The sequence below is a fragment of the Microbacterium sp. HMH0099 genome, assembly GCF_049384025.1.
In the GTDB taxonomy this organism is placed as follows: Bacteria; Actinomycetota; Actinomycetes; order Actinomycetales; family Microbacteriaceae; genus Microbacterium.
The window spans coordinates 112,140-215,020 of record NZ_JBMRJR010000002.1 but is presented as its reverse complement, the minus strand read 5'-3'; the positions used below and the strand labels follow the sequence as shown (position 1 = coordinate 215,020).

Sequence of the window (102,881 nt, the reverse complement as noted above, 5' to 3'; positions counted from 1 at the left end):
TGCAGGTGGGGCGGGCCGATGCTGCACATAGTGGGACATGGGCCCCGGGCTGTGGCGGCCGACAGTCGCCGTGTCCCATTTTGTGCAGGTGGGGCGGGCCGATGCTGCACATTGTGGGACATGGGCGCCGGGCGGGACGGGAGGGATGCCGGCGGGCGGCGCCGCGGAACGATGAGAAACGCCCCCTGCACTGAGGAACGCCGGGTGCCGGCGTTCCTCGGTGCAGGGGGCGTTTATCGACGGTGGGGGTCAGGCGTGCAGCGCCTGGTTCAGGGTCACGCCGACGCCGGCGCGGGCGGACGCCTCGACGGCGCCGGTGAGCGAGTTGCGGCGGAACAGGATGCCGTCGCGGCCCGACAGCTCCGCGGCCTTCACCGTCTCGTCGCCCACGCGCACCTTCGTGCCCGCGGTGACGTAGAGGCCCGCCTCGACGACGCAGTCGTCGCCGAGCGAGATGCCGATGCCCGCGTTCGCACCGAGAAGGGTGCGCGCCCCGATCGAGACGCGATGCGTCCCGCCGCCGGAGAGCGTGCCCATGATCGAGGCGCCGCCGCCGATGTCGGTGCCGTCGCCGATGACGACGCCTTGCGACACGCGCCCCTCGATCATCGACGCGCCGAGGGTCCCCGCGTTGAAGTTCACGAACCCCTCGTGCATGACGGTCGTGCCGGGGGAGAGGTGCGCGCCCAGGCGCACGCGGGAGGCATCGGCGATGCGGACGCCCGCGGGCGTGACGTAGTCGAGCAGGCGGGGGAACTTGTCGAGACCCTGGACCTGGATGCCGTCGCGCTGGAGGAACGGACGGAGGCGGGTCAGCGCCTCGGGGTGCACGGGACCGGCGGTCGTCCACGCGACGTTCGGCAGGTGTCCGAAGACGCCGTCGAGGTTCACCTCGTTCGGGGCGACCAGGCGGTGCGACAGGGCGTGCAGACGCAGATAGGCGTCCGAGGTGGAGACGGGGGCGGCATCCAGGTCGATCTCGACCGCCACGACCTCGACGGCGACGTCCCGCCGGGTATCCGGCACCGCCAGCTGCTCGAGGGTCGCCGGCGCGTTCGCGGGGGTCGTGCCGAGCGGCATCCGTCCCGCCGTCGGTTCCGGGTACCACGTGTCCAGGACGGTGCCGTCAGCGGCCACCGTCGCGAGTCCGAAACCCCACGCGTAACGCTCGTCAGTCATGCCCTCCAGCCTAGGAGGTCGGGACCGCGCGGCTAGACTGCCGGACATGCCCGTGCTCGATCTGACCTCCTCCTCGGTTGCCCTGACGCGGGCGATCTGCGACATCCCGAGCGTCTCGGACGACGAGACGACCCTGGCGGATGCCATCGAGGACGCCGTCCGCGCCTTCGACCACCTCGAGGTGGTCCGCGACGGCGACACGATCGTCGCGCGCACCGCTCTCGGGCGCGACCGCCGCGTCGTGATCGCCGGGCACATCGACACCGTCCCCATCAACCGCAACCTGCCCGTCCGCGACGTGGAGCAGGACGGCGAGGGCTTCCTCTGGGGCCGCGGGACCGTCGACATGAAGGCGGGGGTCGCCGTTCAGCTCAAGCTCGCCGCGGAGCTCTCCGACCCCTCGGTCGACGTGACGTGGATGTGGTACGACCACGAGGAGGTCGACTCCGCCCTCAACGGCCTGGGTCGGCTGTCCCGCAACCGTCCGGACCTGTTCGCGGGGGACTTCGCCATCCTGGGTGAGCCGAGCGACGGCCAGGTCGAGGGCGGCTGCAACGGCACGCTGCGCGCGATCGTGCGAACCGACGGCGTCCGCGCGCACAGCGCCCGCTCGTGGATCGGCGAGAACGCCATCCACAAGGCCGCGCCGATCCTCGCCCGCCTCGCGGAGTACCGTGCGCGGGAGATCGAGGTCGAGGGACTGCTCTACCGCGAGGGTCTGAACGCCGTGAGCATCAGCGGCGGCGTCGCCGGCAACGTCATCCCCGATGCGTGCGAGGTGGAGGTCAACTACCGCTTCGCGCCCAGCCGGGACGCGGCCGCCGCAGAACGCGTCGTCCGCGACGTCTTCACGGGGTTCGACGTCGAGATCGTCGACGTGGCCGAGGGAGCGCGGCCGGGGCTGGACGCTCCGCTCGCGCAGGACTTCGTCGCGGCCGTGGGCGCCACCCCGCGCCCCAAGTACGGCTGGACGGACGTCGCCCGGTTCTCGGCCATGGGCATCCCCGCGGTCAACTACGGTCCGGGAGACCCGCATCTCGCCCATCATGACGAGGAGCGCGTCCCCGTGGCGCAGATCGACGCCGTCGAGGCGGGTCTGCGGGCGTGGCTCAGCGGATCGTGACCGACACCGCGACCGGGAGGGACGTGACGGGCCTGACCGCCGCGTGGGGCCGGCTGCCGGTCCTCGCCCGGATCGCGATCGTCTACGTCGTCGCGCGCCTCATCACCACGGGCCTCCTCCTCGCCGCGGCGGGGGTCTCCGGCCCCGCCTCGCGTTACGGCGTCGACCCGTCGCTCGGCGACCTCGCCCTGGGCTGGGACGCGCAGTGGTACTGGCTCGCCGCGGTCAGCGGCTATCCGAGCGAGCTGCCCCTGGCGGCCGGCGGACACGTCGCCGAGAACGCCTGGGCGTTCATGCCGGTCTACGCCTACGTCTCGGCGGCCTTCGGCGCCGTCCTGGGGACGTGGGGAGCGGGCGCCGTCGTCGTCTCGCTGCTCTCCGGCTTCGGTGCCTGCGTCGCCCTCCACGCCCTGCTGCGCGACCGCGTCGGCGGCTCCGCGGCCCTGTGGGCGGTGGTGTTCTTCTCGTGCGGGCCGCTGGCGGCGCTGTTCCAGGTGGGCTACGCCGAGTCCCTCTTCCTGTTCCTGCTCTTCCTCGCGCTCCTGTGCGTGCAGCGCCGGCGCTGGGCGTGGCTGTACCTGCTCGTCCCGGTGATGGGTTTCACCCGCCCGGGCATCCTCGCGTTCGCGCTGTTCCTCGGGCTCTACGGCATCCATCGTTTCTGGATCCGCCGACGCGACCCGCTGCCCGTCCGCGAGATCGTGCACATCGTCGCGCTGGGTGCGCTGGCCGTCGTCGTGGGCTTCGCGTGGCAGGCGATCGCCGCAGCGGTGACCGGCGACCCGGGCGCCTACCTCGCGACGGAGCTCGCGTGGCGCCGGAACTTCTTGGGCGACTCGTCGATGGACTTCGCGCCCGTCGAGGGCTGGGTGCAGGCGGCGGCCTTCTGGTTCGAGCGCTGGGGGCTCGGGGCGGCGACGGGCTACGTCTTCCTCATCGTGCTGGTCGTCGGGGTGGCGCTGGCCCTGATGCTGCCGGCGGTCCGTCGCCTCGGGATCGAGGTGCGCCTGTGGTCCGCGAGCTACCTCGTCTACCTGCTGCTGGTGTTCTTCCCGCAGTCGAGCGTCTTCCGGCTGCTCGTGCCCGTCTCGCCGCTGTGGGGCGCGTTCGCCGTGCCGCGGTCGCTGTGGTGGCGTCTGGGGGTGCTGGGTCTCGCCCTGCTCGGTCAATGGGTCTGGATCTACAACATGTACGCCATCGCGAACACGTACTGGCAGATCCCCTGACCGGATGCCGCCCGCCCCGTGCGTGGCGCGTCACGACGCGCCCCGCGCGCTACCGGTAAACTCCTAGAAGACCAATCACGAAAAGGGGGCCGCGATGGCAGCCATGAAGCCGAGAACCGGAGACGGGCCGATGGAGGCTGTGAAGGAGGGCCGGCTGATCATCGTGCGTGTACCGCTCGAGGGCGGCGGGCGACTCGTCGTCTCGGTGAACGACGCCGAGGCCAAGGAGCTTTACGACGTGCTCGGTGGTGTCGTCGGCGCAGCCTGACATCCCCGGATGACGATGAAGGCCGGTCCCCGCGGGGGCCGGCCTTCATCGTGTCCGGGGGATGCCGCGGGCGTGAGTGCGACCGGCGGCGTGGGGAGGGGATTCTGCGGGAGTCGGTCCGACCGGCGGCGTGCGAAGGGGATGCCGCCGGCGTCAGTCCGCGACCGTCGTCAGCTGCAGGAGACCCTCACCGGTGATCGAGAGGGCGCCGAAGACGGCGGGGGAGGCCTGGACCTCCTGGATGAGCGAGCGGTACGCGGTGGTCACGGCGTCACGGCGGACCGGGTCGGCGACGGCCCCGCCGGCCAGCACCCGGGGGACCAGCACCGTGCCGCCGGCGCGGACGAGGCGCAGGCCGTGCTCCACGTACTCGATGACGCCCTCGGGGTCCGCGTCGATGAAGACGATGTCGTACGAGGCCTCGTTCATGCGCGGGAGCACGTTGGCGGCCCGACCCGTGATGAACCGCGCGCGGGCCGCGGGGACGCGGGCGTCGGCGAACGCCTGACGAGCCGCACCGAGGTGCTCGGGCTCGCTGTCGATCGTGGTGAGCGTCGCGCGCGGGGCGCCGTGCAGCAGCCACAGACCCGAGACGCCCCCGCCGGTCCCGACCTCGACGATGTTCTGCGCGCGGGAGGCCGCCGCGAACACCGCGGTCTGCGCGCCGATGGCCGGGCTGATCGGCGCCGCTCCCAGCTCGAGGGCGTGCGCACGCGCGCGGGCGATGTGCTCCGGCTCGACCGTCGACTCCTGCACGAACCGCTCGTTCGCCTCGTAACCGCTCACTCGCTCAGGTTAGACGGCCGGGAGACGCCGGACGCCGAGGCGCGACGGGTAACCTGAACACATGTTCTTCGGGATCACCATCGAGAAGCTGCTGCTGATCGGTGTGATCGCTGCCCTCCTCATCGGCCCCGAGCGTCTGCCCCGGTACGCCGAGGCGCTGGCCAAGTTCACTAAGCGGGCCAAAGAGACGCTGCAGGGTGCGCGATCGCGGGTGCGCGATGAGATGGGCCCGGAGTTCGACGACGTCGACTGGCGCAAGCTCGACCCGCGGCAGTACGACCCGCGACGCATCATCCGGGAGGCGCTGCTCGACGACACGCCGACGGCGACCATGCGGGCCGCGGGTGCCGCCGCCCTGGCGGCGCGGACGACACCGGAGAAGCCGACCTTCGCGCCCGGCGAGGCGCCGCCGTTCGACGACGAAGCGACCTGACCCGCGGCATCCCTCCGCGCCTGGCGTCGTTTGGTGCCGTGACAGGCACAGGCGGGGCGACCGGGACAGGCGGATCCCGGCGGGAACGGCATGTCCTCGCCGCGGTGCCTGTCCTCGGTACGGCGCGGCGCAGACCGGAGAATGTCGGCGCGCGCAGGCGGGGCGCCCGGGACAGGCGGATCCCGTCGGGAACGGCATGTCCTCGCCGCGGTGCCTGTCCTCGGTACGGTGCGGCGCGTCAGACGCTGAGACGCAGCGCGCGACCGGCGAGTCCGCGCGGGCGCGCGGCGAGAGCGGCGGCGGCCGCGTCGATGGCCTGCGCGGCGGGATCGTCCGGGTGCGACACGACCACGGGGCGCCCGTCGTCGCCGCCGGCCCGCAGGGCGGAGCTGAGGGGGACGGATGCCAGCAGGGGCACGTCCGCGTCCGTGGACAGCGCCGCGGCCACCTCCGCGCCGCCGCCGGCGCCGAAGAGGTCGAGGCTGGTGCCGTCGGGGAGCGTCATCGCGGCCATGTTCTCGATGACCCCGATGAGGTGCTGACCCGTCTGACGTGCGACCAGTCCCGACCGGACGGCCACGTCGGCGGCGGCAGGCTGAGGGGTCGTGACGACGAGCACGTCGGCGTGGGGGAGCAGCTGCCCGACCGAGATCGCCACGTCGCCGGTCCCCGGGGGCATGTCGAGCAGCAGGACGTCGAGGTCGCCGAAGTGCACGTCGGTGAGGAACTGCTGGACGGTCCGGTGCAGCATGGGGCCGCGCCACGCGACCGCCCCGGCGGCATCCTCGCCCGGACGGCGGAGGAACATCCCGATCGAGATGACTTTCACGCCGTAGGCGACGGGCGGGAGGATGAGGTCGTCCAGCCGGGTCGGGGCGGGCGGCAGACCGTCCGCGTCCACGAGGCCGAGGAGCCCGGGGATGGAGAACCCGTGCACGTCGGCGTCGACGAGGCCGACACGCAGGCCCCGACCCGCCAGCGCCACGGCGAGGTTCGCGGTGAGCGTCGACTTGCCGACGCCGCCCTTGCCGCTGGTGACCGCGATGACGCGCGTCAGGGAGTCCGGGCCGAAGGGCATCTCCCGCGCGGCGCGTCCGCCGCGCAGACGCTCGGTCAGCGCGCGTCGCTCGTCCGGCGACATGACACCGACCCGCACCTGCACCGCGTCGATCCCGGGCACCGCGGCCGCGGCATCCCGGACCTCCCTCTCGATGCGGTCGGCCGCGGGGCAGCCGACGATCGTCAGGGCGATGCCGACGTCGGCGACTCCCGCGTGCACCGTGATCTCGCGGAGCATGTCGAGCTCGCTCAGCGGGCGCCGCAGCTCGGGGTCGGTGACCGCCCCGACGGCGGAGCGGACGCGGTCGGTCAGCTCGGTCGTCACGGCGTGGTCGCGCCGTTCTGGAGGGCGTCGTGCTCGTCGAGCCGCTCCAGCGCCGCCTTCAGCTCGGTGCGCAGCGTGTCCTTCGTGATGACCTCGTCGGTCAGGTCCCGGATCGCCATGCGCAGCGCGACGATCTCGCGGGCGAGGTACTCGGTGTCGGCGAGATTGCGCTCGGCGCGCTGACGGTCCTGCTCGATCTGCACGCGGTCGCGGTCGTCCTGCCGGTTCTGCGCGAGCAGGATGAGCGGGGCGGCGTACGACGCCTGCAGGGAGAGCACGAGCGTCAGCGCCGTGAAGCCGATCGCGGCGGAGTCGAAGCGCAGCTCCTCGGGCATGACCGAGTTCCACGTCATCCACAGCACGCAGAAGAGCGTCAGCATCAGCAGGAACAGCGGGGTCCCCATGGCGCGGGCGACCCATTCCGTGAAGCGCCCGAAGCGGTCGCGCGAGGGCTGCGGCTGCCGCGGGGCGAGGACGCCGGTGCGACCGCGCGGCGCGTCGAGTCCGGTTCGGCGGTTTGCTCGGGCCATCAGCGCCTCCTCGGGGTCTGGGTCGGGATGCTCGCGGTGTGCAGGGCGCGGGTCGACGTCTTGGGTTTCGGATCGTCGCTGTCGTGCGTGCGCCAGTCGTCGGGCAGCAGGTAGTCGAGCACGTCGTCGACGCTCACGCAGCCGACGAGGCGGTGCGCCTGGTCGATGACCGGCAGCGACACGAGGTTGTAGCTGGCCAGCAGGCGCGCGACCTCGGCGGCCGTCGCGTCGGCGGGCACCGGCTCCAGCGTGTCGTCGATGATCGCGCCGAGGCGCTCGTGCGGCGGGTAGCGCAGCATGCGCTGGAAGTGCACCGTCCCGAGCAGGCGCCCCGTGGGCGTCTCGTACGGCGGGAGCGTGATGAACACGGATGCCGCGAGGGCCGGGTGCAGCTCGTGCCGGCGGATGAGGGCCAGGGCCTCCGCGACGGTGGCGTCGGCCGAGAGCACGATGGGCTCGGGCGTCATGAGTCCGCCGGCGGTGTCGGGGCCGTACTTCAGCAGGGCGCGGACGTCGTCCGCCTCCTCCGGCTCCATCAGCTCGAGGAGCTGCTCGAGGCGCGTCTCGGGCAGCTGGCCCAGGAGGTCGGCCGCATCGTCGGGCTCCATGGCATCCAGGATGTCCGCCGCCCGCTCGTCGGTGAGCTGCTCGAGGATGTGGACCTGCTCGTCTTCGGGCATCTCTTCGAGCGCGTCGGCGAGACGGTCGTCGCTGAGCTCCTCGGCGACCTCGATGAGACGCTCGTCGGGCAGGTCGAGCAGCGTGTTGGCGAGGTCGGCGGGCTTGAGCTCGGAGTAGGTGGCCACGAGCTGCTCCGCGGACTGCGCCTCTCCGGGGGCCTGCTGCTCGCGCACCTCCTTCCACGCCGCGAACGTCGTGGCGCCCTTCGCGAAGGGGGAGGCGCTCGTGCGGGGTCGGCGCAGGAACAGCTGTCCCACGTCCCATTCGCCGAGCCGGTTGCGCTCGATGGCCACGTCCTCGATCACGGCGGAGCCGGACCCGTCGACCAGCTGCACCCGGCGGCCGAGCATCTCCGCCATGACGCGCACCTCGCCGCCGCGCTGCTGGAACCGCCGCACGTTGATGAGACCGGTGGTGATGACCTGGCCGGGCTGGATCGAGGTGACGCGCCCGATGGAGACGAACACGTGTCGGCGGCCGGGGATCTCGACGACCAGGCCGACCACGCGCGGCGCCGCCGCGGAGCGGTAGATGACCACGACGTCGCGCACCCGGCCGAGGCGGTCGCCGGCGGGATCGAAGACGGTACAGCCCGCCAAGCGGGCGACGAAAACCCTTTGCGTGCTCACCGGTCCAGCGTAGTCGTCCCGCCTGGACGCGACGCGGCCGGGCGCGGCGGGGCGCGTGACATCATGGGGAAATGAGCATGTTCGGCGGAACGCCCGCGACCGGGCGCGACGAGGTCGGCGAGAAGGTGGCCTCGTTCCCCACGTACGAGGCGGCGCAGAAGGCCGTCTCGTCGCTCATCGCCGGCGAGGTCCCCGCACGGGACATCTCGATCGTCGGCTCGGGCCTGCGCTCGATCGAGAAGGTCACGGGGCGTCTCGGCTACGCGCGCGCCGCCCGTTCGGGTGCGCTGAACGGCCTCATGCTCGGCCTCCTCTTCGCGTTCATCTTCGTGCTCGGGATGCCGACGGTGCAGATCTCCGCGTTCGTCGGCGTCCTGCTGGTCGGCATGGCCCTGGGCATGCTGCTGAGCCTCGGCACGTACTCGATCGTGCGACGTCGGCGCGATTTCGCATCGGTGATGCAGGTCGCCGCGGACCACTACGACGTGTGCGTGTCGCCCGCCAACCTCGCCAAGGCCCGCGGCGTCCTGGGCACCGGCGCCGCCCGCACGGTGGTCGCCCGGCCACCGGCGCCCGTCGATGACGAGCGCCCGCGCTACGGGGAGCGCGTCGCCCCCGGCACCGGTGGGGCATCGCGCCCCGAGGCGCCGGCGTCCGGTCCCGCCGCTCCTCCCGCTCTCGACGAGCCGCCCCGGTACGGCGAGCGGATCGTCCCGCCGACGCCCGACGCGCCGGTGGAGGGCGAGCAGTCCGACCCCCACGACGGGATCGTCGGGCCCACCCCCGGCCCCGCGGGCGACGACCACGACCGGCACCCGGGTCCGGACGCGTCGACTCCGGATGCCGCCCCCTCCCCGTCCCACCCGGACGACGACCCCCGCGCCTCCCGGTGACCGCCGAGGTCCGAATTCCCGTCGACCTGGCGACCGGCCCCGGCGAGGTGTCCGGCCTGTGGGACGCGCCGGCCGACGCGATCGCGACCGTCGCCCTCGCGCACGGAGCGGGCGCCGGCATGACGCACGCGTTCCTCGAGGGTCTCGCCGACGCCCTCGCGGCGGACGGGATCGCGGTGCTGCGCTTCGTCTTCCCGTACGTCGAGGCCGGCCGCCGGATGCCCGGTCCGGTCGCCCCCGCGGTCGCGACGTGGGCGGGTGTGCAGTCCTGGCTCTCCGCCGCGCCCGGCCCGTTCATCGCGGCGGGCAAGTCGTACGGCGGACGGATGGCGTCGATGGCCGCGGCCGCGGGGGTGCTGTCGCCGGCGGGACTGGTCTACCTCGGCTACCCGCTCCACGCGCCCGGCAAGCCCGAGAAGCCGCGCACGGAGCATCTGCCCGACGTCGTGCCGCCGCAGCTATTCGTCGAGGGGGAGAACGACCCCTTCATCGACCCGCACGCGCAGCTGCTCGACGCGGTCGCCGCTTGCCGGGACGCGCGCATCCACTGGGTGGCGGGCGCGAATCACTCCTTCGAGGTGAAGGGCGCCCGGCGTCCCGCCGACGAGATCGGCGCCGGCCTCGCCCCCGTCGTCGCGCAGTTCGTGCGCTCCCTCGCCTGACCCCATCGTCGGCGGAGCTCGCGGCCGTGACGTGGCGCAGATGTACGCGCGAGGGCATCGCTGGTGTACATCCGCGACAAGTCAGCGCCCGGGTGGGGGGCTGATCGGCGGCGGACCTCGTGGCCGTGAGTTGGCGCAGATGTACGTGTGAGGGCATCGCTGGTGTACATCCGCGACAAGTCAGCGCCCGGGTGGGGGGCTGATCGGCGGCGGACCTCGTGGCCGTGAGTTGGCGCAGATGTACGCGCGAGGGCGTTGCTGGTGTACATCTGCGACAAGTCAGCGGGGGACGTGGGTGCGTCAGCGCCCGGCGGCGTAGCCCTGCATGCCCCGCGGGTTCGCGGCGGCGAACAGCAGCCCGGCTTCGTCGCGTCCGACGGCGCTGACCCGCCCGAGCGCCCAGCCGCCGGCCCGCGTCACGCGGTGTCCCCGTCGCTCGAGCTCGGCGATGACGTCCTCGCCGAGCCGGTCCTCCACGACCGCGCCGGCCGGCGTCCACGTCCGCGGCCAGAAGGAGTCGGCCAGGGCCGTCGTGTGCAGCGTCGGGGCGTCGATAGCCTGTTGAGCGGAGTAGCCGCCGACGATCATGCGCACGAGCGCGGGCAGCTGCCACTGATCCTGCTGGTCGCCGCCGGGGGATCCGAGGGCGGTGACCGCATCGCCCCGCGTGACCAGGGTCGGCGTCAGCGTCGTGCGCGGGCGGCGACCGGGGACGAGGGATGCCGCATGGCCCGGCATCAGCCACGTCATCTGCATCCGCGTGCCCAGGCAGAAGCCGAGCTCCGGCACGGTCGGCGACGACTGCAGCCATCCGCCGGAGGGGGTCGCCGAGACGACGTTGCCCCACCGGTCGATCACGTCGAGGTGACAGGTGTCGCCCCGGGTCGCCCCGGTCCGCGACACGGTCGGCTCTCCCGTCGACCCCATCGAGGCGCGGGCCTCGGTGCGGAGCGGCGGAAGGAGCGGCTCGCGGCCGTCGGGGCTTCCCGGGCGCAGCTCGGTCGAGGCATCCGCCGTCAGGAGGGAGCGGCGCCGGTCGACGTACGCGTCATCGAGGAACGCCTCGGCGGAGACGGCGTCGTCGGTGTCGCCGAACCATGCGTCCCGGTCGGCGTAGGCGAGTTTCTGCGCCTCGAGCAGCGTGTGCCCCCCGGCCGCGGTCGACGGGTCGAGGTCGGCGTCGTCGAGCTGATCGAGCATCCGCAGCGTGTGGAGGAGGGCCGGGCCCTGCGTCCACACGCCGGGCTTGTGCACCGTCCAGCCGCGGAACTGCGCCGACACGACCGGCTCGTACCCTGCTTCGAACGCCGCGAGGTCGTCGCGATCCAGGATGCCGCGACGCGCGGCCCCGTCGGAGTGGGTGTGCGGCTGTGCGACGAAGTCCGCCGCCACCGGCAGGATCTCCGTCATCCACGTGCGGCGTGCGGCATCGATCCGGGAACGCCGGTCGGGCGCGCCGGCCCCCGCCGCGACGAGCGCCTCGAGGACGTCGGCGTACGCCGGGTTGCGGACGAGGTCGTCCGGTTGCGGCGGTGCGCCGTCCGGCATCCATCGCTCCGCCGACGACGGCCAGTGGTCCCGGAAGAGGTCCGCGACGCGGGCGATCGTGGCCGCGGCGCCCGCCACGAGCGGGTGGCCGTCGCGGGCATACCCGACGGCGAAGGCGAGCACGTCGGCGAGCTCCCACGTGCCGTGGTCGCGCAGCAGGAGCAGCCACGCGTCGACGGCGCCGGGGACGGCCGCGGCGAGACCGCCCGAGCCCGGGACGAGGTCCAAGCCCTGGGCACGGAACGCCTCGATGCTGGCGGCCGCGGGCGCCGGTCCCTGGCCCATCAGGACCACCGGCTCCGCGGCTCCGGCGGGTCGCAGGATCGCGACGAGGTCGCCGCCCGGCCCGTTCAGGTGCGGTTCGACGACGTGCAGCACGAAAGCCGCGGCGGTCGCGGCGTCGAAGGCGTTGCCGCCGCGCTCGAGCACGGCCTGCGCGGTCGCCGTCGCCGTCCAGTGGGTCGACGCGGACATCCCGAAGGTGCCGCGCAGCGTCGGTCGGGTGGTGAACGACGCCGGTGCGGTGAAGGTCATCGGGCGGACCGGGCGATCCACTCCTCGACCTCGTCGGCGGTCCGGGGGATGTCGGCCGAGAGGTTGACGGGACCGTCGGCGGTCATCACGATGTCGTCCTCGATGCGCACGCCGATGCCGCGGTACTCCTCCGGGACGGTGAGGTCGTCGATCTGGAAGTACAGACCCGGCTCGATGGTGAAGACCATGCCGGGCTCCAGCAGGCCGTCGTAGTACATGTCGCGGCGCGCCTGGGCGCAGTCGTGGACGTCGATGCCGAGGTGGTGGCTCGTCCCGTGGACCATGTACCGGCGGTGCTGACCGCCGTGCTCGGCGTCGAGCGCCTCGTCGGCGGTGACGGGCAGCAGGCCCCACTCCGCGACGCGGGCGGCGATGACCTCCATCGCGGCCTCGTGCAGCCGGCGGAACGGCACCCCGGGCCGAGCAGCGGCGAACGCCGCGTCGGCGGCCTCGCGCACGGTCTCGTACACCCGGCGCTGCACCTCCGTGAAGCGTCCCGAGACGGGCAGAGTGCGCGTGATGTCGGCGGTGTAGAGGCTGTCGACCTCGACACCGGCGTCGACGAGGATGAGGTCGCCCGGCACGACGGCGCCGTCGTTTCGGGTCCAGTGCAGGTAGCAGGCGTGGGGGCCGGACGCCGCGATCGTGTCGTACCCGACGGCGTTGCCGTCGGCGCGGGCGCGGAGATGGAAGACGCCCTCGACGACCCGCTCGCCGCGGGGGTGCTCGACGATGCGGGGGAGCTCGGCGACGATGTCGTCGAACCCGCGGGCGGTGACCTCGACGGCCAGGGCCATCTGCGCGAGCTCGAACTCGTCCTTCACCAGACGCAGCTCCGACACGACGCGGGTGAGGTCGGCGTCGAGGCCGACCACGCGGTCGCCCTCGGTCGTGGCGAAGTCGTCGACGTGAGCCGTGGCGAGACCGAGGTCGGCGGCGACGCCCGCGAGGGACGGACGCGGGCCGATCCAGAACTCGCCGATGGCGGCGTCGGAGTAGAACTCGGCGGTGGTGCGGTCGGCGCGCTCGCGGAAGTAGAGGACCGCTTCGTGGCCGTCGTCGCGCGGTTCGAGGACGAGCACCGAGTCCGGCTCGGCGTCGGCGGCCCAGCCGGTGAGGTGGGCGAACGCGGAGTGCGCGCGGAACGGGTAGTCGGTGTCGTTGCTGCGCTGCTTCAGGCCGCCGGCGGGGACCACGAGGCGGTCGCCCGGGAACTGGGCCGACAGCGCCGCGCGGCGGCGGGCGGCCCACGGTGCCTGCTCGCGTGCGGGCGGTGTGCTCTCGGGCCGCTCCGCCCACCCGGTCGAGATGGTGTCGAGGAAGCCGCGGGGGAACGGGGCCTTGCGGTTGGTGGTCGTCTCGGCGGCCTTCTGCTCGGCCGTCGCGATCGTGTCGCCGGTGGAGTCCATCTCCCTATCCTCGCACCGCCGGGGTCGGAGGTGCGCGGGACGGCGTGGCGGTCGTCAGCCCGCCGTGCGCTCGAGCTGCACCACGATCGGACGGTGGTCGCTGCCCGAGCCGTCGAGGGTACGCATGACCACCGACGCCGACACCGTCCAGTCGGGCGTGGCCATCACATGGTCGATGGGCGCGCCGAGGAGGGCCGGGATGTCCGTCGGCCAGGTGCCGACCGCACCGTTCCCGCTCTCCGCGGCGGTGTCGAAGCAGCGGCCGAGCGTCCCGCCGTCCACGCCGAGGCCCGTCATGTGGTCGAGCGTGGCGTTGAAGTCGCCGGCGAGGATGACGTTGTCGCTCGCGCACTGGTCGGCGAGCCACTGCAGGTCGCTGCGCCACTGCGTCATGTACTCCTGGCGCGGGGCGACCGCATGGGCGGCGACGATGATGGGCCCGTCGCCCGAGATCGGCATGGCGACCGCGCTCGGCACCGTCGACGTGTTGCTCGACCCGTCGAGCGAAGACTCGATCACCGAGTAGTCGCCGAGCTCGGGACGGATGAGGACCGTCGTCGAGGTGGCATCCCATCCGGTGATCCCGTACTCGCCGTACTCGGCGTGATGCGCCCACATCGGCTGGCCCATCTCGCGCATGAGGACGGCGACCTGCTCGCCGGTGTCGATCGTCGTCTCGGGGAGGGTCACCACGTCGGCCTGCATGCCGACCGCGAACTGCGCGATGGACTCGGCCGAGGTCGCCTCGCCCGCGGTGTTCCAGGTCATGACGCGCAGGCTGGTGTCGGTCTTGGGTGGGAAGGCCTCGGTGCCGAGTCCGCGCTGGACGAGCAGGACGCCGTTGACGCCCGAGGCCGCGCCGAGGACGAGGGCCAGAGTGAAGGCGAGCGCGCGGATCGGCCGGGCCAGGGACAGCAGCAGGAACAGCACCGCGCCCGCGGCGAGCCCGGCGGCCAGCGGAGCCCGGAACGAGATGAGCTGCGCGAACGGGAACGTACGCTCGAGGCCGACCAGCGACGGCCACGTGAGCACCGCGGCGCCGGCGGCGAACGCCAGCGCGAGCAGGGTTCCGACAAGCCGACGCACGCACCCGACCCTAGGCGAGGCGCCTGGGAGATCGGCGGAAGCGGGCGGCACGGACGCCGAGTGCGGGCGCTACGCTCGACGGGTGGAGCGACAACGCCGATTCGAGGGGCCCAGCGACCTCCACCTCCACTCCACCCACTCCGACGGCACCGAGCCGCCGGCACAGGTCATGGCCGCCGCGCACCGGCACGGTCTCCGCACCGCGGCGCTGACCGACCACGACACGACCTCGGGATGGGCGGAGGCCGCCGAGGCGGCGACGTCGCTCGGGATGACGTTCCTCCCGGGCATGGAGCTCTCGGCGCGGCACCGCTGGCGCAGCGTCCATCTGCTGGCCTATCTCGTCGATCCGGACGACGCCGGGCTGCGGGCGATGACGGACCGCATCCGCTCCTCGCGTCTCGACCGCGCCCGGATCATGGCGGACCGCATCGCGCAGGACTACGACATCGCCTGGGACGACATCGCCGCCCAGACGACCGACGGCGCCACGGTCGGGCGGCCGCACATCGCCGACGCGCTCGTCGCCCGCGGCATCGTCGCGGACCGGACCGAGGCCTTCGCCGGCATCCTGCACCCCGCCAACGACTACTACGTCGCCCTGTACGCCCCGGACCCGGTCACGGCCGTCGAGCTGGTGGTCGGGGCCGGCGGCGTGCCGATCGTCGCGCACCCGGCCGGTCGGGCGCTGCTGCCGGACGGGGTGACCGCGTCGATGCTCGCCGCAGGTCTGAAGGGGTTCGAGCTGCGGCATCGCGAGAACCTTCCGGAGCCGACCGCGCAGCTGGCCGCCCTCGCGCGGTCGCACGACCTCATCGTCACCGGATCGAGCGACTACCACGGGCTCGGCAAGCCGAACGTCCCGGGCGAGAACACGACGGACGACGACATGGTGGCGCGGATCATCGCCGCCGGTCGTGGGTCGTCCCCGGTCTTCCCGTAACCCCGGAACGGAACTTCGGGCGTGGCGGCGTTCCCCGTGCTCTCCACGGAATGGATGCCACCGGCCCCACCGACGCGGAAGGCGCCGACCCCGCGGGGGATCGGCGCCTTCTCGGTGCGAGGCGGGTCAGGCGACGGGGGCCGTCGGCGTGCCCGAGCTGCCGCTGCCACGACGACGCCGGCGGCGGCGCGGAGCCGCGTTGCCGTCGTGGTGCTCCTTGCCGGCGCCGTCGTGCGTCCCGGCGCCGCCCTCTTCGCGCGGCGCGGCGTCGCCGGCGGGGGCGCCGCCCTCGGCCGAGGAGGACCCGCCGCGGCGGCGACGGCGCGGACCGCGGGAGCCCTCGGCATCCGGAGTCTCGTTCTTCTTCTCGGGCTTGGGCGCCGTCGCCTTCGGAGCGGTCACGAGCCGGCCCTTGGTCCCCTCGGGGATGTTGAGGTCCGTGTAGAGGTGCGGGCTCGAGGAGTAGGTCTCGACCGGCTCGGGCTGACCGAACTCGAGCGCACGGTTGATGAGGGCCCACTTGTGCAGGTCGTCCCAGTCGACGAACGTCACGGCGATACCGGTCTTACCGGCGCGGCCGGTGCGGCCGGCGCGGTGCAGGTACGTCTTCTCGTCGTCGGGGATCGTGTGGTTGATGACGTGCGTGACGTCGTTCACGTCGATGCCGCGGGCGGCGACGTCGGTCGCGATCAGCACGTCCCTCTTGCCGGCCTTGAACGAGGCCATGGAGCGCTCGCGCGACTCCTGGCTCATGTCGCCGTGCACGGCTGCGGCGTTGAACCCGCGATCGCCGAGCTCGTCGACGAGCTTCTGCGCGGCGCGCTTGGTGCGGGTGAAGATGACGGTCTTGCCCCGGCCCTCGGCCTGCAGGATGCGGGCGATGACCTCATCCTTGTCGAGCGAGTGCGCGCGGTAGACGAGGTGGTTGATGTTGGCCTGCGTGAGGCCCTCGTCGGGGTCGCTCGCGCGCATGTGAATGGGGTTCGACATGAACCGGCGCGCGAGGGCGACGATCGGCCCGGGCATGGTCGCTGAGAACAGCTGCGTGTGACGGATCGCCGGGACCTTCGAGAAGATCTTCTCGATGTCGGCGAGGAAGCCGAGGTCGAGCATCTTGTCGGCCTCGTCCAGGACGACCTCGACCGCACCCGACAGGTCGAGCAGGCGCTGGTTGTTGAGGTCGATCAGGCGGCCCGGGGTGCCCACGACGATCTGCGCGCCGGCCTTGAGCTGGTCGATCTGGCCCTCGTACGCCTTGCCGCCGTAGATCGCAACGACGCTGGTCGCGCGGTTCTGGGTCAGCATGTCCATGTCTTCGTAGACCTGGACGGCGAGCTCGCGCGTCGGCACCACGATGAGCGCCTTGACGCCGGGCTCGGGGTTCGGTCCGAGACGCTGGACCACGGGGATGCCGAAGCCGAAGGTCTTGCCGGTACCGGTCTTGGCCTGGCCGATGATGTCCTGGCCGGGCAGACCGAGGGGGATGGTCTGCTCCTGGATCGGGAAGGCATCGACGATGCCCTTGGATGCGAGGGCGTCGACGATGTCCTGGTCGACGCCGAGCTCGGAGAAAGTCGTCATGAGCGTGCCTGTTCCGGCGGTGAGAGACCGCCTGGGGAGTCGGATCCACGCCCTCCACTCGTCCACAGGCGCGGGGCCCCGATCCAGCGCCGGGGCGTGTCCACTCTACCCGGCGTGTTTCGGCGGGCCCCGACGCCTAGGCTGTACAGCGTGTTCGAGTGGATCCGTCGTCGTCGCCGCCCGGTGGGCCGGACGCTGCAGCTCCGCTCGCGCGGCGACCTCGGCGAGGCGATGCGCGTCGACTTCGCGGAGCTCGCCCCGGATATCGAGACGTTCCTCGGTCAGGCCGCGTACCTGCAGCTCGGGTTCTTCGAGACGCTGAGCGAGCTGATCGCCTCGACGCCCGAGCTCGCCGAGAAGGAGTCCCTCTCGCGCGCCGCAGGGGCGGCGCTGATCAAGCACCAGGAGCTCGTCGCCCTCATCCGCGACCGCGGGGCCGACCCGACGCAGCTCATGCTCCCGTTCCGCGAGTCGCTCGACGCGTTCCGGCGCAACACCCACGGGGTGCGACCGCAGGAGACCATGCTGTCGGTCCACATCACCGCGGGCATGCTCGACGACTTCTACCTCGCGCTGTCCTCCAGCTACGGCGACACCGGGCGTCGTGTGGCCCGCATCCTCACGGCGGACGACGACCGCTCGGCGATCGTGGAGATCCTCGGCGCGGCCATCGCCGCCGACGAGGAGTGGCGCTGGCTGCTGGCCCTGTGGGGCCGTCGCCTCGTCGGCGACACGCTGCTCGTGGCGCGCGCGGCGCTGCGCCCGACGCGCCTGGACCGCGACGAGGAGAAGGTCGTCGAGCCCGTGTTCACGGAGCTGATGGGCGCTCACGCCCGGCGGATGGATGCCATGGGCCTCGCGGCCTGACGCCCCTCCTGCCCCTGCGGGTCAGACGCCGAGGCGCGCTCGCTCGGACGCGTCGGAGGCGGTCCGCCGACGGCTGAGCAGAGGGATGAGCACGAGGACGGTCGCCGCCGGCGCCAGGACCGCGACGATCCACAGCACGGGGGAGTCGATGCCCAATCCGGCCCACGTCAGCGCCGTCCACACGACGGCGGAGGCGGCGGCTCCGGCGAGCGGGGCGAGGGCGACGCCCCGCGTCGACCGGCGGGGCAGCGCGAAGTGCGCCGCGAGGCCGACGACCGCGCCGAGGAGGAGACCGAGGAGGATCTGCACGGCGGAGCCGTCAGGCGACGAAGCCGACCCGGCGGGACTCCTCGGTGCCGACCTCGATGAACGCGAGGTTCGCGGTCGGGACGATGTAGGAGTTGCCCTTGACGTCGGTGAAGGTCAGGTGGCTCGCGGAGCTGTCGAGAGCGGAGGCGACCGTCGACTTCACGGCCTCCGAGGACTCGCTGGTCTCGAAGTTCAGTTCGCGTCCGGTGTTGGTGATGCCGATGCGAATCTCCACGATGCACGTCCTTCCCGCCCGGGGACCGATCGCCCGGCGCGTGCTGTCGACTCTACGGCAGGGCGCCGACACGGAGCCGCCGCGGGTCGCCCGCTTCGCGGACGGCGAACGCGGACGGCATCCCTCCTCCGGCGGGTCCGGCGGACGTGCGCGGTGTCGCGGCGGCCATGTCGGAGGGCGCGGTTAACGTGGGGGGATGCGGATCACGGATGCCATCGCCCCCGGTGCCGCGACCGACGCCGATCAGCAGGCGGTGACGGCGTGGGGGCCGGCGGTCAGCGGCGCGGTGGTCGGGGCCCCGGGGTCGGGCAAGACCTCCACGCTGATCGCGCGCGTGCGCGCCCTCGTCGACGCCGGCGTCGACCCCGACGAGGTCCTCGTGCTCACCCCCACGCGACCGGCCGCGACCGCGCTGCGCGACCCGCTCGCGCTGGCGATCGGCCGGGCGACCGCCGGCGCCGTCGCGCGGTCGGTCGCCTCCTTCGCCTTCCAGCTCGTCCGCGGGGCCGAGGTGCGCCGCGGCGACGAGCCGCCGCAGCTGCTCACGGGCGGCGACGAGGACCAGATCATCCGCGACCTGCTCGACGGGGACGCCGAGGACGAGCGCGAGGGCGCCTCGCGCTGGCCCGAGTGGCTCGGTCCGGCGATCCGGGCGACGCGCGGCTTCCGCGGCGACGTGCGCGCGTTCCTGGCCGAATGCACCAACCTCGGCGTCCTGCCCGGCGACCTCGAGCGGCTGGCCGCCCGGCACGACCTCCCCGTCTGGGCGTCGCTGGCCTCCTTCTCCGCCGAGTACCGCGCGGTGCGGGCGTCGATGCGCGGTGCGCACCGCGACGCGGCCGACCTGACGCGCGAGGCCGTCGGCGTACTCCGCGACGCCTCGGGCGACCGCGAGCTGCTCGGCCGCTTCGCCACGCTGCGCTGCATCCTGGTCGACGATGCGCAGGAGCTGACGGCCGGCGGCGTCGATCTCCTCGAGGCGGCGGCGGGACTGGGCATCGGCGTCGTGGTCTTCGGGGATCCCGACGTGGGCTCGGGCGCCTTCCGCGGCGCGACGCCGGAGAACTTCGCGCGCCTCGCCCGCTCGCTCGGCACGACGGCGGCGCTGGGCACCGTGCACCGGGGCACCCCGGAGCAGATCGACCTCGTCCGCTCCGTCGCCGCCCGCATCGGCGCCGCGGGCGTCGTCGCGCACCGGCGTCCACCGGTCGGCGCGGCGCCGATGGGCTCCGTCCGCACCTACCTGCTGCGCTCGCCCGCGGAGGAGGCCGACGCCATCGCGCGCCTGCTGCGCGAACGCCACGTCCTCGACGGGGTGGCATGGGGCGACTGCGCCGTCATCGCCCACGACTCGCGGCAGGTCGCGACCATGCAGACCGAGCTGGCCGCGCGCGAGGTCCCGGCCCGGGCGAGCGGCCCCGGCCTGGCGCTCGGCGCGCAACGGCCCGTGCGCGATCTCGTCGGCCTCGTGGAGCTTGGCATGCAGGACCCGGCGGACTGGACCCCCGAGGCCGTCGCGGACGCGTTGCTGGGGACGTTCGGCGGCCTCGACCCGATCGAGCTGCGCCGGCTGCGGACGGTCCTGCGTCAGGACGAGGTCGAGCACGGCGGACACCGGACGGCCGGGGATCTGCTCGTATCCGGCATCCGGCATCCCCTCGAGCTGGAGGCCGTCGACACCCGGGAGGGCCGCCGTGCGGCGCGGATGGGCGCGACGCTCGCGGCGGTGCGCGCGCAGGCCGAGAACCGGGCGACGCCGCACGAGATGCTGTGGACGGCGTGGGACCGCAGCGGCCTCGCGCGGATGTGGCGGGAGGCGTCGCGCGGACACGGTCCGATCGCCGAGCAGGCCGACCGGGACCTCGATGCGGTCGTCGCCCTCTTCCAGGCGGCCAAGCGGTTCACCGAGCGCGAACCGGACGGGGAGGCGGCGGTCTTCCTCCGTGCGGTGCTCGACAGCGACGTGGCCGAAGACCGCATCGAGCAGCCCGCCGTCGCCGACACCGTCCGCGTGCTGACGCCGGCGGCGGCGGCCGGGACCGCCTTCGACACGGTCGTCGTCGCGGGCGTGCAGGACGGCGTCTGGCCGAACACCCGGCTGCGCGGGGGACTGCTCGAGACGTGGCGGCTGGCCGACGCCGTGCTCCGGCCCGAGCTCCCGGTCGCGGGGCTCATCGACCGGCGACGCGAGGCGATGCACGACGAGCTGCGGCTGTTCTTGCGGTCGATCTCGCGGGCGCGGGAGCGGCTCGTCGTGACGGCGGTGGACGACGACGACACCGGACCCAGCGTCCTGTTCGAGATGCTGCCGACGCCCGAGCCGGCGGCATCCATCCCGGAGCACCCGCTGTCGCTGCGGGGTCTGGTCGCCCGTCACCGTCGCACGCTGACCGCGCCGCGCACGACGGCCGCCCAGCGTCGGCACGCGACGACGCAGCTGGCCCTCCTCGCGGCGGCCGACGTGCCGGGCGCCGCGTCCGAGCAGTGGTACGGCGTGGCGGCACCGAGCTCCATCGCGCCGCTGCGCGACCTGTCCCGCGAGGACGTCCGGGTGTCGCCCTCGCGGCTGCACGCGCTCGAGCAGTGCGAGCTCGACTGGGTCATCGGCGACCTCGGCGGCGACCGCAGCGGCACGACCGCGGGCATCGGGACCATCATCCACGCGGCCCTCGAGACCGCGGCATCCCCGTCCGAGGCCGACCTGTGGGCGGTCGTCGAGGAGCGCTGGGGCGAGCTCGTCTTCGACGCCGCCTGGCGTGAACGCGCGGAGCAGACGCGGGCGCGCGACCTCGTGCGGCGGCTCGCCAGCTACCTGCGCCGGTTCGACGACGCCGGTCACCGGCTCCTCGCGGCCGAACGGCACTTCGACGTGCCCATCCCCGTTCCCGACGCGGGGGAGCACCGCGCGGTGCTGAGCGGCGACATCGACCGCGTCGAGCTCACCTCCCGCGGCGAGGTCGTCATCGTGGACCTCAAGACGGGCAAGAACGAGCCCCAGACGGATGCCAAGGTGGCCGACAACCCGCAGCTCGCGGCGTACCAGCTGGCCTTCTCGTCCGGCGCCATCGAGCAGGCCGGCGGCTTCGCGCCCGGCGGGGCGAAGCTGCTGGTCCTGCGCCCCAGCGCGGCGACCAAGGACTACGCCGAGCCCCACCAGCCGCCGTTCGACGACGACGCCCGCTCGGCGTTCGTCGAGCGGGTGCAGCGCGCAGTGGGCGTCATGCGCGGCGGCAGCTTCTCCGCGCCGTACGAGGTGCACTGCCGCGACGAGTTCTCGTTCGGGCTGTGCCGCATCCACACGATCTCGGCGGTGAGCGCCTCGTGACGGCGCCGATCCCGCCCGCGCCGATCGGGACCGCGCTGCTGCCCGCCGCGACGATCGCGGCCGCTCTCGGGCAGTTCCCGCCCACGGCCGAGCAGACCGAGGTGATCGAGGCGCCGCTGGCGCCGGCGCTCGTCGTCGCGGGCGCCGGCAGCGGCAAGACCGAGACGATGGCGGGGCGGGTGGTCTGGCTCGTCGCGAACGGCCTCGTCCGCCGCGACGAGGTACTCGGGCTGACCTTCACGCGCAAGGCCGCGGGCGAGCTCGCCGAGCGCATCCAGCGGCGGCTGCAGCGCCTGTCCGAGTTCGAGGTGCGCGGTCTGCTGCCGATGCTGCCCGCGCTGCACGCGGCCGGGCGTCTGGCGGTCTTCACCGAGCTGGCCGGCGCCGAGGGCGCGCGCGGGGACGCGGCACGCCGCGAGGCGCTGGACGCCCTCGCCCGCGAGACGCACGCCGTCCCGCCCGTCGACCACGACGGCGACCAGCTGCTGCACCGGCCGACGGTGGCCACCTACAACAGCTTCGCCGACGGACTCGTCCGCGAGCACGGGCTGCGGATCGGGCGCGACGCCGAGGCGGCCATCCTGTCGGAGTCGGCGGCCTGGCTCCTCATGCGCCGGGTCGTCTTCGCCTCCGACGATCCGCGCCTGGAGGAGCGGCAGGAGTCGCCGCGCACCCTCATCGACGCGGCGCTGCGCATCGCCCGCGACGGCGTCGACAACCTCGTCGACCTCGACCGGCTCGCCGCCTTCCCCGACGAGTTCGGGCGCATCGTCGAGCGCCCGTCCGAGAACGCCCGGACCTCCGTCTACAAGGACGTCGCCGATGCGGCCGCCCGCGTCTCGGCGCTCGGCCTGCTTGCCGACCTCGCGCGGGCGTACGACCGCGAGAAGGCGCGCCTGGGCGTCATGGACTTCGCCGACCAGGTCGCCGGCGCGCTGCGCATCGTCCGCGACCACCCGGCCGTCGTCGATGAGCTGCGCGCCCGCTACCGCGTCGTGCTGCTGGACGAGTACCAGGACACCTCCGTGGTGCAGACGGACCTGCTCTCGACGCTCTTCGGCGGCACGGGGGTCATGGCGGTCGGCGACCCCCATCAGGCCATCTACGCCTGGCGCGGTGCCAGCGCCGGCAACCTCGGCGGCTTCCCCGCCGCCTTCGCGCCGGCCGGCCGTTGCGCGCAGTTCTCCCTCCTGACCAGCTGGCGCAACAGCGCGCGGGTCCTGGATGCCGCGAACGCGGTGCTCGCGCCCCTGGCCGATCGCTCGCCGGTCGCCGTCGAGCAGCTGCGCGCCCGTCCGGGTGCCCCCGACGGTCTCGTCGACATCGCGTTCGACGACGCGCTCGACGCCGAGGCGGACCGCGTCGCCGCCTGGTTCGCCGGGATTCGGGCGGCCCGCGCCGCGGACGGGCGCGCGACCACGGGTGCCGTGCTCTTCCGCAGCAAGAAGCACATGGTGCGCTTCGGGGACGCGCTCGGACGTCGTGGCATCCCTCATCGCATCCTCGGTCTGGGCGGGCTGCTCACGACCCCCGAGGTCGTCGACGTCGTGTCGGCGTTGCGGGTGGTCAGCGACCCGGAGGCGGGCTCCCCGCTCATCCGCCTGCTGTCGGGGCCGCGTTGGTCCGTCGGACTCGCCGACCTGCGCGCCCTCGCCCAGCTCGCCCGGCGGCTCGCCTCCCACGACGCGGCGCTGCAGCCGCTGGACCCCGACGTGGCGGCGCGGCTGCGTTCCACCCCCGGAGCCGACCGCGCGTCGCTCGTCGACGCGCTCGACTTCCTCACCCGGCAGGCCGACGACCACGGGTGGCTCGCCGACATCACCCCCGTGGGGCGGGCGCGCCTGCGCGACGCGGGCGCGGTGTTCGCCGGGCTGCGCCGCAGCGTCGGCGCGCCGATCCCCGAGCTGATCCGCCTGGTGGAGGCGGAGCTGCGCCTGGACATCGAGCTCGCCGCGAACGAGTCGCGCGGTCCGGCGCGCATCGCCTCGGCGCAGCTGCGCGCGTTCGTGGACGAGATCCGCGGCTTCCTCGCGGCGGACGAGTCCGGCTCCGTCAGCAGCCTGCTCGCCTGGCTCGACCACGCCGAGCAGGCCGACGAGTTCGCCCCGCGCACCGAGCCGCCCGAGGACGACGTCGTACAGCTGCTGACCATCCATGGGTCGAAGGGCCTGGAGTGGGATGCCGTGGCGGTCGTGCGCCTGGTCACCGACGAGCTGCCCTCGCTGGCCCGGGACACGAAGGGGTGGCTCGGCTTCGGCGTGCTGCCGTCGGAGTTCCGCGGGGACGCCGCCTGGCTGCCCGTCCTCGGGTGGCGCGGCGCCGAGACGCAGCAGCAGCTCAAGACCGCCATCGAGGAGTTCGTCGCCGCCAACCGCGCGCGGCAGCTCGACGAGGATCGCCGCCTGGCCTACGTGGCATTCACGCGCGCGCGGGACCACCTGCTGCTGACCGGGTCGAGCTGGTCCGGGACCAAGCGCCCCCGGCGCCCGAGCGTCTTCCTCGACGAGGCCGCCGCCGCCCTCGGCGTGGAGCTCGACGTCGGCGAGCCCGGCGACGACCCCTACGACGGAGAACGCCGCACCCTGCAGTGGCCGCTCGACCCGCTCGGCGCCCGGCGGACCGCCGTGGCCGCGGCGGCGGCCGAGGTCGACGAGGCGCGTCTCGCCGCCCCGGCGGACCCCGACCCCGACCTCGAACTGCTGCTGGCCGAACGGGCGGAGCGCCTGCGCCCGACGCACACGCCGGCGCCCACCCGCATCCCGGCGTCCCGCTACAAGGACTTCGTGGCCGATTACGGCGGCACGGTTGAGTCGCTCCGCCGGCCCATGCCGGAGCGCCCGTTCCGTCAGACCCGTCTGGGCACGCTGTTCCACGCCTGGGTCGAACGCCGATCGGGGCTGGTCGGCGCGGGAACGGGTCTCGACGACGGCGCCCTGTGGACGGACGACGACGACACCGGCGCCTCGGCCGCGGATGCCGAGGAGCTGCAGCGTCTGCGCGAGAGCTTCGAGCGCTCCGAGTGGGCGGGTCTGCAGCCCCTCGAGGTCGAGACGGAGATCGACTTCGTCACGCCGCTCCTCGACGGGCGCGAGCACGTGATCATCTGCAAGCTGGACGCCGTCTACCGCCGCGGCGACCGCATCGAGATCGTGGACTGGAAGACCGGACGTCCGCCCGTCGGCGAGGCCGAGAAACGGGCCCGGATGCTGCAGCTCGAGCTCTATCGCGAGGCGTACCACGCCAAGCACGGCGTCCCGATGGACAAGATCGACGTCGCTCTCTTCTACGTCGGCGACGACGTCGTGCTGCGCGGCTGAGCGGGCGGCGCGTTCCCCGGCGGCGTGTTTGTCGGGCGGGGCGGCATCCGTGGTGCGCGTGTGCGCGGGGTGCTCACAGGCCCCAGCGGTTCTGCATTCGCGCAGGGCGGCGGCGCGTTCGTCGGGCGGGGTGGCATCCGGGGTGCTCAGGCGCCCCAGTGCGGGTCAGCAGCCCCAGCTGTCCTGCATTCGGGCGGGCGCGGCAAGTTTGTCGGGCGGGGTGGCATCCGACGTGTTCGTGTGCCCCAGTGGGTGACAGTAGCCCCAGCGGTCCTGCATTCGCGCAGGGCGACGGCGCGTTCGTTGGGCGGGGTGGCATCCGTAATGCACACGCGCCCCAGTGGGGGTCAGTGGCCCAGCGGTCCTGCAGTCGGGCGGACGCGGTCGCGACGACGGCCGGGGAAGCGGCCGGTCAGGCGTCGCGGGCCTCGCGGGCGTCGTCGTCCCCGGCCACGGCCCAGCGGCGCAGCGCGGCACGGGAGGCGCGGACGGCGTCCTCCTCGTCCTGGGCCGTGACGTCGTGAGGCACGTCGCCCGCGGTGATCGGGGTCTCGTCCGGCGCGGCGTCGAGCGACCCGGTGCGGTGAGGCGTCCAGCCGTCGAGGTCGACCGGTACGGTGGCGCCTGGGTCCTCGGGCTCGCGAAGACCCGTCAGGTCGAACGCGTTCACCCGGGCGGGGTCTGCGGGTGCGGCGTCCTCCGCGGCGAGACGGTCCCGCTCCGCGGCGAGGTAGAGCGAGAGGGCCTCGGGGTCGTAGGCGTCCGTCTGCATGGACGTGTCGATCGGGGCCGCCGCGGTCGGCGGGACGCGCTCGACCAGCGCCATGGCGTCGTCGATGTCGGCGCGGCTGTCGGGAACGATGTGGTCGCCGCGGACGCCGTCGGCGAGGGCCGTGAGCAGGGCGACCGCGTCGTCGACGACATCGCTCTCCCCGGCGTCCCAGCCGTGGACGAGCCAGCGGGCGAACTCCAGCTCGGCGTACAGGCGCGCGCGCTCGCGCAGCAGCGGGTCGGGGGACCGCTCGCCACCGCGCGCATAGCCGTCGTGGACGTCGTCGGTCGCGGTGGGGGCCGACGCGAGCCAGCGCAGGTCGACGGCGGGATCGCCGACGCTCAGGCCGGCCCACTCGAGCAGACCGGTGACGTGGGGGATCCCCTCATCGTCGTCGACCAGCAGGAAGGACGAGCTGCTCGCGCCGCCGAGGACGACCGCGGACTCGAACCGCCACAGCTCGTCCACCTCGACCGCGCGGCGCCAGCGGAGCATGAGCCCGTCCGGGACGCGGTCGGTGGCGTCGACCCGGTCGAGCAGACGCGTCACGTCGTCGCGCACCTGCTCCGGCGACCGGACGGGGAGTCCGTCGGTCCGCACGACCGACACCGGCAGCGCGTGCACCGCGGCCAGCGCGGCGCCGATGGCCGGCGCGTACCCCGGGCCCTTGGGGAGGTTGGCGGGGTCGATGCGATATCCGACGAGATGGTCGACGACGAGCACGCGCTGGGTTCCGGAGCCGGTCTCGCCGAGCACCTCCGGCGCCGCGAACGGCAGCAGCGCCCGCACGCCCGGGGTGAGGGCGTGCAGCGCGCGGGACTCCGTCGCCAGGTCGCGCGCGGCCGCGTCGTCGACGGGCATGCGCACGACGATGGCGCGGCCGTCCTCCAGGCGTGCGAAGGCGGCGTCGAAGCGGCCGGGCCCGTTCTCGGTCAGCGGACCGACCGCCGTGACCCCGATGCCGGGCAGAGCCGCCGTCACCGACGCGGCTAGAGTGAGGGGCGAGCGTGCCATGCCCCCAGGGTAGGTCGGTCCCGCGCTCCTTCCCCCCGCGCCACGCCCTTGAGAGAGGTGTTCGATGCCGCCCAGCGCCCCCGTGCCGTCGCGTCCCCTCGTGCGCGACCGCAGCGCCGACGAACGCCGCACCGCCGGACTGCTCGATGCGGCGCGCGCGGCATCCGGGACCCGCGTGCTCGCTGTGCGGGCGGATGCGGCGCCGGTCCGCGGCGACGCTCTCGTCGGCGTGCCCGTCTCCGCGCTGGACGAGGTGCTCGAGTGGGCGTTCCTGGGCCGCGGGCCCGCCGGCGAGGCCGTCCTCCTCGCCGTCGTCCCGGACGAGGCGGACATCGCTCTGCCCCCGGATGCCGCCTGGGCGCGGCTGCGCGAGATCGGCGGCGACCTCGTCGAGTCCGACGCCTCCATCCTGCGCACGGCCGTCGCCCTCGCGGGGTGGCTGCGCGACGCGCCCTTCTGCCCCGCGTGCGGAACCCGGACCCTCACCCGTGACGCCGGATGGGCCCGGCACTGCCCCGGATGCGGCCGCGAGCACTTCCCGCGCACGGACCCGGCGGTGATCGTCCTGGTGGTCAGCGAGGACGGCCGGCGGGTGCTGCTCGGCGCGAACGCCGCGTGGGGCGGAGCCCGGTACTCGTGCTTCGCCGGGTTCGCGGAGGCGGGGGAGTCGCTCGAGGAGGCGGTGGCGCGCGAGGTCGCGGAGGAGGCGAACGTCGTGCTGCGCGACGTCGAGTACCGCGGCTCGCAGGTGTGGCCGTATCCCCGCTCGCTCATGCTGGGCTTCCGTGCCCGTGTGGAGCACGACGCCGACGCCCGCGAGGACGGTGAGGAGATCGTCGAGGTGCGCTGGTTCACCCGCGACGAGCTCGGCGCCGCGATGCGGGGCGAGAGCGGTCTGCAGCTGCCCGGACCGGCCTCCATCGCCCGGCGCCTCATCGACGACTGGTACGAGGAGACGCGGTGAGCGCGCTCGACGGGCTCGACGAGCAGCAGCGGGAGGCGGCGCGGACCCTGCGCGGCCCCGTCTGCGTCCTCGCGGGCGCCGGCACGGGCAAGACGCGGGTCATCACGCGCCGCATCGCCCACGGCGTCGACACCGGCGCGTACTCCCCGCAGCGGGTGATGGCCGTCACCTTCACGGCGAAGGCCGCGGGGGAGATGCGCGGTCGGCTGCGTGCCCTCGGCGTCTCGGGGGTCTCCGCGCGGACGTTCCACGCGACGGCGCTGGCGCAGGTGAACTACTTCTGGCCCGCTCTCGCCGGCGACCAGGCGCCGTCCATCATCGACAACAAGGTGCGCATGCTCGCGCACGCCGCCGACGGAGTGGGGCTGTCGCCGGACACGGCCACCCTCCGCGACGTGGCCTCCGAGATCGAGTGGCGCAAGGTCACCATGCGCTCGATCGAGCAGTATGCGGCGGACCGGCCGAACGGCGTCGGACGCCTCGGGGTGGACCGCGTCGTGGACCTGCAGCGCGCGTACGAGAAGCTCAAGGACGAGCGCCGTCAGATGGACTTCGAGGACGTCCTCCTCACGTGCGCGGGGATGATCGAGGCGGAGCCCCGGGTCGCCGCCGCCGTGCACGAGCAGTACCGGCACTTCACCGTCGACGAGTTCCAGGACGTGTCGCCGCTGCAGGCGCGACTGCTCGAGCTGTGGCTCGGAGACCGCCACGATCTCTGCGTGGTGGGCGACGCCAGCCAGACCGTCTACTCGTTCACCGGCGCCGACTCGCGGTATCTGCTGGAGTTCGAGCGGACCCATCCGGATGCCAAGGTGGTGCGCCTCGAGCGCAACTACCGCTCCACGGCGCCGGTGCTCGCCGTCGCGAACGATCTCATGCGCGGCCGCGCGGGCGCGCTGGAGCTGGTCTCCGCGTCGCCGGAGCAGACACCGGCCCCCACGGTGCGCGCGTACGACGACGACGAGGACGAGGCCGCCGGGGTCGCGCGGTCCATCGCCGACCTCGTCGCGCGCGGCGCGGACCCGCGGGCGATCGCCGTCCTCTACCGCTCGCATGCGCAGTCGGCCCTGCTGCTGACGGCCCTCGCCGGCGTCGGGGTGGCGGCCACCGTGCTCGGAGGGCGACGGTTCTTCGACCTCCCCGAGGTCCGGCAGGCGATGATGGCCCTGCGCGCGGCCTCGGTGGCGCCGCTGGAGACGGGGTTCCTCGCGACCGTGCGCGACGTTCTGCGCAGCGTCGGGTTGACCGACGAGCCGCCGGCCGCCGGCGGGGCTCTGCGCGATGCCTGGGAGGCGCGCGCCGCCCTCCTGCGTCTGGCGGAGGAGGCGCCCGCGGGGACGGACCTGCGCGGCTTCACCGACGACCTGCAGGCGCGCGCCCGAGACCAGCACGAGCCGGCCACGCGGACGGTCACGCTGGCGACGCTGCACGCTGCCAAGGGACTGGAATGGGACCACGTCCACCTCGTCGGGGTCAGCGAGGGGCTGCTTCCCATCTCGTACGCCACGACCTTCGAGGCGGTCGACGAGGAGCGTCGCCTGGCGTACGTCGGCGTCACGCGCGCCGCGCGGACACTGTCCATCAGCTGGTCCCGTGGTCGGGGGCGGAGCGAACGCTCGCCCTCGCGCTTCCTCCGAGAGATCGGCAGCGGCAGTCTGCGCTCGGCCGATGTCGTCGCCAGGACCGGCGGGACGTCGCGGCGCGCAGGTGCAGGGAGCTCGTCGTCTTCGAGGGGTCCGCGCTGAGATAGTGCCGCGCGGCGCGCGCGACCTCGACGGCGAATCCCGCATCGACGTCGGGGCGCGGTCGCGCGAGGAGTTGCGCCGCGATGACCGGCCAGGCCGGGTCGCGGGAGCGGGCCGTGGCATCCAGGCAGCTCAGGCACGCCGTCAGACCGGGCCGGACGAGCGGACCGACGGCCGCCTGACCGGCGTCCAGGACGACCGGCAGATGGGGCACGTCCTCGCGGACCAGGGCGACTGCGCGGCGGGGGTCGACGCGGTGGGCGCCGAGCAGGATCACCGTCCGCCCGTCATCGGGGGCAGCGGTCCGGCTGCCCGCCCACGGCAGCACGGCGGTGTCCGGCGGCAGCCCGAGCCGGACCGCGCGGACCACGCCCGGGGACAGGTCGTCTGTCACCTGGAGGGCGACCGGCGGGGTGCGGGCGGGCGCGGCGAGAGCGGGGGCCAGCCGGGCCAGCAGCGCGTCGACGTCGGTCTCGTCGGCGCCCGACAGCCGGGCGAGGCCCTGCAGGACCGGCAGGCTCGTCCCGTTCTCGAGTGCGTCCACGGCCGCCGCGTGCCACGCGGACTCGAGGGTCAGCTGCACGAGCGGCGGCGCGCCGAACTGCACGGTGCGGTCGTCCCGCCAGAGCGGGGGAGCGGAAGGGGCGAGTCGAGGCATGCCGACGATCCTGGCGCGCCCGGAAGGCGTTCCAGGGGTTGTCCACAGGAAGAGGCGCTGACGCCTCCTCCCCAGGCCTCGTGGGTCAGACGGGTCGCTGGTCGCCCGGGGCGCCGTCGTCGTCCGACGCAGACCCGCCGTCCGACGTGGACCCGCCGTCCGACGTGGACCCGCCGTCCGACGCAGACCCGCCGTCCGATGCGGAATCACCGTCCGACGGGCCCGCGGCATCCGCCGACCCACCGTCCGAAGCAGCCTCACCGGTCTCCTCGGCCAGCAGCTGCGCGAGGGCGTCGTCCATGGCATCCGCCGGCGCGCTCTCGCCGCGGGACTGCGCGGTCAGGCGGGCGACGAGGGCCGCGGGGTCGTCGATGTCCTCGGCCGACGGCATGAGGTCGGGGTAGTCCCACAGCGCGTCGCGGCCGGCGACGCCCACCGCGTCGGTCACGGCGCGCCACAGCGCGGCGGCCTCCCGCATGCGGCGCGGTCGCAGCTCGAGCCCGACGAGCGAGCCGAGGGCCTGCTCGGCCGGTCCGCCGACCGCGCGACGACGACGGACGGCTTCGGCGATGCGCGCCGCCGAGGGCAGGCGGGCGGTCGCGTCCTCGGTGACGACATCGACCCAGCCCTCGATGGTCGCCAAGAGGTTCTCGAGGCGGGTCAGCGCCGCCGTCTGCTCCTCCGAGCGGGCGGGCAGGAGCGCGCCGCTCTCGAGGGCGTTACGGAGCTCCTCGGGCTGGGAGGGGTCGAAGCGGGAGGCGAGGTCCTCGAGGGCGTCGGTGTCGACGCGGATGCCGTGGGCGAAGTCGCGCACCTGGGAGATGACGTGCAGGCGCAGCCACCGGGCGTGCCGGAACAGGCGCGCGTGCGCGAGCTCGCGCGTGGCGAGGTAGAGCGCGAGCTGGTCGTCCGGGATCTCCAGGTCGCGCCCGAAGTCGGCGAAGTTCTGGGGCAGGATCGCCGCGTCGCCGTCGGGCATGACGGGGATGCCGACGTCGCCGCCGCCCACCACCTCGGTCGACAGGCGACCGACGACGTGGCCGAGCTGCGTGGCGAAGAGGGAGCCGCCGACGGTCCGCATGAGACGGCCCGCTCCGGCGATGAGGTCCTGCATGTCGTCCGGCGCCTGCTGGCCCAGGGCGTCGGTCAGCGCGTCGGCGATGCTGGTGGCCACGGGCTCGGCGAGCTCCTGCCACACCGGCAGGGTGGCCTGCACCCACGCGCCGCGCGTCACGGCGCGGGCCGGGTGGGGGAGGTCCGAGATCGTCGTGGCCTCGCCCAGCCACAGCGCCGCGAGGGCGAACGCCTGGTCGAGGTCGGTCCGCTGTCCGGTCGACACGCCGTGGTCGTCCTGGTTGGCGATGTGCAGGGCCTGCCGTTCGGCGAGGCTCCAATCGACGCCGTCCTGCGCGCCGGAGAACGCCCCCTGCAGCTGGCTCATCACGGCCTGCAGCATGGCGGGGTCGATCTGCATGCCCGACAGGCGTGCGAGCTGCTCGGGGTCGATGGCCCCGGTCTCGCCCGCGAGCAGGCGTCGCATGAGCTCCTGGAACTCCTCCTCGGGGCTCCGGTCGTCGTCTGCCACTTCAGCCGCCTTTCAGCCAGGTCTGGGGGTTCCGGACCTACGCTAGTCGCAGGATTCATCGCATCCCCCGGCACGGCCTCACCCCGCTTACGCCGCGCGCGAACGACCCGGCGGAGGTAGGCCACGTGACCCTGTTCGACGAGAACGTCTCCGTCGTGCCCGCGCCCCCGCGGCGCCTGCGCCGCTCGACAGCGACGGGCCTGTGGGCGCTGTCCGTGGCGCTGCTCGTCCTGCTCGTGCTGTCGTTCCTGCCGACGGCCTACGTCATCCAGCAGCCCGGTCCCGTCATCGACACCCTCGGGACGTCCGAGAACGCGGACGGGGATCAGGTGCCGCTCATCACCGTCCCGGACGGGCAGGACACGACCGGCTCCGGGCGCCTGGACCTGCTCACGGTGCAGGTCGTCGGCAATCGCGAGCGCACGCCGTCCTGGCTGGAGCTCGTGGGCGCGTGGTTCGACCCGTCCCGCGCCGTGGTGCCGCTGGACCGCATCTTCCCCGCGGGCGAGACGACGGAGGAGCGCAACACCCAGAACGTCGCGCTCATGAACGACTCCCAGCAGGAGGCCACCGCTGCCGCGCTGGAGGAGCTCGGTTACGACGTCGGCCAGCACGTGCGGGTGAACCAGTTGAACGACGACGCGGCCGCCGCGGGGTCGATCGAGGCCGGGGACACCATCCTCTCGGTCGACGGCGTCCCCGCCGACTCGGCGACGGCCGTCCGCGACGCGGTGCAGGCGGCGGCGGGCGCGCCCGTCTCGATCGAGCTCGAGCGCGACGGACGGGACTCCACCGTCGAGGTGACGCCCGCCCTCGTCGAGGACGGGGGCGAGAGCGCCTACGTCCTGGGCGTCGTGCTCGAGAACGCCTTCGACTTCCCGATCGACGTAGAGATCCAGCTGAACAACGTCGGGGGACCGAGCGCGGGCATGATGTTCGCCCTCGGCATCATCGACAAGCTGTCGTCGGTGGACCTCACGGGCGGTCAGCACTTCGCCGGAACGGGCACGATCGACGCCGAGGGGAACGTCGGGCCGATCGGCGGCATCCGTCAGAAGCTCTACGGAGCCCGGGATGCCGGGGCGACCTGGTTCCTCGCCCCGGAGGCGAACTGCGACGAGGTCGTGGGCCACGTGCCCGACGGCCTGCGCGTGTTCTCGACGGCGACGCTCGAGCAGTCGCTGACAGTGCTCGAGACGGTGCGCGACGGGGGCGATCTCGACGCCCTCCCGACGTGCGGGGCTCAAACTGCTGCGGGATCGTAGCATCCACGGCTTTCCCCCAGAACGCCGCGCCTAGGATGGTCGAGTGACCACGACCTCAGCGCCGAACCAGGCCACGCCACCCAACCGCTCCCGCCGGATCATCTCGATCTCGCTCGCGATCATCGCCGCGCTCGTCGTGGCGTTCTTCGTCTTCGCGAGTCTCTACGCCGACTGGATGTGGTTCGCACAGCTGGGCTTCACCGGAGTCCTCACGACCCAGTGGATCGCCCGGGCGGTGATGTTCGTGGTCGGCTTCCTCGCGATGGCCGTGCCCGTCTGGGGCGTCATCCAGCTGGCCTATCGCCTGCGCCCTGTCTACGCGCGTCTGAGCTCGCAGCTCGACCGCTACCAGGAGGTCGTCGAGCCGCTCCGCCGGCTGGCGATGTGGGGGATCCCCGTCTTCTTCGGCTTCTTCGCCGGCTTCGCCGCCTCGGCGCAGTGGGAGACGACGTGGCTGTGGTTCAACGGCGTCACGACCAGCGAGACCGACCCGCAGTTCGGTCTCGACACCGGCTTCTACCTGTTCGGGATGCCGTTCTACGCGGCCCTGCTCGGCTTCACGTCCGCGGTGCTCCTGGTGTGCCTGCTGCTGACCGGCGTCGTGTCGTACCTGTACGGCTCGGTGCGCGTCGGCCAGCGCGAGCTGCGCATCTCCAAGGCGGCCCGCATCCAGCTCGCGGTCCTCGCCGGTCTCTACCTGCTGGTCCAGGGCGCGAGCCTGTGGCTCGACCGGTTCCGCACCCTCGTCGAGCCCGGGGAGCGCATCACGGGTCCCGGCTACGTGGGCGCGAACGCCGTGATCCCCGGCCAGACGATCCTCGCGATCGTCGCGGTGCTCGTGGCCGTCCTCTTCTTCGTGACGGCCGTCATCGGCCGCTGGCGCTACCCGCTCATCGCGACGGCGCTGCTCGTCGTCTCCGCGATCGTCGTCGGCGCGGCCATCCCGTGGGCGGTCAACACCTTCCAGGTGCGTCCGAACGAGCTCGCGCTCGAGAGCCAGTACTACCAGCGCAACCTCGACAGCACGAAGGCCGCGTACGGCATCGACGCCGTCGAGAAGGAGAACTTCGAGGCCGCGACGCAGGCCGAGGCCGGTCAGCTCCGCGACGACGCCGCCTCCACGGCGCAGCTGCGCATCATGGACCCGGCCATCATCGGCCCGACCGTCCGCCAGCTCGAGCAGTACCGCGCGTACTACCAGTTCGAGGAGCCCCTCGACGTCGACCGCTACACGATCAACGGCCAGACCCAGGACGCCGTGGTGGCCGTCCGCGAGCTGAACATCGGTCAGCTGGGCGACGCCGCGTCGTGGCAGAACACGACCGTCGTCTACACGCACGGCTACGGCATGGTCGCGGCGGCGGGCAACGAGCGCACCGACGACGGCGACCCGGTGTTCCTCGAGCAGGCGATCCCGGGCACCGGCTTCCTCACCGATCTCGAGTACGAGCCGCGCATCTACTTCGGCGAGCAGTCCCCGCCGTACTCGATCGTCGGAAACGTCGAGGGCGGCGAGGACTTCGAGCTCGATTATCCCCTGGGGGCCGACGGCGGCACCGAGACGCGCACGACGTTCCGGGGAGACGGCGGTCCGAGCGTCGGCAACGTCTTCAACCGCCTGATCTACGCTCTCAAGTTCCAGTCGGAGCAGATCCTCTTCTCCGACTACGTCAACGACGCGTCGCAGATCCTGTACGACCGCGATCCCGTCACGCGTGTGCAGAAGGTCGCGCCCTATCTGACGCTGGACAGCGACCCGTACCCGACCGTCGTGGACGGCCGCATCCAGTGGGTCGTCGACGGCTACACCACGAGCGCGAACTACCCGTACTCGACCGGGGTCTCGCTGTCGCAGGCGATCGCCGACTCGAACAACCCGTCGCCGACGTACGCGCTGGACGACATCAACTACATCCGCAACTCGGTCAAGGCCACGGTCGACGCCTACGACGGCAGCGTCACGCTGTACGCGTGGGACGACCAGGACCCGATGCTGCAGGCGTGGCAGAAGGTCTACCCGACCTCGCTGCAGCCCTGGAGCGACATGTCGGCCGACCTGATGAGCCACGTGCGCTACCCGACGGACCTCATGAAGGTGCAGCGCTCGATGCTCGGCGTCTACCACGTGGACGACGCGCGGTCCTTCTTCCAGCAGGACAACCGGTGGACGACGCCGAACGACCCGCAGGACCCGGACAGCTTCCAGCCGCCGTACTACCTGACGATGAAGATGCCGAGCCAGGACGAGCCGTCCTACTCGATGTTCACGAGCTTCATCCCGGCATCCCAGGGCGGACAGGCGCGCAACGTGCTCACGGGCTACCTCGCCGTCGACTCCAACGCCGGTGACGAGCAGGGCACCAAGCGCGACGACTACGGCCGATTGCGGATGCTCGTGATCGACGCGGCCACGACGGTGCCCGGACCCGGACAGGTGCAGAACACGTTCGACTCCGACACGGCCGTGTCGTCGCAGATCAACATCCTCCAGCAGGGACAGTCGCAGGTGCTCCCGGGCAACCTGCTGACGCTGCCCGTCGGCGGCGGTCTGCTCTACGTGCAGCCCGTGTTCGTGCAGTCCTCCGGCGGCACGCAGCTGCCGCAGCTGCGCCGCGTGCTGGTGGCCTTCGGCGACCAGATCGCGTTCGAGAACACCCTGAGCGAGGCGCTGGACAGCCTGTTCGGCGGAGACTCGGGAGCGGACACCGGCGATGAGGAGGTCATCCCGACCGACCCGGACCAGGGCGACGGGACGACCACGCCGACCGAGCCGACCGCACCGGCGGCGGACTACGCCGCGGCTCTCGAAGAGGCCCGCCAGGCGCTGGCCGCCCGCAACGCGGCGTTCTCGAGCGGCGACCTCGCAGCGTTCGCCGAGGCGGACGAGCGTCTCACCACCGCGATCGAGCGTCTGCTCGAGCTCGACGGCTCCGGTGAGGGCGGCGACACCCAGTCCGGTACCGACGGCCAGGGCTGATCCGTTCGACCACGCCGGCGTCCCGCATTGCGCGGGGCGCCGGCGTCGTCGTTCCCGGCGTCCGACGGAAGGACGGAAGGCGGGGCGCCGCCGTCGTCGGTTCCGGCGTCAGACGGAAGGCGATGCGGCAGCGATCGAGCGCGGAGGGACCCGTGGCATCCGGGGCGAGAAGGGCACGGGATGCCTCGGCCTCCCACCCGCGCGACGCACGACGACACCCCACGGCCCCCACACCCGCCGGGGCGCCTCAGGCGCGGAGGAATCGCCCGGCTGGGCGCCACCGCCGGCGGCCTCAGGCGCGGAGGAACCACCACCAGATGAGCAGCAGGGTGGTGCCGAAGCCGGCGATCTGGTTCAGCCAGAGGAAGCGGTTCCACCCGGCGGTCGCGGACTCGCTCGTGGCATCCGTGACGTTGCGGTACGGCCACACGACGACGAGGTACGGCACGACGAGGACGGCGGCCAGCGGCCCCGGCCAGGCGGTGAATAGCATGGCGACCCCCGCGAGCGCGTAGGCGGTCAGGGCGAAGCGGACCGTCCAGCGGGCGCCGCGTGCGGTGGCGATGGAGGAGATCCCGGCGGACCGGTCCGCCTCGACGTCCTGCACGGCGCCGAAGGCGTGCGAGGCGATGCCCCAGAGCGCGAAGGCGACGAACACGACGACGAGCTGCCACGTCCACGTCGCCCCGGCGAGGACGAGTCCGTAAAGGGCGGGCGAGAAGAAGTGGATGCTGCTGGTGATCGAGTCGGCGAAGGGCCGTTCCTTCAGCCGCAGCGGCGGCGCCGAGTAGAACACGACGAAGAACAGGCTGAGCGCGAGCACGAGCCACGACAGCGGGGAGCCGACCGCCACGAGGAACACGACGAACGGCAGGCACGACAGAGCGGCCGCCCACAGCGTGATCGGGTGCATCCGCTTGGCGAGGACCGCACCGTGCGTGCCGCCCTTGCGCGGGTTGCGCAGGTCGGACTCGTAGTCGAAGACGTCGTTCACGCCGTACATGGCGAGGTTGTACGGCACGAGGAAGAACACGATGCCGACGATCAGCACCACGTCCACCTGCCGCGTGGTGAGGAGGTAGACGGCGGCGAACGGGAACGCGGTGTTGATCCAGCTCACCGGTCGCGACGAGACGAACAGCTCTCGCAGCACGCGCGCGGGGGTGAGGGTGGCCGGGGCGGTCATGCGGGTTCCTTCCGCGGGGCGATGAGCTCGAACAGCGCGGGGACGAGGAAGGCCGCGCACAGAGGGTAGGCGAAGTCCTCGAGGGGGGCCAGACCGATCCGGATGCCGCTGAGGTGCTCCTCCGGGTACGAGAAGAGGCCGACGGCGATCATGACGTTGTCGAACACGAGCGTCAGCGCGAGGAGGACGAGCGCCGTCAGCCCCGAGGATCTCATGCGTCGGCCGAAGTCGGGACGCCGCGCGGTGGAGAGCGTCACGACGATCGTCGCGACCACGAACGGCAGCACGATGAGCGGGTAGGTCATGATCGTCCCTCGTCCACGCGGTCGTCCGCGTGTCGCGGCGCCGCGGCGGACCGTCGGCGGTGGAAGACGCTCCACAGGACGACGGCGAGGTAGCTGAGGAAGACGAGGAAGAAGACCTCCTCCAGCGGCAGGTGCGGCGCCACGTCCACCCCCACGAAGAGCGGGCTGTCGCCCTTGACGAACACCCCGGTGAGGATCCCGACGGCATCCCACAGGAGGAAGAAGCACGCACCGAGGAGGACGGCGCCGGTCGTGCGCCACGGCGCCGTGCGGAGGGCCAGCCCGAACGTGAGATCGATGGCGATCATGCCGGCGAGGGAGAAGAGGATGGCACCCAGGTAGATCCCGGGCACGTCAGACCGCCGCGCGCGCCGGCTCGCTCAGGGGAGCGGGCGAGTGATCGCCGCGCATGCGCTTGACCACCAGTTCGGCCGAGATGAGGCACATCGGCAGGCCGATCCCCGGCAGCACCGAGGTGCCCGCGTAGTAGAGGCCGTCCACCTTGCGGGAGCGGTTCTTCGGGCGGAAGATCGCGCTCTGCCCGAGGGTGTGCGCGAGGCCGAGGGAGTTGCCGTGCCACGCGTGCAGGTCGGTCGCGAAGTCCTCGGGGGCGATGGTCTTGCGCACCACGATCCGTTCGGCCAGGTCGGGCACGCCCGTCCACTCCGCGATCTGCGCGATGACCCGGTCCGCCGCCTGCTCGATGCGGGGGTCGCCGGCGCCGTTCACGCCGCCGCGACCGCTCACGGGGTCCGCCGGGACGGGGACGAGCACGAAGAGGTTCTCGTGCCCGGCCGGGGCGACGGAGGTGTCGGAGGCGCTGGGACGGCAGATGTAGATGGATGCCGGATCGGGGATGCGCTTGTTCTCGCCGAAGATGGCGTCGAAGTTCGTGTGCCAGTCGTCGGTGAACAGCAGCGTGTGGTGGGTCAGCTGGGGCAGCTCGCCCTCGACGCCGAGGAGGAGCAGCAGGGCGCCCGGGCTGGGCACGCGGTTGCGCCACCACTTCTCCGGGTACTGGCGGTCCGGGGCCTCGAGGAGGTCGTTCTCGGTGTGGTGCAGGTCGGCGCCGGAGACGACGGCGTCCGCCGAGATCACGCGTCCGTCCGCCAGGCGCACGCCGCGCGCCGCGCCGCTCTCGGTGAGGATCGCCTCCACGGGCGTCCCGGTCTCGATGCGCACGCCGCGCTCGCGGGCGAGCCGCTCGATGGCCTTGATGATCTCGGTGAAGCCGCCGCGCGGGTAGAGCACGCCGTCGCCGAGGTCGAGGTGGCTCATGAGGTGGTAGAGGCTCGGGACCTCGAAGGGCGAGCCGCCGAGGAACACGGACGGGTAGGCGAGGATCTGCTGCAGCCGGGTGTTCTGGAACGAGCCGGTGACCCGCTTCCACAGCGTGCGCGTCAGCAGCGGGATGAGCGTGGGGAGTCGCTTGACGAGCGCGGGGTCGCGCAGGCCCTGCGACGACGAGTACGGGTCGTAGAGGAACTTCGAGGTGGACAGCTCGTAGGCGTCCTTCGCGGAGTCGAGATACGCCTCGACCGCGTCGCCGGAGCCGGGCTCGTGCTCCTCGAAGAGCGCGCGGACGGCCTCGCGGCCGGAGACGACGTCGATGGGGTCGCCCTTTCCCGGAGGACCGTAGACGCGGTAGGCGGGGTCCAGACGCACGAGGTCGAGCTGCTCGGCCGCACTGGTGCCCAGCAGCCGGAAGAAGTGGTCGAACACCTCGGGCATGAGGTACCAGCTGGGACCGGTGTCGAAGCGGAAGCCGTCGGCCTCCCACGAGCCCGCGCGCCCGCCGAGCTGGTCACGGGCCTCGAAGAGCTGCACGTCGTGCCCCTCGTCGGCGAGGAGCGCGGCGGTGCCGAGCCCGGCGATCCCGCCGCCGACGACGACGATGCGCTGGGAGGTCATGTGTGGGCCCCTTTCGGTGGGCGTCCGAGGAATGCGCGAGCGGCCAGGGTCGCCTTGACGCCGTCGGGAACGCGCACGCGCGGCGCGCCCGGGGCGGTGCGGCGCAGGCGCCGCGACAGTTCGGCGAAGAGGTCGTGGGCGGCCGTCACCGCGCGCCGGCAGTCCGGCGGCAGGAAGGGCACCGTGGCCGCCGCGGCGGCGAGGTCGGCGTCGATGCGGTCGAGCACCTCGATGCGCCGGTCGTCGCCGGCGGCTCCGTCCAGGTAGTCGCGACCCAGGCGGGCGGCGTCGTCGTCGAGGTCGCGCAGGAAGTTCACGTCCTGGAACGCCCGCCCGAGGCGGCGCGCGCCGTCGACGAGGTCCGCGGCCGGGAGGGCAGCGGCGGACATCCCCGCGTTGAGGAAGACCTGCAGGCACATGAGGCCGACGACCTCCGCGGAGCCGAAGACGTACGCGTCATGGGAGGCGTCGTCGTGCGCCGTGGTGTCCAGGTCCGTGCGCATCGAGGCGAAGAAGGGGGCGATGAGGTCGTCGCCGATGCCGCACTCGCGGGCCGTGCGGGCGAACGCGTGCACGACGAGGTTCGCGCTGAACCCCGTGGCGATGGCATCCCGGACCTCCTCCTCGAGCCCGTCGAGCACCGCGCGTTCGCGCTCGGGCGTCAGACCGGCGTCGTGGGCGGGACCGTCGACGATCTCGTCGGCGACGCGCACGAGCGCGTAGATGTTCCGGACGTGCGGACGCGGGCGCGGGCCGAGCAGACGGCAGGCGAGGGCGAACGACGTGGAGTACCGGTGGATGACGGCGGCGGCGGCGTCGTCGGCGGTGCGGGAGTACAGTGCGAGGCCGGTGGGGGCGAGGCTCACGGCACGCGCTCCTGCACCGCGTCGACGAGCTCGAGCAGCATGTCCTGCGAGGCGGCCGGGAGCGTCGAGGCGGTGACGATGGCGCGGGCCTCGTCGAGGGTCTCGCACACGAGCTCCTCGAGCCGGATCCGGGCACCCGAGTCCGACAGCGCCCGCTGGGCGGCGCGGATCGCGACCGGGCCGGTGTGCGCCTGGGCGAGGGCCTCGCTGACCTCGGGCCAGCTCTCGGTCTCGCGGGCCAGGACGATCAGGTGCGTCCTCTTCGCCTCGCGCAGGTCGCAGCCCTCGTCCTTGCCGGACGCGGCTGCGGTGCCGAAGGCGCCGATGAGGTCGTCGACGAGCTGGTACGCCAGCCCGAGCCGCTGGCCGAACCGCTGCAGAGCGCAGCGCTGCGGCGTCCCGGCGCCGGCGAGCACGGCACCGGCCTCGAGCGGGGCCGAGAACGAGTACACGGCCGTCTTGTCGTGGGTCGTGCGCAGCACGGTGTCGGCATCCACGTCGCCCGCGACGACGGCGTTCTCGACGTCGGCGAGCTCTCCGGCAGCGGAGACCAGGACGGCGTCCTCGACGAGGTCGAGCAGCTCCGCGCGGACGGCGCCCGGGACGTCGGCGACGGCGACGAGACGCCCGGCCTCGTGCAGTAGGAGGTCCCCGGCCAGGATGCCGGCGGCGTCGCCGAGCAGGGCGGAGCCGGGCGCGTCGGCGCCGCGGGACAGCCCGCGGCTGCGGAACTCCCCGCCGACGTTGGGGACGCCCCGCCGCTCGGTGTCGTGATCGATGACGTCGTCGTGCACGACGAACGCGGTGTGCAGCAGCTCGAAGGCCGCCGCGACGTCGTAGAGGCCCGCGCGCGCCGTCTCCGGACCCTCAAGGGTCTCGAACGCGGCGACGACGAGCAGCGGACGGAAGCGCTTGCCTCCCTGCGCAGCGCGGCGGATCGCGGATGCCAGGGCCCCGGCGCCGTCGCCCTGGGCGGCGAGCCGTCGGTCGAGGCGGGCCAGGGCACGGTCGATGGCGTCGTCGACACCGGCGCGGGCGGTGGAGGTCGAGGCGAGGGAGATCATGACACTCGTCGGATCTGCGCGGGCGGGGCGGCGTCGAACAGGTGAAGCTGCTGGGCCTGGAGGACCAACCAGGGGCTGAAAGCCCACGGGGTCGCCTCGAGGGATGCCGCGAGGTCGGCGGGGTCGACCCAGCGGTACTCGGCGACCTCGGAGGGGTTGGGCCGCGGCTCGTCGTCGGTGCGCGCGATGTACACCGGGCAGATCTCGTGCTCGACGATGCCGCTGGCGTCGACCGCGCGGTAGCGGAAGAGCGGCAGCGCCAGCTCGAGGTCGCGGACGCGCAGACCGACCTCGAACTCCGCGCGACGGTGCACCGCGGAGAGGACCGGCTCGGCGGGCTGCGGGTGTCCGCAGAAGGAGTTCGTCCATACGCCGGGCCACGTCTTCTTGTCCAGCGCGCGCCGTGTGACGAGCACCTGGCCTTCGCTGTTCAGCACATGGCACGAGAACGCGAGGTGTAGGGCCGTGTCGGTGCCGTGCACGCTGCTCTTCGGAGCCGTGCCGATCTCGTGGCCGAGGTCGTCCAGAAGCACGACATACTCGGTCTCGCTCATCGTGCCTCCAGTTTGCTAGTTTAGCTAGCGATGTGAGCCCGACTATACCCAGAGCGAAAGGGGGTGTCCACTATGGCAAAAGCCCCTGTGCCGTCTGGTACGCGCAGCGAGGTGACCCGCGCTCTCCGGGCGATCCGGTCCCTCAGCGACGCCTTCGACCGCATGCACAGCGGGATGAAGGGCGACATGGACATGAACGCCAGCGACCTGGCGACCCTCCGCATGCTGATCATCCGCGAGCAGCGGGGCGAGACCGTCAGCCCGCACGGTGTCGCCACTCACTTGCGCATCTCGACCGCCTCGACGACGAAGCTGCTCGACCGCCTCGAGAAGTCCGGACACCTCGAACGCCGGCCGCATCCGTCGGACGGTCGCGCCCGCATCGTCGTCCTCACGGACAAGTCCCGGACCGAGTTCTTCCGGCACTTCGGCGGTCACCTCAGCCTGATGCGCGACGTCGCGCAGCGGTACGACGACGCCGAGCTGGCGACGATCGCGTCGTTCCTGGACGAGCTGACGGACGCCATCGTCGCGACCGACTAGGTACCGCGTCGACGGCCCCGCCGTCAGGGCCGGTCGACGGGACCGCGGGCGACGCGGACGCCCACGTCGTCGTAGCCGTCGCGCGGCGGGCCCCCGCGCCGGGTCGCGGCGCGGACGAGAGCCGGGGGATCGGCCCATCCGCCGCCGCGGAACACGCGCGCGTCCCCGATCTGCGCGTCGACGAAGTCCCAGCACCACTCGTTGACGTTGCCGAGGGTGTCGAACAGGCCGTGGAGGTTCGGCAGCCGCCCGCCGACGTCGACGGGGCCGCGCAGGCCGTCCGCAGCCGTCCAGGCGACATCGGCGAGCGGGCCGTACACGGGGCCGGTGGACCCGGCGCGGCACGCGTACTCCCACTCGTCCTCGGTGGGGAGGCGGAACCCGTCGGCCTCGGCATCCCAGTCCACCTCCTCGCCGTCGAAGCGGTAGACCGGGTCGAGCCCCTCCCACTCGGACAGCGCGTTGCACAGGCGGATCGCGCGGAACCAGCTCACCTCGACGGCGGGATGCCGCGGATGCCGTACGGGCACGCCGAGGAGCTCCGCCCGCTGCTCCTCGGTGAGCGGGTAGACCGCCATCTCGAACGCCCCGACCGCGATCTCGCGCCGCTCCGGACCGCGCTGGTCACCGCGCAGGACGCTCCCCGCGGGGATGACGGCCATCTCGACGTCGGTCACGCGAGCTCGACCATCCACAGGTCGCTGTCACCGGTGATGAACAGGCGCTTCTCGTCGGCGTCGAAGGTGCAGTTGCTCACGACGTGGGGAGTCGGGATGACGCCGAGTCGGCGCCCGCCGTCGTCGACGATGACGACGCCGGCCTCGCTGGAGATCCAGAGCCACCCGCGGCTGTCCACGGCGAGGCCGTCCGGGATGCCGGCGTCCACGGTCGCGACGGTGACGGGCGTTCCGAGGCGCTCACCGTTCCAGGCGCACCCGACGATGCGGGGCAGGCCGTCCGCCCGCGACTCGGCGACGTAGAGCACGCTCTCGTCGCGGCTGAAGGCCAGGCCGTTGGGCTCGTCGAGGTCGATCATGCGGCGCAGCCCCTCGGCCTCGGTCCACCGGTAGACGCTGGTGTGGTCGAGGGCGGGATCGGCGGGGTACCCCTCCTTGGGGTCGGAGATCCCGTACGTCGGGTCGGTGAACCAGATCGCGCCGTCGGAGGCCACGACCAGGTCGTTGGGCGAGTTCAGCGGCTTCCCCTCGAACGCGTCGACGAGGACGCGGGTGCCGTCGCCGTCGGTGCGGCTGATCGCGCGGCGACCGTGCTCGGCTTGGACGAGTCGCCCCGCGGCATCCATCGTGTTCCCGTTGGCGAAGTCCGACCGGTCGCGCACGGTCACGATGCTGCCGTCCTCGCGCCACGCGAGGGTGCGGCGCCCGATGACGTCGCTGAAGACGAGGGAGCTCTCCGCGGCCCACCAGGTCGGGCCCTCCGCCCAGGTGGCGTCGGCATACAGCGAGAGCAGGCGCGAGGTCGGCGGGAGCACGGCGGCCAGGCCCTCGTCCCACACGCGTGGCGGTGCGACGTCGACGGGCTCGGGGGAGCGGGGTCCCTGCAGGACCTGGCCGTCGATCGGGATGCGGGCGTCGTGATGGGGCATGACGTCCATCCAACAGAATGGGGCCGGGCGGGCCGAGCGGGTTGACGCCGCCGGTCTCAGCCGAAGGGGTGGGGCGTCGGGGCGCCCGGCGACTCCGTGAATTGCAGGATGAGCTGGTGGCACGGCTCGTCCCCGACGGTGCCGGACAGGTGGCCGGACCGCCCGTCGATCTCGGCGGTGTCGGTGTCCTGCCCGAAGTGGATGTCGCCGGGGCCCATCTCCACGCGCGCGCCGTCCTGGGTCTCGAGGAACCAGCGTCCGCGGAGCGGCACGACCCATTGCGCGTGGGGGGAGGGATGCCACTGGCCCACCCATCCGACCGGGAGCACCGCGAAGGTCACCGACGCGACGTCGCCGGGGAAGGGGCGCATCCACTGCGGATCCGCGCCGCCGCCGACGCTCTGGAGCCCGAAGCCGCGCAGCGCCGACGCGTTCAGGCGGGTCCGGCCGTCGACGTCCGCCCACATGTGGAGGAAGGGCAGGGCGGGCGGGTCGTCCCGGTTGCGTCCGTCGTTGTCCAGAGGGGCGGTGGTCGTCGTGTCCATGCCCCCGAGTCAACACAGCGGCGCGACCCGCCCGCCGCGGCTTGACGCCGCCGGAGAAAAGCGGAACGGCGCCGGATATCTCCGACGCCGTTCCTCATCTGTTGCGGGGACAGGATTTGAACCTGCGACCTCTGGGTTATGAGCCCAGCGAGCTACCGAGCTGCTCCACCCCGCGGCACGAGATATGACGTTACCAGCCGTTCACGTGGCGGTCGAATCGTCGTGGCATCCCGGGGGTGTCGCTGCGCCGAGGGGACAGGCGCCGGCGTTCCCCGGGAGCGGTGTCCGAAGCGGTCCGGGAAAAGCGGAACGGCGCCGGATCTCTCCGACGCCGTTCCTCATCTGTTGCGGGGACAGGATTTGAACCTGCGACCTCTGGGTTATGAGCCCAGCGAGCTACCGAACTGCTCCACCCCGCGGCACAAGGGAATACATTACCAGGCGCGGGGCCGGATGGCGAACCGGCGTTGAGGAGAGCCGGTCCGCGGCGGGATGATGCCGGGATGTCCGACCCCGCGAAGACGACCCGGACGGGTCGTGCCCCCGCTCCCGCACCTGCCTCCGCTCTCGCGCCCGATGACGAGGACGGGTGCGCCTCCCCGGCGGGCGACGACCGCGACGACGGCCGCCCCGAGACGCCCGCGCAGCGCGCGGACCGCAATTGGAACGACGTCCTCCAGGAGCTGCGGGTGCTGCAGACGGGCACCCAGATCCTCACCGGGTTCCTGCTCGCCCTGGCGTTCCAGCCCGCGTTCTCCGACCTGTCCGACGGGCAGCGGACGGTCTATCTCGTCCTCATCGCGCTCTCGGCGCTCAGCGCCGTCGTCGCCCTCGCCCCCGTGGCCCTTCACCGCGCGGTGTTCCAGCGGGGCGTGAAGCCCGACGTCGTCCGCTTCGGGCACGGCTGCCTCCGGGCCGCGCTCGCGCTGGTCTCGTTGCTGCTGACCGGCGTCGTCGGCTTCGTCTTCGACGTCGTGCTCGACGTGCGGGGCGGGATCGCCGGTGCGATGGTCCTCGGGGCGGTGATCCTCGTACTGTGGGTGGCGGTGCCGGTGCTCGTGCGCCGCCGCAGCGGAGGAAGGAAGCAGGGATGACCCACGACAGCGTCGGGGTGGCGGTCGCGCAGTTCGCCCCCGCGGCATCCACGTCCGCCAATCTCGACGTCATCGGCGGTCTCGCCCGGACCGCGGCCGGCCGCGGCGCCCGGGTCGTGGTCTTCCCCGAGTACTCGAGCTACTTCGTCGACCCCTTCGACGCCTCGCTCGCCGCGAACGCCGAAGACGTCGACGGGCCCTTCGTGACGGCCCTCGTCGCCCTGGCCGCGGAGCTGGACGTCGTCCTGGTCGCGGGTCTGCTCGAGCGCGCGGACGACGGCCGGCGGGTGCGCAACACCGTCGTGGCGGTCGGGGCGGGCGGCATCCAGGCCGTGTATCGCAAGCTCCACCTCTACGACGCCTTCGGTCAGCGGGAGTCGGACTGGATCCAGCCGGGGGAGATCGCCCCGCCCGAGACCTTCGTCGTCGACGGTCTGCGCTTCGGCCTCATGACCTGTTACGACCTGCGGTTCCCCGAGGTCGCCCGCACCCTCGCCGACGCGGGCACGGATGCCGCGCTCGTCCCGGCCGAGTGGGTGCGCGGACCGCTCAAGGAGCACCACTGGCGGACGCTGCTGCAGGCGCGCGCCATCGAGAACACGATGTTCGTCGCCGCCGCGGACCACCCGCCGCCCCTCGGTGTCGGGCACTCGCTCGTCGTCGACCCGCAGGGCGTCGTCGTCGCCACGGTGGGGACGACGACCGACGTCGCCGTCGCGCACCTGGATGCCGAGGCGGTGGCGCGCGTGCGACGGGTGAACCCGGCGCTGGAACTGCGCCGCTTCCGGGTCACTCCCCGCTGACCGCCGCGCCCCCGCTGCGGAATCGGACCGCCGCGGCGGAAGCGGACCGATGGTCCCGGGCCGTCCGAATCCGGCGCCGCCGTCCGATTCCGCGACGGCCGCCCCCGGGGCTCAGCCCATCCCGGCCAGCCGGGCGGACGCCTCCGACAGCACCTCGACCCTCTTGCAGGCCGCGAACCGCACGAGGGTGGCGTAGCGGTCCCGGTGCTCCGGCACGACGAAGGCGGTGATCGGGATGCCGACCACCCCGGCGCGCGCCGGGAGCTCACGGCAGAACGCGTCCGCGTCCGTGACGCCGAGGGGAGCGGCATCCACGACCGTGAAGTACGAGCCGCCCGGGGTCGAGACGTCGAACCCCGCCGCGCGCAGGCCGGTGCCGAGGAGGGCGCTCTTCGCGGCCATCGTGGACGCGACGGACGCGAAGAACTCGTCCGGCATCCGCAGACCCGCCGCTATCGCCGACTGGAACGGCGTCGGCCCGACGTAGGTGAGGAACTGCTTGACCGCCATCACCGCGGAGACGAGCGCGGCGGGGCCGGTCACCCACCCGGTCTTCCACCCCGTCAGCGAGAACGTCTTGCCCGCGGACGAGATGGACAGCGTCCGGTCCCACGCCCCCGGCAGCGTGGCAAGAGGGACGTGCGGCCCGTCGAAGACGAGATGCTCGTACACCTCGTCGGTGACGATGATCGCGTCGTGACGCTCGGCGAGGCGCACGATCTCGTCCTGCACGGCGCGGGCGAAGACCGTCCCCGTGGGGTTGTGCGGATCGTTGACGAGGATGACCCGCGTCCGATCCGAGACGACGGATGCCAGGACGTCCAGGTCCGGCTGGAAGTCCGGCCACGCGAGGGGCACGGGGACCAGCTTCGCCCCGGCGAGCGCGACGCACGCGGCGTAGGAGTCGTAGAAGGGCTCGAAGACGACGACCTCGTCGTCGGGGCCGTCGATGAGCGCGAGGAGGGTGGCCGCGAGGGCCTCGGTCGCTCCCACGGTGATGAGGGCCTCGCGGGCGGGATCGACCGTGAGGCCGTAGAACCGCTGCTGGTGCTCGGCGACGGCGTCGAGCAGGTCGGGCACGCCGCGCCCCGGCGCGTACTGGTTCGCCCCCTCCGCGATCGCGCGGCGGGCGGCATCCCGGACGACCTCGGGGCCGTCCTCGTCGGGGAACCCCTGGCCGAGGTTGATGGCCCCGGTGGCCGCGGCGAGCGCGCTCATCTCGGCGAAGATCGTGGGGACGGCCTCCCCGTCGGGGGTGATGAGGCCGGCGCCCGCGGCGGTGCGGCGCCACGCGCCGGGGGGAATGTGCATGATGCGCGTCCTGCTCGCGTGAGGGATCGGAGTCCTCTCACCGTAGCCGTGGATCTGCTGGACGTCCGGATGCCGCCGGAATGGCATCCGACGGACCCCTTACACCCATAGACGCGCCTCACCCGTGGCATAGATAACGCACAGGGTGCGGGGTCACTGTAGAAGCGCCTGGAAGAAGGAGCATCGCATGAGCGACAACACGGACGACCGTCCCGAGGGTTCCCACAACGCCTCCACCCCTGACGCCGGCGCCGCGCACGGCGCGACGTCGCCGTCGCCGCAGCCCGACCGCGCCCCCCTCGACGCCGCCGCTGCCGACGCCGGCCGCCCCCCGCTGCCGACCCGGTCGCCCGCCGCCGCGGCCGCCGCGTGGCCCCCGCCGCAGTCCGGCGACCACCGCACCCCCGCCGGTGCCGCCGCGGTCGGCGGAGCCAGCGGTGCCGCCTTCGGTCCGGCTGCGACCGACGCGCACGGTCTGCACCCGACCCTCACCCTCCCGGAGTCGTCCACGACGGCGCCGCGCAAGAAGAGCGGCGTCCCCAAGGTCGCCGCGCTCGTCCTCGCGGCCGCGCTCGTCGGCGGCGGCGCGGGTCTCGGCGGCACGTACGCCGGGCTGCAGCTGTGGGGCGGCTCGAGCGCCTCCTCGCCCGCCGGGGCGACCGCCGTCACCGTGAACAACCCCGACAGCGTGAACGCGACCACGGCGATCGCCAGCAAGGTCGTGCCGAGCGTCGTCACGATCAGCGCGACCGGCTCCACCGGCGCGGGCACCGGGTCGGGCGTCGTGCTCAACTCGGACGGCTACGTGCTGACCAACACGCACGTGGTCACCCTCGACGGGCAGTCCGGCAACACCCGCCTGTCGGTCACCACCTCGGACGGTCGGGTGTTCGCCGCGACGCTGGTCGGCACCGACCCCACCTACGACCTCGCCGTCATCAAGCTCGAGAACGCCTCGGGTCTCACCCCGATCGAGTGGGCGGACTCGTCCGACCTGAACGTCGGCGACACCACGGTCGCCGTCGGCGCCCCGCTGGGCCTGTCGAACACCGTCACGACGGGGATCGTCAGCGCCCTGAACCGGTCCATCCAGGTCGCCTCCTCGGCCGCGCCGAGCGACGGCTCCGACGAGAGCGAGGGCGGGCAGGGCGGCCAGGAGAGCCCGTTCTTCTTCGACTTCGGGCAGGGCCAGCAGCAGTCGCAGTCGACCGAGACGATCAAGATCGCGGTCATCCAGACCGACGCGGCGATCAACCCCGGCAACTCCGGCGGTGCGCTCGTGGACGATCAGGGTCGCCTCATCGGCATCAACGTGGCCATCGCCTCCGCGGGCGGCTCCTCCTCGTCGTCGGGTCAGTCCGGCTCGATCGGCGTGGGGTTCGCGATCCCGTCGGACGTGGCCAAGCGCGTCTCCAGCGAGATCATCGAGAACGGCTCCGCCACCCACGGCCTGCTCGGCGCGTCCGTCCAGGACAGCACCTCCGTCCAGGGCGCGACCATCACCGGTGCGTACGTCGCCGAGGTGAGCCCGGGCGGCGCGGCCGCCGGCGGCGGCCTGCAGACCGGCGACATCATCACCGCCTTCAACGGGGTGCCCGTCGCCAGCTCGGTCGACCTGACCGCGCAGGTGCGCGCGCTCGCCGCGGGGGCGACCGCCCAGGTGACGTACGTCCGCAACGGGCAGGACCGCACCGCCGAGGTCACCCTCGGCTCGCTGAACGGCTGACGCCGCCGCTCCCTCGCCCGGCTCGGAGGACGCCGCCCCGCGATAGGCTCGCGGGGTGGCGTCCTTCTCGTTCGGTTCCGGGAACGCCCGCAAGCTCCTCCGCATCCCGCTGTATCTGGCCGGGCGGGTCCTGACCGCCGTCGTGCCGCGGTCGCGGCGCAGCTGGGTCTTCGGCTGCGCGGTCGGCATCGCCGACGGTGCCGCGGAGCTGTGGCGCGTCGCCGCCGCCCACGGCGAGGACGCGACCTGGCTCGTCGGCGACGACGGACAGGCGAGGGATGCCACGGCGCAGGGGATCCGCTGGGCCCGGAAGGACTCGCTGCGCGGTCTGTGGCTGACCGCTCGTGCGCGCGTCGTCGTCGTGACGCACGGCTTCGGCGACGTCAACCGCTATGCGGTGGCGGGGGCGACGATCGTGCAGCTCTGGCACGGCATCCCGCTCAAGCGCATCGGCCTCGACTCGGCCGAGACGACCCGGAGTGCGCTGCTGCCGCGTTCGCGCGTCGTCCCGCGGCTGCTCGCCGCCCTCTACCGCGGCACCACCCGCCGCATCGCGGTGCTGCCCGCCGCGTCCCACCTCGTGCGCGGCCGCCTCGAGTCGGCTTTCGGCCTCACCCACGCCGCCGTCCCCGTGACGGGGGAACCGCGCGTCGACGTGCTCTCACGCGGAACCGCGTCCGAACGCCGCGCCGCCGCGCGTGAGCGCCTGACCGCGGCCGTCGGACCCGTCGGGGAGCGCCCCGTCGTGCTGTACGCCCCGACCTGGCGCGACGGCGACGTCGACCCGGCCGTCCCGGACGCGACCGAGTGGGGCGGCATCCGGGATCTCCTCGACCGACACGACGCGGTCCTCCTCATCCGCTCGCACCCGCTCGGGGCGGGGGACTACCGCCCGCCGGTGCCGACCGACCGTGTCCGGATGCTGGGCAGCGACCTCGTCGCCGACGTGACCCCTCTCCTGCCCGGTCTCGACGTGCTCGTCACGGACTACTCGTCCCTCGCCTTCGACGCGGCGCTCGTGCCGCTGCCGGTGCTGTTCCTCGCGCCCGATCTCGAGGCCTACCGCGCGCGCCGGGGGCTCTACGGCCGGTACGCCGATGTGGCCGGCGACGATCCGGCCCGCGACTGGACCCAGACCCTGCGGCAGCTGGATGCCGTCCTCGACGAGCCGGGGCCGAGGACGGAGGCGTCGCGACAGCGGAGTCGGATCGTCCACGCGCACCGAGACGGGCGCAACACCGAGCGGGTGTACGCACACGTGCGGGCGCTGCTCGACGCCGGCGGACGCCCCGCCCGGGCGGCGTCTCCGCTCGGGACGGACCCCGGCGGACCCCCGCCGCCCCCCACGGAAGGACGACGATGACCGAGGCCCGATTCATCGAGGACGGCGAGGTCGCCGCGTTCGAGCTGAGCGGCACCGGTCCGCGGCCCGCCGCCGTCGAGCTCGTCGGTCGCCGCGCGCGCGTGACGGCCCGCCTGCACGGCCGGGGCCGGACCTGGCGCGCCGTCCTCCCGCTGCGCGCCTCCCGATGGGGCGGGCCGGACCTGCCCCTGCCGACGGGGGAGTACCGCCTGCGGATCGACGCGGGCGAGGCCGACGACACCGGCCTCCCCGGCACCGCGATCGGGACGACGCAGCTGCCCGGCGTCCGCGCCTCGTGGGACGGCGCCCGCCTCCACGTGGGCCCGCCGGTGGACCCCGCCTACGACTCCGGCGAGGGGCAGGCCGCCCTGGAGCGCCGGTACGCCACCGGCCGTGGTCCGCTCGAGAACGCGGTGTTCTTCGAGTCCTTCTACGGGCGCAACGCCAGCTGCAACCCGCTGGCCATCGACCGCGAGCTGGCGCGGGTCGCGCCCTCCGTCACCCGCTACTGGAGCGTCGTCGACCTGTCGGTCGAGGTGCCCGCCGGGGCGATCGCGGTCGTCGAGGGCAGTCCCGAGTGGTGGCGCGCCCGCGGGTCGTCCCGCCTGCTGGTGGTCAACGACTGGCTCCGCCGCCGCTTCGCCCGTCGGCCCGGCCAGCGGGTGCTGCAGACCTGGCACGGCACGCCGCTGAAGAGACTCGCGCTGCACCGTCCGGGCTTCGATCCGCGCCGCGCGGTGGCCGTGGTCCGCGAGGCGCGGCGCTGGAACGTGCTCCTGGCGCAGAACCCCTACGCCGCCCGCATCCTGACGAAGGCCTACGCCTTCCTCCGCCGGCCCGTGTGGGTCGAGGGGTATCCGCGGAACGACGTGCTCCGCACGGACGACGGACGCGCCACCCGCGCGGCCCTCGGGATCGCCGACGGGGAACGCGTCATCCTGTACGCCCCGACGTGGCGCGACGACCGTGAGCGGATCGTCGACTTCGTCGATCCCGCCGCCCTCGCGCGCGACGTCGACGCGGTCGTGCTCGTCCGCGGCCACTCCCGGACCCTCCTGCCCGGGGAGGACGCCCGCGGCCCGCGGGTGGTCGACGTCACCGGCTTCCCCGACACGGCGCGGCTGCTCGCCGCCGCGGATGCCCTCGTCACCGATTACTCGTCGGTGATGTTCGACTTCAGCGTCACGGGCAAGCCGATGTACTTCCTCGTGCCCGATCTCGAGCACTACCGGGGCCAGCTGCGCGGGTTCTACTTCGACCTCGTCGACGCCGTCCCGGGACCGGTCGTCCGGACGCAGGACGAGCTGGCGCGTGCCCTGACCGAGGTGGATCCGGCGATCTTCGCGGAGCGGTACCAGCGCTGGCGCAGCGTCTTCAACGCCCGCGACGACGGGCGAGCGGCCGAACGGGTCGTCGCGCGCATCCTCGACCAGGGGTTCCTCGACCGGGACTGACGCTCCGCCGGGCCGCGGGCCGCTGCTCCCGGACAGGGCGGCGGGACCGCCCCGCGGTCAGGGCAGCGGCGTGTTGCGGCCGTCGAGTCGCGACGTGTCGACGGTGTCGCGCGCCCCGCGGCCGATCGCCCACAGGAACCCGGCGCCCCACGACAGGTGCATCGACGGCAGCACCGCGGCCGTCCACGCCTTGTCGCGCCACCCGCGTCCGCCGCCGCGTCCCAGCGCGACGACGCCGACGAGCGCGCCGTACGCCGCGAGCGGGAGGTGGACGAGGGATGCCGCGGCCGACCGGGTCCCGCGGAGCGCCCGGGTCGCCTGCAGGGCACCGACCACGACGGACGCGCCGGCGGCCACGACCAGGGCCGGCGGGGCGAAGAAGCGGAGGGAGTTGCGGCGGCCGTAGCGGCGGACGAGCTCCCCGCGCCAGGCGCCGGTGGCCCGGAACTGCCGAACGAGCCGTGCCCAGCTCTCTCGCGGCCAGTAGACGACCGACAGCGACGGGTCGAACCAGACGCGGTAGCCGGCGCGGCGGATGCGGAGGTTGAGCTCCCAGTCCTCGCCGCGGCGGAGCGACTCGTCGAACATCCCGACCTCGTCGAGGACGGCCCGACGCATCACCCCGAGGTAGGCCGACTCCGCCTCTCCCTCCGCGGTGGCGCCGTGGTACGCACCGCCGCCGAGGCCGACGCGGGAGTTGTAGGCGCGGGCGACAGCCCGCTGGAACGGCGTGCGCCCGTCGGCGCGCATGACCCCGCCCACGTTGGCGGCCTTCACCCGTGCGAGGGTGGCGAGCGCGGCCCGGGTGTAGCCGGGCGACAGCTCCGAGTGCGCGTCGACCCGCACGATGGTCGGGTAGCGGCCGGCGCGGATGGCGCGGTTGAGTCCGACCGGGATGTCGGCGTCCGGGTTGTCGACCAGGACGATGCGTTCATCGGCGTCCCGCAGCAGCCGTGCGATGGCGTCCGTGCCGTCCGTCGAGGGCCCGAGGGCCAGGATGACCTCCACCGGCCCCGGCACGTCCTGCTGCAGGACCGTCTCCACGGCACGACGCAGATAGCGCTCCTCGTTCAGCACGGGCATGACGAAGCTGACGCCCGCGTCGTCGGGGGGAACGGGCGCGTCGCGCCGGGCGGTGACGCCTCCGGGGGTGGCGAGGTGCATCCCCCGATCCTTTCACGTCGCACCCGCCGGTACCCTGGAGGGATGCCTCTCGCCCGTGACGCCCGGCTCGCCGTCGGCCTTCTGCGCAAGGCCCTGAACGCCCGCCGGGCCCGCCGGGCGCTGCGTCAGCGCCTGGCGCAGCGGGGCGAGCTCCCGGCCGGACGCTTCCGCATCGCGGTCTACTTCGCCGACAACGCGGTGAACATGTATCAGATGCGCCAGTGGTACGCGCCGCTGCGCGAGCTCGCGCGGGAGTGGCCGGTCCTCGTCGTCAGCCGTGGCGCCGGGGGTGCGAACGCCCTGCTCGAGGACGGGGCCCTGCCCGTGGCCTACGCGCCGACCGTGCGCGACGTCGAGCAGGTCCTCGCCGAGCAGGACATCCGCATCGTGTTCTACGTCAACCAGAACACCCGCAACTTCCAGATGTTCCGCTACGGGCACCGCTGGCACGTGTTCATCAACCACGGCGAGTCCGACAAGATGTACATGACCACCAACCAGTTCAAGGCGTACGACTACGCCTTCGTCGCGGGCGATGCCGCGCGGGAGCGGCTGTCGCGGGTGCTGTGGGACTACGACCTCGACCGGCGCACCTTCGCCATCGGGCGGCCGCAGGCCGACCACTACTCGGGCGACCTGCCCTACCAGCCGGACGAGCGGACCGTCGTGCTGTACGCCCCTACCTGGGAGGGCGATCGTCCGTCCGCCCACTACGGGTCGATCGCCTCGCACGGCGAGGCGCTCGTCGGCGCGTTGCTCGCCACCGGCCGGCACCGCGTCATCTACCGGCCGCATCCGCGCTCCGGTGTCGTCGACAGCGCCTACGGCGCGGCGAACACGCGGATCGTCGCGGCCCTCGCCGCCGCCAATGCCGCGGACCCGACTGCGAAGCACGTGCACGACACCGGCCCGGACCTCGGCTGGCAGCTCGCGGCCGCCGACCTGGCCGTCGTCGACATCTCCGCGATGGTCTACGACCGGCTCGCCGCCGACAAGCCGCTGCTCGTCACCCGCCCCGCCGACGCGGAGGCCCTCGTCGACACGTCGGGCTATCTGTCGGCCTGCGAATGGCTGGATGCCGCCGAGGCGGCATCCATCGTCCGTCACGCCGACCGCGTGCTCGGCGATCCCGACTCCGTGGCCCGGCTGCAGCACTGGGTGCGGCACTACTTCGGCGACACGACCCCGGGTGCCGCGACCGCGCGGTTCCACGCCGCTGTCGGGGAGCTCATGCATCGCTGGGACGCCTGGCACGACCGCCCCGCGTCCGCCGGCGACGTCGAGGTCGAGACCGTCGACTGACCCCGACGCGCGGCGGGTCGGACGGGGTCAGGCCTCCCGCGGAGCGAGCCGGCCGATCGCCGCGAGCGGGATGCCGATCCAGTCCGGACGGTTGCGGGCCTCGTAGATCGCCTCGTACACGGCCTTGTCGAGCTCGAACGCGGCGAGCAGCTCCGGCGCGGACGCCCGCTCCGGGCCGATGGCGTCGGCGTACCCGTCGAGGAACGCCTGCTGCGCGGCGATGACCCAGGCCCGCACGGCGACCGCGTCGGCGCTCTCGACCGCGCCGGAGACGTAGTCGAACGACCGCAGCATGCCGGCCACGTCGCGGACGGCGACGTCGGGGAGGAGGCGTTCGGCGATCGGACGCAGCGGCTCGCCCTCGAAGTCGAGGAGGACCCACCCGTTCTCGGCGGTGTCGAGCACCTGTCCGAGGTGGAGGTCGCCGTGCACGCGCTGGAGCGGCGGCCACGCGGCCTGCGCCCCCGCCGCGTACACCTCGCGGATCCGGTCGGCGTGCGGAGCCAGGGCGGGCACCTCGGCCAGCGCGATGGCGAGGCGGCGGTTCCACGCCCCGGCAACCGCCGCGCGGTCGCCCTCGCCGGGCTCCCGGGTGGGGAAGCTCTCCGCGAGCGCGAGATGCATGCGACCGACCGACTCGCCCAGCAGGCGGGCGCGCTCGGCGAAGTCCTCGCCGTCCTCGGCCGCGCGCAGCGCGACGCGCCAGGCGTCCTCGACGCCCTCGAAGAACTCCTGCGCGAAGGCCAGCGACCCCGAGACGTGCTCGCCCGAGGGCGTCGTCCAGGTCCCGTGGACCTCGCCGACGGATGCCGGGACGAACCGGGCCCCGCCGGCCGCCAGCGCGGACTGGAGCTCGACGTCGGGGTTCACCCCCGGGTTCACCTGTCGGAACAGCTTGCAGATCACCGGCTCGCCGCCCTCGGCGGGACGGTAGATGATCGAGGTGTTCGACTGCTCGCCGCTGAGGACGCGCGCGGTCGCCGCGGGGGCGGACAGCCGCGCCGGGTCCAGTGCCGTGGCGGTCAGCGTCGCGTCCCCGGACCCGGCCGAGCCGCCGGCCGTGACCCAGCGGTACAGGAGGTCGGTGAAGGCCTCGTCGACGGTGGCATCCATCCACACCCGCCCCTCGGCGGCCGGGCCGATGACGGACGGCGACGGCGCGGCATCCGGCGTCCGCTCGACGACCGGCACCTGGTAGAGCACCGGGGGAGCGGTCGTGGCGTCCTGGACGAGCAGCAGGTGCGTGCCCGGGGCGTCGAGCTCCCACGAGGCGATCAGGGTCAGGCGCGGCTGCCTGCCCTTGCTGCCGTACCAGCGCTGCTGCGGCATCCAGACGGTCAGGAGGTCGAGGAGATCACCCATGCCGCGAACCTACCGGCCTCACCTCGATCGTCCCCCAGGCCTTGCGCCGGGGCCCGGTCGATGGAAGGAGGACGGATGCCGCCCCTCGCGGCGGCGCGTCAGAAGCGGTCGCGGGAGTCGGGGACGGCCGTCGTGTCGACGGGGCTCTCGCCGACGAGGTGGGGCGGGGTCTCGTCCGAGCCGGGCGCGTCCGATGCCTGCCCGCCCGTCGCCGCCGCACCGGGGACCGGTGCGCCGGGGACGTCGCGATGGAGTGTCTCGGGATCGGGCGCGTCCCAGTTCGCGGCGGCGGCACGGGCGGTGCCCGTGGTCGTCTCGGCGGTGGCCGCGTCGTCGTCGCCGGTGGCATCCGGGTCCCCGTCCTCGTCGCGCCGGCGCCGCGGCAGGATCGCCTTCGCGGCCGATCCGGTGCGGCGACCGACCCCGCCGATCGCGCCGGCGATGGCACCGCCCACGCGGGCCACGCCGTGGACGGCGGCGTGCTCGAGGCGCTCCGAGCCGGGCCGCGGCTCGATGTCGGCCGGCAGCGTCGACGGGGGAGCGCCGAACGCCTTGCGCGAGGTGGTCAAAACGCGACGGCCGAGGATGTGGTTGCCCGTGCCGCCGACGACCGCGCCGACGCCGAAGGGGAGCGCCTTGCCGAGCCAGGACGCGCCGCCGCGCGCGACGAACTGGCGCGTGAAGCTCGTCTTGAGACGGTCCACGAGCGGTCCGACCGCGGCGCGGGGGAGCGTCTTCGTGATCATCTCGCCCCAGTAGGACTGACGCCCCGGACCCCGCCCGGCCGCCTGCGCGGCGAGCTGCGAGACGAGGTCGACGCCTTCCTTGCCGAGCATGAGCGTGAGGACGAGTGCCCGGGCCCGTTCCGGGTCCTCCACGGCGACGCCGTGCACCTCGGCGACGGACTGCGCGTACAGCGCCGTCGCCTCGAGGAACCCGAGCGTCTCCACGCCGCTGAGGGCGAGCGTGACGCCCGTCCCGATCCCGGGGACCACCGCCGTCGCGCCGACCGCGGCGCCCCCGGTGGTGACGGCGGCGAGGTAGCGGCGCTCCAGGATGCGCAGGATCTCTTCGGGAGAGGCGTCGGGATGCCGCAGGCGCACGCTGCGGAGATGAGCGAGCACCGCCGGCCGCTGGATCGCCATCACCCGATCGAGTGCCCGGATCGTCCGGGGATGCTCGTCCGACCCGGTCGGCGGCATCCCGCCCTTCCACGGGGAGTCGTCGGGCAGGGAATGGATGCGGTGCACCTTCTCAGCCATGCGGCTATCCTGCCCCGTCCGCCTGTCCGCGTTCCGTCCTTGACAGACCGGGCCGCCCGCGTCGCGGGGGTGCGACGTGGAGGTCAGACGTAGAGGTTGGCCCGCTCGAGGTCCTCGGCGAAGTCCACCTCGACCGCGTAGAGGTCGGAGATGTCGAGCGGCTCGACGCGCATGCCGTTCTCGGTGATGGCGAGCTCGATGCCGCGCTCGAAGTAGTCCTGGTCGCCGACGCGCTGGAGCTGGCGCTGCAGGGCCTTCTTGTCGACGGAGGAGACGTAGTTGATGCCGACGGCCTCGCCGATCCCGCCGACGACGACCTTCGACAGCTCGTCGATGAAGCCCTCCGCGTCGACCGTGTACTTGACCTCTTCGTCGCTGACCTTGGCGGTGTTCACCGTCACGAAGGAGCGATCGGCCTCGACCAGCTCGGCGGCGCGACCGAGCACGCGCGGGTCGAACACGACGTCGCCGTTCATCCACAGCACACCCGCGCGACCCGTCTTGGCGAGGGCGCGCAGGAGCGACTTGGAGGTGTTGGTCTGGTCGTAGCGGTCGTTGTAGACGTAGTCGACGTGCGGGAACGCGTCCACGATGGTCTCGGCGCGGTAGCCGACCACCGTGGTGATGCGCGCGTCCGAGCCGAAGGCGGCACGGATGTTGTCGTGCTGCTGCTGCATGATGCTGCGGCCGTCGCTGAGCTCGGTGAGGGGCTTGGGCAGGCTGCGTCCGAGACGCGAGCCCATCCCGGCTGCGAGGATGACGATCTGAACGGTCAAGGCTGCTCCTGGGGGGATGAGTGGTCACTTCCGGTTCACCGGAACGTCACGCCTTTGTGCCGGATCGATGCTAGCGAAATGCTCTGAGAAGGTGCAGGATATGCGCCACTCGTTGTGCTTTCGTGACCCGTCGGGATAGCGACACCCAGGGTCCCCCGGGCGTGTTCGTCGGAGGCGGTTGGTAGTTTGGAGCGATGACAGCGTCGCTGCCGCAGCCCTCGGAAGATTCCTCCCCCCGCACGGAGGACGCTGTCGCGAGCGCCCGCGTCGACGCCCCCGCCGCGCCGCCGGCCCCGAAGCCCCGCGCCCCGCGCAAGACGACTCCGCGGACCCCCGCGTCCCCGCGTCCGGTCCGGCCCACGAAGACGGCGTCGACGACGGATGCCACCCCGTCCGCGCCCGTCGGGACGGACGGTTCCGTCGACTCGTCGGATGCCGCTGCGCCCTCGGCCGAGGCCGGTGCTCGAGCCGTATCCGAGACCGGCGCCGCGCCGAAGAAGACCCCCGCTCGGCGCCCCGCGGGCTCCGCGTCCGCGGGGACCGCGAAGCGGACCGCGGCCCCGCGCACGCCCGCGAAGAGCACGGCGGCGAAGAAGGCGGCCGCCGGTGCCGGCTCGACGAGCGCAGCGGACGCGGAGACGGACACGACGGCAGCGGCCGAGGCGGCGGAGGCCGGCTCCGCGCCGACCACGCCGGCCGAGGGCGGCACCGAGACCACCGCTCCCGCCGCCCCGCGTCGTCCCGCCGCGCCGCGCGCCGCCGCGACGAAGAAGACCACGAGCGCCCGCACGACCGCCGCGAAGAAGCCGACGGCGCCGCGGGCCCGTCCCGCCTCGGCCTCCGCGAAGACGGAGGGGACCGCACCGGCGGCCCCGCCGAAGGAGCCCCGCGCGCCGCGCGCCACCACAGCCCGGTCCGCGGGCACGACGTCGTCCGGCTCCACGCGCGCCGCCGAGCTCGTGACCGACCGGCAGGAAGCCACCGTCGTGACCCCCGGGCCTCCGCCCGCGCTGCCCGTCGATCTCGTCATCCCGCCTCGTCCGCCCCTGCCGGCGGTCGACCTCGCGGGGTCGGAGTCCGCCGACGGCGCTCGTCCGGATGAGCCGGCCGAGCCGATCGACGCAGCGGCCGTCGCGCCGGCCGTGGAGGAGCCCGCCGAAGACACGGGCGCTGCGCCGGTCGAGGACACGGCTGCCGCGCCCCTCGAGGACACAGCCGTCGAGCCCACGGCTGCGCCGGTCGAGGACACCGCCGTCGCGCCCACGGCTGCGCCGGTCGAGGACACCGCCGTTGCGCCGGCCGAAGACGCTGCCGTCGCGCCGGCCGAGGACGCGATCGTCGAGCCGACCGAAGACGGGCCCGTGACCGAGTCGGCGCACGAGGACACCGTCGCGCCGACCGTGGGCGAAGCGAGCGAGGACGCCGCCGCCGCGCCCGCGGACACGGCGCTCGAGGACGCGGCGCCCGCCGACCCGACGCCCGCGCCCGCGGACGCGGCGGTGAAGGAGCCGGCCGTCGCCGAGGACGCCGACCTCGAGGACGCGTCGCCCGCCGACCCGACGCCCGCGCCCGCCGACGCGGCGGTGACGGAGCCGGCCGTCGCCGAGGACGCCGACCTCGAGGACGCGTCGCCCGCCGACCCGACGCCCGCGGACGTCCCGGTGGAGGAGCCTCCGGTCGTGGCCGAGACCGCGCCCGAGGACGAGCCGGTGCCGTCCTCCGACGAGGCCGAGGCCGCCGATCGCGTGGAGACGGCGACCCTCGAGCCCGGCGAGGTCGGGACGCCGAGCCCGGTGGCATCCATCGACACCCTCGAGACGACGGAGGATCCCACCCCTCCGGACGTCGGGCCCGAAGACGAGGGGACATCCGCGCGCGCGGATGTCGAGCCGGCCGGCGTCACGGCCGTCCTCGCGGAGCCGCTCGCCGAGACGGACACGCCGGCGCTGACCCTGCGCGGCGTCTCGAAGTCGTTCGGCGACCTGCGGGCCGTCGACGCCATCGACCTCACGGTCCCGGCGGGCTCCTTCTACGGCCTCGTCGGGCCCAACGGCGCGGGCAAGACGACCACGCTGTCGATCATCGCCGGGCTGCTGCGCGCCGACCGCGGCACGATCACCGTCAACGGGGTCGACGCGTCCAAGAAGCGCGGCGCGGCGAAGAACGCGCTCGGCGTGCTCCCCGACCGGCTGCGCACGTTCGATCGCCTCACCGGTCGGCAGCTCCTGCACTACTACGGCGTGCTGCGCGGACTGCCGGCGCCCGTCGTCGAGAGCCGCACCGCGGACCTGGCCCGTGCCTTCGATCTCGTCGACGCGCTCGCCCGTCCCGTGTCCGACTACTCGGCCGGGATGACGAAGAAGGTGATGCTCGCCGGCGCGATGATCCATTCGCCGCGCCTGCTCGTCCTCGACGAGCCGTTCGAAGCCGTCGACCCGGTCTCGAGCGCGACCATCCTCGACATCCTCGGGTCCTACGTCCGCCACGGCGGCACCGTCATCCTGTCGAGTCACGGCATGGAGCTCGTCGAGCGCGTCTGCACGCGCGTGGCCGTGATCGTCTCGGGCCAGGTGCTCGCCGAGGGCACGGTCGACGAGGTGCGCGGCGAGGCGACGCTGGAGCAGCGGTTCCTCGAGCTGGCCGGCGGCCTCGGCGACGTGGAGGGCCTGGAATGGTTGCACACGTTCTCCGACTGAGGCTCGCGATGCTGGTCGGCGCCCTCCGGGGCGACCGCCGGCATGTCGTGCGCACCGCCGTCGGCGTCGTCCTCCTCGTCGTCGCGACGGTCGTCGCCGTCCGCAGCGCCGCCGGGCTGGCCGACGCGGGCGGCCTCACCACCGCCGTCGTCTCCGTGCTTGCCGGCTCCGCCGTGACCCTCGGCTTCGCCGTCGCGCCCATCGTCACGGGGGCGGTCGACCCGCTCGACCCCCGACGCTTCGCCGTCATCGGCCCGGAGCCCCGGCCTCTCGCCGGGGCGCTCCTGCTGGCGGGCTTCCTGAGCGTCCCCGCCCTGGTCGTCCTCGCGCTCTCGCTCGCGCTCGGCGGCGCATGGCTCGCACACGGCGCGTCACCCGTCGCGGTCGTCGCGTCCGTCGTGCTCGGGGTGGCGACGTGCGTGCTGCTCGCTCGCGTCTGCATGGCGGTCGGAGCCCTGCTGCTGCGCCCCCGCCAGTCGCGCGAGCTCGCCGGCGTCTATCTCGTCGGCGTCCTCGTGGTCGTCGTGCCCACCGCGGTGTTCCTCGGGTCCCTCGAGTGGGACGGCGTCGTGCCGTCTCAGCTGGTCTCGACCGCCGAGATCCTCGCCTGGACGCCCGTCGGCGCCGCGTGGGGCATCGCCCTCGCGCCGAGCGCCGGAGCCGCCTGGGGGAGCGCCGCGGTCGCCCTCGCCACGGTGGGTGCGCTCACCGCGCTGTGGTTCCTCATCGTGCGGGTCCTCCTCACCACGACTCCGCGCCCCGTCGCCGTGCGCGAGCAGGGCGGTCTCGGCTGGTTCGCCCTGCTGCCGGGCACGCCGGCCGGGGCCGTCGCCGCGCGCAGCCTCTCCTACTGGCTCCGCGACCGCCGCTACCTCGTCAACATCGTGGTCGTCCCCGTCGCCGCGGTCCTGACGACGGTGCCGCTGCTCCTGGCCGGCGTTCCGCTGGAGGTCGCCGCTCTCGTCCCCGTGCCGATCATGGCGCTCTTCTTCGGCTGGCTCCCGCACAACGACCTCGCCTACGACTCGACAGCGGTGTGGATGCACGTCGCCAGCGGCATGCGCGGCGTCTCGGACCGCGTCGGCCGTCTCGTGCCCGTCCTGCTCATCGGCGTGCCGATCCTGGCGGTCGCGCTGCCGATCGCGATCGCCGCGCACGGACGCTGGTCGCTGCTGCCCGCGCTCGTCGGGGTCTGCGCGGCGCTGTTCCTGGCGGGGCTGGGACTGTCCAGCGTGTCCTCCGTCCTCGCTCCCTACGCCGTCTCCCGGCCGGGCGACAGCCCGTTCCAGCAGCCGCAGCGCACCGGCTCCGGCGGGGTCGTGGCGCCGGGCGGCGTCATGGTGGGAGCCGTCCTCGCGGCGGCGCCCGCGATGTGGTTCGCCTGGCAGGCCCTGACGACGGGAGCGGACGACAGCGCGGCCGCCCTCTGGTCGGGCATCGGCGCGGGCGTGGTCGTCCTCGTGCTCGGAGTCGTCATCGGCGCGGCGCTGTTCGAGCGCCGCGGGACCGCGCTGATGGAGTTCGCAGAGGCGGCCTGACCGTCCGCTCCGCGCCGGGCGCGGCTACACTGGCTGACCATGAGCACGCCTCTCGACAGTCCGGACAGCGGGGGTCTCGCGACCCTGGATCGCGAGCTCGAAGAGCTCATCCGCGAAGAGAACATCGAGCCCGGCGACCACGAGCGCTTCTCGCATTACGTCAAGAAAGACAAGATCCTCGAGTCCGCTCTCACCGGCAAGCCGGTCCGCGCCCTGTGCGGCAAGAAGTGGACCCCGGGCCGCGACCCGGAGAAGTTCCCCGTGTGCCCCCAGTGCAAAGAGATCTACGAGTCGCTGAACAAGTGACCCGGCGGGCGGTGGGGCGGCGACGCCCCGCCGCTCACACCTCCTGGTACTCAGTGGGGATGGCCGGCTCCGACCGGCTCAGCGCGAGCGCCCGGACCGGGAGCTCCTCGCGGACGCGTGCGTGATGCGCCCGCGCCGCCTCGACGCCGTCGGGACCCAGGGCCGCGGCATCCGGTTCCCCCGCCACCATCAGCGGGACCTGCAGCGCCCGCGCGTCCGGGTGCGCGGACGGGGTGGACAGCTCCTCGAAGCCGTCGCTGACGACGATGAGCTCGCTCGTCGCCGTCCCGCCGTCGAGGGTGCGGAAGGCCGCCTTGCGTCCGCCGCGGGAGATCTTCTGGCTGGATGCCTTGGCGACGGGCACCCAGGAGCCGTCCGCGTCCGCGCGGGCGACGATCTTGAACACCAGTCCGGCGGTCGGCGTGCCCGAGCCGGTGACGACCGACGTGCCCGCGCCGTAGCTGTCGACGGGGGAGGCAGCCAGTGCGGCGATCGCGTACTCGTCGAGGTCGCTCGTGACCGTGATGCGCGTCCCCGTCGCCCCGAGGTCGTCCAGCAAAGCGCGGACCTCCGCGGCGACCGTGGGCAGGTCGCCCGAGTCGATACGGACGCCGCCGAGACCCGTGCCGGCGACGCGGACGGCCGTGCGGACGCCCTCCTCGATGTCGTACGTGTCCACCAGGAGGGTCGTGTCCGTGCCGAGCGCCTCGATCTGCGAGCGGAACGCGTCCTCCTCGCTGTCGTGGAGGAGCGTCCAGGCGTGCGCGGCGGTGCCCATCGTGGGGACGCCCCAGCGGCGACCCGCCTCCAGGTTGCTCGTGGCCGAGAAGCCGGCGATGTAGGCGGCGCGCGCGGCGGCGACGGCGGACTCCTCGCCGGCACGCCGCGATCCCATCTCGGCCAGCGGGCGGTCTCCGGCGGCGACGCTCATGCGCGCCGCGGCCGTGGCGACGGCCGAGTCGTAGTTGAGGATGCTCAGGGCGAGCGTCTCCAACACGACGGCCTCGGCGAAGGTGCCCTCGATCGTCAGCAGCGGTGAGCCCGGGAAGTAGGCCTCGCCCTCGCGATAGCCGGTGATGGACCCCGTGAAGCGGTAGTCCGCGAGGAACGTCAGGGTGGCGGCATCCACGATCCGGTTGTCGCGCAGGAACCGGAGTTCCTCGTCGCCGAAGCGGAAGTCGCGGATCGCGTCGACGAGGCGGCCGGTGCCCGCGACGACGCCGAACCGGCGCCCGCCGGACAGGCGGCGGCCGAACACCTCGAACACGCAGCGGCGGTCGGCGGTGCCGTCGCGCAGGGCGGCGTCGAGCATCGTGAGCTCGTAGCGATCGGTGTGCAGGGCCGTGCTCCGGGTCATGGCGCCAGCCTATTCCGGGCGCTCGCGCGGACCGAGACGGGCGTTGGGCGGTTGACATCCGCACCGGGCGCCGGAGTCGGGTGCCGGTCGGGCCACGCCCCGCCGGGTAGGCTGGCTCCCTATGGACGACGCGCCGATCGGGATCTTCGACTCGGGGGTCGGCGGTCTCACCGTCGCCCGCGCCGTCTCGCAGCAGCTCCCGCGCGAGTCGATCCTCTACATCGGCGACACCGCCCGCTCGCCCTACGGGCCGAAGCCGATCGCGGACGTCCGCAAGTACGCGCTCGAGGTGCTGGACACCCTCGTCGAGCAGGGCGTGAAGATGCTCGTCATCGCCTGCAACACTGCCTCGGCCGCCATGCTCCGCGACGCCCGCGAGCGGTACGACGTGCCCGTCGTCGAGGTCATCGGCCCGGCCGTGCGCACCGCGATGTCGACCACCCGCAACGGCCGCATCGGCGTCATCGGCACCGTGGGGACGATCGGATCCCGCGCCTACCAGGACATGCTCGAGGTGAACGAGCGCCTGACCGTGTTCGCCGAGGCCTGCCCGCGGTTCGTCGAGTTCGTCGAGGCGGGCGTCACCGACTCGCCCGAGGTGCTCGCCGTCGCGGAGGAGTACCTCGCGCCGCTCCGGCACGCCGGCGTCGACACCCTCGTGCTCGGCTGCACCCACTACCCGTTCCTCGAGGGCGCCATCAGCTACGTGATGGGCCCCGACGTCAGCCTCGTCTCGAGCGACAGCGAGACCGCGAAGGACGTCTACCGTCAGCTGGTCTCCCGCGACCTCCTGGCGGGACCGGATGCCATCGCCTCCCACCGCTACGAGGCCACCGGCGCCTCCGCCGACGAGTTCCTGCGCCTCGCGCACCGCCTGATGGGCCGTGAGGTCCGCGAAGTCCAGCTGGTGCAGACCGGCGCCATCGACCTGCCGCGCTGACCGCGGCATCCATTCATCCGAGGAGAAGCATGGACACCCGCAAGGACGGCCGCGCCGTCGACGACCTGCGTCCCATTACGATCGAGCGCGGCTGGTCCGCACACGCCGAAGGCTCGGCGCTCATCACGTTCGGCGGCACCAAGGTGCTGTGCACCGCATCGTTCACGAACGGCGTGCCGCGCTGGCTCACCGGCAAGGGCAAGGGCTGGGTCACCGCCGAGTACGCGATGCTGCCGCGCGCGACGAACAGCCGCAACGACCGCGAGAGCATCAAGGGCAAGGTCGGCGGCCGGACGCACGAGATCTCGCGCCTGATCGGCCGCGCCCTCCGTGCCGTCGTCGACACCAAGGCCCTCGGCGAGAACACGATCGTCATCGACTGCGACGTCCTGCAGGCCGACGGCGGCACGCGGACCGCGGCGATCACCGGCGCCTACGTGGCCCTGGCGGATGCCATCGCCTGGGGCCGCGAGAAGAAGTTCATCGCCCAGCGGTCCGAGGTGCTCGTGGACTCGGTGTCCGCCGTCTCGGTCGGCATCGTCGACGGCACGCCGCTGCTGGACCTCGCCTACGTCGAGGACGTCCGCGCCGAGACCGACATGAACGTCGTCGTCACGGGACGCGGGCTGTTCGTCGAGGTGCAGGGCACCGCGGAGGGCGCGCCGTTCGACAAGCGCGAGCTCGACCAGCTCCTGGAGCTGGGCGTCAACGGCTGCGCGCAGCTGCGCGACCTGCAGACCGCGGCGCTCGAGGGCTGACATGGCCCGCATCGTCCTGGCCACGCACAACCCGCACAAGGTCGAGGAGTTCCAGGCGATCGTCGCCGAGGTGCGGCCCGACCTGGAGGTCGTCGGCTACGACGGTCCCGAGCCGGTCGAGGACGGCGTGACCTTCGCCGCGAACGCGCTGATCAAGGCGCGCGCGGCCGCGGCGCACACGGGACTGCCGGCCCTCGCGGATGACTCCGGCGTGGCCGTCGACGTGCTCGGCGGATCGCCCGGCGTCTTCTCTGCCTACTGGGCGGGACATCGGAAGGATGCCACGGCCAATCTCGAGCTGCTCCTGGACCAGCTGTCCGACGTGGCCGATCCGCACCGCACCGCGCAGTTCGTCTCCGTGATCGCGCTCGTGCGGCCGGACGGGAGCGAGGACACCGTCGAGGGCCGCTGGCCCGGGCGCCTCGCCACGGCGCCCGCCGGTCCGGGCGGCTTCGGCTACGACCCGATCTTCCTCCCCGACGGCCAGCCGCAGGACGCGGAGCGGACCGTCGGCGAATGGTCCGCCGCCGAGAAGAACGCCGCCTCGCATCGCGCGCGGGCCTTCCGCGCGCTGGTTCCGCTGCTCGCGCAGCTCTGACGCGGCGGGCGCGGCCGGTCGGCCGGTCCGGCGCGTCGTCGGTTTTGTCGGGCCGCTGGGGCGCGTGCGTCCTGCTGTGGCGCCTGAGCCGCTCGTGGCCCCGCACGCCCTGCATTCTCGCGTCGGGTCGGCGCCGGCTGACTCCTCACCATTCAGGTGAGCCCCCTGGTGGTTCAGCGGGTGAAAACCGCATGCCGCCCCCGCGTCTTTCCGCGGTCTGAGCCCTCTGCGGTCATAGGTGTCGCGAGAGCGTCGGGGCATGCGCTCGCCCGCCCTCGCTCCCATCGCCCTCCTCGCCGCACTGCTCATCACGGCCGCCGCCGCACCGCCCGCTCAGGCGGTGGGAGGCCCGCCGGGCGACGTCGACGGCGACACGATCTCCGACACCGTCGAGCAGGTCGTCTGCGGCTCGGACACGTGCGCCACCGGCGCGGAGGACGTCGACGGCGACGGCATTCCCGACGTGGTCGAGGTGGTCTCGTGCGGGTCGACCACGTGCGCGGATCCCTGGGCGGACGTCGACGGCGACGGCATCCCGGACTACGTCGAACGCCTCGTCTGCGGGAGCGACACCTGCAGCGACGGCGAAGAGGACGAGGACGGGGAGGGCATCCCCGACTGGGTCGAGTGGGTCATCTGCGGGACGGCCACCTGCGCGACCGGCGCGGAGGACCTCGACGGTGACGGAGTGTCCGACGCGGACGGCCTCCGTGCGTACGCCGATCATCAGAGGGCAGCCCTCGCCGTCACCGGCGCGTCACTGACCTGGACGCCGTGGGTCCTCGGGGCAGCCGTCCTCGTGACCGCCGGCGGGGGTGCACTCGTGGCTCTCCGTCGCCGGAAGCAAGACCGGGCTCGGCTCGAGGCCGGGGGAATGGAGCGGTGACCGCGGGCATCCGGCGCCTGACGGCGGGGCTCTCGATCCTCGCGCTCATCGTCTCCGGTGGGGCGGCGCACGCGGAGTCCGCGCACACCGTCACGGGCGATGTCATGCGTCAGCAGATCCTTGAGCGCGTTCGTCAGGCGGCCGCCCCCGCGGCGACCGTCGAGGAGTCGACCGGTGACTCACCGGCTGCCGAGGGCACGATCGAACCCGGCAGCGGGGCGATCCTGGATGCCACGGATGCCGGCGTGCGCGCCGAGTTCTCCGGCCACGACCTGGCGGGACCGCTGTCGGCCCAGGTGTCCGTCCTCGGCGAGGGCGCGGCGGTGTCCGCGGCGTCCGAGACGCAGGGCGTCGTGGCCGCGCCGCCGGTGGAGATCCGCGCGCGCGACGACTCCGGAGAGAGCGTCACGCAATTCCCGGCGAGCTATTCCCTCGAGCGCGACGCATCCGGGATCGAGGTCGCGAAGGACGTCGAGCCGGGCATCCGTCTCGCGCTGGGGGTGGATGCCGACGAGCTGTCGGCCGCCGGTGTGGAGCTCTCCAGCCTCCGCGTCTACAGCCGTGAGCGGGCGGGAGAGCCCTGGCAGGCGCTTCCGTCGTACTTCGACTCCGCGTCCGGGACGGTCAAGGCGGAGTCGGAGCACCTGTCCGAGTTCGTCGTCATCGGCACGCCGGTGACCACGACGCCGGTGCCCCGCATCGTGCTCGACCCGGACGACGACGCCGGCTGGGCCGACTCGCCGGGTCCCCGCATCACGGAGCTGCCGTTGAACGTCCGACTCGCCGACGGGCTCGCGGGGATGTTCCGGGAGCGGTGCCTTGCCGACGTGACGGTCACCCGCGGGGCCGATCAGCGCTTCCTGTCCGCCGAGACACGTGGGGCGGTCGCCGCGTCGCACGACCCCGACGTCACGCTCACTCTCGCCTTCAACACGAACAAGGGTCGGGCGTGGGGGACGGCGAAGGACGGTGGATCGCTCCTGTTCTCGCGCGGCGGCACCAGTGACGCCCTGCGGGACTCCCTCCGCGCGGAGATGCCCGGCTATACCGGTCGCCCGGCGCAGGTGCGCAAGCCCACCGCCGACTTCCCGCGCGAGGAGTATTCGAGCCTGCCGGGCGCCGTCGTGCACATGGAGACGCTCTTCATGGACCACAACTTCGACCGTCCTGTGATCGACGGCGGGTGGGACTCCATCGTGAACGGGGCGTTCACGGGGGTCGGCAAGTACCTCGAATCTCAGGGGTTCTCCTGCACGAACCCGGTCACCGGCGGCTGGCCGGCCCGGCCCTCGGCGGACCAGCTGAGTCGGTGGTACGCGCTGGGGTATCGGAACTGGCAGCACTACGGCGCCGACCCGGTGTCCTTCTCGACGGGCAACCTCGTCGAGTCCGAGCACCTCTTCTCCCTGCCCGGCGCGGGCGGCTCCCGGACGGACGTCTCCCTCGTCTATAACTCCCAGGACGGCCGGCTGTCACGGACGGGTGCCGGGTGGAGTTTCGGGCTCGGCGGGCGTGCGCAACGGTTCGACGACAAGTCCGTCCTCGTCGTGCGCGGCGACGGGGCATCGATCCTCTTCGAGCCCGACGGTGCCGGAGGGTACGCGGATCCGCGGGGCGAGGGTCTGCACCTGACCGAGGCGGGCGACGGCGTGCTCAGGATGACGTCCCGGGACGGCGAGACGTGGGAGTACGACGCCGCCGACCAGGACGGGATCGGCGAGCTCGTCCGCACCGTCGACGCGGGCGGACACATCACGACCCTCACCTACGGAACGCCCTCGGACGCGCAGCAGTTCGTCCCTCTGACGGGGATCACGGATGCCTCCGGGCAGACCGTGCGAGTGGACTCCGACGACCGCGGGCGCATCACCGCCTTCACCCTTCCCGACGGCCGCGCCTGGTCGCTCGGCTATGACGCGGCGGGGGATCTCGTCCGTCTGGTCTCGCCCGATGGTGGTGCCAAGACGTTCGCCTACGACGATGAGCACCGCGTGACGTCGATGACGGACGCCCTCGGAGCGACCTACCTCCGCAACGTCTACGACGACCGTGGTCGGGTGCTCCAGCAGGGGGACGCCGACGGGAATCTGCGGGGATTCGACTACCGCACGGGCGAGACGGTCTACACGGATCAGGAGGGGCGCGAGCACTCCTACGCGTTCGACGACCGCGCCCGCATCACGTCGATCACGGGCCCGACGGGGGACGTGCAGCGATGGACGTACGACGACGACGACAACATCACCGCCTTCACCGACGCCGGCCGTCGCACCACGACCTACGACTATGACGAGGCCGGCCGGATGACGCAGGTCACCGATGCCCTGGGCGCGACGACCCGGTACACCTACACGAAGACCGGCCGAGTCGCCTCCGAGACGGACGCGCGGGGGCGCGTGACGGCGTACGCATACGACGAGCACGACGTTCTCACGGCCACCGTGCTGCCCGACGGGTCGACGGTCACCTATGACGTCGACGACGACGGCAACGTCACCCGCATGACGCTCCCCTCCGGAGCGGCGTACGACTACGAGGTCGACGCTCGCGGCAACCGCGTGGCGAGCACCGATCCGCTCGGACGCACCACGCGTCTGGCCTACGACGAGGGCAACAGGCTCGTGGCATCCACGGATCCGCTCGGACGCGTCGCCCGGTACGAGTGGGACGCGCGCGACCGGGTGACCGCTGTCGTCGATCCCCTCGGCCGGACGACCCGGTACTCCTACGACCTCAACGGCAACCTGACGTCGTCCACCGACCCGGCGGGCAACGTCACGACCTTCACGTGGGACGCGCTCTTTCGGGTCGTCAGCGCGACGGATCCGCTCGGTGGCACCACCTCCTACTCCTACGACCGCGAGGACGGACTCACCGCGACCACGGACGCGGCCGGGCGTCAGACGAGCTTCGTCCTCGACGCGCTCTCGCGAGTGACCGAGGCGACCGACGCGGCGGGTGCGACGTGGAAGCAGACCTACGACGGCTCCGGTGCGCTCGCGTCGCAGACCGACCCGCACGGCGGGGTGACCACGCAGACGGTCGACCGGCTGGGTCGGGTCACGGCGGTGATCGGTCCCACCGGGATCGAGCAGCACACCCAGTACGACGAGGTGGGCCGTGTCACCTCGACGAGCGACGCCCTGGGGCACACGACGCGCTACGAGTACGACGATCTGGACAGGTTGACGGGGGAGGTGGATGCCGCCGGCCGACGCACGAGCTACAGCTACGACGCCGACGGGCTCCTGGTCGGAACGGTCGACCGCCTCGGCAATCCGACGCTGTACGAACGGGACGCCGCCGGTCAGGTGACCACGGTGACCACGGCATCCGGCGCGACGACCTCGTACGCGTACGACGCTGCGGGCAACGTGACCCGGGTGACCGACCCGGTGGGCCGCGCCACGTCGTTCGAGTACGACGACGCGGATCAGCAGGTGGCCAACGTGGATGCTGCCGGCCACCGCACCACATACGTCTACGACGCGGTGGGAAACCTGCTGTCGTCGACGGACCCGAACGGTCACACGACCTCGGCGACGTGGGATGCCGCCGGCGACCCCCTCACCGTGACCGACGCGCTGGGAACACCACCCGCTTCGCGTACGACCAGGCGGGTCAGCTGACGACGGTGACGGACGCCCGGGGAAACGTGACGTCGTACACGTACGAGTCCCACGGCGAGCTCGCGACGGTCCGCGACGCCGCGGGCACGACGACGAGCTACGCCTACGACGAGAGCGGACTGCTGGCCTCGGTGACGGATGGGCGCGGCAACGCGACGACCTACGGCTACGACGGCGCGGGTCTTCCGGAATGGATGATGGATGCCGCCGGCCACCGGACGCGGTACGAGTACGACCGCCGCGGCTTCCTCACGCGGACCGTCCTGCCCTCGGGCGCGGGCATCACCTCCGCGTACGACGAGGTCGGCAACCTCATTCAGCAGAGCTCCGCCTCCGACACGCTCCGGTTCGAGTACGACGGCGAAGGGCGGATGATCGCCGCGTCCAACGCCGCCGGGGCGACGGGATGGACCTACACGTCCGACGGGCTCGTGGCATCCCAGATCGACATGCGAGGACGTGAGCTCGCCTCTTCGTACGACGCCAGCGGTCTTCTCAACGCCCTGACGGTGCCCGACGGAGCGCAGATCTCCTACCGTCACGACGACGCGGGGCGGGTGAGCCGCATGGACAGCCCGTGGGGCGCCGCGGACTACGGGTACGACGATGGCGGCAACCTCTCCTCGGTCCGGCGGTCGAACGGTGTGCAGACGACTTATGGGTACGACGCGGCGGACCAGGTGACGTCCATCGCGACCTCCACACCGGACGCCGGGGCGGCCCGACCGACGACGGCCGCGGCTCCGACGCGCACCGGTGGGATGTGCCCCGCGGTGGGCGGCGGCTCGCGCGTCGACATGGCCCGCGCCGCGGACGTGGACACGGCAGGGTGCAGCAAGCCGGGTGCGTACCTCGCTCGAAAGTCGTTCCCGTCCGATACCGGTGCGCTGCCCCAGGGTGCGTCCTTGTCCTTCGCCTACGGGTACGACGCCGTGGGGAACGTGACATCGACGGAGCGCACCGCCTCCGTACCGACCAGCGGCCTGCCCGGGGGAGTGGCACCGGCCGCCGCGCCGCGGGAGGACGCGTCGAGCGGGGACGGGACAACCGTTCTCGACCGCTCGCGGTCGACGTACACGTACGACTCGCTCGACCGGCTCGTCGCCTCCACGACGGATGCCGGCGCGGAGGACACGTGGGGGTACGACGAGGTGGGGAACCGGACGACGTGGACCCACCGCGCGGCGTCGACGTCGACGGGCGTCCTGGACCCCGTGCTGACGTTCGACGGCGACGGGCGCAGTGTTCCCCGTCCGCCGGCCTCGATCGCCGTCGGGAGCGTGAAGGCGACGGATGCCTCCTTCTCGCAGACGCAGTCGTTCGACGCGCTCAACCGACTGGTCGACACCCAGGGCGGCCCCGCGGGCGGAGTGAGCTACACGTACGACGACGACGGACATCGCGTCGCGCAGAGCGGCGGCGCTCGGGGTTCCGCAACCTATTCGTGGAACGAGCTCGGACAGCTGCTCGGGTATGACACGGGTGGCGAGACCGCTCAGTTCACCTACGACGCCCTCTCGAGGCGGGTCGGTACGACGACGCGGAGCGACCGCGGCGAGACCACGACCGCCACCGTCTGGGACGGCTGGCAGCCGGTCCAGGACGAGAGCAGCGTGGCCGGGACGACCACGCTCGTCCGGGACGAGGCCGGCGAACTGCTCCTCGAGGGACGCACCTCAGGACCGGCGGTATGGGATCTGCTCGACAGGCTCGGCTCCGCCGTGGCCCAGGTCGGCGACGCCCGCCTGGGTACGTCGCTCAACCACGCGGCCCAGCAGGCGCGCGACGCGTCGAACGACCGTTCCGCGCAGATCACCCAGGTGTCCGCCGCGGACGAGTGGGGATCGCCGAGCTTCTCCACCTCGGGATGGAACGCTGCGGTCGGACATTCGGGCGAACGGGTGGACCCGTCCGCCGGCCTCGACCTGTTCTACTCCCGTGGCTACGACACCGCGTCGGGATCGTGGCTGTCGCAGGACTCGTGGGGCGGCGTTCTCGCCGACCCGTTGACGATGAACGGCTACGCCTTCGTGACGGGGAATCCGGTCACCCTGCGTGACCAGCTGGGCTTCGCCCCGGTACGTCGTCTGGACGGCGGCAGGACGAAGAAGCGCTCGCCGCAACTCTCCGTGCCCTCGAATGTGGGCAGCCGGTTCCCCGGGGCCCGGACGGCACCCGCGCCCGCGTGGCACCCGCCGATGTCGTCGCCGCGCGCGCAGTCGCCCGCGGCGACCTGGCCCACCTCGCGCCGATCCGCCAGCGGTACGACCCCCAGCACCAAGGTGGGGCGCTGGACACCGCCCAAGCCGGCGGCCACCAGCCCGCGAACGGTCTCGCAGCCGACGGCACGCCACACGAACGACTGGTGGAATCCGTCCTCGTGGGACGGCGACACCTGGCGAGATGTGGGCGCGATCGCCGCCGGGACGGCGATCGCCGTCGGTCTCACGCTCGCCATTGCTGGCTCCGCAGCGTGTGTCGTCCTCACAGCTGGCGGTTGTGTTGCTGCAATCGCAGTGGCAGGCGGCGCGGGCAGTCTCGCTACGTACAACCTGTCGTCGGGTGAGAAAACCCCGGAGGGTGCGGCGGTGGCATTCGCCGGAGGCACCGCGCTTAGTGTGGCTGGCGTGGGCGTGGGCGCGTTGGCCGCCCGAGTGGGGCTACGAGCGCTGGGCGCGAGCGGAGCCTCCGGCGTCACGAAAGTCGAGGTGGGGTCGAGTCGAACCTATATCGACATCACACGGGGCAGCTCCCTCCGAAATATTGGCACCACGACCTCTCATACCGAGTTCCGTAATACCCTCATCGAGGCCGGATGGATCCCTGGTCGGAGCAAGGATGGCGCCGTCGAGATCTTCACTAAAGGATCGCAGCGATACATTCTGCGCAGTAACGCCGCGTCATGGCATGGCTGGACAGCAGAGTTCGTGCAGCCGGGACAACCTTCAACAAAACTCCGATTGGGGTATGAATAGAATGATGAATGCCATTGACTTCGCAGAAAGCTCCGCCGGCTACGAATCAATTGCCGCGGTCGTTCGAACCTGCGCGAAAACAACAGCTCGTTTCCCCTGCTGGCCCTTCGAAGGGCAGGGGGTTATTACCCTGCTGGAGTTCGACGTATTCATGGGGGGGTATTTCGGCGACGCCGTTCGCTTACTGTGCGCTCAGTACGGGGACTCGGAATTATACGCGTGCGGCGCCTCGGAGAATGCTAAATTATTCTACGCGACGCACGATTTTTGGCCCGCTTTCGCAATTCGCCGTGGGGATCCGGCGGAGCAATTTCGGCGGGCGCTCTCCACGGACAGGATCCCGTCCAGCGGCTACATAAGCCAAATGGGGATACTGCTAGACAGTATATCCCTTGTGGGTGACAGTAAACAATGGGCCGCATGGGGTCTGCGGGAACAAAACATTGTTGTATTGCTCTCGAACGATGCTTTCTGGGTCCCCAAGTCCGCCGGGCTGCCGACGTGGACGACCGAGGACCTGAGAGACTTTTCGACTCTGCCGCTCGAGTGGGGTTCACCGGCCAACGAATGGCTCCATTTTCGGGAGCTGCTCGAATCGCAACAAAGGCAGTCATGAGTAGATCTTTTTCTGACTACACGCCAGACGATTCCGGCGCGGACGGTCGCAACCGCTTTGTCGAAACCCTCGGTTGCAAATTCGATCACTACGGTGAGTCAATGAGTGTCAAGCGCGTCGTGGCAGGGTGGGCTTCGAAAGTGAACTGGCTGCGTGCTAATTCGAGGAGCGATAGGAGCGTCGAAGAGGGTGACATGATCCACCACGACTTCATTGGCATCCTCCACTGGCGCAACGAGTTACAGCGCGGCCTCGACAGCGTCTCCGTGTCGCGTGGCGGTGATGAGTGGGCACTTGTAGAGGCGATTGATAATCATTTCGCAGACCTGACCGCTTTGGATCATCTCGGGTGTCTGCAATTCCTGGCGCCCGACCTGTGGTCTGTCCCGGCTGATGATTCGTGGTGGAGGGTGCGAATCCCTTGCGACGGGTCTATCGGGTTTGAGTTCGCCGCAGTCATCCGCAGGCTTCAAGAGCGGTCGCCCGCTTTCCGGGAGCAAGTTCGTTCGCTAGACAGTGGTGCGAAGTTCACTGACAGGGTGTGTCGATCTGCGGCCACGGCTCCCTCCTTTCCGCACAGGCATGACCGGCTGCGCGGAGCGGACGCGGCGCTGACATCATCGGGCGAAACGGCGTTGGATCATCTGGACTTTTTGGAAGCCCTTTCACGGTGGGCGTGCTCACTCAACGCATTGAGGCTGGAGGTGACAGGTACGCCCCCATACCTCGAGGGATCAATGACAATCGACGGTTACACGAGCATCCTCAAAGAAAGAATGGCAATACGAGAGCATTTGAACCGATTCCATTACGCGGCCGAAAGTGCCGAGGTGGCGATCTTGAACGCGCTAGAGGCCTACTTCCTCTCCCTGACTCTCCACGACTCGGAGAGCGTCCTCGCAGAATTTTTGCATCTGACGTCGACGGAGCATGATCGCGTATCTGATTTGATGCGAATACCAAAGGGGGGTTCGATTTCCTTCGAGCTGACCGCGGCAGCGAGGCGAGTTCGAGGCATATACTCCCCGCTCGACGATTGGTGCGAACACGTGAAGCGGGTTTCCAGGCCGGGCCAGGTGAGTCGATGCCTGCACCGCCGGCTCTTGAATTTTCACTTGAAACCGCTCGGCCTTTTGCGCCCTCCTCTAAGAAAAACTTCACCATGAGATCTGTCCGAATGGGCGGCTCGATAGCGCACCCGGAGCCATCAGCCCAGGCAGCACTCACATTGGTCCCGTTCCTGGGCGGCGAGTTGCTCGCGATAGGCGTGGCTATCCATGGCATCTTAGTTGGACGCGGAGTGGGTGAAATACTCACCTGGTCGACCGCAGGCACGCTTTTCCCGATGATTATGATTGGCATCTTTTCTCGCAAGCGAGGGCAGTGCGTGAAACGATGGCTGAGATCGTTGAAGCCGATCCTGGCGTTACCGTTTATCCATCCCTAGACGCAGGAACCGCGTTCCGCATAAGCAGCTGTCGGGATTGGAGGGAGGGGGATCGCCTTCGAGCTGGTGTTGACGCTCTCGAAGACGGGACTCGCCGTCCGAAGTGATTCGGGCGAGTTTAGCTACAGTTACGACGACGTGAGTTCAATAGAGACGTGGGTGATGTGGACGCTGCTGGTTCGGGCGCCGCAGATATGTATCCGCTTCGCGGACAGCCGAACCCTAGTGATCGCGCCAGCTCATGTCGGGCTGAGAGGGATTTGGGCCTTCAGCAAGCGAGACTTGCGGATGTTCGAACAAGACCTCGAACGGCGCGCCCCTGGTCTCACGTCGCGTCATCGATGAGCAGATTCGGCCTTAGCGCCCGATGCGTGCAGAAGAGGAGCCGATGAGATGCCGGGATTATGAGAACCGTTGTTAAAGCAGCCTCTATAGCGAAACCCGAGCCGGCGGCGCAGGGCTTGCTCATGATTCTGCCCGTCGTGATTGGTGGGGCGCTTGCCGTTGCCGGGGTGATCCACGGTCTGCTCCTTGGCAGAAGCTCAGACGAGGTCGGGTTTTGGCTAGCGGTTGCGGTCGTCTATCCGACGACTGTGTTGCTCATATTCTCCTCGACTAGACGTTCTTTGCGCGAGCTGGCGGCTGTGGCGGGCGACGCCGGCGCGGGTGTCACTGTATACACATTTGCCGAGGGAGGGAGTGCATACGGGATAGACAGCTGGCGAGATTGGAAGGACACTGATCGCCTCGGCGAGGGGTTGCTGATCCTCTCAACCGAGGGACTGGAATTACGAAGCTCGGACGTGAACTTCGCCTATGCATTTAGTCAGGTCAGAGCGGTAGAGGCTTGGTACATCTGGAGTCGCTTTGTGTGGGCACCTCAGATTTGCGTCTACTTCAATGATGGTCGAACAGCAGTACTGTCCCCAGCACACACGGGGTGGAAGGCTATTCGCGCGTTCTCGAGAGCCGATCTCAGAGCGTTTGAGCAAGATCTGGAGCGGCGCGCGCCCGGTATTACGACGCGTGGAGAGTGAAGGGCGAATCGGCCGGCCGCCGATGATGATCCGATCGGGGTTGGAACAGGATGCTGGATCCGATCGATTTCGCAGAGACGCAGAGACGCTCGCGGACTACATGCGGTCAATCGCTTCACTGCCACTATCGACTGTGAAGTCGAGACCGATCGCGCCGCGATTGCGCATCACATGTTGTCAACGTGGCGCTGGGAGTGAAGCGAGCCCCCCCCCCCCCCGGCATCCGCGGCCCGGAGAAAGAGAACGGCTCTCATTCCCGACAGCGCCCGAACCCCGCGGCGGAGTCGGGCCCGGCCTAGCCTGGGACCATGCACGATCACGCGCCGGGGGGTGGCATCCGGGACCTCAGCAACCGCAGGTTGCTCACCATCGCGCTGAGCATCACCGCGAGCGTGATGATCGTGCAGATCGTCGGGGCGTTCCTCACCGGGTCGCTGGCGCTCCTCGCCGACGCCGCCCACATGTTCACCGACGCGGCCGGACTCGTCGTCGCCCTCGTCGCCACCGCCATCGCGGCACGCCCGGCCGACGACCGCCGCACCTTCGGGTACCAGCGCGCGGAGGTGCTGGGGGCCCTCGCGAACGCGATCACCCTCATCGTCCTGTGCCTCTGGGTGGGCGTCGAGGCCGTGCAGCGCCTGATCGCCCCCGCGGGCGCCGAGGTGCAGGGCGGGCCGATGCTCGTCGTCGCCGCGATCGGACTCGTCGCGAACGCCGTGTCGATGTGGCTGCTCGGACGCGCGCAGAAACGCAGCATCAACGTCCGCGGCGCCTACCTCGAGGTGCTCGGCGACCTCGTCGGCTCCGTCGCCGTCATCGCAGCGGCCGTCGTCATCGTCACGACCGGATGGACCCAGGCGGATGCCATCGCGTCCCTGTTCATCGCCGTCCTCATCGTCCCGCGGGCCATCGGTCTGCTGCGGGAGGTGGTCGTCGTGCTGACCGAGTCGGCGCCGGTCGGCGTCCACGTCGCCGAGATCCGCGAGCATCTGCGCGAGGCGGACGGCGTCGTCGACGTGCACGACGTGCACGTGTGGCAGCTCACGCGCGGAGCCCCCGTGTTCAGCGCGCACGTCATCGTCGAGGACGCCGCGCTCACCGACGGGCGCGCCGCGCGCATCCTCGGCTCGCTCCAGGAATGCCTCGCCGACCACTTCGACGTCGCGCACTCCACCTTCCAGCTCGAACCGGCCGGACACGTCGAGCACGACACCCACCACGCCTGACCCGCCTCAGGGTTCGCGGCACCCGCGCGCAGTCTGGGCCGCGCTTTGCAGGACCGGTGGGGCGCATGGTGCCTGCTGTGGCGCATGGGGGAGTGGATGCCGCCTCCGTCCTGCAGAACGCCACGGCACTCGCTCCCGCGCGGTCCGCGCGCACCCCCACAGCGCGTCTGCAGGACCGGTGGGGCGGGTGGTGCCTGCTGTCGTGCATGGGGGAGTGGATGCCGCCTCCGTCCTGCAGAACGGCATGGCCACGGCACTCCCGCGCGGCCCACCCGCCCCACGCTCGTGCAGACCGCACCCACACGACGGTCAGCCCGGTGGTATCCCGTCCCTCAGTCCTCGCGGACGACCTCGGCGGGGCTCTTGTCCGGACGCAGGCCCCGCCACCGCGCTTGACGCAGGATGCCGCCCGGCGTGAATTCCGCGAACTCCACCTCGCCCACCAGCTCGGGCCGCACCCACAGGGCGTCGCGGGCGTCGGCGGAGGGCACCCCGACGAACGGATCGGCGTCGGCGCGCAGCGGGTCGAGCAGCGCCGTCAGTGTCGACAGCGTCTTCTCGCCGAAGCCGGAGCCGACCCGACCGGCGTACTGCAGTCCGTCCGCGGTCGGCACGCCTACGAGCAGCGACCCGATGGTGCCGCTGCGACCGCCCTTGCCCGGGCGGATGCCGCCGATCACGACCTCCTGCGTGCGGGAATGCTTGACCTTCAGCCAAGACTCCGACCGCTCGCCGCGTCGATACCCCGAACGCGGGTCCTTCACGACGACGCCCTCGAGTCCGAACCGCGCGCTGGCGCCGACGGCGCCGTCGACATCGTCGAACACCGGCGGGATGACGACCGGCGGGGTGGCATCCAGGTCCTCCAGGATTGCGCGCCGGTCGGACAGCGGCACGGCCGCGAGGTCGCGGTCGCCGACGGCCAGCACGTCGAAGAGGTACAGCCGAACCGGCGTGCGCTGCGCCTCGCGGGAGATCTCGCGCGGTTGGACGAGGTTCATCCGCTTCTGCAGCAGCGGGAAGCTCGGTCGGCCGTGGTCGTCGAGGGCGACGATCTCACCGTCCAGCACGAGCGGGTCAGGGCCGAGGCCGAGGTCGACGCCCGTGAGCTCGGGGTACGTCGCCGTCAGATCGTTCCCGTTTCTCGAGCGCAGGTGCAGCTGCTGTCCGTCCCACACGCCGATGCCGCGGATCCCGTCCCACTTCATCTCGACCCACGCCCGGCCCCATCGCTCCGCCGCGGCCCGGGCGACCCCGGCGGTCGAGCGCGTCGCGAGCATCGGGCGCACCTCCGCCATGGCGGGCATCGGAACCCGGGATGCCGCCCCCTCCGGGCTCCGCGATGGCTCCTCCACAGCGTCGTTCTGCGCTGCAGCATCCCCCGCGCCTGCGGCGGGGGACGCCGGCGCGGTATCCCCCGCGCCAGGGGCCGTCGGCGCGGCAGGGTCGGAGAGGTCGGCGGTCGCCCGTGCGTCGGCCGCGGCCTCGTGCCGGGCGGCATCCCTCCCTCGCCCGGAATGGTCGAGCGGGACGACCTCGGCGCCGGCGGGCTGCGGGTCGCCGTGCGCGTCGGTCTTCATGCGGTGCAGGAGCCATTGCGACTTCTCGCCGCTGCCCTCGGTCCGGATGAGGGCGAGACGGACACGGCCGAGCGGCCCGTCCGGCGCTCCCTCGAGCGTGAAGATGACCTCGTCGTCGCGCCACTTCTCGAGCTCGTAGCGGCCGGTGTCCCAGACGGTCATGATGCCGGCGCCGTACTCCCCGCGGGGGATCTCGCCGGCGAAGTCGAGGTACTGCATCGGGTGGTCCTCGGTCATGATCGCGAGGCTGTTCTTGCCGGTGGTCGGCGGGACGCCCTTAGGGACGGCCCAGCTCACGAGGACGCCGTCGCGTTCGAGGCGCAGGTCCCAGTGCAGCCGCGTCGCATGATGCTCCTGGATGACGAAGCGCGGCAGCCCCTCGGCGGAGACCTCGCCGTGCGGGACGTCGGGAACGGGCTCGGGGGTGCGCCCCGCGGTGCGCTTGGAGATGTACGCCCGGAGGGGCCCGTCCGTCTCGATCGCGGCGAGCGGGTCGCCGAGGGCGTCGATGCGGTCCACGACCTCGTCGAACAGCAGGTGGCGGAGTGCGGGGTCGTCGAGCTCCGTCCAGGTGCGCGGGGCGGCCACCGTCGGGTGGGACCGCCCTCGCAGGGAGTAGGGCGCGATGGTGGTCTTCGACCCGTTGTTCTGGCTCCAGTCGATGAAGACCTTGCCCGGCCGGAGCGACTTGGACATCTGACTGACGACGAGATCGCCGTGGTCGGCCTCGATCGCGCGGGCCAGCTCCTTCGCCACGGCGCTGACGGCGTCGCTGGACTGCCGGCCGTCGAGGTGGGCGTAGAGGTGGATGCCCTTGCTCCCGCTGGTGACGGGCATCGGGTCCAGTCCGATGTCCTGCAGGATCGCGCGCGCCCATCGGGCGACCTCGGCGCACTCGATCAGCCCCACGCCGGGACCGGGATCGAGGTCGAGCACGATGCGGTCGGGGTTCTGCCGCTCGCCGTCGGGGGAGAAGCGCCACTGCGGCACGTGCAGCTCGAGGCTCGCGACCTGGGCGAGATAGACCAGCGTGGGCAGGTCGCCCACGAGGGGGTAGTCCTTCGCCCCCGAGGAGTGGTCGATGGGGAAGCGGCGGACCCATGCCGGCGCGCCCGGCTCGAGCGCCTTCGCGAAGAACGCCTCGACGGGGGCGTCGTCGGTCCCGACGCCGTCCGGCCAGCGCTTGCGGGTCAGCGGGCGGCCGCGCACGTGCGGGAGCAGGACAGGCGCGACCCGTGAGTAGTAGTCGATCACCTCGCCCTTGGTCGTGCCGGTCTCGGGGTAAAGCACCTTGTCGAGGTTGGACAGCCGCAGACGACGGCCGTCGATCCGCACCGTCTGCTCCGCCATCGCCCCAGCGTAGAGCGACGGGGCGGAGGGATGCCGAGGGGGTTGCGGCCATGCCCCTCGCCGAACTCCTGAGTGTCGGGGCCGCGGGTGCCGCCTGGTGCGCCGCGGCCCCTCGCCGAACTCCTGAGTGTCGGGGCCGCGGGTGCCGCCTAGTGCGCCGCGCCCCCTCGCCGAACTCCTGAGTGTCGGGGCCGCGGGTGCCGCTTGGGGCGCCGCGCCCCCTCGCCGAACTCCTGACTTCTGCCGCCGCTGCACCGCCGTTGGCCGCATGTGCGCGCAGTTCCGGCGGTTTTCAGGAGTTGGGCGGGCGCGCGCCGGAGGCGCCGCCAGCCGGCGCGCGCGTCGGCTCAGGAGTTCGGCGGGTGAGCGCCGGAGGCGCCGCCAACCGGCGCCCGTCGGCTCAGGAGTTGGGCGGGCGCGCGCCGGAGGCGCCGCCAGGCGGCGGCGCCCCGGCTCAGGAGTTCGGCGAGCCGGCGGGCCGCACCCGACGGCCGGCGCAAGGGCCTCGTGGCCGTCTGGGGTTTTCGTGTTCACTGGTCGCATGCGATCGATCTGGAAGGGCGCTCTCACCTTCGGCCTGGTCAACGTGCCGGTGAAGGTGTACTCGGCGACCGAGGACCACGACGTCTCCCTGCACCAGGTGCACAACAAGGACGGCGGCCGCATCCGCTACCAGCGCATCTGCGAGGTCGACGGCGAGGTCGTGCCGTACCAGGACATCGACCGCGCCTATGACGACGGCGAGCAGACCGTGGTCCTGACGAAGGACGATCTGGCCTCGCTCCCCAGCGAGCGCAGCCGCGAGATCGAGGTCGTCGAGTTCGTCCCCAGCGACCAGGTCGACCTGCTGACTCTCGACAAGGCGTACTACCTCGAGCCCGACTCCTCCTCGCCGAAGGCGTACGTCCTCCTCCGCAAGACGCTCGAGCAGACGGACCGCACCGCCATCGTGCGGTTCTCGCTGCGGCAGAAGACACGGCTCGCGGCCCTGCGCGTGCGCGGCGACGTCCTCGTGCTGCAGACCCTCCTCTGGGCGGACGAGGTGCGCGAGGCCGCGTTCCCCGCGCTGGACGAGAGCGTGCGGATCTCGGCGAAGGAGTTGGAGATGTCGGCATCCCTCGTCGACAGCTTCTCGAAGGACTTCGATCCCGAGGAGTTCACCGACGAGTACCAGCAGGAGTTGCGCACCCTCATCGACGCCAAGCTGGAGCAGGGCGACGCGATCGACACCGACGCCACGTTCGGCACGCAGGAGGACGAGGATGGCGGCGAGGTCATCGACCTGATGGAGGCGCTGCGGGCGAGTGTCGAACGCAGCCGCGCGGCGCGCTCCGGGTCGGGCGACGGTGCGGCGAAGAAGGACGAGAAGTCCTCCGGGGATGCCAAGAAGAAGAAGGCGTCGAAGGCGTCCTAGCGGGTGCGCTGGTCGCCGTCCTCGAGCGTCTTCGGGTCGAGGGTGAGGGCCTCGGCCTCGTTCTCGGTGACCTCGCCGTGGCCGGCGGCGGCGTCGCGACGGGCGGCCGCACGCTCACGGAAGTAGTGCACCGCGACGAAGCCGACCGTGCCGACGACGGCGGCGAGCAGGATGACGTCGATGTACTCCGCGACGAACTCGCCGACCCCGGGGATCAGGCTCAGCAGGTAGCCCGCGACGGTCAGCCCGAAGCCCCACAGCACCGCGCCGATGAGGTTGTAGAGCGTGTAGGTCCACTTGTTCATGTGGCCGACGCCGGCGGCGATCGGCGCGAAGGTGCGGACGATCGGCACGAAACGGGCGAGGATCACGGTCAGGCCGCCGAACCGGACGAAGAACGCGTTGGTGCGCTCGACGTTCTTGCGGCTGAACAGGCCGGACTCCTTGCGCTCGAAGATGGCCGGCCCGGCCTTGTGGCCGATGACATAGCCCACCTCGCCGCCGAGGAACGCGGCGAGGCCGATGAGCAGGCCGGTCACCCACACGTTCACCCCGAAGACCCCGTGCGGTGGGTGCGTCGCGGGGTTCGACAGGATGCCGGCCATGATCAGCAGCGTGTCGCCGGGCAGCAGGAAGCCGACGAGCAGGCCGGTCTCGGCGAAGATGATGAGGCACACCACGAGCAGGGCCCATGGTCCTGCGGCGTCGATGATCGCGGCCGGATCCAGCCAGGGGATGAGCGCTGTGGGATGGATCACTTCTGTCCCGTCGGGTCGAGAGGGTGCGGATCTAGGCGACCGCGTGCGGAAGGTGGGACTTGAACCCACACGCCCGAAGGCACAGGAACCTAAATCCTGCGTGTCTGCCGATTTCACCACTCCCGCGAGTGGCATCAGTCTAAGCGGGCGGGGGCGACGTCTCGGTGTGAACGAGCCGTCAACGAGCGGGAATGCCGGCGCCGCGTCCTCCCTTGTCCTCCGTATGAACGCGATCATCTACACCCAGCCCGGCGACTCCTCCGTCCTCACCCTCGTCGAGCGTCCCGTTCCCGCGCCCGGACCGGGCGAGGTGAGCGTGCGCATCACGGTGTCCGGCGTGAACCCGACCGACTGGAAGGCGCGCGCGACGACCGGCCGACCGCTCCCGTTCGACGAGGTCACGCCGAACCAGGACGGGGCGGGGATCGTGGATGCCGTCGGCGACGGCGTCGAGGACCTGTCCGTCGGCCAGCGGGTGTGGGTCTACCTCGCGGCGCACCAGCGCCCGACCGGCACCGCCGCCGCGTACGCGGTTCTGCCCGCCTCCCGCGTCGTCCCGCTGCCGGACGCCGCGTCGTTCGCCCTCGGCGCCAGCCTCGGCGTCCCCGCCATGACCGCGCACCGCGCCCTCACCGTCCACGAGGACGGTCCCACGCGTCTCGCGCCCGGTGGTCTCGCCGGCCGGACGGTGCTGGTCCAGGGCGGCGCCGGCGCCGTCGGTCACGCCGCGATCGAGCTGGCCGTCTGGGCGGGAGCGACGGTGATCGCCACCGTGAGCAGCGACGCGAAGGAGGCCCTGGCCCGGGCGGCGGGCGCCCACCACGTGCTGCAGTACCCCAGCGACGCTCTGGCGGACGGCATCCGGGAACTGGCGCCGAACGGCGTCGAGCACATCGTCGAGGTCGCCATCGCCGACAACGCCGCTCTCGACGTGGAGGTCGTGGCCAACCACGGCACGATCGGGTACTACGCCGACAACGGCGGGTCGACCTTCACGGCGGCCGTGCGGGAGAGCTTCGCGAAGAACGTCCGCTGGCAGGGGCTCCTGCTGTACACCGTGGGCGAGTCCGCGCTGACGGCCGCGGCCGAGGACGTGTCGGCGGCGGTGGCCGACGGCGCGCTGTCCGTCGGTGAGGAGAAGGGGCTGCCGCTGACCTGGTTCCCGCTGGAGGAGACCGCCGCCGCCCACGACGCCGTCGAGCAGGGCGCGACCGGCAAGGTGCTCATCCGCGTCGCGGACTGACCTGCAGTTTCACCCGGCCGGGCGGTGCGTCGTCGCCCGGCCGGGCACGCATGTTCACCCGGCCCGATGCGGCGGCCGGACGCGCGATGTCCGCCTTCGCGCGAGGACGGCTGCTGCACCCGCGAGCGCGAGGGCGGCGAGGCTCAGCGCGGACGCACTCCCGATGCGGTGGACCACCCCGCCCACGACCGCGCCGCCGATGAGGGCGGACCACAGCAGGAGCGGTCGCATCCACGCGGTGCGTGAGCCCCCGGTGAGCAGCGCGCTCACGGCGAGACCGAGGGTCACGAGCGTGCCGGTGGTGTACGTGACCGGCACGCGGGCGCGTCCCTCGGCGGGGAACAGCGTGTTCAGGGATCCCATCCCGGCGGCGAGCAGCGCGAGTCTTGGCAGCTCGACGCCGCCGGTGAGCGCGAGGAGGGCGCTGAGGGCGACGGCGGCCGCGCTGCCCGCGACGATCCATGGCGGCGCGCGTCGTGCGCGCACACCGACCAGGCCGCCCGCCGTGACGCCGAGGACGAACGAGCCGATCAACGTCGCCGACGTGAGCGCCACCGCTCCGCCCGCTGCCCCGAGGTCGACGGCGGCGTGCGTGGAGTTGCCGCTCATGAACGACACGAAGAGTCCGCCGCTGTCGAGGAACCCGATGGCATCCACGAATCCGGCCACCGTCGCGAGCACGGCCGAGAGGCCCAACGCCCGGCGATCGACGTCTTTCACGAGCGGTCGACGGGGGTCTCGGGGTGCAGCTGCATGCCGGGATTGTCGCAGGCGGCGCTGGCGTGCCGGAGACGTACGCGCCGGCGCCCCCGCGGTGTACATCTGCGCCACCTCACGGCCCCCGGGGGTCGGAACCAGCGCTGACTTGCCGCGAACGTACGCTCCGGCGCCCCCGCGGCGTACATCTGCGCCACCTCACGGCCCAAGGCCCGACGCGCTACGACACCTGCCAGCTCACGGCCCGGGGGTCATCTCACGGCGTGCGCGCGGGCGGCTCGGCTCCGCAGGAACGGCGAAGCGCCGGGACCTGGGCCCCGGCGCTCCGTCGTGTCAGTGCGGCGTCGTCACTCCTGGGTGCGGCGGCGGGCGATGGTCGTGCCGGCGGCGACGAGGCCGCCGAGGACGAGCATGCCGATGCCGATCGCGGGCAGGGGCGAGGCGGCCAGGTCCGCGCCGGTCGTCGCGAGGCCACCGGGACGGGTGCGGTCGCCCGCGGCCCCGGGGATGGCCGTGGCGGTCGGGCTCGGCGCCGCGGTGGGCTCGGCCGTGGGCTCGGCCGTGGGCTCCGGCGAAGGGTCGCCCGGCGTGGGCTCCGGCGACGGGTCACCTGGGGTGGGCTCCGGCGAGGGGTCCACCGGCGGGACGACCGCGGCCTCCCATGCCAGGGCGAAGGCGGCGTGGCCGATGGCGGGCGAGAAGATGTCGACCGATTCCCGGCTGACGTTCGCGAGGGTGTCGTTCTCGGTGTGGTAGTTCCGGTCCATGAAGACGCCCGCGGTTCCGCCGAAGAGCGCGGCCTCCTCCTCCGTCTTGATGTCGTCGCCGCCGGAGAACAGGCCGCCGGACGGGATGCCGTTGTCGATGAACGCCTGGTAGTCGGAGCGTCCCGAGTACTCGCTGTCGATCCACGGCTGGTCGATCGCGTCGAAGTAGTCGGTGTAGATCCGCTCGATCTCGGCCGACCCCTCCGGGATGGTGACGCCATCAGCGGGGAACGTGGAGCGGTTCGCGTCGTAGACGCCGACCGTGAAGTTCTCGGAGCCGATCATGTCGTAGTTCAGGTACGACGAGATGCGGGCGAGCTCCGCGGGGTCGTCCTGCACGAGGTCGTCCACATAGGCCGTCGAGCCGAGCAGACCGATCTCCTCCGCACCCCACAGGGCCAGACGGATCCGCTTGTCGTTCGGCACCTCGGCATCCGCGATGCGCTCGGCGAGGGCGAGGATCGCGGCCGAGCCGGAGGCGTTGTCGTTGACGCCGGGACCCTCGGCCACACCGTCGAGGTGGGCGCCGATGACGACGGTGTCCTCGGGGTCGCCGGCGATGCTGTCGGCGATGATGTTGAAGGTCTCGCCGACGAGGAACTCCTTCTCGATGAGGGCGGTGCCCTCGACGGGAGCGTCGGCGGGGGCGGCCTCCACGAGCGCGGAGAGGGTCTCGCCGCTGGCCTGGGGCAGGGTGGCGGCGGGGGAGTCCTCGGTGTCGCGGGGACCGGAGGCGACGTTGGTCAGCTGGTCGCCGGGGGCGACGCCCTCCGCCTCGGGGCGGGCGTTGTTGTAGATGAAGACCGCGCCGGCGCCGGCGGCCGAGGCGTTGTCGATCTTCTGCTCGAAGGTGCAGACGCCGCGCTGGACGAGGACGATCGAGCCCGCGGGCACGGCGGCGAAGTCCGCCGGCTCGCAGCCGAGGTGGGCGCCGTCGGCCGACACGGGCTGCGAGAGCGCCTCGGTGTAGGGGCCGTCCGTGGCCTCGCTGCTGTCGAAGTGCGATCCGAGGTAGGTCGTGCCGGCGACGGTGAGGGAGGCCTCGCCGAACTCCGAGTAGGGCACCTCGAACGTGTGGCGCGAGACGGTGAACGCGCCGGTGTCCTCGAGGACCTGCTCGGCGTACTCGGCCGCGGCCTCGTAGCCCGGGCCGTTCCAGACGCGGTAGCCGTCCGCGGCGTAGGACTCGGAGATCTCCGCGAGCTCGGTCAGGTGGGTCATGACGTCGGCGCCGGTGAGCCCGAGGTCGGCCGGGACGTCGCCGGGGACGACAGCGGCGGTGGCCGTCGGACCGACCATCAGGGCTCCGCCGACGAGCGCGCCCGCGGCGAGCGCCGCCGAGACGCGCCGAACGCGCGGGGGAGGGGATTGCAGGGTGTGACGGGGCACGAAGGCACCTCTCCGCGGGCAGCGATGCCCGCATCATCCAGGGGGGAATGACGCGACGCTCGGGGGAGCGTTCGCGGTTCGATTCTGCGAGGAATCTCCGGAGATGGCCAGAAGCCGGCGGAATGTTTACGGCGTCGAAACACGCCCCCTTCTGCGCTGACGTGCCGCAGATGTACGTCCTCGCGCCCCCGCGGCGTACATCTGTGCCACGTCACGGCCCAGCGGGTTGCGCCACGTCACGGCCCAGCGGGTTGCGGCAGGTCACGGCCCAGCGGGTCACGCCCGGTCGCGCAGCCCCGTCAGCGGGTGCGGGGGACGAAGCGCGGCACCCATCGGATGAAGCCGGCGGCGCCGAGCACCGCGATCACCCCCATGGCGCCCACGCCGACCGACAGCGAGGCGACGGCGGTGAGGGCGGACACGAGGAGCGGGGCGAGCGCGCCCCCGGCATCCGTCAGGGTCCGCCAGGAGCCGAGGAACGCGGCCGGCTCGGCGGGCGGGGCGATGTCGGCGCCGAGGGTGAGGAGGATGCCGCTGGAGAGGCCGTTGCCGACGCCGAGCACCGCGGCGAAGAGCGAATACCACATGGGCGCGGAGGCGAGCTCGTGCGTGAAGGACAGGGCGAGGAAACCGGCGCCCATGAGGATCATGGCGGGGAGGGCGGCCCAGAGCCGGCCGAACCGGTCCATGACCTGACCGGAGGCGTAGAAGAGGGCGAAGTCGATGGCGCCGGAGACGCCGACGACGACCGCGATGGTGGAGGCGTCGAGTCCGAGGGAGACGCCCCACAGCGGAAGGACGACCTGGCGGGCGGAGCGGACCGCCGACAGCGACGCCGCGGCCAGGCCGAGCCGGGCCAGCACGCCGCGGGAGCGCCACATCGTCCGGAAGACGCCGACGCGCTCCACGGCCGGGATGGATCCGGTGACGGGCTCGCCGCTGTCCTCTCCCTCCGCGGGACGGTCGCCGTCGGTCGGGATGCCAGGAGCCCGGGCTCCGCGACCGGCGGGCACGGCCACGGCGCGCTCCGGGTCGGGGCCGAGGAACACCAGCAGGATCATGGCCACCTGGCAGACCGCGAAGAACACGACCGACGCGTTCTCGTCGCCGAAGACGCCCAGCAGTGCGGCCGAGATGAACGGACCGACGAACATGCCGAGCCGGAACGTCCCGCCGAGCAGCGACAGGGCGCGGGCGCGGAAGTGCAGGGGGACGCGCGTCGTCATGAACGAGTGCCGGGCGAGGGCGAAGCACGCGGCGCAGAACCCGATGAGGAACACGGCGGCGGCGAAGAGCGCCAGGGTCGGCGCCGTCACGATCCCGACGAGTCCCAGCAGCACGACGATGCCCGCGATGCCCATCGTGAGGCGTTCGCCGAAGCGCGCCACCGCCCAGCCTGCCGGGATGTTGCCGCACAGCTGCCCGACGACGAGCGCGGCGGCGACGAGGGCCGCGACGGCGACATCGGCGCCGAGGCGGTCCGCGATCACCGGGATGAGCGGGATCACCGCCCCCTCGCCGACGGCGAAGAGAAGGGTGGGTCCGTAGATCATCGGCGCGAAGCGCACCAGCACGTTCCGGGGAGAGTCGGCTGTCACCGTCTCCACGATAGGCTGAATTCAAATGCTCGAACTCGATCTGACCGCCGACATCCAGGCTCTGCGCTCGACCTTCGCCGATATCCAGGCCGTGGTCGACGTCGATGCACTCACCGCCGACATCGCCCGTCTCAGCGAGGAGGCCGGTGCCCCCGACCTCTGGGACGACGTGGACAACGCCCAGAAGGTGACGAGCCGTCTCAGCCACCGTCAGGCGGAGCTGAAGCGCATCACCGAGATCGGGCAGCGGCTCGACGACCTCGAGGTGCTCGTGGAGCTCGCCAACGAGATGGACGACGAGGACTCCGCCGAGGAGGCCCGCCGCGAGCTCGCCTCGCTGCAGGACGTCATCGGACAGCTCGAGGTGCAGACCCTCCTCGACGGGGAGTACGACGCGCGTTCCGCCGTCGTCACGATCCGCTCCGGCGCCGGCGGCGACGACGCCACCGACTTCGCCGAGATGCTGCTGCGCATGTACCTGCGCTGGGCCGAGCGCCACAAGTACCCCGTGAAGGTCATGGACACGTCGTACGCCGAGGGCGCCGGCATCAAGTCCGCGACGTTCGAGATCGACGTGCCCTACGCCTACGGCACGCTCTCGGTCGAGGCCGGCACCCACCGCCTCGCCCGCATCAGCCCCTTCGGCGGCGCCGACAAGCGGCAGACGAGCTTCGCCGCGGTCGAGGTCATTCCCGTCATGGAGGAGGCCGTCGAGGTCGAGGTCCCCGAGAACGACATCCGCGTCGACGTGTTCCGCTCGTCGGGCCCCGGCGGTCAGTCGGTCAACACGACCGACTCGGCCGTGCGCATCACGCACATCCCGACGGGCCTGGTCGTCTCGATGCAGAACGAGAAGTCCCAGATCCAGAACCGCGCCGCCGCCATGCGCGTGCTGCAGACGCGCCTCCTCCTGCTGAAGCGCGAAGAGGAGGCCGCCAAGAAGAAGGAGCTCGCGGGCACGATCACCGCGAGCTGGGGCGACCAGATGCGCTCCTACTTCCTCTACGGTCAGCAGCTCGTCAAGGACCTCCGCACCGGTTACGAGGTCGGCAACCCCGCGGTCGTCTTCGACGGCGACCTCGACGGCCTGATCGCCGCCGGCATCCGCTGGCGCAAGCGCAAGGACGACGACGACTGATCGACGAATGGATGCCGCCGGGTGGCATCCATTCTTCGTCCGGCCCCGGGGACACGGCGCGTCCTGACGGGCGTATCGCGACGCGCGCTTAGGCTCATCGAGCCATGATCCGGTTCGAGAATGTCACCAAGCGGTATCGCGGCACCACGAAGCCCGCGCTGAACGCGGTCGACTTCGAGGTGCAGCGCGGGGAGTTCGTCTTCCTCGTCGGAGCCTCGGGGTCGGGGAAGTCGTCCTGCCTCCAGCTCATCCTGCGGGCCGAGACGCCCAGCGAGGGACGCGTCGTCGTCCTCGGGCGCGACCTGCGCACCCTGTCCAACCGCAAGGTCCCGTACTTCCGGCGCCACATCGGGTCGGTGTTCCAGGACTTCCGCCTCCTGCCGAACAAGACCGTCGCGCAGAACGTCGCGTTCACGCTGCAGGTCACGGGTGCCTCGCGCGGCTTCATCCAGCAGGCCGTCCCCGAGGTGCTCGCGCTCGTCGGTCTCGACGGCAAGCAGAAGCGGCTGCCGCACGAGCTGTCCGGCGGCGAGCAGCAGCGCGTCGCGATCGCCCGCGCGCTGGTCAACCGTCCGCAGGTGCTCCTCGCGGACGAGCCGACCGGAAACCTGGACCCCGGCACGTCGATCGACATCATGCAGCTGCTCGCGCGCATCAACGCCGGCGGCACGACCGTCGTCATGGCCACGCACGAGGCCGGGTTCGTCGACCAGATGCAGCGCCGCGTCATCGAGCTCAAGGGCGGCGAGATCATCCGGGACGAGCGTCGCGGCGGCTACGGCGACACCTCCGGCCTCCCGCGTCTGGCCCCCGAGGTCGAGCGCGGGGCGGCCGCGGTGGCCGCGCTGACCGCCGTCCTCGAGGTGCAGCGCGAGGTCGCCCACGGGGCGACCGGACCCCTGGATGCCGCTGTCGTCCCCGCGCATGTCGTCCCGGCGCCGACGCCGGCCCCGGCCGCCGCGGCGGGCCCCCGGCCGACGTCCGCCGCCGACGCGCGTCCCTCCGCCGAGCCGCGTCCGTCCGCCGAGGACCGTCCGTCGGCGGAGACCGCCGCGCCGCGGACCACGCGACCCGCGCCCGCGTCGGACGCGCAACGGCCCGAGCCGGCCGCCGAGCCGCGGGAGATCGGCACGTCCACCCGTTCCATCCCCGTCACCACGCCCGACGTCGACGCGCTCGGGCTCGCCGACCGTCTCGGGCTCGGCGACCGCAAGAACCGCGACGAAGTGGGACCGACCTCATGAGACTCGGACTGATCCTCTCCGAGGCCTTCACGGGCCTCCGGCGCAATGCCTCGATGGTGATCTCGGTCATCCTCGTGACCTTCGTCTCGCTGACCTTCGTCGGTGCCGCGATCCTCATGCAGATGCAGATCGGCAAGATGCAGGACTACTGGAAGGACCGTGCCCAGGTCGGTGTCTTCATGTGCGCGACCGTGTCGGACGCGCCCACCTGCGCCGCCGGTCAGGCCGCGACCGAGGACCAGATCCAGGCGGTACGGGCGACCCTCGAGGGGGAGGCGCTGGCGCCGCTCATCCGCAACTTCACCTACGCGACCAGCGACGAGGTCTACGCGGACGCCCAGGGGCAGCTGCCCGCCGACATCGCCGGGGTCGTCACGCCCGACCAGTTCAACGCCACCTTCAGCATCAACCTCGTCGACCAGAGCCAGTCCGACGTCATCCTGGAGGCCTTCAGCGGCCAGGCGGGCGTCGAGGAGGTCGCGGACCAGATGCAGTACCTGGAGCCGTTGTTCCAGGCCCTGACGGTGGCGACCTACATCGCGATCGGCATCGCCGGACTGATGCTCATCGCCGCCGTGCTGCTCATCGCCACGACCATCCGCCTCTCGGCCTACGCCCGCCGACGAGAGCTCGGCATCATGCGCCTGGTGGGGGCGTCCAACCGGTTCATCCAGACGCCGTTCATCCTCGAGGGTGTGCTGGCGGCGCTCATCGGCTCCGCGCTCGCGAGCGTCGCGGTGTGGGGGATCGTCAACGTCGGCGTCAACGACTACCTGCGCAGCCGCATCACCTTCATCACCTCCTGGGTGAACGGAGGGGACGTGGCCCTCGTCGTCCCCGTGATCGTCGTCATCGGCGTGGTGCTGGCGGCGTTCAGCGCCGGGTTCGCGATCCGCCGCTGGCTGCGGACCTGATCGTGCGCGTGCGCGCCGCGACCGGCGGGCATCGGGTAGGCTGAAGGGCTCTGTGTGCCCATGATCATGAGGAGGTGGCACCATGCCTCGTGAGCAGGGTGAGAAGCTCATCGCGTCGAACAAGAAGGCGCGTCACGACTACGCCATCGAGAAGACGTACGAAGCCGGACTGGTGCTCACCGGCACCGAGGTGAAGTCGCTGCGCCAGGGGCGCGCGAATCTCACCGACGGTTACGCCTACATCGACGGCGGTCAGGCGTTCCTCGACGCCGTCCACATCCCGGAGTACTCCCAGGGCCACTGGACCAATCACTCCGCCAAGCGCACTCGCAAGCTGCTCCTCCACAAGGAGGAGATCATCAAGCTCTCGCACGCGGTCGCCGCCGGCGGGTACACGCTCGTGCCGCTGCGGCTCTACTTCCTCGACGGCCGTGCCAAGGTGGAGATCGCCGTCGCGAAGGGCAAGCGCGAGTTCGAGAAGCGCCAGACGATCCGTGAGCGCGAGGACAAGCGCGAGGCCGAGCGGGCCATGCGCACCAAGAACCGCCTGGGGGACTGACTCCGGCTCAGCTCGCCCGGAACCGTCCCTCGACCGCGGTCGAGACCACGACGTCGACCGGCTGCAGGCTGAACCCCGGGCCCGCGTCCCCGTGCGCCGCCATCGCCCGCGCAGCGAACGGCGTCGGCTGCTCGGGGCGCCCGCCGAGGAGCCCGACGTCCGCGACCTCGACGGGGACGATGGATGCCGCCCCGAGCGCGTCCGCGTACGCCTGCGCCCGCTCGACTGCTGCTCGCACGGCATCCGCGGCCACCTCGCGCTCGACGCGGGCGCGCAGGTCGGGGGTGAGACCCCAATCCACGGCGACGACCTGCACGTCGTCGGACTCGGCGACGTCCCCCAGCCACCACGACAGGGCCGCCGCGTCGACGAAGGTCGCGCTGACATCGACGCTCGCGTGGTGGACGAGGGGGAGCTGCGCGCCGTCGGAGCTCCACGGGCGCTCGGACCAGACGGCGGCGCGTCCGCTGTTCCACTCGGACACCTCCCCGGACCGCTGATGCGCCACGAGGCCGTCCTGGACGATCTCGGCCTGCCGCTGCAGCCGTTCGACCACCGGGCCGCGCTCGGGTCCGTCCGCACGGACGGCGATCCGCACGACGGCCTGTTCGGCGGTGACCCGTCGCTCGCTCTCGCCCCGCACCGTGATCACGACGTCGCTCATGCGGCGAGCCTAGACGACGGGGGTGTGGGGTTCGTGTGCCGGGGTGGCCCCGGGGCGCGCAAGGTGGCCCCGGGGCCACGCGGGAAGAGGGAAACGGGGCGCCGGGTGGGGACCGCTGGAGGTGCGCTGTGCGGGCGTCCTGTGCCGGTGTGGCCCCGGGGCGCGCAGGGTGGCCCCGGGGCCACGCGCGGAACAGGAGAACGGTGCGCCCGGCCGCGGGAATGGTTCCGGGCCCCGATCCGTTGTAGGCTGTGATGCTCGGGTGCCCGGCATCCGATTGGTAACTACACAGAGTGACAGTGGCCGCTCCTGCACGGAGTTCCCGGGGCTGATCGGTTTCGACAGCGCCTGCGAACCCGCGAGAAGCGGGCCGAGGATGTGGGGTTATCTCGTAAACGCTCCCTGCAAACCAATAAGTGCCAATGCTAAGCGCACTGACTTCGCCCTCGCTGCGTAAGCGAGCCCGATAGTCCGTCAGACCGTGTGTGACCCCGCCACGGATCCTGGCGTCATTTAGGGGTCTTGCTGCGTGACGGCGTCTGGACGTCACGCGGGACTTTTCCCAGGCTGGGCCCGTCGACTTAGGTGTCTGTGACAAAGGTCGGGGCCGAGCAGAACGTCTGCACAGACTGCGCCCGGAGAAAACGCGGAGACCCAGCGTTGGACGGGGGTTCGATTCCCCCCAGCTCCACGAGCCACTGTCACGACTCTCTCGAGAGGGTTACCCGCGACGCCCCCGTCCCACTTCGGTGAGACGGGGGCGTCGTCGTGTGTCGGGGTCAGGCGGCGGAGCGGGTGGTGATGTCGCTCTCGCCGGCGGTGCCGTTGAGGTCCACGTAGACCCTGTCCTCGGTGCGGGTGAGGGTCATGGTGCTGCGGCGCTCGACGGCCTCGGCCATGCGCTCGACGAACCCCGGCTCGAAGCTGTGGAGGAGCACGTCCTCGGCCCGGTGGATGCGCTTCCCCGTCCACGCGGCGGCGACCTTGTCCGGGTCGCGGTGCGTGTAGACGACCGCACGGGCTCCGAGCATGCTGCCGGTGTGCAAGCGGGCGGCATCCGGAGCCCCCACCTCGATCCAGACGGTGACCGCACCCGTCAGGTCGCGGACGAGCACCGCCGGCTCGTCCGTGGCGGCCACGCCCTCGCTGAACGCGATGCCCTCCTCGTACTCCAGGCAGTAGGCGAGGATGCGCGTCAGCATGTACGCGGCGGTCTCGGACGGATGCCGTGCGACGCGCAGCGCCAGTTCGTCGTACACGCCCCGATCCACGTCGGAGAGCTGCACGGTGAAGGAATGCATGGTCGCGCCGATAGCCACGAGGGTCGAGCCTACGCGGGCTCGACCTGCACCCCGCATCACGACTCTTGCCGAGGCCACGCCGGGCGTCCTACCTTCGCACTATGGGTGCTGTCCTCGTCCTCGTCCTCGTTCTGCTCGCCGCCTCCTGGGCGGTCATCCGTCGGGGGCGCCGCCGCACCTCCCCGGTGCGCGACGACACGCTTCGGGCCGGCGGCTCCGCGGGGCTGACTCCGGCGCAGGCCAGCCGACGGGCTGAGGGCAAGGCCGCCTGGACCCGACTCGGCGGTGGCATGTGAGCCGGACGACGGAGCTCGGGGTCGCCCGTGGCTGACCCGCGGTCGCTGCGCATCGACGTCGGGCCGATCGAGCTGCAGCCGGACGGCCCGGGTCGGTGGACACTGTCGTCGTCCCGCGGCGGCGCGGAGGCGGCATCCGGGGTCTCGTCGGGGTGGTCGGACTGGGTCGCCCTCGCGCACCGCGTCCTGCAGGCGGATGCGATCTGGCGGGACGTCGAGGGTCGCGGCGACGCGTGGGACCAGGGATTTGCGGCCGGACGCGGCGGCGGCGAGGACCCGAACCCCTACCGCGGCTGACGTACGACGCCCCCGGTCGCAGATGCTGCGCCGGGGGCCTCGATCAGGATGCTGCCGGGACGGACCCCTCCGAGTGCAAGGGGCGCGGAACGAAGACGACCGTCCCAACACGGATCACGCTAAGTCGATACGCATGACGACCGCACGGGGTTGACAGTCGATGGGCCCGGGGAGAGGATGCGGCCTTGCGGTCAGGCGACCGGCGGCCACTCGACCAGGACGAGACTCTGCCGGGTGTCGGCGAGCTTCACCCAGCCGTCGCCGAACAGGTACGTGATCCCGTATCCGTCCGCGTCCGTGAAGATGGCCCAGTCGGGGTTCTCGGTGACGTAGATCCCGTTGCTGGTGGTCTCGCTTCGCCATCCGGATGCCACGAGCTCGCGCTGCGCGGAGGCGGAGTCGGTCTCGTCGATGGGTGCCCAGCCGAAGACCTGCACGCGGTCGGTGGCGATGGTCTGGTCGCCCCACTTGCACTGGATGCCGTCGGCGAGCTCGAGCGAGCCGATGCGGAAGGGCTCCATCTGGGCGGACCAGCCGAGGCTCGTGAAGTCCTCCGCGGTCGCCGCGGGGATGATCGTGTCGCACGTGGGATCGCCGACGGGGGCGGACGCGCTCGGCGTGACCTCCGGAGCCGGCGACGACGGGATGTCGCTGGGGGCGATGCTGGGCGCGGTCTCGGGCGTGGCGGACGACGAACATCCCGCGAGCACGGCCGAGGCCACCAGGAGCGCGGCCGCGGGGGCGAGGAGGCGACGGGGGGTCATCAGGATCCGTTCCGCTCGTGGAGGAGGTCCAGGAAGGCCTCGTGCAGCACACCGTTCGTCGCGAAGGAAGACAGGGCATCCAGGCGGTCCGACCCGTCGAAGGCGGTGAACCGTCCGCCCGCCTCCCGGACGATGGGGGCGATCGCGGCGATGTCGTACTCCTTGACGTCGAACTCGGCGACGAGCTCCAGGCGGCCTTCCGCGAGCCACATGTACGGCAGGGCGTCGCCGTAGCCGCGATCCCGCCAGACGGCGCGGGTGAGGCGCGTGAGGGTGGGGAGGAGGTCGACGTCGTCCCACTGCTCGATGCTCTGGAAGCTCACGCTCGCCCGCGCGATGTCGTCGACGTCGGAGACGTGGATGCGGTGCTCCGCGCCGGTCGCCGTCGTGGTCCACGCACCATGCCCGACGGCCGCCCACCAGCGCCGACCGAGCGCCGGCTGACTGACGACGCCCACCTGCGGGACGCCGTCGACCGTCAGGGCGATCAGGGTCGCCCAGACGGGGATGCCGCGCATGTAGTTGTGCGTGCCGTCGATCGGGTCGATCACCCAGCGGCGGGAGGTGTCGCCGGACGTGCCGTACTCCTCGCCGAGGACGGCGTCGTCCGGGCGCTCCGTGTCGAGGATCGCGCGGATGGCCCGTTCCGTCGCGAGGTCGGCCTCCGTGACGTGGGACGCGTCCGCCTTCGTGTCGATGCGGAGGTCGTCGCTGTCGAAGCGGGCCATCGCCACCGCATCGGCGGCGTCGGCCAGGCGCAGGGCGAGGGCGAGGTCGTCGAGAAGGGCGGAGGTGTCGCCGTCGGGGACGTCCGCGTGTCCGGGGGCGTCGGGCGTGCGTCCGGGGGCGGAGGCGTCGGCCGGGGAGGAGGGGTCGGTGCGGGGCACCCTTCGAGGATAACCGCCGCGGATGGGCCGATTTGGCGTGCGCGCATCACGCCTGGTAATGTCATTCCTCGGTTCGCCGCTGAAAAAATGCAGCGAGTCGCCTGCACCTCTAGCTCAATCGGCAGAGCAACTGACTCTTAATCAGTGGGTTCTGGGTTCGAGTCCCAGGGGGTGCACAGTTGGGAAAGCCCCCTTCCGCGCGTGTCGCGGGAGGGGGCTTTTCGTCGTCGTCGACAGCATCGGCTCTCCTCGGTGGGAGGTCGTATTCCGGGCTGAACGGGGCTACCGTGACGGGGTGATCGAGTACCGCGTGCAGTTCGCGCATCACTGGTCGGAGAAGAACGGCGACGAGCCGCCCTCCGAAGAAGTGATGACGCTCGAGGATGCGCGGCGATGGATCGCTTCGCACCCCGGCGTCGATTACGTCATCCTGCAGCGAACTCGTACCGTCGGCACGGAGCCGTCCCTCTGGACGGTCTCCGAATGACCGCGAGAATGGGGACATGAGCATTCTTCGCGGCGTCGACATCGCGGCCGAACTGCAGCAGGTGGAGGCGCACTGGACGCCCCGGGTGATCGGCCGCGTCAACGACCAGTACGTCAAGGTCGCGAAACTGCTCGGAGAGTTCGTCTGGCACGCCCACGACGACGAGGACGAGATGTTCCTGATCGTGTCGGGCACGCTCCGCATCCAGCTCGAGGGCGGTGACGAGGTGGTCCTGAACCCGGGCGAGTTCTTCGTCGTTCCGCGCGGCGTACGCCACAACCCCATCGCCGAGTCCGAGGTCGAGATCGTCCTCATCGAGACGGTGACCACCGCGCACACCGGCGATGTGACGACCGACCGCTCCGTGCCCGTCGAGCGTCAGGTCGGCGACTTCGCCTGACCCGCGCGAGCACATGCCAGCCCCCTCGCGGCGGACGGCGGCGGGACGACGTCCCTCGTCAGACGTCGTGGCGCCCGGAGGCGCGGTCCCACTCCAGGGACCGCCATTGCAGGTAGGTGCAGAGCGTGGCGGCGAGGGAGACGAACGTCCCGAGGCTGCTCAGCTGCAGCGCCGACATGGGGACCTCGTCGTCCCGCGCGGGCAGCGTGACCTCCCATAGCGGTTCGTCGAAACCGCGCGGCTGCATGTAGACGGCCATCGCGGAGTTGCTGCGGGGGCGGACGACGACGAGGCCGGTGTCACGGGTCGCTTCGCCCTCCTGCAGGGCGACGATGATCTCCGCGTCTCCGACGTCGGTCTGAGACTGGAAGTCACGCACCCACTCGATCAGCGTCTCCCGTGTGCGGCGGGGCGGAAAAGCTGCTTCCTCAGTCACCACGCCATCCTCTCATCGTCGCAGCGGCCCGGATCCGTCGGCCTCAGGGGCGCAGAGCGTCCAGACGCTGCTGCTCCGCCTCGAGGTCCGTGGCCGTGTCACTCGTCGCCCAGGTCTGCAGAACCTCGCCTCGCTCCATGGGCGTCGCGCTGACCCCGGGGACGCCCCAGTTGACGACGGTGAGCGCGAGGTCCGGGTTCGAGCCGAGGGACGACGAGAAGGTGGCGCCGACCGGTTGCACGACGACGCGGATGCCGCTCTCCGTCCACACCACCGAGCCGGCCAGGTCGCACCCCGGCTGACCGACGGACGCGAGGTCATCGACCAGGATGGTCCGTCCCAGGCAGCGGTCGAGGTCGGCGGCCCCGGGAGGGATGCTGACCCCTCTCGCCGGGGCGCAGGCCGAGACGACCAGCACCGTGCCGAGCAGCACAACGGGAAGCGCGCGCAGGGCGGTGGGGGGTGGCATCCATCCCTCCCTCGTCACGCGCCGCCGAACCTCTCGGTGCGCACCCGGTCGGGAGCGTGGCCGGCCGCGAGCAGGAGGTCTGCGGCCGTCTCGACGAACCGGGTGGGACCGCACACGAACACGAGGGGCCGCTCCGCGGCGGGGATCGTGGATGCCGCCACCGTCGCGGCGTCGATCCGGCCGACAGGCCGAGATGCTCCCGGCGGGGCGGTTCGGGTGTAGACCCAGTCCGTGCGGAAGGAGGAGGTGCCGATGGCATCCACCTCGTCCGCGTAGAGCGCGTTCTCGCGGGACCGGACCGAGTACAGCAGGCGCATCGGTGCGGTCGAGTCGGACTGCGCGTGCGCGCGGGCGATCGCGAGGAGCGGCACGATGCCGGAGCCGCCCGCGACGAGCTGGACGGGGTCGGCGACGTCGGGCGTCCACACGAAGTACCGTCCGATGGGACCGCGGATCTCGAGCTGGTCGCCGGGTCGCGCCTCCTGGACGAGGTAGGGGGAGACCTCGCCGTCCACCACCTCGTCGACCGCGAGCTCCACGCGCGACCCCGGGCCGGAGGACGCGAGGGAGTACGAGCGTGTCGCCTGGTAGCCGTCCTCGGCGGTGAGGCGGACGTCGACGTGCTGCCCGGCCAGGTTGCCGGGCCAGCCGGGGATGTCGATGCCGAGGACGGACCCGTGCCGGGTGACCCGGCGGGTCTCGGTGATCGTGCCGACCAGCCAGTCCTGCGCGCCGGTCACCAGTACCGCTCCTCCTTCCAGGGGTCGCCGTACATGTTGTAGCCGTTCTGCTCCCAGAAGCCCGGTCGGTCGGCGGGCAGCAGTTCGATGCTCCGCACCCACTTCGCGGACTTCCAGAAGTAGAGGTGCGGGACGATGAGGCGCGCCGGGCCGCCGTGCTCGGGAGCCAGCGGCTCGCCGTCGAACTCGAACGCCACCCACGCCTTGCCCGCCGACAGGTCCGCCCGTGGCACGTTCGTCGTGTACCCGCCGTACGAGTGCACCATCGCGTGGGTGCCCTCCGGTCCGGCGTGTTCGAGGAAGTGGTCGAGCGACACGCCGCGCCAGTGGGTCCCGAGCTTGGACCAGCGCGTGACGCAGTGGATGTCGGTGGTGATGTCGTCGATGGGCAGGGCCTGCACCTCGTCCCACGACCAGGACGTGTGAACGCCGTCCATCGCGAGGACGGTGAAGCGCCACTCGTCGGTGGACACCCGGGGCGTCGGGCCGGCCGACAGCACCGGGAAGTCCTCGGTCAGATACTGGCCCGGGGGCAGGCGGTCGTCCGACTCTCGTCGTCGCCCGCCGAAGCCTCGAGTGAACACGGCCATCCGGCCCTCCCGTCGTCGTACGCGTGGCATCCATCCCACCAGGTCGACGGCGGAGCGGGAAAGGGTTGGGGGAGCGGGGCGGAACGATGCGCCGGGCCCTCAGAGTGTGCGCGCGTCCTCGACGCGGGCGACGAGGTCGTCCCACAGCTGTTCGAAGCGCGCGTTCCAGGGAGCGGCGAAGAGGTCCGTGTGCCAGCGCCGGTGGACCTCGTCGAGGGTGACCCAGGCGGCATCCTGGACCTCTTCCGGATCCGGCGCGACCTCGGGTTCGCCGTCGACGCGCGCGACCCACAGGTCGAAGAGGGCGCGCTCCTCGATGACGCGTCCGACGAGGACGAGCTCGTCGGGGTGGATCGCGAGGCCGGTCTCCTCCTCGAGCTCGCGCGCGGCGCCCCGGCGGCTGCTCTCGCCGCGGAGGGCGCTGCCGGCGGGGAACTCCCAGGCGTCGGGGTACTCCTTGCCCGGCGCGCGGAGGGTGAGGAGGACGCGCCCGTCGCCGCCCACCACGCAGACGGATGCCACGACGTGGAACGTGCCGGCAGCCACCGGGCCGTCGCCGCGACGATGCAGAACGCCGGTCGGTACACCGTGGATGTCGGTCACGTCCCAGATCTCGTCATCGGCCATGCGCACATCCTGCCGCACCCGCCGCGATGGCGGGCCGTGGGCGCGCCCCTGCTGTCGCCGAGATCACGCGATCCCGCCGAGATCACACGCTCCGGCACGCGAGAGCGTGTGCTCTCGGACCGAACGTGTGCTCTCGGCGGGGCGGGCGGGCCTCAGGCGGCGTCGCCGATCAGGACGGCGGCTCCTTCGTCCGCGGCATCCGCGTGGCCCCGGTCGATGTGGGCGAGACGTCCGCGTCCGACGAGGATCAGGGCGGCCGAGACGACCACCGCGACCGCGGCGACGACGTAGGGGACGCCGGCGCCGGCGGCGTGCCACAGGAACGCCGCGAGCGGGGGAGCGATCGCGCCGCCGAGGAACCGGACGGCTGAGTACGCCGACGAGGCCACGGACCGGGGGAGGTCGGTGGCCTCCATCACGGCCTCGGTGAGGGCGGTGTTGGCCACGCCGAGCACGAGCCCGCCGACGATGATGCAGATCACGAGCCCCACGGGGGACCCGACCACGACAGCCGCCGCCAGCAGGTCGAGCGCCAGCAGGGGAAGCGCGATCAGCAGGACGGTGGTCAGGCGCAGGCGACGGAGAAGCACCGGCGCGACGACGACGCTCGTGATCGCGAGTCCGACACCCCAGCCGAAGAACGTCAGACCGATGCCCATCGCGCCGAAGCCGAGTGGGAACGGCGAGAAGGCCAGCAGCGTGAAGAAGCCGATGTTGTAGAAGAGCGCGGTCCCCGCGAGGATCGCCAGCGCGGGACGGCGGAGTGCCCGGAACGGTGCGCTGAACGGGATGGGCTGCCGCGCGGGCTGCGGTCCCCGCAGCAGGACGAGCACCGCGACGAACGCGATCGCCATCAGCGCGACGACGCCGAAGAACGGGCCCCGCCAGCTCGCCTCGCCCAGGATGCCGCCGAGGAGCGGTCCGATGGCGATGCCGAGGCCGAGCGCGGCCTCGTACAGGATGATCGCGGCCGAGCTGCCGCCGGAGGCGGCGCCGACGATCGTGGCGAGCGCGGTCGAGATGAACAGCGCGTTGCCCAGGCCCCACCCGGCGCGGAACCCGATGACCGCGTCGACGCTGCCGCTCACGGCGCAGAGGAACGCGAAGACGACGATGAGGCCGAGACCGACGAGCAGCGTGGCCTTCGCCCCGATGCGGCTCGAGATCCAGCTGGTGACGAGCATGGCGAGGCCGGTCACGACGAGGTAGCTCGTGAACAGCAGCTCCGTCTGCACGGGGCTCGCCTGCAGGGCGTCGGCGATCGCGGGGAGGATCGGGTCCACGAGACCGATGCCCATGAACGCCACGACGCACGCGAACGCGACGGCCCACACCTGCGCCGGCTGACGCCAGACGCCGGTCTTCTCTGCGGCGGCGCTCACCGGACGACCTCCACATCGACGCGAGCGGCGCCCGAGGCCCCGGCTGCCACACCGACGCGAGCGGCGCCCGAGGCCCCGGCTGCCCCGCCGACACGAGTGCCGAGGGCCGCGGCGGCGACGGCGACGGCATCCCATTCCGCGTCGGACAGGTCGGCCACGTACGGCGCGAGGGCTCCGCGGAACACGTCGTACCACCGCGCGAGAGCCTCGAGCCCGGCATCGGTGGCGCCGACCACGCTGACCCGCGAGTCGTCGGGGTGCGCGCTGCGGGTGACGAGGCCCGCGGCATCCATCTGCCCGATCAGGCGGGTCATGCCCGGCTGGCTCACCCGGCTGAGGGTGGCGAGGTCGCCGAGGCGCTGCGGTCCGTGGTCGCGCAGGAGCGTCAGCGTGCGCCACTGCGCGGCGGGGGCGTCGGTGTGGGTGTCGATGGCCGCGATGCGCGTCAAGGCGTGCACCGCGAGGATCAGTCTCTGCAGATCGTCGTCGCGGGTCATGCAAAAAGCATACCGCAGGTATATAACGTGGGTATCCAACCGCTCAGCGGGAGCCGATCCTCGTCGACAGCTGGTGCGCGTGCGCGAGGAGGATGCGGCCCAGCTCGGCCTGCCGCTCGCCGGAGAAGCGGAACTCGACGCCGGTGAGACTGAGCGCCCACTGCGGGTCGCCCTGACGCGTGAACACCGCCGCTCCCAGCCCCCAGCTGCCCTCGACGATGAGGCCGGCGTTGACCGCG

Annotated in this window: 90 protein-coding genes, 4 tRNA genes and 1 other RNA gene (1 of these 95 only partly in view); 46 read left to right on the top strand and 49 right to left on the bottom strand. The window is 72.3% G+C overall.

Features of this window, described 5'->3' with window-relative positions:
- Positions 1-249 precede the first annotated feature (249 nt).
- Positions 250-1,179, bottom strand: a complete 930-nt coding sequence (gene dapD / locus ACO03V_RS04800; RefSeq protein ID WP_423136804.1) for a 2,3,4,5-tetrahydropyridine-2,6-dicarboxylate N-succinyltransferase — start codon at positions 1,177-1,179, stop codon at positions 250-252.
- 46 nt (positions 1,180-1,225) lie between these two features.
- Between dapD and dapE the strand changes: the two genes are divergently transcribed.
- The 3 genes from dapE to ACO03V_RS04785 all read left to right on the top strand — a co-directional run bounded on the left by dapE (position 1,226) and on the right by ACO03V_RS04785 (position 3,796).
- A complete protein-coding gene (gene dapE, locus ACO03V_RS04795; RefSeq protein WP_423136803.1) occupies positions 1,226-2,302 on the top strand; it encodes a succinyl-diaminopimelate desuccinylase in 1,077 nt (358 codons plus the stop codon).
- The gene (locus ACO03V_RS04790; protein WP_423136802.1) at positions 2,284-3,528 is read left to right on the top strand and encodes a hypothetical protein; all 1,245 of its coding nucleotides are present in this window, start codon (positions 2,284-2,286) and stop codon (positions 3,526-3,528) included. The genes dapE and ACO03V_RS04790 overlap by 19 nt, the downstream gene beginning before the upstream one ends.
- A 94-nt stretch (positions 3,529-3,622) precedes the next feature.
- A complete protein-coding gene (locus ACO03V_RS04785; protein ID WP_076490128.1) occupies positions 3,623-3,796 on the top strand; it encodes a DUF3117 domain-containing protein in 174 nt (57 codons plus the stop codon).
- A gap of 153 nt (positions 3,797-3,949) precedes the next feature.
- Here the strand turns inward: ACO03V_RS04785 and ACO03V_RS04780 are convergent, their stop codons facing one another.
- Positions 3,950-4,582 (bottom strand): O-methyltransferase, encoded by a 633-nt coding sequence (locus ACO03V_RS04780; RefSeq protein ID WP_367726471.1) that lies wholly within the window; start codon positions 4,580-4,582, stop codon positions 3,950-3,952.
- Between the two features lie 61 nt (positions 4,583-4,643).
- Here ACO03V_RS04780 and ACO03V_RS04775 point away from each other — a divergent pair, with 61 nt between their 5' ends.
- Positions 4,644-5,015 (top strand): twin-arginine translocase TatA/TatE family subunit, encoded by a 372-nt coding sequence (locus ACO03V_RS04775; protein ID WP_367726472.1) that lies wholly within the window; start codon positions 4,644-4,646, stop codon positions 5,013-5,015.
- 238 nt (positions 5,016-5,253) lie between these two features.
- Here ACO03V_RS04775 and ACO03V_RS04770 read toward each other — a convergent pair whose 3' ends face one another.
- The 3 genes from ACO03V_RS04770 to ACO03V_RS04760 are packed head-to-tail and all read right to left on the bottom strand — an operon-like array spanning position 5,254 to position 8,239.
- Entirely contained in the window at positions 5,254-6,399 is a 1,146-nt protein-coding gene (locus ACO03V_RS04770) for an Mrp/NBP35 family ATP-binding protein (RefSeq protein ID WP_423136801.1), read from the bottom strand.
- Positions 6,396-6,929, bottom strand: coding sequence for a DUF1003 domain-containing protein (locus tag ACO03V_RS04765; RefSeq protein ID WP_367726474.1), 534 nt, complete (start codon positions 6,927-6,929; stop codon positions 6,396-6,398). The genes ACO03V_RS04770 and ACO03V_RS04765 overlap by 4 nt, the downstream gene beginning before the upstream one ends.
- Complete coding sequence (locus tag ACO03V_RS04760; RefSeq protein WP_367726475.1) at positions 6,929-8,239, bottom strand: magnesium transporter MgtE N-terminal domain-containing protein; 1,311 nt, start codon at positions 8,237-8,239, stop codon at positions 6,929-6,931. The genes ACO03V_RS04765 and ACO03V_RS04760 overlap by 1 nt, the downstream gene beginning before the upstream one ends.
- A gap of 71 nt (positions 8,240-8,310) precedes the next feature.
- Here ACO03V_RS04760 and ACO03V_RS04755 point away from each other — a divergent pair, with 71 nt between their 5' ends.
- Complete coding sequence (locus ACO03V_RS04755; RefSeq protein ID WP_423136800.1) at positions 8,311-9,132, top strand: general stress protein; 822 nt, start codon at positions 8,311-8,313, stop codon at positions 9,130-9,132.
- Positions 9,129-9,794, top strand: coding sequence for an alpha/beta family hydrolase (locus ACO03V_RS04750; RefSeq protein ID WP_423136799.1), 666 nt, complete (start codon positions 9,129-9,131; stop codon positions 9,792-9,794). The genes ACO03V_RS04755 and ACO03V_RS04750 overlap by 4 nt, the downstream gene beginning before the upstream one ends.
- A gap of 300 nt (positions 9,795-10,094) precedes the next feature.
- Here the strand turns inward: ACO03V_RS04750 and ACO03V_RS04745 are convergent, their stop codons facing one another.
- The 3 genes from ACO03V_RS04745 to ACO03V_RS04735 are packed head-to-tail and all read right to left on the bottom strand — an operon-like array spanning position 10,095 to position 14,371.
- Complete coding sequence (locus ACO03V_RS04745) at positions 10,095-11,876, bottom strand: gamma-glutamyltransferase family protein (RefSeq protein ID WP_423136798.1); 1,782 nt, start codon at positions 11,874-11,876, stop codon at positions 10,095-10,097.
- Positions 11,873-13,285 carry an aminopeptidase P family protein gene (locus ACO03V_RS04740; protein ID WP_423136797.1) on the bottom strand — a complete coding sequence of 471 codons (1,413 nt, stop codon included), beginning with the start codon at positions 13,283-13,285 and terminating at the stop codon, positions 11,873-11,875. Before ACO03V_RS04740 ends, ACO03V_RS04745 begins: the two co-directional genes overlap by 4 nt.
- A 54-nt stretch (positions 13,286-13,339) precedes the next feature.
- On the bottom strand, positions 13,340-14,371 hold the full coding sequence (locus ACO03V_RS04735; RefSeq protein WP_423136796.1) for an endonuclease/exonuclease/phosphatase family protein: 1,032 nt from the start codon (positions 14,369-14,371) through the stop codon (positions 13,340-13,342).
- An 82-nt stretch (positions 14,372-14,453) separates the two neighbouring features.
- Here ACO03V_RS04735 and ACO03V_RS04730 point away from each other — a divergent pair, with 82 nt between their 5' ends.
- Positions 14,454-15,314, top strand: coding sequence for a PHP domain-containing protein (locus ACO03V_RS04730; RefSeq protein ID WP_423136795.1), 861 nt, complete (start codon positions 14,454-14,456; stop codon positions 15,312-15,314).
- 126 nt (positions 15,315-15,440) lie between these two features.
- On the opposite strand, the gene ACO03V_RS04725 is transcribed toward ACO03V_RS04730, so the two are convergent.
- Positions 15,441-16,895 carry a DEAD/DEAH box helicase gene (locus ACO03V_RS04725; protein WP_423136794.1) on the bottom strand — a complete coding sequence of 485 codons (1,455 nt, stop codon included), beginning with the start codon at positions 16,893-16,895 and terminating at the stop codon, positions 15,441-15,443.
- A gap of 150 nt (positions 16,896-17,045) precedes the next feature.
- On the opposite strand from ACO03V_RS04725, the gene ACO03V_RS04720 reads away from it, so the two are divergent.
- Complete coding sequence (locus ACO03V_RS04720; RefSeq protein WP_423136793.1) at positions 17,046-17,762, top strand: ferritin-like fold-containing protein; 717 nt, start codon at positions 17,046-17,048, stop codon at positions 17,760-17,762.
- 21 nt (positions 17,763-17,783) lie between these two features.
- Here the strand turns inward: ACO03V_RS04720 and ACO03V_RS04715 are convergent, their stop codons facing one another.
- Positions 17,784-18,071, bottom strand: coding sequence for a hypothetical protein (locus tag ACO03V_RS04715; protein WP_423136792.1), 288 nt, complete (start codon positions 18,069-18,071; stop codon positions 17,784-17,786).
- Between the two features lie 10 nt (positions 18,072-18,081).
- Entirely contained in the window at positions 18,082-18,306 is a 225-nt protein-coding gene (locus ACO03V_RS04710) for a DUF3107 domain-containing protein (protein ID WP_367726485.1), read from the bottom strand.
- A gap of 196 nt (positions 18,307-18,502) precedes the next feature.
- On the opposite strand from ACO03V_RS04710, the gene ACO03V_RS04705 reads away from it, so the two are divergent.
- On the top strand, positions 18,503-21,631 hold the full coding sequence (locus tag ACO03V_RS04705) for an ATP-dependent helicase (protein WP_423136791.1): 3,129 nt from the start codon (positions 18,503-18,505) through the stop codon (positions 21,629-21,631).
- Positions 21,592-24,948 carry a UvrD-helicase domain-containing protein gene (locus tag ACO03V_RS04700; protein WP_423136790.1) on the top strand — a complete coding sequence of 1,119 codons (3,357 nt, stop codon included), beginning with the start codon at positions 21,592-21,594 and terminating at the stop codon, positions 24,946-24,948. The genes ACO03V_RS04705 and ACO03V_RS04700 overlap by 40 nt, the downstream gene beginning before the upstream one ends.
- 412 nt (positions 24,949-25,360) lie before the next feature.
- Here ACO03V_RS04700 and ACO03V_RS04695 read toward each other — a convergent pair whose 3' ends face one another.
- Positions 25,361-26,734, bottom strand: a complete 1,374-nt coding sequence (locus ACO03V_RS04695) for an aminoglycoside phosphotransferase (protein ID WP_423136789.1) — start codon at positions 26,732-26,734, stop codon at positions 25,361-25,363.
- Between the two features lie 64 nt (positions 26,735-26,798).
- On the opposite strand from ACO03V_RS04695, the gene nudC reads away from it, so the two are divergent.
- Both nudC and ACO03V_RS04685 read left to right on the top strand, forming a co-directional pair.
- Positions 26,799-27,698 carry an NAD(+) diphosphatase gene (nudC, locus tag ACO03V_RS04690; protein ID WP_423136788.1) on the top strand — a complete coding sequence of 300 codons (900 nt, stop codon included), beginning with the start codon at positions 26,799-26,801 and terminating at the stop codon, positions 27,696-27,698.
- On the top strand, positions 27,695-29,443 hold the full coding sequence (locus ACO03V_RS04685; RefSeq protein WP_423136787.1) for an ATP-dependent helicase: 1,749 nt from the start codon (positions 27,695-27,697) through the stop codon (positions 29,441-29,443). The genes nudC and ACO03V_RS04685 overlap by 4 nt, the downstream gene beginning before the upstream one ends.
- Before the next feature lie 743 nt (positions 29,444-30,186).
- Here the strand turns inward: ACO03V_RS04685 and ACO03V_RS04680 are convergent.
- A complete protein-coding gene (locus ACO03V_RS04680) occupies positions 30,187-31,686 on the bottom strand; it encodes a zinc-dependent metalloprotease (protein WP_423136786.1) in 1,500 nt (499 codons plus the stop codon).
- A gap of 125 nt (positions 31,687-31,811) precedes the next feature.
- Between ACO03V_RS04680 and ACO03V_RS04675 the strand changes: the two genes are divergently transcribed.
- Both ACO03V_RS04675 and ACO03V_RS04670 read left to right on the top strand, forming a co-directional pair.
- Entirely contained in the window at positions 31,812-32,951 is a 1,140-nt protein-coding gene (locus ACO03V_RS04675; protein WP_423136785.1) for a YlbL family protein, read from the top strand.
- Positions 32,952-32,994: 43 nt separating this feature from the next.
- A complete protein-coding gene (locus tag ACO03V_RS04670) occupies positions 32,995-35,928 on the top strand; it encodes a UPF0182 family protein (RefSeq protein ID WP_367726492.1) in 2,934 nt (977 codons plus the stop codon).
- 292 nt (positions 35,929-36,220) lie between these two features.
- Here the strand turns inward: ACO03V_RS04670 and ACO03V_RS04665 are convergent, their stop codons facing one another.
- From ACO03V_RS04665 to idi, 7 genes are read right to left on the bottom strand one after another with little or no spacing between them, the layout of a single operon-like run.
- Positions 36,221-37,114, bottom strand: coding sequence for a prenyltransferase (locus ACO03V_RS04665; RefSeq protein WP_423136784.1), 894 nt, complete (start codon positions 37,112-37,114; stop codon positions 36,221-36,223).
- Positions 37,111-37,419, bottom strand: a complete 309-nt coding sequence (locus tag ACO03V_RS04660; RefSeq protein WP_367726494.1) for a lycopene cyclase domain-containing protein — start codon at positions 37,417-37,419, stop codon at positions 37,111-37,113. Before ACO03V_RS04660 ends, ACO03V_RS04665 begins: the two co-directional genes overlap by 4 nt.
- Entirely contained in the window at positions 37,416-37,772 is a 357-nt protein-coding gene (locus ACO03V_RS04655; RefSeq protein ID WP_423136783.1) for a lycopene cyclase domain-containing protein, read from the bottom strand. Before ACO03V_RS04655 ends, ACO03V_RS04660 begins: the two co-directional genes overlap by 4 nt.
- A gap of 1 nt (position 37,773) precedes the next feature.
- Positions 37,774-39,330: a phytoene desaturase family protein gene (gene crtI, locus ACO03V_RS04650; RefSeq protein WP_423136782.1), complete on the bottom strand. Its 1,557-nt coding sequence runs from the start codon at positions 39,328-39,330 to the stop codon at positions 37,774-37,776.
- Positions 39,327-40,196, bottom strand: coding sequence for a phytoene/squalene synthase family protein (locus tag ACO03V_RS04645; protein ID WP_367726497.1), 870 nt, complete (start codon positions 40,194-40,196; stop codon positions 39,327-39,329). Before ACO03V_RS04645 ends, crtI begins: the two co-directional genes overlap by 4 nt.
- The gene (locus ACO03V_RS04640; RefSeq protein ID WP_367726498.1) at positions 40,193-41,260 is read right to left on the bottom strand and encodes a polyprenyl synthetase family protein; all 1,068 of its coding nucleotides are present in this window, start codon (positions 41,258-41,260) and stop codon (positions 40,193-40,195) included. The genes ACO03V_RS04645 and ACO03V_RS04640 overlap by 4 nt, the downstream gene beginning before the upstream one ends.
- Positions 41,257-41,814, bottom strand: coding sequence for an isopentenyl-diphosphate Delta-isomerase (gene idi / locus ACO03V_RS04635; RefSeq protein ID WP_423136781.1), 558 nt, complete (start codon positions 41,812-41,814; stop codon positions 41,257-41,259). Before idi ends, ACO03V_RS04640 begins: the two co-directional genes overlap by 4 nt.
- 111 nt (positions 41,815-41,925) lie before the next feature.
- On the opposite strand from idi, the gene ACO03V_RS04630 reads away from it, so the two are divergent.
- Positions 41,926-42,357: a MarR family winged helix-turn-helix transcriptional regulator gene (locus ACO03V_RS04630; RefSeq protein WP_423136780.1), complete on the top strand. Its 432-nt coding sequence runs from the start codon at positions 41,926-41,928 to the stop codon at positions 42,355-42,357.
- Positions 42,358-42,380: 23 nt separating this feature from the next.
- On the opposite strand, the gene ACO03V_RS04625 is transcribed toward ACO03V_RS04630, so the two are convergent.
- From ACO03V_RS04625 to ACO03V_RS04605, 5 genes are all read right to left on the bottom strand, one after another.
- Entirely contained in the window at positions 42,381-43,034 is a 654-nt protein-coding gene (locus ACO03V_RS04625) for a formylglycine-generating enzyme family protein (RefSeq protein ID WP_423136779.1), read from the bottom strand.
- Entirely contained in the window at positions 43,031-43,963 is a 933-nt protein-coding gene (locus tag ACO03V_RS04620; protein WP_423136778.1) for an SMP-30/gluconolactonase/LRE family protein, read from the bottom strand. The genes ACO03V_RS04625 and ACO03V_RS04620 overlap by 4 nt, the downstream gene beginning before the upstream one ends.
- Positions 43,964-44,019: 56 nt before the next feature.
- A complete protein-coding gene (locus tag ACO03V_RS04615; RefSeq protein WP_423136777.1) occupies positions 44,020-44,508 on the bottom strand; it encodes a hypothetical protein in 489 nt (162 codons plus the stop codon).
- 101 nt (positions 44,509-44,609) lie between these two features.
- Positions 44,610-44,683, bottom strand: a tRNA-Met gene (locus ACO03V_RS04610).
- 170 nt (positions 44,684-44,853) lie between these two features.
- Positions 44,854-44,927, bottom strand: a tRNA-Met gene (locus tag ACO03V_RS04605).
- 84 nt (positions 44,928-45,011) lie between these two features.
- Here ACO03V_RS04605 and ACO03V_RS04600 point away from each other — a divergent pair.
- Together ACO03V_RS04600 and ACO03V_RS04595 are read left to right on the top strand one after the other, a co-directional pair.
- Positions 45,012-45,602: a DUF6328 family protein gene (locus ACO03V_RS04600; protein ID WP_423136776.1), complete on the top strand. Its 591-nt coding sequence runs from the start codon at positions 45,012-45,014 to the stop codon at positions 45,600-45,602.
- Positions 45,599-46,405, top strand: a complete 807-nt coding sequence (locus ACO03V_RS04595; protein ID WP_423136775.1) for a carbon-nitrogen hydrolase family protein — start codon at positions 45,599-45,601, stop codon at positions 46,403-46,405. Before ACO03V_RS04600 ends, ACO03V_RS04595 begins: the two co-directional genes overlap by 4 nt.
- Positions 46,406-46,516: 111 nt before the next feature.
- Here the strand turns inward: ACO03V_RS04595 and ACO03V_RS04590 are convergent, their stop codons facing one another.
- A complete protein-coding gene (locus ACO03V_RS04590) occupies positions 46,517-47,716 on the bottom strand; it encodes an aminotransferase class I/II-fold pyridoxal phosphate-dependent enzyme (protein ID WP_423136774.1) in 1,200 nt (399 codons plus the stop codon).
- Positions 47,717-47,903: 187 nt separating this feature from the next.
- Here ACO03V_RS04590 and ACO03V_RS04585 point away from each other — a divergent pair, with 187 nt between their 5' ends.
- From ACO03V_RS04585 to ACO03V_RS04575, 3 genes are read left to right on the top strand one after another with little or no spacing between them, the layout of a single operon-like run.
- Positions 47,904-49,442: a S1C family serine protease gene (locus tag ACO03V_RS04585; RefSeq protein WP_423136773.1), complete on the top strand. Its 1,539-nt coding sequence runs from the start codon at positions 47,904-47,906 to the stop codon at positions 49,440-49,442.
- A gap of 55 nt (positions 49,443-49,497) precedes the next feature.
- Complete coding sequence (locus ACO03V_RS04580) at positions 49,498-50,805, top strand: CDP-glycerol glycerophosphotransferase family protein (RefSeq protein WP_423136772.1); 1,308 nt, start codon at positions 49,498-49,500, stop codon at positions 50,803-50,805.
- Complete coding sequence (locus ACO03V_RS04575; RefSeq protein WP_423136771.1) at positions 50,802-52,259, top strand: CDP-glycerol glycerophosphotransferase family protein; 1,458 nt, start codon at positions 50,802-50,804, stop codon at positions 52,257-52,259. The genes ACO03V_RS04580 and ACO03V_RS04575 overlap by 4 nt, the downstream gene beginning before the upstream one ends.
- A 57-nt stretch (positions 52,260-52,316) precedes the next feature.
- Here ACO03V_RS04575 and ACO03V_RS04570 read toward each other — a convergent pair whose 3' ends face one another.
- Positions 52,317-53,423 carry a glycosyltransferase family 2 protein gene (locus ACO03V_RS04570; RefSeq protein WP_423136770.1) on the bottom strand — a complete coding sequence of 369 codons (1,107 nt, stop codon included), beginning with the start codon at positions 53,421-53,423 and terminating at the stop codon, positions 52,317-52,319.
- 42 nt (positions 53,424-53,465) lie between these two features.
- Here ACO03V_RS04570 and ACO03V_RS04565 point away from each other — a divergent pair, with 42 nt between their 5' ends.
- Positions 53,466-54,725, top strand: coding sequence for a CDP-glycerol glycerophosphotransferase family protein (locus ACO03V_RS04565; protein ID WP_423136769.1), 1,260 nt, complete (start codon positions 53,466-53,468; stop codon positions 54,723-54,725).
- A 27-nt stretch (positions 54,726-54,752) separates the two neighbouring features.
- On the opposite strand, the gene ACO03V_RS04560 is transcribed toward ACO03V_RS04565, so the two are convergent.
- The 3 genes from ACO03V_RS04560 to ACO03V_RS04550 all read right to left on the bottom strand — a co-directional run bounded on the left by ACO03V_RS04560 (position 54,753) and on the right by ACO03V_RS04550 (position 58,125).
- Positions 54,753-56,087 (bottom strand): maltokinase N-terminal cap-like domain-containing protein, encoded by a 1,335-nt coding sequence (locus ACO03V_RS04560; protein ID WP_423136768.1) that lies wholly within the window; start codon positions 56,085-56,087, stop codon positions 54,753-54,755.
- A gap of 98 nt (positions 56,088-56,185) precedes the next feature.
- A complete protein-coding gene (locus tag ACO03V_RS04555; protein WP_423136767.1) occupies positions 56,186-57,349 on the bottom strand; it encodes a hypothetical protein in 1,164 nt (387 codons plus the stop codon).
- Positions 57,350-57,432: 83 nt separating this feature from the next.
- On the bottom strand, positions 57,433-58,125 hold the full coding sequence (locus tag ACO03V_RS04550) for an NTP transferase domain-containing protein (protein ID WP_423136766.1): 693 nt from the start codon (positions 58,123-58,125) through the stop codon (positions 57,433-57,435).
- Between the two features lie 194 nt (positions 58,126-58,319).
- On the opposite strand from ACO03V_RS04550, the gene ACO03V_RS04545 reads away from it, so the two are divergent.
- Genes ACO03V_RS04545 through ACO03V_RS04535 form a run of 3 tightly spaced genes read left to right on the top strand, consistent with a single transcriptional unit; the run spans position 58,320 to position 62,665 of the window.
- A complete protein-coding gene (locus ACO03V_RS04545) occupies positions 58,320-60,821 on the top strand; it encodes an ATP-binding cassette domain-containing protein (RefSeq protein ID WP_423136765.1) in 2,502 nt (833 codons plus the stop codon).
- Between the two features lie 8 nt (positions 60,822-60,829).
- Positions 60,830-62,359: a hypothetical protein gene (locus tag ACO03V_RS04540; protein ID WP_423136764.1), complete on the top strand. Its 1,530-nt coding sequence runs from the start codon at positions 60,830-60,832 to the stop codon at positions 62,357-62,359.
- 39 nt (positions 62,360-62,398) lie between these two features.
- Positions 62,399-62,665, top strand: a complete 267-nt coding sequence (locus ACO03V_RS04535) for a DUF3039 domain-containing protein (protein WP_367726516.1) — start codon at positions 62,399-62,401, stop codon at positions 62,663-62,665.
- 34 nt (positions 62,666-62,699) lie between these two features.
- On the opposite strand, the gene ACO03V_RS04530 is transcribed toward ACO03V_RS04535, so the two are convergent.
- Positions 62,700-64,022 (bottom strand): nicotinate phosphoribosyltransferase, encoded by a 1,323-nt coding sequence (locus ACO03V_RS04530; RefSeq protein ID WP_423136763.1) that lies wholly within the window; start codon positions 64,020-64,022, stop codon positions 62,700-62,702.
- Between the two features lie 121 nt (positions 64,023-64,143).
- Here ACO03V_RS04530 and murI point away from each other — a divergent pair, with 121 nt between their 5' ends.
- From murI to ACO03V_RS04480, 10 genes are all read left to right on the top strand, one after another.
- Positions 64,144-64,962, top strand: a complete 819-nt coding sequence (murI, locus tag ACO03V_RS04525) for a glutamate racemase (protein WP_423136762.1) — start codon at positions 64,144-64,146, stop codon at positions 64,960-64,962.
- Positions 64,963-64,991: 29 nt separating this feature from the next.
- Positions 64,992-65,720 carry a ribonuclease PH gene (rph, locus tag ACO03V_RS04520; RefSeq protein WP_423136761.1) on the top strand — a complete coding sequence of 243 codons (729 nt, stop codon included), beginning with the start codon at positions 64,992-64,994 and terminating at the stop codon, positions 65,718-65,720.
- Between the two features lies 1 nt (position 65,721).
- Entirely contained in the window at positions 65,722-66,318 is a 597-nt protein-coding gene (gene rdgB / locus ACO03V_RS04515; RefSeq protein WP_367726520.1) for an RdgB/HAM1 family non-canonical purine NTP pyrophosphatase, read from the top strand.
- Between the two features lie 259 nt (positions 66,319-66,577).
- On the top strand, positions 66,578-67,204 hold the full coding sequence (locus ACO03V_RS04510; protein WP_423136760.1) for a hypothetical protein: 627 nt from the start codon (positions 66,578-66,580) through the stop codon (positions 67,202-67,204).
- A complete protein-coding gene (locus ACO03V_RS04505) occupies positions 67,201-70,833 on the top strand; it encodes a DUF6531 domain-containing protein (RefSeq protein ID WP_423136759.1) in 3,633 nt (1,210 codons plus the stop codon). The genes ACO03V_RS04510 and ACO03V_RS04505 overlap by 4 nt, the downstream gene beginning before the upstream one ends.
- A 5-nt stretch (positions 70,834-70,838) precedes the next feature.
- A complete protein-coding gene (locus ACO03V_RS04500; RefSeq protein ID WP_423136758.1) occupies positions 70,839-73,808 on the top strand; it encodes an RHS repeat-associated core domain-containing protein in 2,970 nt (989 codons plus the stop codon).
- 4 nt (positions 73,809-73,812) lie between these two features.
- On the top strand, positions 73,813-74,424 hold the full coding sequence (locus ACO03V_RS04495; protein ID WP_423136757.1) for a hypothetical protein: 612 nt from the start codon (positions 73,813-73,815) through the stop codon (positions 74,422-74,424).
- The gene (locus ACO03V_RS04490; protein WP_423136756.1) at positions 74,421-75,590 is read left to right on the top strand and encodes a hypothetical protein; all 1,170 of its coding nucleotides are present in this window, start codon (positions 74,421-74,423) and stop codon (positions 75,588-75,590) included. The genes ACO03V_RS04495 and ACO03V_RS04490 overlap by 4 nt, the downstream gene beginning before the upstream one ends.
- A gap of 685 nt (positions 75,591-76,275) precedes the next feature.
- Complete coding sequence (locus ACO03V_RS04485) at positions 76,276-76,908, top strand: hypothetical protein (RefSeq protein WP_423136755.1); 633 nt, start codon at positions 76,276-76,278, stop codon at positions 76,906-76,908.
- 308 nt (positions 76,909-77,216) lie between these two features.
- A complete protein-coding gene (locus ACO03V_RS04480) occupies positions 77,217-78,134 on the top strand; it encodes a cation diffusion facilitator family transporter (protein WP_423136754.1) in 918 nt (305 codons plus the stop codon).
- Positions 78,135-78,466: 332 nt separating this feature from the next.
- On the opposite strand, the gene ACO03V_RS04475 is transcribed toward ACO03V_RS04480, so the two are convergent.
- On the bottom strand, positions 78,467-81,064 hold the full coding sequence (locus tag ACO03V_RS04475; protein ID WP_423136753.1) for an ATP-dependent DNA ligase: 2,598 nt from the start codon (positions 81,062-81,064) through the stop codon (positions 78,467-78,469).
- Positions 81,065-81,605: 541 nt separating this feature from the next.
- On the opposite strand from ACO03V_RS04475, the gene ACO03V_RS04470 reads away from it, so the two are divergent.
- Entirely contained in the window at positions 81,606-82,478 is an 873-nt protein-coding gene (locus tag ACO03V_RS04470; RefSeq protein ID WP_367726526.1) for a Ku protein, read from the top strand.
- On the opposite strand, the gene ACO03V_RS04465 is transcribed toward ACO03V_RS04470, so the two are convergent.
- Together ACO03V_RS04465 and ACO03V_RS04460 are read right to left on the bottom strand one after the other, a co-directional pair.
- Positions 82,475-83,233 (bottom strand): DedA family protein, encoded by a 759-nt coding sequence (locus ACO03V_RS04465; RefSeq protein WP_367727543.1) that lies wholly within the window; start codon positions 83,231-83,233, stop codon positions 82,475-82,477. The two genes, ACO03V_RS04470 and ACO03V_RS04465, sit on opposite strands and share 4 nt — an antisense overlap.
- Positions 83,234-83,280: 47 nt before the next feature.
- A tRNA-Leu gene (locus ACO03V_RS04460) sits at positions 83,281-83,362 on the bottom strand.
- A 97-nt stretch (positions 83,363-83,459) separates the two neighbouring features.
- On the opposite strand from ACO03V_RS04460, the gene ACO03V_RS04455 reads away from it, so the two are divergent.
- The gene (locus ACO03V_RS04455) at positions 83,460-84,479 is read left to right on the top strand and encodes an NADPH:quinone reductase (protein ID WP_423136752.1); all 1,020 of its coding nucleotides are present in this window, start codon (positions 83,460-83,462) and stop codon (positions 84,477-84,479) included.
- Positions 84,480-84,533: 54 nt separating this feature from the next.
- Here the strand turns inward: ACO03V_RS04455 and ACO03V_RS04450 are convergent, their stop codons facing one another.
- The 3 genes from ACO03V_RS04450 to ACO03V_RS04440 all read right to left on the bottom strand — a co-directional run bounded on the left by ACO03V_RS04450 (position 84,534) and on the right by ACO03V_RS04440 (position 88,905).
- Entirely contained in the window at positions 84,534-85,199 is a 666-nt protein-coding gene (locus ACO03V_RS04450; protein WP_423136751.1) for a YoaK family protein, read from the bottom strand.
- Between the two features lie 344 nt (positions 85,200-85,543).
- On the bottom strand, positions 85,544-87,352 hold the full coding sequence (locus ACO03V_RS04445; protein ID WP_423136750.1) for a M20/M25/M40 family metallo-hydrolase: 1,809 nt from the start codon (positions 87,350-87,352) through the stop codon (positions 85,544-85,546).
- 299 nt (positions 87,353-87,651) lie between these two features.
- Positions 87,652-88,905 carry an MFS transporter gene (locus ACO03V_RS04440; protein ID WP_423137121.1) on the bottom strand — a complete coding sequence of 418 codons (1,254 nt, stop codon included), beginning with the start codon at positions 88,903-88,905 and terminating at the stop codon, positions 87,652-87,654.
- A 70-nt stretch (positions 88,906-88,975) separates the two neighbouring features.
- On the opposite strand from ACO03V_RS04440, the gene prfB reads away from it, so the two are divergent.
- The 4 genes from prfB to smpB all read left to right on the top strand — a co-directional run bounded on the left by prfB (position 88,976) and on the right by smpB (position 92,805).
- A complete protein-coding gene (gene prfB, locus ACO03V_RS04435; RefSeq protein WP_367726530.1) occupies positions 88,976-90,088 on the top strand; it encodes a peptide chain release factor 2 in 1,113 nt (370 codons plus the stop codon).
- A gap of 104 nt (positions 90,089-90,192) precedes the next feature.
- Positions 90,193-91,332 carry a cell division ATP-binding protein FtsE gene (gene ftsE, locus ACO03V_RS04430; protein WP_423136749.1) on the top strand — a complete coding sequence of 380 codons (1,140 nt, stop codon included), beginning with the start codon at positions 90,193-90,195 and terminating at the stop codon, positions 91,330-91,332.
- On the top strand, positions 91,329-92,246 hold the full coding sequence (ftsX, locus tag ACO03V_RS04425) for a permease-like cell division protein FtsX (protein ID WP_367726532.1): 918 nt from the start codon (positions 91,329-91,331) through the stop codon (positions 92,244-92,246). Before ftsE ends, ftsX begins: the two co-directional genes overlap by 4 nt.
- 82 nt (positions 92,247-92,328) lie before the next feature.
- On the top strand, positions 92,329-92,805 hold the full coding sequence (gene smpB / locus ACO03V_RS04420) for an SsrA-binding protein SmpB (protein ID WP_367726533.1): 477 nt from the start codon (positions 92,329-92,331) through the stop codon (positions 92,803-92,805).
- Between the two features lie 7 nt (positions 92,806-92,812).
- On the opposite strand, the gene ACO03V_RS04415 is transcribed toward smpB, so the two are convergent.
- Entirely contained in the window at positions 92,813-93,469 is a 657-nt protein-coding gene (locus tag ACO03V_RS04415) for an SIMPL domain-containing protein (protein WP_423136748.1), read from the bottom strand.
- A 324-nt stretch (positions 93,470-93,793) separates the two neighbouring features.
- Here ACO03V_RS04415 and ssrA point away from each other — a divergent pair.
- Positions 93,794-94,163: a transfer-messenger RNA gene (gene ssrA / locus ACO03V_RS04410) on the top strand.
- Positions 94,164-94,248: 85 nt separating this feature from the next.
- On the opposite strand, the gene ACO03V_RS04405 is transcribed toward ssrA, so the two are convergent.
- A complete protein-coding gene (locus ACO03V_RS04405; RefSeq protein ID WP_423136747.1) occupies positions 94,249-94,788 on the bottom strand; it encodes a YaeQ family protein in 540 nt (179 codons plus the stop codon).
- 83 nt (positions 94,789-94,871) lie between these two features.
- On the opposite strand from ACO03V_RS04405, the gene ACO03V_RS04400 reads away from it, so the two are divergent.
- Together ACO03V_RS04400 and ACO03V_RS04395 are read left to right on the top strand one after the other, a co-directional pair.
- Complete coding sequence (locus ACO03V_RS04400; RefSeq protein WP_423136746.1) at positions 94,872-95,066, top strand: hypothetical protein; 195 nt, start codon at positions 94,872-94,874, stop codon at positions 95,064-95,066.
- Positions 95,067-95,093: 27 nt separating this feature from the next.
- Positions 95,094-95,363, top strand: a complete 270-nt coding sequence (locus ACO03V_RS04395; RefSeq protein WP_423136745.1) for a hypothetical protein — start codon at positions 95,094-95,096, stop codon at positions 95,361-95,363.
- 191 nt (positions 95,364-95,554) lie between these two features.
- Here the strand turns inward: ACO03V_RS04395 and ACO03V_RS04390 are convergent, their stop codons facing one another.
- Both ACO03V_RS04390 and ACO03V_RS04385 read right to left on the bottom strand, forming a co-directional pair.
- Positions 95,555-96,127, bottom strand: coding sequence for a hypothetical protein (locus tag ACO03V_RS04390; RefSeq protein ID WP_423136744.1), 573 nt, complete (start codon positions 96,125-96,127; stop codon positions 95,555-95,557).
- Positions 96,127-96,888 carry an inositol monophosphatase family protein gene (locus ACO03V_RS04385; RefSeq protein WP_423137120.1) on the bottom strand — a complete coding sequence of 254 codons (762 nt, stop codon included), beginning with the start codon at positions 96,886-96,888 and terminating at the stop codon, positions 96,127-96,129. Before ACO03V_RS04385 ends, ACO03V_RS04390 begins: the two co-directional genes overlap by 1 nt.
- A gap of 229 nt (positions 96,889-97,117) precedes the next feature.
- Between ACO03V_RS04385 and ACO03V_RS04380 the strand changes: the two genes are divergently transcribed.
- From ACO03V_RS04380 to ACO03V_RS04370, 3 genes are all read left to right on the top strand, one after another.
- Positions 97,118-97,190, top strand: a tRNA-Lys gene (locus tag ACO03V_RS04380).
- 119 nt (positions 97,191-97,309) lie between these two features.
- Positions 97,310-97,501, top strand: coding sequence for a hypothetical protein (locus ACO03V_RS04375; RefSeq protein ID WP_423136743.1), 192 nt, complete (start codon positions 97,310-97,312; stop codon positions 97,499-97,501).
- Between the two features lie 16 nt (positions 97,502-97,517).
- On the top strand, positions 97,518-97,901 hold the full coding sequence (locus ACO03V_RS04370) for a cupin domain-containing protein (protein ID WP_367726540.1): 384 nt from the start codon (positions 97,518-97,520) through the stop codon (positions 97,899-97,901).
- A 58-nt stretch (positions 97,902-97,959) separates the two neighbouring features.
- On the opposite strand, the gene ACO03V_RS04365 is transcribed toward ACO03V_RS04370, so the two are convergent.
- The 8 genes from ACO03V_RS04365 to ACO03V_RS04330 form a co-directional block, all read right to left on the bottom strand.
- Complete coding sequence (locus tag ACO03V_RS04365; protein WP_423136742.1) at positions 97,960-98,337, bottom strand: hypothetical protein; 378 nt, start codon at positions 98,335-98,337, stop codon at positions 97,960-97,962.
- Between the two features lie 43 nt (positions 98,338-98,380).
- Entirely contained in the window at positions 98,381-98,806 is a 426-nt protein-coding gene (locus ACO03V_RS04360) for a hypothetical protein (RefSeq protein ID WP_423136741.1), read from the bottom strand.
- Between the two features lie 14 nt (positions 98,807-98,820).
- A complete protein-coding gene (locus tag ACO03V_RS04355) occupies positions 98,821-99,546 on the bottom strand; it encodes an FAD-binding oxidoreductase (protein WP_423136740.1) in 726 nt (241 codons plus the stop codon).
- Complete coding sequence (locus tag ACO03V_RS04350) at positions 99,543-100,136, bottom strand: sulfite oxidase-like oxidoreductase (protein WP_423136739.1); 594 nt, start codon at positions 100,134-100,136, stop codon at positions 99,543-99,545. The genes ACO03V_RS04355 and ACO03V_RS04350 overlap by 4 nt, the downstream gene beginning before the upstream one ends.
- A gap of 99 nt (positions 100,137-100,235) precedes the next feature.
- The gene (locus ACO03V_RS04345; RefSeq protein WP_423136738.1) at positions 100,236-100,763 is read right to left on the bottom strand and encodes an NUDIX hydrolase; all 528 of its coding nucleotides are present in this window, start codon (positions 100,761-100,763) and stop codon (positions 100,236-100,238) included.
- A 152-nt stretch (positions 100,764-100,915) separates the two neighbouring features.
- Positions 100,916-102,145: an MFS transporter gene (locus ACO03V_RS04340; protein ID WP_423136737.1), complete on the bottom strand. Its 1,230-nt coding sequence runs from the start codon at positions 102,143-102,145 to the stop codon at positions 100,916-100,918.
- A complete protein-coding gene (locus ACO03V_RS04335) occupies positions 102,142-102,642 on the bottom strand; it encodes a MarR family winged helix-turn-helix transcriptional regulator (RefSeq protein ID WP_423136736.1) in 501 nt (166 codons plus the stop codon). Before ACO03V_RS04335 ends, ACO03V_RS04340 begins: the two co-directional genes overlap by 4 nt.
- Before the next feature lie 43 nt (positions 102,643-102,685).
- Positions 102,686-102,881, bottom strand: the final stretch of a protein-coding gene (locus ACO03V_RS04330; RefSeq protein WP_367726546.1) for an IclR family transcriptional regulator. The gene runs 623 nt beyond the window's last position; only the last 196 of its 819 coding nucleotides appear in the window; its start codon lies beyond the right edge, outside the window — the gene reads right to left on this strand; it ends in the stop codon at positions 102,686-102,688.

What these genes read in the sequence shown, in the direction of transcription:
- dapD (WP_423136804.1), bottom strand. Translation starts at nt 1,179, where the DNA reads ATGACTGACGAGCGTTACGCGTGGGGTTTCGGACTCGCGACGGTGGCC.
- dapE (WP_423136803.1), top strand. Translation starts at nt 1,226, where the DNA reads ATGCCCGTGCTCGATCTGACCTCCTCCTCGGTTGCCCTGACGCGGGCG.
- ACO03V_RS04785 (WP_076490128.1), top strand. Translation starts at nt 3,623, where the DNA reads ATGGCAGCCATGAAGCCGAGAACCGGAGACGGGCCGATGGAGGCTGTG.
- ACO03V_RS04775 (WP_367726472.1), top strand. Translation starts at nt 4,644, where the DNA reads ATGTTCTTCGGGATCACCATCGAGAAGCTGCTGCTGATCGGTGTGATC.
- ACO03V_RS04765 (WP_367726474.1), bottom strand. Translation starts at nt 6,929, where the DNA reads ATGGCCCGAGCAAACCGCCGAACCGGACTCGACGCGCCGCGCGGTCGC.
- ACO03V_RS04755 (WP_423136800.1), top strand. Translation starts at nt 8,311, where the DNA reads ATGAGCATGTTCGGCGGAACGCCCGCGACCGGGCGCGACGAGGTCGGC.
- ACO03V_RS04745 (WP_423136798.1), bottom strand. Translation starts at nt 11,876, where the DNA reads ATGACCTTCACCGCACCGGCGTCGTTCACCACCCGACCGACGCTGCGC.
- ACO03V_RS04740 (WP_423136797.1), bottom strand. Translation starts at nt 13,285, where the DNA reads ATGGACTCCACCGGCGACACGATCGCGACGGCCGAGCAGAAGGCCGCC.
- ACO03V_RS04725 (WP_423136794.1), bottom strand. Translation starts at nt 16,895, where the DNA reads ATGACGACTTTCTCCGAGCTCGGCGTCGACCAGGACATCGTCGACGCC.
- ACO03V_RS04705 (WP_423136791.1), top strand. Translation starts at nt 18,503, where the DNA reads ATGCGGATCACGGATGCCATCGCCCCCGGTGCCGCGACCGACGCCGAT.
- ACO03V_RS04695 (WP_423136789.1), bottom strand. Translation starts at nt 26,734, where the DNA reads ATGGCACGCTCGCCCCTCACTCTAGCCGCGTCGGTGACGGCGGCTCTG.
- nudC (WP_423136788.1), top strand. Translation starts at nt 26,799, where the DNA reads ATGCCGCCCAGCGCCCCCGTGCCGTCGCGTCCCCTCGTGCGCGACCGC.
- ACO03V_RS04665 (WP_423136784.1), bottom strand. Translation starts at nt 37,114, where the DNA reads ATGACCGCCCCGGCCACCCTCACCCCCGCGCGCGTGCTGCGAGAGCTG.
- ACO03V_RS04660 (WP_367726494.1), bottom strand. Translation starts at nt 37,419, where the DNA reads ATGACCTACCCGCTCATCGTGCTGCCGTTCGTGGTCGCGACGATCGTC.
- crtI (WP_423136782.1), bottom strand. Translation starts at nt 39,330, where the DNA reads ATGACCTCCCAGCGCATCGTCGTCGTCGGCGGCGGGATCGCCGGGCTC.
- ACO03V_RS04640 (WP_367726498.1), bottom strand. Translation starts at nt 41,260, where the DNA reads ATGATCTCCCTCGCCTCGACCTCCACCGCCCGCGCCGGTGTCGACGAC.
- idi (WP_423136781.1), bottom strand. Translation starts at nt 41,814, where the DNA reads ATGAGCGAGACCGAGTATGTCGTGCTTCTGGACGACCTCGGCCACGAG.
- ACO03V_RS04620 (WP_423136778.1), bottom strand. Translation starts at nt 43,963, where the DNA reads ATGCCCCATCACGACGCCCGCATCCCGATCGACGGCCAGGTCCTGCAG.
- ACO03V_RS04615 (WP_423136777.1), bottom strand. Translation starts at nt 44,508, where the DNA reads ATGGACACGACGACCACCGCCCCTCTGGACAACGACGGACGCAACCGG.
- ACO03V_RS04600 (WP_423136776.1), top strand. Translation starts at nt 45,012, where the DNA reads ATGTCCGACCCCGCGAAGACGACCCGGACGGGTCGTGCCCCCGCTCCC.
- ACO03V_RS04595 (WP_423136775.1), top strand. Translation starts at nt 45,599, where the DNA reads ATGACCCACGACAGCGTCGGGGTGGCGGTCGCGCAGTTCGCCCCCGCG.
- ACO03V_RS04590 (WP_423136774.1), bottom strand. Translation starts at nt 47,716, where the DNA reads ATGCACATTCCCCCCGGCGCGTGGCGCCGCACCGCCGCGGGCGCCGGC.
- ACO03V_RS04585 (WP_423136773.1), top strand. Translation starts at nt 47,904, where the DNA reads ATGAGCGACAACACGGACGACCGTCCCGAGGGTTCCCACAACGCCTCC.
- ACO03V_RS04575 (WP_423136771.1), top strand. Translation starts at nt 50,802, where the DNA reads ATGACCGAGGCCCGATTCATCGAGGACGGCGAGGTCGCCGCGTTCGAG.
- ACO03V_RS04570 (WP_423136770.1), bottom strand. Translation starts at nt 53,423, where the DNA reads ATGCACCTCGCCACCCCCGGAGGCGTCACCGCCCGGCGCGACGCGCCC.
- ACO03V_RS04565 (WP_423136769.1), top strand. Translation starts at nt 53,466, where the DNA reads ATGCCTCTCGCCCGTGACGCCCGGCTCGCCGTCGGCCTTCTGCGCAAG.
- ACO03V_RS04560 (WP_423136768.1), bottom strand. Translation starts at nt 56,087, where the DNA reads ATGGGTGATCTCCTCGACCTCCTGACCGTCTGGATGCCGCAGCAGCGC.
- ACO03V_RS04555 (WP_423136767.1), bottom strand. Translation starts at nt 57,349, where the DNA reads ATGGCTGAGAAGGTGCACCGCATCCATTCCCTGCCCGACGACTCCCCG.
- ACO03V_RS04545 (WP_423136765.1), top strand. Translation starts at nt 58,320, where the DNA reads ATGACAGCGTCGCTGCCGCAGCCCTCGGAAGATTCCTCCCCCCGCACG.
- ACO03V_RS04540 (WP_423136764.1), top strand. Translation starts at nt 60,830, where the DNA reads ATGCTGGTCGGCGCCCTCCGGGGCGACCGCCGGCATGTCGTGCGCACC.
- ACO03V_RS04535 (WP_367726516.1), top strand. Translation starts at nt 62,399, where the DNA reads ATGAGCACGCCTCTCGACAGTCCGGACAGCGGGGGTCTCGCGACCCTG.
- ACO03V_RS04530 (WP_423136763.1), bottom strand. Translation starts at nt 64,022, where the DNA reads ATGACCCGGAGCACGGCCCTGCACACCGATCGCTACGAGCTCACGATG.
- murI (WP_423136762.1), top strand. Translation starts at nt 64,144, where the DNA reads ATGGACGACGCGCCGATCGGGATCTTCGACTCGGGGGTCGGCGGTCTC.
- rph (WP_423136761.1), top strand. Translation starts at nt 64,992, where the DNA reads ATGGACACCCGCAAGGACGGCCGCGCCGTCGACGACCTGCGTCCCATT.
- rdgB (WP_367726520.1), top strand. Translation starts at nt 65,722, where the DNA reads ATGGCCCGCATCGTCCTGGCCACGCACAACCCGCACAAGGTCGAGGAG.
- ACO03V_RS04510 (WP_423136760.1), top strand. Translation starts at nt 66,578, where the DNA reads ATGCGCTCGCCCGCCCTCGCTCCCATCGCCCTCCTCGCCGCACTGCTC.
- ACO03V_RS04495 (WP_423136757.1), top strand. Translation starts at nt 73,813, where the DNA reads ATGAATGCCATTGACTTCGCAGAAAGCTCCGCCGGCTACGAATCAATT.
- ACO03V_RS04490 (WP_423136756.1), top strand. Translation starts at nt 74,421, where the DNA reads ATGAGTAGATCTTTTTCTGACTACACGCCAGACGATTCCGGCGCGGAC.
- ACO03V_RS04485 (WP_423136755.1), top strand. Translation starts at nt 76,276, where the DNA reads ATGAGAACCGTTGTTAAAGCAGCCTCTATAGCGAAACCCGAGCCGGCG.
- ACO03V_RS04480 (WP_423136754.1), top strand. Translation starts at nt 77,217, where the DNA reads ATGCACGATCACGCGCCGGGGGGTGGCATCCGGGACCTCAGCAACCGC.
- ACO03V_RS04475 (WP_423136753.1), bottom strand. Translation starts at nt 81,064, where the DNA reads ATGGCGGAGCAGACGGTGCGGATCGACGGCCGTCGTCTGCGGCTGTCC.
- ACO03V_RS04470 (WP_367726526.1), top strand. Translation starts at nt 81,606, where the DNA reads ATGCGATCGATCTGGAAGGGCGCTCTCACCTTCGGCCTGGTCAACGTG.
- ACO03V_RS04455 (WP_423136752.1), top strand. Translation starts at nt 83,460, where the DNA reads ATGAACGCGATCATCTACACCCAGCCCGGCGACTCCTCCGTCCTCACC.
- ACO03V_RS04440 (WP_423137121.1), bottom strand. Translation starts at nt 88,905, where the DNA reads ATGATCTACGGACCCACCCTTCTCTTCGCCGTCGGCGAGGGGGCGGTG.
- prfB (WP_367726530.1), top strand. Translation starts at nt 88,976, where the DNA reads ATGCTCGAACTCGATCTGACCGCCGACATCCAGGCTCTGCGCTCGACC.
- ftsE (WP_423136749.1), top strand. Translation starts at nt 90,193, where the DNA reads ATGATCCGGTTCGAGAATGTCACCAAGCGGTATCGCGGCACCACGAAG.
- ftsX (WP_367726532.1), top strand. Translation starts at nt 91,329, where the DNA reads ATGAGACTCGGACTGATCCTCTCCGAGGCCTTCACGGGCCTCCGGCGC.
- smpB (WP_367726533.1), top strand. Translation starts at nt 92,329, where the DNA reads ATGCCTCGTGAGCAGGGTGAGAAGCTCATCGCGTCGAACAAGAAGGCG.
- ACO03V_RS04415 (WP_423136748.1), bottom strand. Translation starts at nt 93,469, where the DNA reads ATGAGCGACGTCGTGATCACGGTGCGGGGCGAGAGCGAGCGACGGGTC.
- ACO03V_RS04400 (WP_423136746.1), top strand. Translation starts at nt 94,872, where the DNA reads ATGGGTGCTGTCCTCGTCCTCGTCCTCGTTCTGCTCGCCGCCTCCTGG.
- ACO03V_RS04390 (WP_423136744.1), bottom strand. Translation starts at nt 96,127, where the DNA reads ATGACCCCCCGTCGCCTCCTCGCCCCCGCGGCCGCGCTCCTGGTGGCC.
- ACO03V_RS04370 (WP_367726540.1), top strand. Translation starts at nt 97,518, where the DNA reads ATGAGCATTCTTCGCGGCGTCGACATCGCGGCCGAACTGCAGCAGGTG.
- ACO03V_RS04360 (WP_423136741.1), bottom strand. Translation starts at nt 98,806, where the DNA reads ATGCCACCCCCCACCGCCCTGCGCGCGCTTCCCGTTGTGCTGCTCGGC.
- ACO03V_RS04350 (WP_423136739.1), bottom strand. Translation starts at nt 100,136, where the DNA reads ATGGCCGTGTTCACTCGAGGCTTCGGCGGGCGACGACGAGAGTCGGAC.
- ACO03V_RS04345 (WP_423136738.1), bottom strand. Translation starts at nt 100,763, where the DNA reads ATGGCCGATGACGAGATCTGGGACGTGACCGACATCCACGGTGTACCG.
- ACO03V_RS04335 (WP_423136736.1), bottom strand. Translation starts at nt 102,642, where the DNA reads ATGACCCGCGACGACGATCTGCAGAGACTGATCCTCGCGGTGCACGCC.